At 64.3% G+C, this 115,343-nt stretch carries 98 protein-coding genes and 2 pseudogenes (1 of these 100 cut by a window edge); 37 read left to right on the plus strand and 63 right to left on the minus strand.

Features of this window, described 5'->3' with window-relative positions; genetic code table 11:
- Positions 1-577, plus strand: partial view of an argininosuccinate synthase gene (argG, locus tag U0034_RS21810; RefSeq protein ID WP_085224856.1) — the final stretch only. It extends 761 nt beyond the left edge of the window; 577 of the gene's 1,338 nt are visible here — the last part of the coding sequence; its start codon lies off the left edge, out of view; its stop codon occupies positions 575-577.
- An 85-nt stretch (positions 578-662) separates the two neighbouring features.
- Here the strand turns inward: argG and U0034_RS21815 are convergent, their stop codons facing one another.
- From U0034_RS21815 to U0034_RS21825, 3 genes are all read right to left on the minus strand, one after another.
- Positions 663-1,088, minus strand: a complete 426-nt coding sequence (locus U0034_RS21815) for a hypothetical protein (protein WP_085224854.1) — start codon at positions 1,086-1,088, stop codon at positions 663-665.
- Between the two features lie 198 nt (positions 1,089-1,286).
- Positions 1,287-2,591 carry a DUF445 domain-containing protein gene (locus U0034_RS21820; RefSeq protein ID WP_158243484.1) on the minus strand — a complete coding sequence of 435 codons (1,305 nt, stop codon included), beginning with the start codon at positions 2,589-2,591 and terminating at the stop codon, positions 1,287-1,289.
- A 52-nt stretch (positions 2,592-2,643) separates the two neighbouring features.
- Positions 2,644-3,222 carry a GNAT family N-acetyltransferase gene (locus tag U0034_RS21825; RefSeq protein ID WP_085224849.1) on the minus strand — a complete coding sequence of 193 codons (579 nt, stop codon included), beginning with the start codon at positions 3,220-3,222 and terminating at the stop codon, positions 2,644-2,646.
- A 144-nt stretch (positions 3,223-3,366) separates the two neighbouring features.
- Between U0034_RS21825 and U0034_RS21830 the strand changes: the two genes are divergently transcribed.
- Both U0034_RS21830 and U0034_RS21835 read left to right on the plus strand, forming a co-directional pair.
- On the plus strand, positions 3,367-3,753 hold the full coding sequence (locus U0034_RS21830) for a YybH family protein (protein ID WP_085225454.1): 387 nt from the start codon (positions 3,367-3,369) through the stop codon (positions 3,751-3,753).
- Between the two features lie 78 nt (positions 3,754-3,831).
- A complete protein-coding gene (locus U0034_RS21835; protein ID WP_085224847.1) occupies positions 3,832-4,659 on the plus strand; it encodes an isocitrate lyase/PEP mutase family protein in 828 nt (275 codons plus the stop codon).
- Here the strand turns inward: U0034_RS21835 and U0034_RS21840 are convergent.
- The gene (locus tag U0034_RS21840; RefSeq protein ID WP_085225451.1) at positions 4,654-6,960 is read right to left on the minus strand and encodes a heavy metal translocating P-type ATPase; all 2,307 of its coding nucleotides are present in this window, start codon (positions 6,958-6,960) and stop codon (positions 4,654-4,656) included. The genes U0034_RS21835 and U0034_RS21840 overlap by 6 nt on opposite strands.
- A gap of 163 nt (positions 6,961-7,123) precedes the next feature.
- Entirely contained in the window at positions 7,124-7,309 is a 186-nt protein-coding gene (locus tag U0034_RS21845) for a hypothetical protein (protein ID WP_139831112.1), read from the minus strand.
- Between U0034_RS21845 and U0034_RS21850 the strand changes: the two genes are divergently transcribed.
- Together U0034_RS21850 and U0034_RS21855 are read left to right on the plus strand one after the other, a co-directional pair.
- Positions 7,308-7,970, plus strand: a complete 663-nt coding sequence (locus U0034_RS21850; protein ID WP_085224845.1) for a response regulator — start codon at positions 7,308-7,310, stop codon at positions 7,968-7,970. The two genes, U0034_RS21845 and U0034_RS21850, sit on opposite strands and share 2 nt — an antisense overlap.
- On the plus strand, positions 7,967-9,382 hold the full coding sequence (locus U0034_RS21855) for an ATP-binding protein (protein WP_085224843.1): 1,416 nt from the start codon (positions 7,967-7,969) through the stop codon (positions 9,380-9,382). The genes U0034_RS21850 and U0034_RS21855 overlap by 4 nt, the downstream gene beginning before the upstream one ends.
- Here U0034_RS21855 and U0034_RS21860 read toward each other — a convergent pair.
- The 9 genes and pseudogenes from U0034_RS21860 to U0034_RS21895 all read right to left on the minus strand — a co-directional run bounded on the left by U0034_RS21860 (position 9,337) and on the right by U0034_RS21895 (position 23,725).
- Entirely contained in the window at positions 9,337-9,726 is a 390-nt protein-coding gene (locus U0034_RS21860) for a DUF2917 domain-containing protein (RefSeq protein WP_158243483.1), read from the minus strand. The two genes, U0034_RS21855 and U0034_RS21860, sit on opposite strands and share 46 nt — an antisense overlap.
- A gap of 306 nt (positions 9,727-10,032) precedes the next feature.
- Complete coding sequence (locus tag U0034_RS21865) at positions 10,033-10,974, minus strand: tyrosine-type recombinase/integrase (RefSeq protein WP_158243482.1); 942 nt, start codon at positions 10,972-10,974, stop codon at positions 10,033-10,035.
- Positions 10,971-11,111 carry a site-specific integrase gene (locus U0034_RS29265; protein WP_085224837.1) on the minus strand — a complete coding sequence of 47 codons (141 nt, stop codon included), beginning with the start codon at positions 11,109-11,111 and terminating at the stop codon, positions 10,971-10,973. The genes U0034_RS21865 and U0034_RS29265 overlap by 4 nt, the downstream gene beginning before the upstream one ends.
- 55 nt (positions 11,112-11,166) lie before the next feature.
- Positions 11,167-11,916, minus strand: a pseudogene (locus tag U0034_RS21870) (site-specific integrase); the annotation flags it as partial.
- Positions 11,913-13,349, minus strand: a complete 1,437-nt coding sequence (locus U0034_RS21875) for a TolC family protein (RefSeq protein WP_102622888.1) — start codon at positions 13,347-13,349, stop codon at positions 11,913-11,915. The pseudogene U0034_RS21870 and the gene U0034_RS21875, both read right to left, overlap by 4 nt.
- Before the next feature lie 7 nt (positions 13,350-13,356).
- Complete coding sequence (locus tag U0034_RS21880) at positions 13,357-14,772, minus strand: HlyD family type I secretion periplasmic adaptor subunit (protein ID WP_176072582.1); 1,416 nt, start codon at positions 14,770-14,772, stop codon at positions 13,357-13,359.
- Positions 14,773-14,796: 24 nt separating this feature from the next.
- Positions 14,797-16,923: a type I secretion system permease/ATPase gene (locus U0034_RS21885; RefSeq protein WP_085224831.1), complete on the minus strand. Its 2,127-nt coding sequence runs from the start codon at positions 16,921-16,923 to the stop codon at positions 14,797-14,799.
- Positions 16,924-17,004: 81 nt separating this feature from the next.
- Complete coding sequence (locus U0034_RS21890; RefSeq protein ID WP_199187031.1) at positions 17,005-23,151, minus strand: S8 family serine peptidase; 6,147 nt, start codon at positions 23,149-23,151, stop codon at positions 17,005-17,007.
- A 1-nt stretch (position 23,152) separates the two neighbouring features.
- Positions 23,153-23,725, minus strand: a complete 573-nt coding sequence (locus tag U0034_RS21895; protein WP_139831111.1) for a hypothetical protein — start codon at positions 23,723-23,725, stop codon at positions 23,153-23,155.
- A gap of 203 nt (positions 23,726-23,928) precedes the next feature.
- Between U0034_RS21895 and U0034_RS21900 the strand changes: the two are divergent.
- Positions 23,929-24,243 (plus strand): annotated as a pseudogene (locus tag U0034_RS21900) (Tn3 family transposase); the annotation flags it as partial.
- Positions 24,244-24,447: 204 nt separating this feature from the next.
- On the opposite strand, the gene U0034_RS21905 reads toward U0034_RS21900, so the two are convergent.
- Positions 24,448-25,278 (minus strand): tyrosine-type recombinase/integrase, encoded by an 831-nt coding sequence (locus tag U0034_RS21905; RefSeq protein ID WP_158243480.1) that lies wholly within the window; start codon positions 25,276-25,278, stop codon positions 24,448-24,450.
- Positions 25,279-25,308: 30 nt separating this feature from the next.
- Here U0034_RS21905 and U0034_RS21910 point away from each other — a divergent pair, with 30 nt between their 5' ends.
- Together U0034_RS21910 and U0034_RS21915 are read left to right on the plus strand one after the other, a co-directional pair.
- On the plus strand, positions 25,309-26,538 hold the full coding sequence (locus tag U0034_RS21910) for an MFS transporter (protein ID WP_085224825.1): 1,230 nt from the start codon (positions 25,309-25,311) through the stop codon (positions 26,536-26,538).
- A 188-nt stretch (positions 26,539-26,726) separates the two neighbouring features.
- Positions 26,727-28,163: a flavin monoamine oxidase family protein gene (locus tag U0034_RS21915; protein ID WP_085224822.1), complete on the plus strand. Its 1,437-nt coding sequence runs from the start codon at positions 26,727-26,729 to the stop codon at positions 28,161-28,163.
- Positions 28,164-28,312: 149 nt separating this feature from the next.
- On the opposite strand, the gene U0034_RS21920 is transcribed toward U0034_RS21915, so the two are convergent.
- From U0034_RS21920 to U0034_RS21935, 4 genes are all read right to left on the minus strand, one after another.
- Entirely contained in the window at positions 28,313-29,725 is a 1,413-nt protein-coding gene (locus tag U0034_RS21920; RefSeq protein WP_085224820.1) for a GGDEF domain-containing protein, read from the minus strand.
- 402 nt (positions 29,726-30,127) lie between these two features.
- Positions 30,128-30,742, minus strand: coding sequence for a DUF4136 domain-containing protein (locus tag U0034_RS21925; RefSeq protein ID WP_085224818.1), 615 nt, complete (start codon positions 30,740-30,742; stop codon positions 30,128-30,130).
- Between the two features lie 24 nt (positions 30,743-30,766).
- Positions 30,767-33,139: a CHASE2 domain-containing protein gene (locus U0034_RS21930; RefSeq protein WP_162800992.1), complete on the minus strand. Its 2,373-nt coding sequence runs from the start codon at positions 33,137-33,139 to the stop codon at positions 30,767-30,769.
- A gap of 74 nt (positions 33,140-33,213) precedes the next feature.
- Positions 33,214-34,551 (minus strand): FecR family protein, encoded by a 1,338-nt coding sequence (locus tag U0034_RS21935; RefSeq protein ID WP_233211844.1) that lies wholly within the window; start codon positions 34,549-34,551, stop codon positions 33,214-33,216.
- 373 nt (positions 34,552-34,924) lie between these two features.
- Here U0034_RS21935 and U0034_RS21940 point away from each other — a divergent pair, with 373 nt between their 5' ends.
- From U0034_RS21940 to U0034_RS21950, 3 genes are all read left to right on the plus strand, one after another.
- Positions 34,925-35,623 (plus strand): response regulator transcription factor, encoded by a 699-nt coding sequence (locus tag U0034_RS21940; protein WP_085224812.1) that lies wholly within the window; start codon positions 34,925-34,927, stop codon positions 35,621-35,623.
- A gap of 365 nt (positions 35,624-35,988) precedes the next feature.
- Complete coding sequence (locus U0034_RS21945) at positions 35,989-39,054, plus strand: ATP-binding protein (protein WP_085224810.1); 3,066 nt, start codon at positions 35,989-35,991, stop codon at positions 39,052-39,054.
- 55 nt (positions 39,055-39,109) lie between these two features.
- Entirely contained in the window at positions 39,110-40,168 is a 1,059-nt protein-coding gene (locus tag U0034_RS21950) for a response regulator (RefSeq protein WP_085224808.1), read from the plus strand.
- Positions 40,169-40,220: 52 nt separating this feature from the next.
- Here U0034_RS21950 and U0034_RS21955 read toward each other — a convergent pair whose 3' ends face one another.
- The 9 genes from U0034_RS21955 to ehuR all read right to left on the minus strand — a co-directional run bounded on the left by U0034_RS21955 (position 40,221) and on the right by ehuR (position 50,373).
- Positions 40,221-40,508 carry an H-NS histone family protein gene (locus tag U0034_RS21955; RefSeq protein WP_170151689.1) on the minus strand — a complete coding sequence of 96 codons (288 nt, stop codon included), beginning with the start codon at positions 40,506-40,508 and terminating at the stop codon, positions 40,221-40,223.
- A gap of 347 nt (positions 40,509-40,855) precedes the next feature.
- Positions 40,856-42,253 (minus strand): aspartate aminotransferase family protein, encoded by a 1,398-nt coding sequence (locus U0034_RS21960; RefSeq protein WP_085224806.1) that lies wholly within the window; start codon positions 42,251-42,253, stop codon positions 40,856-40,858.
- 34 nt (positions 42,254-42,287) lie between these two features.
- Positions 42,288-43,796, minus strand: coding sequence for an NAD-dependent succinate-semialdehyde dehydrogenase (locus U0034_RS21965; RefSeq protein ID WP_085225444.1), 1,509 nt, complete (start codon positions 43,794-43,796; stop codon positions 42,288-42,290).
- A 146-nt stretch (positions 43,797-43,942) separates the two neighbouring features.
- Entirely contained in the window at positions 43,943-44,440 is a 498-nt protein-coding gene (locus U0034_RS21970) for an Lrp/AsnC family transcriptional regulator (RefSeq protein WP_085225442.1), read from the minus strand.
- Positions 44,441-44,465: 25 nt separating this feature from the next.
- Complete coding sequence (gene doeB, locus U0034_RS21975; RefSeq protein WP_085224804.1) at positions 44,466-45,500, minus strand: N(2)-acetyl-L-2,4-diaminobutanoate deacetylase DoeB; 1,035 nt, start codon at positions 45,498-45,500, stop codon at positions 44,466-44,468.
- A gap of 6 nt (positions 45,501-45,506) precedes the next feature.
- Entirely contained in the window at positions 45,507-46,757 is a 1,251-nt protein-coding gene (gene doeA / locus U0034_RS21980) for an ectoine hydrolase DoeA (protein ID WP_085225440.1), read from the minus strand.
- Between the two features lie 43 nt (positions 46,758-46,800).
- Positions 46,801-47,802, minus strand: a complete 1,002-nt coding sequence (locus U0034_RS21985; RefSeq protein ID WP_085224802.1) for a cyclodeaminase — start codon at positions 47,800-47,802, stop codon at positions 46,801-46,803.
- Positions 47,799-48,833, minus strand: a complete 1,035-nt coding sequence (eutB, locus tag U0034_RS21990) for a hydroxyectoine utilization dehydratase EutB (protein ID WP_085224801.1) — start codon at positions 48,831-48,833, stop codon at positions 47,799-47,801. Before eutB ends, U0034_RS21985 begins: the two co-directional genes overlap by 4 nt.
- A 139-nt stretch (positions 48,834-48,972) precedes the next feature.
- The gene (ehuR, locus tag U0034_RS21995; RefSeq protein WP_085225438.1) at positions 48,973-50,373 is read right to left on the minus strand and encodes a MocR-like ectoine utilization transcription factor EhuR; all 1,401 of its coding nucleotides are present in this window, start codon (positions 50,371-50,373) and stop codon (positions 48,973-48,975) included.
- 234 nt (positions 50,374-50,607) lie between these two features.
- Between ehuR and ehuB the strand changes: the two genes are divergently transcribed.
- The 4 genes from ehuB (at position 50,608) to ehuA (ending at position 53,812) form a co-directional block, all read left to right on the plus strand.
- A complete protein-coding gene (gene ehuB / locus U0034_RS22000; RefSeq protein ID WP_102622885.1) occupies positions 50,608-51,441 on the plus strand; it encodes an ectoine/hydroxyectoine ABC transporter substrate-binding protein EhuB in 834 nt (277 codons plus the stop codon).
- Positions 51,442-51,576: 135 nt separating this feature from the next.
- Positions 51,577-52,242, plus strand: a complete 666-nt coding sequence (ehuC, locus tag U0034_RS22005; protein ID WP_085224797.1) for an ectoine/hydroxyectoine ABC transporter permease subunit EhuC — start codon at positions 51,577-51,579, stop codon at positions 52,240-52,242.
- A 5-nt stretch (positions 52,243-52,247) separates the two neighbouring features.
- Positions 52,248-52,907, plus strand: coding sequence for an ectoine/hydroxyectoine ABC transporter permease subunit EhuD (gene ehuD, locus U0034_RS22010; RefSeq protein WP_199187039.1), 660 nt, complete (start codon positions 52,248-52,250; stop codon positions 52,905-52,907).
- Positions 52,904-53,812, plus strand: a complete 909-nt coding sequence (gene ehuA, locus U0034_RS22015; protein WP_085224793.1) for an ectoine/hydroxyectoine ABC transporter ATP-binding protein EhuA — start codon at positions 52,904-52,906, stop codon at positions 53,810-53,812. Before ehuD ends, ehuA begins: the two co-directional genes overlap by 4 nt.
- Before the next feature lie 30 nt (positions 53,813-53,842).
- On the opposite strand, the gene U0034_RS22020 is transcribed toward ehuA, so the two are convergent.
- Entirely contained in the window at positions 53,843-55,006 is a 1,164-nt protein-coding gene (locus U0034_RS22020; protein ID WP_085224791.1) for an AAA family ATPase, read from the minus strand.
- 389 nt (positions 55,007-55,395) lie between these two features.
- On the opposite strand from U0034_RS22020, the gene U0034_RS22025 reads away from it, so the two are divergent.
- Positions 55,396-57,486: a hypothetical protein gene (locus U0034_RS22025; protein ID WP_139831110.1), complete on the plus strand. Its 2,091-nt coding sequence runs from the start codon at positions 55,396-55,398 to the stop codon at positions 57,484-57,486.
- 180 nt (positions 57,487-57,666) lie between these two features.
- On the opposite strand, the gene U0034_RS22030 is transcribed toward U0034_RS22025, so the two are convergent.
- From U0034_RS22030 to U0034_RS22045, 4 genes are all read right to left on the minus strand, one after another.
- Entirely contained in the window at positions 57,667-58,758 is a 1,092-nt protein-coding gene (locus tag U0034_RS22030) for an ATP-binding response regulator (protein WP_085224786.1), read from the minus strand.
- Entirely contained in the window at positions 58,755-59,207 is a 453-nt protein-coding gene (locus U0034_RS22035; protein WP_085224784.1) for a response regulator, read from the minus strand. The genes U0034_RS22030 and U0034_RS22035 overlap by 4 nt, the downstream gene beginning before the upstream one ends.
- 17 nt (positions 59,208-59,224) lie before the next feature.
- Positions 59,225-61,375, minus strand: a complete 2,151-nt coding sequence (locus U0034_RS22040) for a sensor histidine kinase (protein ID WP_085224782.1) — start codon at positions 61,373-61,375, stop codon at positions 59,225-59,227.
- Positions 61,376-61,578: 203 nt separating this feature from the next.
- Positions 61,579-62,601 (minus strand): AraC family transcriptional regulator, encoded by a 1,023-nt coding sequence (locus U0034_RS22045; RefSeq protein WP_085224780.1) that lies wholly within the window; start codon positions 62,599-62,601, stop codon positions 61,579-61,581.
- Between the two features lie 273 nt (positions 62,602-62,874).
- Here U0034_RS22045 and U0034_RS22050 point away from each other — a divergent pair, with 273 nt between their 5' ends.
- Positions 62,875-64,008 carry an acyl-CoA dehydrogenase family protein gene (locus tag U0034_RS22050; RefSeq protein WP_085224776.1) on the plus strand — a complete coding sequence of 378 codons (1,134 nt, stop codon included), beginning with the start codon at positions 62,875-62,877 and terminating at the stop codon, positions 64,006-64,008.
- A gap of 46 nt (positions 64,009-64,054) precedes the next feature.
- On the opposite strand, the gene U0034_RS22055 is transcribed toward U0034_RS22050, so the two are convergent.
- Together U0034_RS22055 and shiA are read right to left on the minus strand one after the other, a co-directional pair.
- On the minus strand, positions 64,055-64,828 hold the full coding sequence (locus U0034_RS22055; RefSeq protein ID WP_085224774.1) for an IclR family transcriptional regulator domain-containing protein: 774 nt from the start codon (positions 64,826-64,828) through the stop codon (positions 64,055-64,057).
- A gap of 37 nt (positions 64,829-64,865) precedes the next feature.
- Positions 64,866-66,170, minus strand: coding sequence for a shikimate transporter (gene shiA / locus U0034_RS22060; RefSeq protein WP_085225435.1), 1,305 nt, complete (start codon positions 66,168-66,170; stop codon positions 64,866-64,868).
- Between the two features lie 462 nt (positions 66,171-66,632).
- Here shiA and U0034_RS22065 point away from each other — a divergent pair, with 462 nt between their 5' ends.
- Entirely contained in the window at positions 66,633-67,703 is a 1,071-nt protein-coding gene (locus U0034_RS22065) for a 4-hydroxyphenylpyruvate dioxygenase family protein (protein WP_233211857.1), read from the plus strand.
- A gap of 42 nt (positions 67,704-67,745) precedes the next feature.
- The gene (locus U0034_RS22070) at positions 67,746-68,423 is read left to right on the plus strand and encodes a TetR/AcrR family transcriptional regulator (protein WP_085224767.1); all 678 of its coding nucleotides are present in this window, start codon (positions 67,746-67,748) and stop codon (positions 68,421-68,423) included.
- A 38-nt stretch (positions 68,424-68,461) separates the two neighbouring features.
- On the opposite strand, the gene U0034_RS22075 is transcribed toward U0034_RS22070, so the two are convergent.
- The gene (locus U0034_RS22075; RefSeq protein WP_085224764.1) at positions 68,462-69,814 is read right to left on the minus strand and encodes an MFS transporter; all 1,353 of its coding nucleotides are present in this window, start codon (positions 69,812-69,814) and stop codon (positions 68,462-68,464) included.
- Positions 69,815-69,874: 60 nt separating this feature from the next.
- Positions 69,875-70,759: a shikimate dehydrogenase gene (locus tag U0034_RS22080; protein ID WP_085224762.1), complete on the minus strand. Its 885-nt coding sequence runs from the start codon at positions 70,757-70,759 to the stop codon at positions 69,875-69,877.
- Positions 70,760-71,011: 252 nt separating this feature from the next.
- On the opposite strand from U0034_RS22080, the gene U0034_RS22085 reads away from it, so the two are divergent.
- The 5 genes from U0034_RS22085 (at position 71,012) to mmsB (ending at position 77,923) form a co-directional block, all read left to right on the plus strand.
- Positions 71,012-72,901 (plus strand): bifunctional sugar phosphate isomerase/epimerase/4-hydroxyphenylpyruvate dioxygenase family protein, encoded by a 1,890-nt coding sequence (locus U0034_RS22085; protein WP_085224760.1) that lies wholly within the window; start codon positions 71,012-71,014, stop codon positions 72,899-72,901.
- Positions 72,902-73,077: 176 nt separating this feature from the next.
- On the plus strand, positions 73,078-73,338 hold the full coding sequence (locus tag U0034_RS22090) for a hypothetical protein (protein ID WP_085224758.1): 261 nt from the start codon (positions 73,078-73,080) through the stop codon (positions 73,336-73,338).
- 305 nt (positions 73,339-73,643) lie between these two features.
- Positions 73,644-75,362, plus strand: coding sequence for an AMP-binding protein (locus tag U0034_RS22095; protein WP_085225433.1), 1,719 nt, complete (start codon positions 73,644-73,646; stop codon positions 75,360-75,362).
- Positions 75,363-75,458: 96 nt separating this feature from the next.
- Entirely contained in the window at positions 75,459-77,006 is a 1,548-nt protein-coding gene (locus tag U0034_RS22100) for a CoA-acylating methylmalonate-semialdehyde dehydrogenase (protein ID WP_085224756.1), read from the plus strand.
- Positions 77,007-77,029: 23 nt separating this feature from the next.
- Entirely contained in the window at positions 77,030-77,923 is an 894-nt protein-coding gene (gene mmsB / locus U0034_RS22105; protein ID WP_085224754.1) for a 3-hydroxyisobutyrate dehydrogenase, read from the plus strand.
- 79 nt (positions 77,924-78,002) lie between these two features.
- On the opposite strand, the gene U0034_RS22110 is transcribed toward mmsB, so the two are convergent.
- A complete protein-coding gene (locus U0034_RS22110) occupies positions 78,003-78,719 on the minus strand; it encodes an autoinducer binding domain-containing protein (protein WP_085224752.1) in 717 nt (238 codons plus the stop codon).
- A gap of 96 nt (positions 78,720-78,815) precedes the next feature.
- On the opposite strand from U0034_RS22110, the gene U0034_RS22115 reads away from it, so the two are divergent.
- The 4 genes from U0034_RS22115 (at position 78,816) to U0034_RS22130 (ending at position 82,565) form a co-directional block, all read left to right on the plus strand.
- Complete coding sequence (locus U0034_RS22115) at positions 78,816-79,262, plus strand: DUF4902 domain-containing protein (protein WP_085224750.1); 447 nt, start codon at positions 78,816-78,818, stop codon at positions 79,260-79,262.
- Between the two features lie 233 nt (positions 79,263-79,495).
- Positions 79,496-80,104 (plus strand): acyl-homoserine-lactone synthase, encoded by a 609-nt coding sequence (locus U0034_RS22120; protein WP_085224748.1) that lies wholly within the window; start codon positions 79,496-79,498, stop codon positions 80,102-80,104.
- 198 nt (positions 80,105-80,302) lie between these two features.
- Positions 80,303-81,100, plus strand: coding sequence for a hypothetical protein (locus U0034_RS22125; protein WP_139831109.1), 798 nt, complete (start codon positions 80,303-80,305; stop codon positions 81,098-81,100).
- A 232-nt stretch (positions 81,101-81,332) separates the two neighbouring features.
- Positions 81,333-82,565, plus strand: a complete 1,233-nt coding sequence (locus tag U0034_RS22130; RefSeq protein ID WP_233211842.1) for an MFS transporter — start codon at positions 81,333-81,335, stop codon at positions 82,563-82,565.
- Between the two features lie 20 nt (positions 82,566-82,585).
- On the opposite strand, the gene U0034_RS22135 is transcribed toward U0034_RS22130, so the two are convergent.
- From U0034_RS22135 to U0034_RS29270, 12 genes are all read right to left on the minus strand, one after another.
- Positions 82,586-84,097, minus strand: a complete 1,512-nt coding sequence (locus U0034_RS22135; protein WP_233211841.1) for an alginate export family protein — start codon at positions 84,095-84,097, stop codon at positions 82,586-82,588.
- A complete protein-coding gene (locus tag U0034_RS22140) occupies positions 84,094-84,789 on the minus strand; it encodes a YoaK family protein (protein ID WP_085224741.1) in 696 nt (231 codons plus the stop codon). The genes U0034_RS22135 and U0034_RS22140 overlap by 4 nt, the downstream gene beginning before the upstream one ends.
- Positions 84,786-85,700, minus strand: coding sequence for a VOC family protein (locus tag U0034_RS22145; RefSeq protein WP_085224739.1), 915 nt, complete (start codon positions 85,698-85,700; stop codon positions 84,786-84,788). The genes U0034_RS22140 and U0034_RS22145 overlap by 4 nt, the downstream gene beginning before the upstream one ends.
- A 36-nt stretch (positions 85,701-85,736) precedes the next feature.
- Positions 85,737-86,183 carry a DoxX family protein gene (locus U0034_RS22150; protein WP_085224737.1) on the minus strand — a complete coding sequence of 149 codons (447 nt, stop codon included), beginning with the start codon at positions 86,181-86,183 and terminating at the stop codon, positions 85,737-85,739.
- Position 86,184: 1 nt separating this feature from the next.
- The gene (locus tag U0034_RS22155) at positions 86,185-88,068 is read right to left on the minus strand and encodes an amidohydrolase (protein ID WP_085224735.1); all 1,884 of its coding nucleotides are present in this window, start codon (positions 88,066-88,068) and stop codon (positions 86,185-86,187) included.
- A 20-nt stretch (positions 88,069-88,088) separates the two neighbouring features.
- Positions 88,089-88,256: a DUF1427 family protein gene (locus U0034_RS22160; protein ID WP_085224733.1), complete on the minus strand. Its 168-nt coding sequence runs from the start codon at positions 88,254-88,256 to the stop codon at positions 88,089-88,091.
- Positions 88,257-88,359: 103 nt separating this feature from the next.
- Positions 88,360-89,046: a hydrolase gene (locus tag U0034_RS22165; RefSeq protein ID WP_085224731.1), complete on the minus strand. Its 687-nt coding sequence runs from the start codon at positions 89,044-89,046 to the stop codon at positions 88,360-88,362.
- 60 nt (positions 89,047-89,106) lie between these two features.
- Positions 89,107-89,382 carry a XapX domain-containing protein gene (locus U0034_RS22170; protein ID WP_085224729.1) on the minus strand — a complete coding sequence of 92 codons (276 nt, stop codon included), beginning with the start codon at positions 89,380-89,382 and terminating at the stop codon, positions 89,107-89,109.
- Positions 89,383-89,681: 299 nt separating this feature from the next.
- Positions 89,682-90,143 carry a DUF3331 domain-containing protein gene (locus tag U0034_RS22175; protein ID WP_085224727.1) on the minus strand — a complete coding sequence of 154 codons (462 nt, stop codon included), beginning with the start codon at positions 90,141-90,143 and terminating at the stop codon, positions 89,682-89,684.
- Between the two features lie 42 nt (positions 90,144-90,185).
- The gene (locus U0034_RS22180) at positions 90,186-91,184 is read right to left on the minus strand and encodes an alpha/beta fold hydrolase (RefSeq protein ID WP_085224725.1); all 999 of its coding nucleotides are present in this window, start codon (positions 91,182-91,184) and stop codon (positions 90,186-90,188) included.
- Positions 91,185-91,405: 221 nt separating this feature from the next.
- The gene (locus tag U0034_RS22185; RefSeq protein ID WP_085224723.1) at positions 91,406-92,047 is read right to left on the minus strand and encodes an HD domain-containing protein; all 642 of its coding nucleotides are present in this window, start codon (positions 92,045-92,047) and stop codon (positions 91,406-91,408) included.
- Positions 92,048-92,512: 465 nt separating this feature from the next.
- Positions 92,513-92,887 (minus strand): helix-turn-helix transcriptional regulator, encoded by a 375-nt coding sequence (locus tag U0034_RS29270; protein ID WP_085224720.1) that lies wholly within the window; start codon positions 92,885-92,887, stop codon positions 92,513-92,515.
- Between the two features lie 326 nt (positions 92,888-93,213).
- Between U0034_RS29270 and U0034_RS22190 the strand changes: the two genes are divergently transcribed.
- The 3 genes from U0034_RS22190 (at position 93,214) to U0034_RS22200 (ending at position 96,890) form a co-directional block, all read left to right on the plus strand.
- Positions 93,214-96,078 (plus strand): winged helix-turn-helix domain-containing protein, encoded by a 2,865-nt coding sequence (locus U0034_RS22190; protein ID WP_085224718.1) that lies wholly within the window; start codon positions 93,214-93,216, stop codon positions 96,076-96,078.
- Positions 96,079-96,301: 223 nt separating this feature from the next.
- On the plus strand, positions 96,302-96,580 hold the full coding sequence (locus tag U0034_RS22195) for a type II toxin-antitoxin system RelE/ParE family toxin (protein ID WP_085224715.1): 279 nt from the start codon (positions 96,302-96,304) through the stop codon (positions 96,578-96,580).
- A 7-nt stretch (positions 96,581-96,587) separates the two neighbouring features.
- Positions 96,588-96,890, plus strand: a complete 303-nt coding sequence (locus U0034_RS22200; RefSeq protein WP_085224713.1) for a HigA family addiction module antitoxin — start codon at positions 96,588-96,590, stop codon at positions 96,888-96,890.
- Here U0034_RS22200 and U0034_RS22205 read toward each other — a convergent pair.
- Positions 96,824-97,573: a DUF6880 family protein gene (locus tag U0034_RS22205; RefSeq protein ID WP_233211840.1), complete on the minus strand. Its 750-nt coding sequence runs from the start codon at positions 97,571-97,573 to the stop codon at positions 96,824-96,826. The two genes, U0034_RS22200 and U0034_RS22205, sit on opposite strands and share 67 nt — an antisense overlap.
- A 181-nt stretch (positions 97,574-97,754) precedes the next feature.
- Positions 97,755-98,399, minus strand: a complete 645-nt coding sequence (gene ribA, locus U0034_RS22210; RefSeq protein ID WP_085224711.1) for a GTP cyclohydrolase II — start codon at positions 98,397-98,399, stop codon at positions 97,755-97,757.
- A gap of 199 nt (positions 98,400-98,598) precedes the next feature.
- Between ribA and U0034_RS22215 the strand changes: the two genes are divergently transcribed.
- The gene (locus U0034_RS22215) at positions 98,599-99,063 is read left to right on the plus strand and encodes a CBS domain-containing protein (protein ID WP_085224709.1); all 465 of its coding nucleotides are present in this window, start codon (positions 98,599-98,601) and stop codon (positions 99,061-99,063) included.
- Positions 99,064-99,110: 47 nt separating this feature from the next.
- Here U0034_RS22215 and U0034_RS22220 read toward each other — a convergent pair whose 3' ends face one another.
- Positions 99,111-99,374 carry a hypothetical protein gene (locus tag U0034_RS22220; protein ID WP_139831108.1) on the minus strand — a complete coding sequence of 88 codons (264 nt, stop codon included), beginning with the start codon at positions 99,372-99,374 and terminating at the stop codon, positions 99,111-99,113.
- A 492-nt stretch (positions 99,375-99,866) separates the two neighbouring features.
- On the opposite strand from U0034_RS22220, the gene U0034_RS22225 reads away from it, so the two are divergent.
- A complete protein-coding gene (locus U0034_RS22225) occupies positions 99,867-100,571 on the plus strand; it encodes an autoinducer binding domain-containing protein (RefSeq protein ID WP_085225429.1) in 705 nt (234 codons plus the stop codon).
- On the opposite strand, the gene U0034_RS22230 is transcribed toward U0034_RS22225, so the two are convergent.
- The gene (locus U0034_RS22230) at positions 100,534-100,863 is read right to left on the minus strand and encodes a helix-turn-helix domain-containing protein (protein WP_085224702.1); all 330 of its coding nucleotides are present in this window, start codon (positions 100,861-100,863) and stop codon (positions 100,534-100,536) included. The genes U0034_RS22225 and U0034_RS22230 overlap by 38 nt on opposite strands.
- 140 nt (positions 100,864-101,003) lie before the next feature.
- Here U0034_RS22230 and U0034_RS22235 point away from each other — a divergent pair, with 140 nt between their 5' ends.
- Positions 101,004-101,594, plus strand: a complete 591-nt coding sequence (locus U0034_RS22235) for an acyl-homoserine-lactone synthase (RefSeq protein WP_085224700.1) — start codon at positions 101,004-101,006, stop codon at positions 101,592-101,594.
- Between the two features lie 24 nt (positions 101,595-101,618).
- Here the strand turns inward: U0034_RS22235 and U0034_RS22240 are convergent, their stop codons facing one another.
- Positions 101,619-102,284: a DNA-3-methyladenine glycosylase gene (locus U0034_RS22240; protein ID WP_085224698.1), complete on the minus strand. Its 666-nt coding sequence runs from the start codon at positions 102,282-102,284 to the stop codon at positions 101,619-101,621.
- 116 nt (positions 102,285-102,400) lie between these two features.
- Between U0034_RS22240 and U0034_RS22245 the strand changes: the two genes are divergently transcribed.
- A complete protein-coding gene (locus U0034_RS22245) occupies positions 102,401-103,489 on the plus strand; it encodes a calcium:proton antiporter (RefSeq protein ID WP_085224696.1) in 1,089 nt (362 codons plus the stop codon).
- A gap of 394 nt (positions 103,490-103,883) precedes the next feature.
- Positions 103,884-104,738 carry a helix-turn-helix domain-containing protein gene (locus U0034_RS22250; RefSeq protein ID WP_085224694.1) on the plus strand — a complete coding sequence of 285 codons (855 nt, stop codon included), beginning with the start codon at positions 103,884-103,886 and terminating at the stop codon, positions 104,736-104,738.
- 33 nt (positions 104,739-104,771) lie between these two features.
- On the opposite strand, the gene amaB is transcribed toward U0034_RS22250, so the two are convergent.
- Entirely contained in the window at positions 104,772-106,283 is a 1,512-nt protein-coding gene (gene amaB, locus U0034_RS22255; RefSeq protein WP_085225427.1) for an L-piperidine-6-carboxylate dehydrogenase, read from the minus strand.
- Positions 106,284-106,527: 244 nt separating this feature from the next.
- The gene (locus U0034_RS22260) at positions 106,528-107,394 is read right to left on the minus strand and encodes a LysR family transcriptional regulator (RefSeq protein WP_085225425.1); all 867 of its coding nucleotides are present in this window, start codon (positions 107,392-107,394) and stop codon (positions 106,528-106,530) included.
- Between the two features lie 204 nt (positions 107,395-107,598).
- Here U0034_RS22260 and U0034_RS22265 point away from each other — a divergent pair, with 204 nt between their 5' ends.
- Positions 107,599-108,882, plus strand: coding sequence for an NAD(P)/FAD-dependent oxidoreductase (locus U0034_RS22265; RefSeq protein WP_085225423.1), 1,284 nt, complete (start codon positions 107,599-107,601; stop codon positions 108,880-108,882).
- A 20-nt stretch (positions 108,883-108,902) separates the two neighbouring features.
- Here the strand turns inward: U0034_RS22265 and U0034_RS22270 are convergent, their stop codons facing one another.
- The 6 genes from U0034_RS22270 to U0034_RS22295 all read right to left on the minus strand — a co-directional run bounded on the left by U0034_RS22270 (position 108,903) and on the right by U0034_RS22295 (position 115,232).
- Positions 108,903-110,375: a hypothetical protein gene (locus U0034_RS22270; protein WP_139831107.1), complete on the minus strand. Its 1,473-nt coding sequence runs from the start codon at positions 110,373-110,375 to the stop codon at positions 108,903-108,905.
- A gap of 299 nt (positions 110,376-110,674) precedes the next feature.
- Positions 110,675-111,448, minus strand: coding sequence for an AraC family transcriptional regulator (locus tag U0034_RS22275; RefSeq protein ID WP_085224690.1), 774 nt, complete (start codon positions 111,446-111,448; stop codon positions 110,675-110,677).
- 22 nt (positions 111,449-111,470) lie between these two features.
- Positions 111,471-112,793, minus strand: a complete 1,323-nt coding sequence (locus U0034_RS22280; protein ID WP_085224688.1) for an NAD(P)/FAD-dependent oxidoreductase — start codon at positions 112,791-112,793, stop codon at positions 111,471-111,473.
- Positions 112,790-113,062, minus strand: a complete 273-nt coding sequence (locus U0034_RS22285) for a 2Fe-2S iron-sulfur cluster-binding protein (protein WP_085224686.1) — start codon at positions 113,060-113,062, stop codon at positions 112,790-112,792. The genes U0034_RS22280 and U0034_RS22285 overlap by 4 nt, the downstream gene beginning before the upstream one ends.
- On the minus strand, positions 113,059-114,246 hold the full coding sequence (locus tag U0034_RS22290) for an NAD(P)/FAD-dependent oxidoreductase (RefSeq protein ID WP_085224684.1): 1,188 nt from the start codon (positions 114,244-114,246) through the stop codon (positions 113,059-113,061). The genes U0034_RS22285 and U0034_RS22290 overlap by 4 nt, the downstream gene beginning before the upstream one ends.
- On the minus strand, positions 114,243-115,232 hold the full coding sequence (locus U0034_RS22295; RefSeq protein ID WP_085225421.1) for a 4-hydroxyproline epimerase: 990 nt from the start codon (positions 115,230-115,232) through the stop codon (positions 114,243-114,245). Before U0034_RS22295 ends, U0034_RS22290 begins: the two co-directional genes overlap by 4 nt.
- Positions 115,233-115,343: the final 111 nt, after the last annotated feature.

Consider the following 115,343-nt stretch of genomic DNA (forward strand, 5'->3'; position numbering starts at 1 on the left):
TGCCGACGACGTCGAACTGCTGCTCGAAGCCAACCGGATCGGCGGCCGCCACGGCCTCGGCATGAGCGACCAGATCGAAAACCGCATCATCGAAGCCAAGAGCCGCGGCATCTACGAGGCCCCCGGGCTCGCGCTGCTTTATATCGCCTATGAGCGCCTCGTCACCGGCATCCACAACGAGGACACCATCGAGCAGTACCGCGACAACGGCCGGCGTCTCGGCCGCTTGCTCTATCAAGGGCGTTGGTTCGATCCCCAGGCAATCATGCTGCGCGAAACGGCTCAGCGCTGGGTCGCACGCGCGATCACCGGCGAAGTGACGATCGAGCTGCGCCGCGGCAACGACTACTCGATTCTGGCCACGCGCTCGCCGAATCTCACCTATCAGCCCGAGCGGCTTTCCATGGAAAAGGTGGCGTCGACGTTTACGCCGCGCGACCGCATCGGCCAGCTCACGATGCGCAATCTCGACATTACCGATACGCGCGACAAGCTGCGCATCTATTCGCAAGTGGGCCTGCTCGCGCCGAGCGAATCGTCCGCATTGCCGCAGGTGAAGGACGCCAGCGACAAATAAGGCTGGCTTCGAGGCCGATCGCTGTCAATGACGGGCGGTGATTGCACCGCCCGTTTTTTTTGATCGCACCTCAGGCGGCAATGCGTCACCCGCGCCGCCCGAGCAGCCGCCGAGCCAGCCAGAGGCTGCCCGCGAAGACGCCGACGGACACCGCCCACAGAGCCATCACGGGACGCACGAGCTGCCAGAATTGCGCGATTCGCTCCTGGCCGACCGAGGCGACATACGTTTGCTCGTCGTCGGCCGTATGCATGGAAACGACACGGTACATGTAGAACGATACGCAGCGGTCGTCGTCCGGCGGCGAAACCGCCAGCAGCGCCCCCGCCGGCATGCGACGCACGACTTCGCACCGCGGGTCCGACATCGCCTGCACGATCGAGTCGTCGACCGGATGCTCGTAAAGAATGGCCAGCCATGTTGCGCCAATCGCCATTAGCGCGCTGAAGCCAACGGGCTTCAGCCATCCCGCTCGCCTTCGATGCCCGATGCCGGTGCGCGCGTCGCTCATGGGCCCGTCGCCACGCGCATCGTCCCCGCATATTTGCGGGACGTGCCTGTCCAACGCCATTGCCATTGCATGCCCCTGCCCCCTTTTTTTGGTCTCGCCGTGCTCCAATCGCACGACTCACTGGCAAAGCCTAGGCTGCGCTGCCCGCGACGCATTGATTCACGTCAACGCTTCGTGCGCGGGCACCTGTCGCTACGCTCAGCGGTGGCCGATCATGGTCAGCAGATGAATGCCCAGGCCGACGCATCCGCCAACGAGCGTGCCGTTGAGCCGGATGAATTGAAGATCGCGGCCGATGTTGAGCTCGAGCTTTTGCACCACCTCGTGCTCCTTCCACTCCTTCATCTTGCTCGCGATAAACATCGCAAGCTTCGGCCGCAAACCTTCCAGCAAAGGCGGGACCTGGAGCAGGATCTGGTTGTCTATGACGAGCTGCATGCCGGCGTCGTCCTGCAATGTCGCACCGATCGCCGCCACCACGGAGGCAAGCTTCTTCGCGACGATCGAATGATTGCTGCGCAGATCGTCGTTGAGCCAGGTGCTGATGTCCTTCCAAAGAGTATCGACGTAACCTGTCAGCGCATCGTTCGACGCCAGTTGAACCTGGTAGTGGCGAATCTTCTCGCGCAAATCCGGATCCGATTGCAGCCGCTCGATCCAGTTCGCGATGATCCGGTCGAATTCGACCCGCAACGGGTGATCGGGTTGCCGCTCGACTTCCGATAGCGCTTCGCCGAGCATGTCGACCAATTTTTCTATGGCGAACGTGGCCGTCTTGTCTTTCAGCGATCGGAAATAAAGCGGAAGTTTCTCGGCAAAAAAGCGCGCGATGCCGCGTTTGACGCTTGCGTCGTTGGCATATTCGCTCGCCGCGGCGAGCATCTGATCGAGCACCGCCTGATGCCGTCCGTCCTGCGTCAATCCGTGCAAGATACGCCCGCCGAGCGTGGACAGATCGAGCTCGCCGAATCGCCCCGCCAATGCCTTGTGCAAAAAAGCGCGCACGGTGGCGTCGTCGAGCATGGTCAGGCCGTAACCGAGCAGTTTCACGAACATCGCGCCGATCATCTCGGCATGGCGCTCGTCGGCCATCCATCGGGCGAGCCGCGCCGCCGGCTTCGCCTCCTTGATGACCGCCGTGATTCGCTCAGTCGAGAAGAATTCGCCCTGCACGAACTGGCCGAGGTTGTCGGCAATGCGGTCTTTGTTTTTCGGCACGATTGCCGTGTGCGGCACGAACGACAGCCCGAGCGGGTGCCGAAAAAGCGCTGTCACGGCAAACCAGTCCGCCAGCGCACCCACCATCGCGGCCTCGGCGAACGCGCCGATGTAAGCCCACCAGGGGCTGCTCGCACGAAAAACCACCGACATCGCATACAAAAGCGTGACGGCCGCCAGCAAACCGTTCGCTATCCAGCGCATGTGCGCGAGCCGGATCTGCTTGACCTCGTCTTCGGCGCGCGCAAGGCGCGCATACACCGATTCTGCGTATGGCGTGGGCATGATCGAACCATCCGGAGCGTGAATCGTTGAAACCCGTGCCGCGCGGCGCCCGCTACGAGCAGTTGCTTCCCGTGGCCGCGTCCGGCAAGCGGTTCGCGCCATCGCCGAGCGCGCGCTGCATCAGGACGGTATCCACCCAGCGCCCCAGCTTGAAGCCGACCGCCTCGAGCGTGCCGATCCGTTTGAACCCGAGGCTCTCGTGAAGCGCGACGGAACCCGCGTTGGCACTATTGCCGACCACCGCCAGCATTTGCCGCCAAGGGCCCGCTTCGCATTGCGCAACGAGCGCGGCAAGCAGCGCGCGGCCGATGCCGCGCCCCGCCATGCCGGGCGCGACATAGACGGAATCTTCCACCGTAAAGCGATAGGCCGCGCGCGACCGATAGGCGGTGGCATACGCGTAGCCCACGACGCGAGCGTCGAGTTCCGCCACGAGGTGCGGCAGGCCCGCCAGCAAAACAGCTTCGCGGCGCGCGGCCATCTCGTCGACGGACGGCGGCACTTCCTCGAACGTCGAAAGACTGTTGAGCACGTAATGGGCGTAGATGCCCTGCACCGCGGCTACATCGTCCGGTGCCGAGGCGCGGATCCGCACCCCGCCAATGGAATGCGAGAGTTGAACATCTTTCATTCGATACCTTTCCGTTGCTTCGATCTTGGGGGATGGATCCCGGCTCGAGCCCGCATTGTCTCAGATCGGCGCATGCCTTATGCCGCCGGCGCTCGCTTGCTACAATCGGCGCGAACCCTGCCAATGCATCAGGAGGAGACGGCAATGACGGAAGACGAACACGCGATCCGCGCGCTGGTGGACACCTGGATGTCCGCCAGCAAGGCAGGCGATACGCAGACGCTACTCGGCCTCATGACCGACGACATGGTATTCATGACCCCCGATCGGGAGCCGTTCGGCAAGCAGGCGTTCGCCGCCGCCTCGCAAGCCCAGCAGGGCATGCGCATCGAAGGTACCGCCGAAATCCTCGAGTTGCGGGTAGTCGGCGATTGGGCGTTCATGCGCAACCGTATCGATATCCGGGTTTGGCCGCCCGGTACCGCCGAACCGATCAGGCATGCCGGCTACACGCTGACGCTCGCACACAAGAATGCGGCCGGTCAATGGCAGCTCGCGCGCGACGCGAACCTCGTCGGTCCCAAACCGTGAAAGCGCCGTAGTCCGAACGCAGTGCGGGCACGGCTCGCGACGTGCCCTTCCCGCCAATCAAGAAGAAGGAAATATGCCATGGCTCGCTCCCCCGCCAATAAGCGCGCAGTGTTTCGTGCCCTGCATGCGCAAGGCTGCTTCATGTTGCCGAATCCGTGGGATGCCGGCAGCGCCCGCTACCTGCAGCACCTGGGCTTCAAAGCGATCGCGACGACCAGCTCGGGCATCGCATGGTCGACGGGCCAATCCGACAATTCGCTCTCGCGCGATGCGGCGCTCGCCCATCTGCGCACGATCGTCGATGCCACGGATTTGCCCGTCAATGCCGACTTCGAAGACGGGTTCGCCGCCGATCCGGCCGGCGTGGCCGAAAGCGTCAAGCTCGCCGTTGCGACGGGCCTCGCGGGCCTGTCGATCGAGGATTCGCGCAGGGACGCGGCCTCGCCGCTTTATCCGCTCGTAGAGGCCACCGAGCGGATAGCGGCCGCGCGGCAAGCCATCGACGAGACCGGCGGCGACACATTACTGGTCGGGCGCGCCGAGAATTTCGTCGTGGGCGTGAACGACCTCGACGATGCGATTGCCCGGCTTCGCGCCTACGCGGACGCCGGCGCGGATTGCCTCTACGCGCCGGGCCTCCGCACGCGCGAACAGATCGAAGCCGTTGTGGCCGCGGTCGCGCCCAAGCCCGTGAACGTGCTGATCGGCGCCACGTCCGAATTCACCCTGCACGACCTGGCTGTCATGGGCGTACGCCGCGTGAGCGTGGGCGGCGCGCTCGCCCGCGCGGCATGGGGCGCATTCATGCGTGCCGCTCAAACGCTGGCGGCTGGACGATTCGACGGATTCGCGGATGCGGCCTCCGGCGCCGAGCTCGATACGCTGTTCGGCGCGCGCCCCTCATAGCACGAGCGCGGACTCGTCGCCCAGCGCATGAAAGAGTTCGTCCTCCTGCGCGCAATGCAGGCGGACGATCGCATCGAGCCCGTAAAGCAGCCGCTGCAGTTCGCGCACGATGACAGGGTCCGGCCCGCCGGGCGGCAAATCGGCCGTCATCCGGCCCAGCAGCCGCGTGAGACGGAAAATCTCACGATGCATCGCGCTCATCGCCGCCATGGGGTCGTCTCCGCCGAGCAGCTGTGAAAGTTGCGGATACACCTCGACGTCATCGCGGCGCTCATGCGGCACCAGTTCCGCGTCCAGCGCCTGGCTCAATGAAGTCAGTTGTGCCACCGCCTCCCGGCCCGACAATCGCGGCAAGCTGTCCGCCACCGCCGCAATGCGCGCGATGAGCGGGTCGAGCCGCACGTGTTCGCCATGCATGCGGGCCGCATCCGCGCCCGCCAATGTACCGGCGGCAGACCAATCCGCGCCCGGGCGCAATGCGCGTAATGCGTTGACGATGACCGCCACGTCGATCAGCTCCTGCAGCACCGCGCCGGCAATCGGCGTCAAATAGCCGAACAGCGCCACCAGCATCGCCGCGACCGACAATCCCATGCCTGCCGTCACGCTCTCGATTGCGATGCGGCGCGAGCGCCGCGCCGTGCGCAGCGCCTCCACCAGACGATCGAGGCGGTCGACGAGCAGCACGACATCGGCCGCCTCGGATGACGACGCCGCGCCGCGGGCGCCCATCGCCACGCCGACATCGGAAGCCGCCAGCGCCGGCGCATCGTTGACGCCATCGCCAACCATCACCACCACCTTGTCGCGGCGTGCGGCTTCGATCGCGGCCAGCTTGTCGGCGGGCGTTTGCTCCGCATGGACTTCGGTCACGCCGAGCATCGCCGCGACCGTCTCGGCCACGTCGCGCCGGTCGCCGGTCAGCATGACGAGCCGCTCGATTCCGGCTCGCCGCAGCAGGCGCAACGCGCGCGGCGCCTCGAGACGAATCCGATCGGCCAGCTCGATCGCGCCGGCAACGGCGCCATCGACGGCGACGAAGACGGCCGAGACGCCGTCGGACGCAGTGCGCCGCAATATCGCCTGAGCCCAGGGCATGGCAGCGGCACCGGACGATACGTAGGCGTACGAACCAATCGAGACGACACGCCCGTCCACGACGCCCGCTACGCCTGCGCCGGCGCTTTCGCTCACCAGCGACGGCACGGACAGCGGCAGATTGCGCGCACGCGCCGCCATCGCGACGGCTTCCGACATGACATGATTGGATGCCTGGGCGAGCGACGCGGCCAGTCTCAGCACGTCCTCGCTTCGCCAGCCGCTGTCGCAGTCGATCGATACGAGGCGCGCGCCGCCGCTCGTCAACGTGCCGGTCTTGTCGAAAAAGAGCACCCTTGCCACAGCCAGGCGCTCGAGCGCCGCCCCGCTTTTGACGAGCACCCCGCGGCGGGCGCAGCGAGCCAGACCGGAAACGACCGCCACGGGCACCGCCAGGATCAGCGGGCATGGCGTTGCCACGACGAGCACCGCCAACGCGCGCATCGCGTCGCCCGTGACGATCCATCCGGTGCCCGCCAGCAACAGCGTGGCGCCGACGAACGCAAGCGCGTAGCGGTCAGCCAGCCGCGTCGCGGGGCTGCGCTGCGCCTGCGCGCAACGCACCATTTTGACGATGCCCGCGAACGTACTGTCGCGCGCAGTCGCCGTGGCGATCATCTCGAACGGCGCATCCGCGTTGAGTACGCCGCTGCATATCCGTTCGCCGGCCTGCCTGCGCCGCGGTGCCGATTCGCCTGTAATCGATGCTTCGTTCAACTGCGCGGGGCCGGCAAGCGAGCCGTCGACCGGCACGGCTTCGCCGTGACGAACGAGCAGCCGGTCTCCGACGAGTACCGAGTCGAGCTCGACGTCGTACCATTGTCCGTTCTCGAATCGCGTCGCCCGACGCGGGGCACCGCTCAGGAGCGCCGTCATCTCGCGCTGAGCGCGCGCCTCGGCCAGGCCTTCAAGAACGCGTCCACTGCCGAGCATCACCGCGATGACCGAGGCGGTCAACGCCTCGTCGAGCGATATCGCCGCGCCAATGGCGAGTACGGCTACGACGTCCACGCCGAGATCGCCACGCACGAGCGCCCGGCCAACCGACACCAACAGCGCGAGCAGCACAGGCACGGCGCCAGCGATCCAGATCGGTTTCGCCCATTCGGCGTGTTCGAGGACATGGGCGGCCAGGCCCGCCGCCAGGCTCGTGGCAGCCAGAGCGAGCAGCATGCGGTCGGTCAGGCGGGAGAGGTGAGGCATGAACTGACGAATGAGAAATCGTGCGCGCAAAGGTAACGGAAAAGCGGGCGAATCGCGGCACTCGCTGTGGCGCGCCATGCACGGCATTGCATGCATACGCCGGAGCGCGGCGCGCTCGCGGATTTCAGTCTACGAACGAGCGCGGGCGCTGCGTTGACCTGGGTCAACGCAATGCGCACCCGTGCGACGCCAGCCGAGCCGGCACACCGGCACGCTGCCCGCCCGCGTTACACTCGCCACAAAGCCGCATCGTGGCGGCAGGCGCGCCCCCGCCGATCGCCGAAACGATCAGCACGACCCGCACGACCCACGGGCACCCAGGAACAGGATCCATAGGAATACGATTCATGCGCATCTTGCTCGTCGAAGACGACGATCTCATCGGCAGCGGCGTCGAGGCCGGCTTGAAACAGGCCGGCTTTACCGTCGACTGGGCGCGCGACGGCAGGCAGGGCGCCACCGCCCTCGCCACGACCGATTACGAACTGCTCGTGCTGGATCTCGGCTTGCCGAAGCTCGCCGGCATCGAACTGCTGAAAGGCTTGCGCGCACGAGGCAACGACGTTCCGGTGCTCGTGCTTACCGCCCGCGCGACCGTTGCCGACCGCATCGACGGCCTCGCGGCCGGTGCCGACGACTATCTCGGCAAGCCGTTCGACCTCGGCGAACTCATCGCCCGCTGCCGGGCCCCGCTGCGCCGGGCGCACGGCCGCAGCGTCGAGCAGATCCACTACGGCGACCTCACCGTCGACCCGTCCACACTCGCCGTCACGCGCGACAACGAGCGGCTCGCGCTGACTGCGCGCGAATGCACGGTTCTGGTCGAACTGCTGAGCCACCAGGGCATGCCGCTCTCTCGCGCGCGGCTCGAGGAAGCGCTTTACGGGTGGCACCAGGAGATCGAAAGCAATGCGATCGAAGTGCACATTTCGAATCTGCGCAAAAAGCTCGGCCACGATCTGATCAAGACGATTCGCGGAGTCGGCTACCTCATGGAAAAGGCGCCATGACGTTCTCGATTCGCCGCCGCCTCGTGGTGCTGACGCTGCTGAGCGTCGCGCTCGTCTGGATCGTCACGTTCGCAACGAGCTACCGGCAAGCCACGCACGAGGCCAACGAGTGGCAGGATGCACGGCTCGAACAGGCCGCGCAGATGCTGCTCCTGCTCGATGCCGCCGATCTGAAGACGCTCGCCGCGAACGGCACCCTCGACGCAGACGGCGATCGCGCCGAACACGAAGGCCCCCCACTGTTGTTCGAGGTGCGAACGATGGACGGCACGCTCGTCGCCGTCAGCGCGGGCCTCAAACCGACCGAGGTGGAAGAGGCGCTGGCGTCATCGCCCGAAACGAAACCGCATGCATCGCCGCGAGGCAAATGGCGCGTGATGGCGCTGCGCGACGCATCCAGAAACCGGCGCGTACGCGTATTCGAACATGCCAAGCACCGCGGGGACCTCGTCAAAGGCGTCGCGCACCGAATTGCCCGCCCGCTTGCCTTTGCCTTGCCGCTGCTCGCCGTGCTGCTCTGGTTCAGCATCGGCAGCAGCCTCGCGCCATTGAAGGCGCTTTCGGCCGCCATCGGCGCGCGCGACGCCGACAATCTCGAGCCGCTCGATCTGGAGCGCACGCCCACAGAAGCCCGCACGTTGCTCGACGCGTTGAACGGCCTCTTCGCGCGCGTGCGCAAATCGCTCGACCGCGAGCGCGCCTTTACCGCCGACGCGGCGCACGAATTGAAGTCCCCGCTTGCCGCGATCAAGGTGCAGGCCCAAGTCGCGCTGGCCGCACAGGATCCCGACGTGAAGGCGCTTGCCATGCGGCGTGTGGTGGAAGGCGTCGATCGCAGCACTCACCTTGCCGACGAACTGCTGCTGCTCGCGCGCATCGACGAGGCCGTCCTCGCGCCGCTCGAGCGAGTCGACCTCCACGCCGTCGCGCGCCAGTGCCTCACCGTGCGTGAAACCGATGCGCAACGCAAGCACCTGACGATGACGCTGCATCCCGGCGAGCCCGTGGCAATCTATTCGGATGCCGAATTGATCCGCGTCATGCTCGACAATCTGCTCGATAACGCGATCAAATACGGGCGCCCCGGCGGGCGCGTCGAGGTCGACGTTTCGCGTACCGCCGGCAGCGCAAGCCTTGCCGTGCGCGACGATGGTCCAGGCGTCGCGCCGGCCGACCGGGCACGGCTCGGCGACCGCTTTTTCCGTGTCGTTGGTACCGGCCAGCGAGGCAGCGGGCTCGGCTTGTCGATCGTTGCGCGCATCGCGGCCCGCTTCGGCGCCACCGTTCGCTATACGGAAGGCATCGGCGGGTGCGGCCTCGGCGTCACGATCGATCTTCCTGCCACCGCTGCCGAGCATGAGCCTCGTCAAATGCCGAGCGGAAAGCCACCCGCGCCGGCCACCCAGGCCTGAAACCGCGAGAGCCAACGCCGCAGCGGCGCCGCGCGCTGAACATGATGGCTCGTCAGCGTGACGTCGGCTGGCTCGCCACGATCGGTGCCGAGCCAGATCCGGTCGTGGCGCTCGAGGCGGATCAGATCGCCGGGCTGCAGCCAGTAATCGTCGAGGCAGCCCATTCGCGTGAGCCATACGACGCCGGCCTGCACACGCAAATCGCTATCGACGGACATGCGCCAGGCCACCGTGCGATCGGGCGCAATGCTCGCGTGAACGACGATTTTCAGTAACTGCCCGGTGCCGGGCGAGCGGCTCTGGGATAAATCAAAGGACTCGGACTGCGGACTTCTTTCGGTCATTTTTCTCTCCGTCGATTGAGTCGGCAAACGGAGGAAGCCACCAAAAGAAAAAGGCCCCATCCGTTTCCGGGGGGCCTTCGTCATGCATTCGTTTGAACTTCAACGTGCGTACGCCCCCAACGCTGCGCCATGCCAGGCATGCGTCGGGTGATTAATGATTGCGGCGGCGTGAATGGGCGTGTACATGCGCTTGAGTGTCTATGCGGACGGCAGAAATGTCAACGGGTTTTTCCACGACACGATGCGCGAGCAGATGCTTGACAAAGAACTCCTGAAGCAGTGGCGCGACGAGGGCGTGAGTATGTCTCATTCTTCTCCTCCCGAGGTTGCAAACATGGCGAAACGGTCCGAGGCGCCAGCGCGCAATCCCGGGGTGGCCGAGATGTACCAGTAGCTGTCGCTTGGGCTGACGTGACCCAGGTACACAGAGAGGTTCGGAATCAAGTCCCAAACGGGCACCTGCGCGTTGTACCACTGCGTAAGCCGATTCACCGCGAAGGTGTGGCGCAGCGAGTGCAACGTCGGTCGTCGTCCTCCCGGTCGGCGCAAGCCGAGCTTGTCCGTGACGCCGGAGAACCATCGCTCCAGGTATTTCTGATCGAGTTGCTGTCCACGGTCCGTCACGAAGAAGATGTTCGATTGCCTTGCATGGCAGCGGTGGCCACGGCGATCGGCGTACTGCCTCCGGTGATTTACCGTGGTCGGATGCAGAGGTACGATGCGAGACTTCTTGAACTTCGTTTCCCGCACGTCGAGTTGAGGTATTGCGTCGACCAGATGCACATCCAAGACATCGAGGCGCAATGCTTCGCTGATGCGCAATCCGGAACTCGCCGGCAGGCCCAACACCGTGACATAGGCACTTGCACGCAATCCGCCCCGCGGTCTCACGTTTGCCGCCGCCTCCAGAATCGATCGCAGTTGCTCCGCATTCCAGATGAAGGGTGGAGTTCGAATCGGGAATCGCAGGAGGTGGTTGTCGGGGACGGCGGTGGCGGGATCGGTGAGCTGCACAAAGCGTAGGAATCCGCGCAGCGTACCGAGAATAGCAGACTGTGTCTGCGGCGCGCGGGGAACCCGCGTGATCCACGCGAGCGCGTAATCGGCCCGGACAGGCTCACCAGGATGTTCGATGACGTAGTCCCGCACGAATCGCGTCAGTGCGCCGCGGTGGGTTTGCCGGTAGCGCAACGACTCACGACGATCAAGGTATTGGGCAAGCTGATTCTCCAGGTCCCCGGCCTTCATACGTGCTCTCCCGGCCATGGCATGGCGATACGCGAGAGCGCCGGCAGATCAAGCTTCGCGTAGACGGCGGTACTTTGCAGCGATTGATGCCCGAGCACATCGGCGATGCCTTTGAAGCTGGTCCCTTGCCTGAGCATGTTCGTCGCGGCGGCATGGCGAAGCAGATGCGCCGCGCGCTGAAGAAAGGTTAGCTCCGGTCATGGCCCGCCGAACGATCTTAGAGATCGACGACGAGTCCGCGAATGGTCTCCATGGTGGAGTGGCTTCGAGGAAAATAGCCCAGTAAGGCGAGGATCGCCGCTCCCGTTTGATGTAGGCCAGCAGCGCGCGGCCGACGTCGCGGGCCAGCGGCAATTCGCGGTCCCGACGCGACTTGGTGCCTCGGACGCAAATAACGCCGTTGCCCCAGTCGATGTCGTCGAGCGTGAGCTTGGTCACTTCGGCGATCGACCTCATCGGTCGACAGGCACGCCGGCAGCGTAGCGTGACGCCAGCGCCGGACTCGCGGTATGGCGCCCGCGAGCGCGGGTGCGCCCCCCCCTTGACGGCGAGGAAGCGCAGCATGGCCCGCAGCGCGACGAATAGCGCATTCGACGGCCGTCGTGTCGTCGATGAAAGCTCGTGGCATGCATACGCGCGAAGCGCATCCGCTGACAGGTGCTGCCATTGCAGTGGAGCGTCCGAAATCCATTCGTGCAGGAAGTGCCTCACGAACCGGACATACTTCCGGCGTGTGCCGCCCGCCAGACCGCGGACGGTGTCGAGGAAAGCATCGAACTCATCGAGAAACTGAGCGACTTCAGCGCTTGGCGCCGGAAGCGCTTTGGGGGTAGGCCTGCTTGACCGTGGGCGCAACTGTGACATTCTTCTTGTCCTGCCGGCCACGCGCTGCCCCGACCGGAGTCCGCAGCTGTAGGACTTATTTCCCAACAACGGGATCATGGATGTTCGCCGTCGAGGCTCCACATCCCAAGCCTGCCTAGCGTCGCAGCCAATTGAAGACGCGCCGTTCTCCAGTCGGTCAGCGCTTGAATCCGTTGCCGCTTTGCGCCGGCGAGCGCTGATTGGGAATTGAGGAGCTCGAGAATACTCCCAACGCCGGCTTGGTAGCGCCGCATGGCCACGTCATGCGAGCGTTGCGACAACGCGAGTAACGTCGCGCTATGACCGAGGGCGTCCGTCGCGCCCTTGACCGAGTGATATCCGCGCCAGACGTCAAGGCTGACCTGCTGGCGAACTTCGTCGAGCGAATCAAGCTCCAGCTCGGCTTGCGCATGGGCTTGCTTCACCTGATACGAACGAGAAAACCCTTCGAAGATAGGAATGGTGAGCTGCAGTCCCACGTACCATTCTCGATGCGTTGCCGGCAGCGGCGGGAAGCCTGACTGAAGGCTCGTCGGTTGGTTATTGAAGTTGTACTGGCCAACCAAGCTTACGCGTGGCAACCCCTCTGCGCGAACCTGGGCTGCCTTTGCGTGCGCTGCCCGTACTTTCGAGCTTGCAGCCTTCACGCCTGGCGCGTTCCGCAATGCGACATCAATCAGCGCGTCGACCGATTCCGCAAATGCCGTATCGGGCATCACGCCGTCACTGACATCCGGCAACTTGATTGCCGTCGTAGGGGCGAGACTCATATCGGACGCGAGCGTACCCTGCGCGGCTTGCCACTCAATTTCCGCCCGCGTCCTATTCATAACCGCCTCCGCATAGGCGGTCTGCGCTTGCAATTGGTCGCTGATTGCGGCAACGCCCTTATTCACGCGCGCGGCCGCGGCCTTCGCGCTCGAATGGGCCGTTTGCTCCACCTCTCGCGCAGAGGTCAGTGCCCCTTGCGCCGCCTGAGCCGCGTAAAAATCCCTGGCGACTGTCGCAAACACGGTTTGCAGCGTTGCAAGCTGGTTGGCCTGGGCCGCCGCCAACAATTCGGCCGCGCCGCGTAACCCGGCTGATCGTCCACCGAAGTCATACAGCACCCAGCTCAGTGATACGTTCGCGCTTTGCAGGTTGGTCCGATAGCTGGAGTCAAACCGTGGGTAGCCTTTGACACGATTATTCGTAACGTCATGCGTACCTTGCCAGCTGCCGTTCAATGTCGGTAAAAACGCCGCTCGCGCTTGCCCTACCGCGGCAGCCTGAATTTTCACGTTCGCCCAAGCCAAGCGCGTTTTCGCATGACTGCACATCGCCCGCTCGACGACATCTTGCAAGCGCAGCGGGTTCGGCAGCTCACCGAACTTACATATTCTTCCGTTCAACATGTCCGCAGCCGGCGTTGTCGACACGGAGCGCTCCGCAAGCAGCGGATCGAATGCTCGCGCCGGCATCGAACCCGCTATCGCCAGACACCCACCCAGCATTGCAACGAACGCCATCATGCTCCGCCTAACGTTCACGCAAGCTCTCCTGGGCAGTTTTCATTACCGGGTCGAGGAAATAGCTTGCGACGCTACGCTTGCCGGTCTTGATCTCCGCGGTCACGGCCATACCCGGCGTGAGATTGACCCACGTACCGTTTGCGCGGATTCGGTTCGTCGCAAGCCGGACGCGCACCGGAAACGTCAGGCCGCGCCGGCGATCGTGCGCTGCATCGTTCGATATGGCTTCGACCGTGCCGGCCAGGTAGCCGTAACGCGTGTACGGAAACGCCTCGACTTTGACGGTCACAGGTTGCCCGGACTTGACGAAGCCGATGTCCTTATTCTCGATGCTCGCTTCGACCTCGAGCGTGTCGTCCGGCACCACGTCCATGACGGGCGACGCGGCGGTGGCTACGCCGCCGAGCGTATGAATCCGCAACTGCTGAATGGTGCCGTCGACAGGCGTGGTCAGGCTCAGCAGTTTCTGCCTCGTATCCGCCTTCGTCTCGTCCTTGCGGCTTTGCGCCAGCTGCTGAGTCGCCTTTTCGAGCAGTTCCATCTGCTGACGCCGGAACTGAGACGTCGTCGCGGCGATTTCGGCGCGCTGCTGCGCAATCGCGGCCGTGAGCTCCTGCGAGCGGCTGCGCTGGGCCGCGAGCTCATGCTCCTGGCTAAGCGCCGTTTGCTCCTTGTCCAGGTATTCGGTCTTGGCCACGTACTTGTCGGCGGACAGTGACTCGTAATCGTTCGCCTGCTGCCTTGCGAGCGGCGCGGTCAAGGCAAGCCTGGCGATGTGCTGCCTGGTCGTCGCGAGTTCTGCCTCACGCTTGCGCAGTTCCGCTTGCGCGCTGCTCAGGCGGTCCCGGTACTCGACGTAGAAGCTTTCCGCGACGCGCTGAGCTTGGAGCGATTGCGATTCGCTCGCGCCGTCGACCTTGTCGAGCATCGGCATCTTGGCCTGCTCCTGCGCGGCCAGCAGCGCCCGCGATCGTTCGGCGGTAAGGGCAGCGTCGACGCGGCTTATGCGCGCCTTGTCGGCGTCCGCCGCAGCTTGGGTCGTGTCGAGCTCCATCAGCAATTGTCCCGCCTGCACACGTTGGCCGTCGCGCACCAGAATGCGGCGCACGACGCCCGTTAGCGCGGGTTGAATGGTCTTCACCTGTTCTTTCGGAATCAGCTTGCCGGGCGCTACCGCGACAATGTCGAGTCGGCCGATCAACGCAACCACGACGATCAGAGCGCCAAGAATTACGATGATGCGCATCGTCCACATCGGCAGCGGATGCACCGGCGATTCGACGAGTTCAAGATGTGCGGGCAAGAAGGCCCGTTCGTGCGACTGCCGCGGCGGTGTATCGAGGGTATGGCGAATCCGCCATGATTCGCGGAACACCGCAGCGTAGCGCGCAATCAGCGCGCCGAGCGCTTGAATTTTCAGCATGATCAGTTGCTGCTGTAGAAGATGTCACGCATGCTGCAGCGACACGAGATGAGCGTAATATCCCTGCAGTTCGAGAAGTGAATCATGCGTGCCCCTCTCGACGACCCGGCCTTTGTCCATCGCGACGATATGATTCGCATGGCGCACCGAACTGAGCCGGTGCGCGATGATGATGACCGTCCTGCCGGTGCATATCGCCTGCATGTTGCGCTGGATGACGCGTTCGGTTTCGAAGTCGAGCGCACTCGTCGCCTCGTCGAAGATCAAGATGCGAGGATTGGTCACCAGCGCCCGCGCGATCGCGATCCGCTGCCGCTGGCCGCCGGAAAGGTTCGAGCCGTGCTCGCCGACAACCGTGTCGTAGCCTTCCGGCATTTCAGATATGAACTCGTGTGCGCCGGCGAGCTGCGCGGCACGGATGACGACATCGAGCGATGCGCCGGGATCGGTGAGGGCGATGTTCTCGCGAATCGAGCGATTGAACAGCAGGTTCTCCTGCAGTACGACGCCGATTTGCCGCCGCAGCCACGCAGGGTCTGCAAGGGTCAGGTCGATGCCGTCGATTCGTACGCGCCCCTGCTCCGGTACGTACAACCGTTGCAGCAACTTCGTCAGCGTGCTCTTGCCGGAGCCCGAACGACCGACAATGCCCACGACCTCCCCCGCCTTGATGTCGAGCGACACCCCGTCGAGGACGGTGGGACCGTCGGGGCGATATCGGAAACGCACGTCGTGGAAGCTCACGTTGCCATGCAGCGTCGGCAGTGTCTGGCGGCTCTGTGGCAGCTCGGTACGGGTATTGAGGACATCCCCGAGCCTGCTCATCGAGATCCCGATTTGCTGAAAATCCTGCCACAGCTGCGCGAGCCGCAGCACAGGCGCGGCAACGTGCTGCGCCATCATGTTGAAGGCGACGAGCTGGCCGACCGACAGCTTACCCTCGATCACGAAGCGCGCGCCGAGGAACAGCGTCACAAGCGATACCAGCTTGCCCACGAGCTGAATCAGCTGTTGGCCCACGTTGCCGAGCGATGTGACCCTGAACCCCGCCGACACATAGCCGGCCAGCGTGTTGTCCCAGCGGCGCGTGAACTGGGGCTCGACAGCCATCGCCTTGATGGTTTCGATACCCGACACAGTCTCGACAAGGAACGATTGGTTGTCGGCGGTACGCGCGAATTTCTCGTTGAGTCGCTGGCGCAACATCGGCGTAATCATCATCGAGATGACCGCATACACCGGCAATGAGACAACTACGACAAGCGTGAGCCACACGCTGTACATGCACATGACGGCGAGAAAGATGATCGAGAAACACAGATCGATCAGCGCCGTTAGCGTCTGGCCGGTGAGAAAGTTGCGGATATTCTCGAGCTCACGCACGCGGGCGACCGTATCGCCGACGCGACGGACACCGAAATAGGCGAGCGGCAACGCCAGCATATGCCGGAACAACCGCGCACCCAGCTCTACGTCGATTCGGCTCGCGGTATGCGCGAATACGTAGTTGCGCACCCCGTTCAACAGGACTTCGAAGATTGCGCTGATCAATAGCGCGACGCACACGACATTGAGCGTGTTGAACGCGCGATTGACCATGACCTTGTCCATCACGACCTGGAACATCAGCGGCGAGACGAGGCCGAAGACCTGTAGCACCGCCGACACCGCTAGCACCTCCAGCAGCAGGCGGCGGTATTTGACGACGGCCGGAATGAACCACGAGAAATCGAACTGCGTAAGCTGGCCAGCGAGCGACGCGCGCGACGCGATCAGCAGCACCTGTCCGTCCGAGCGTGCCATGACCGCTTCGGGCGTGGAGACGGTTGGGCTTGTCGCGTTGGCTTCGGCGATCAGCGCCTTGTCGGCGTCGCAAGCCGCAAGCACGAAATGCGCGCCGCCCTTATCTAGCATCAGCGCGGGCTTGGGTAGGCAGACGAGGCGCCCGGCGGTCGTTCGCACGCGACGCGTCTTGAGCCCGAGTGAGCGCGCCGCCAGTTCGAGATCCGCCAAGGCAAGTTGGCCGGCCGGTTGCCCGCTCGCGTGGCGCATTTGTTCGATATCAGTGGGCATGCCGTGAAATTGCGCGATCAGCGCAAGGGCCGCCAGCCCGGGATCGGGTGGCGAAGCTGTTTGGTGACAATCGTTCATGTGGAATCGGGCGTGCCGGGCCGGACCCAGCAACGTTACCGTCTGCAGCCGCGGCCGCAGACGGCGTTTCTTATTTGAATTTCAATGCCAGTTAGCGGCCAGGACGGGTTGCAGCGTCGTTTGTTGCTCCGGAGTCAAGGAGATAGTTCCCGCTTCAGGCGGCGTGAACGCCGCCATCGCTTGGACCAGCTTCTCGACATTGAAGCTCGACATAGAGCCGAGGGACGAGGAAACTTCAACAAGCTTTATCGGCTGGATTGGTTCGATTTTAATTGGTTCGATCGGCCGAATCGGCTCTATTTTGATTGATTCGATCAGTCGGGCGAGATCGACATCGGCCGTTATAGCCCTGGGCAGTATCGGATCGACGGTGATCGCCGCGATCGGCGCAACTTCATTAGCCTGCGCCGGAGGGATCGTACTCACGGCATCAAGGTCGGGCGACTGGGCCGGCACCAGAGCATCAACAGCACCGTACCCAGGCTCGCCCGTCACTGCGGGAGGCGGGGTGACTACCCCGGCCAACCCCGGTTCGGGCTTCGCAAAAATGAAATCCGACTCGGTCAATTGAGCGGGGTCCAGCGCATCCAGATACACGAGTTCAAGCGGCTTATCGGCTGTGCCGAGTGACTTGCTCAGAAGGCTCACACCGTGAATCTGCGTGAGGCCGTTGATCGTCGCGCGATTGCTCTTCTCGATCGCCAAATCGCTAAAGCGCGTGATACCAGTACGACTCAGGTCGATTTTGTCGACCCCATGCTTGAATCCACGCAACGCGTTGCGATAGCTCGATGCCACATCCTGCTTCTCGATCACGAATGTATCGGATGTGGCCGAATCGTGACTGTAGACCACGCCTGCCAGCGACGCGATCAACCTGCCGTCGGCGTCACTCGTATAACTCACGCCTCGCGCGCCGCCATTGAGCACGACCGTCCCGCCTTCGTTCGGCAGGCCAGCGCTATTCGCTGCGCTGTCGACATAGCTCGCCGGTGCAACAAAGCTGTCCTGGAACAGGAAACGTTCCGCGGCCAGAGCCTCAACGGTTTGCCCTTTGACGACGATGCGCTGCGCCTCTCCCAGTTCGATGTGCACCTCCCCGTCCTGCTGCGTCAGCGTGAGGTCGCTGAAGTTCTTGCCGGCAAAGCCGACGAGATCGATCACCTCCCCGCGAGTCGCGTCAAAATTCTCGATCGTATCGATGCCATTTGCACGCCGATGCACGACGAAGAAGTCCTTGCCCGCGCCGCCAACCAGAGCGTTCGTGCCGCGCCCGCCGTCGAGCAGCGCGTCGCTATTGCTTGCAACCAGCCGATCGTTGCCGACCCCTGTCACGATGTTCTGGATCCTGTCGGGCTGATTGATCGTCAAGGGCGCACCTGCGATGTTCGCGGTTCCGGTGCTCAGGTCGACCGACATATCACCCGACACCGCGGCTCCATTGAGCGTGTTCCGCCCCCCAGCCGTACCGTTGATGCTGTCGTCGAGGTGTGCGCGGGCCGCGTTTGCAGCGGCTTGGCTCCGGTACTCATCGGTATAGAAATACGTGTCGTCGGCAGTTGCGTGGTTACCGTATAGGCGTAGCGACCATTGATTCAGCTTGATGGGCAGGCCGTTCGCTGCGTCCGTCACTTCGAGCGTCCAATCACCCCCTGAGCGCTCGCCCCAGTCATGCGTCGACATGAACGTGTACTTGAGAATCCCCGCGCGTGGATCACCCACGTCGGCGTCGCTAGCGCCCCATGTGCCAGCAGGCGCCTTGCCCGCGCGATCTAGCAGAATACTCTCGGTCCCGTCCGGTGAAATCAGCTTGATGACCGCGTCGCCTAGGCGCCCGAAGTCGGCGTCGAAATCGATCTCGGCGTGCTGTACGGCGAGGCCGGGCGGCATCGCGAGCGTCGAACGGAAGGTAGAACCCGCTGTGATTGTCTGGCCGAGCTCGCCGCTCCTACCGGCGTGTAAGCGCTCGTTCTCGCCCGTGCTCTGCTTGCTCCACGACTCCGCCAGCCGCACCGCTGCGCGTGCGTCCACGCCGCCGAAACCATAGTCGTGGCTCGCGTGCATGCCACCGCCGTTCCAGTTGCGCGCGCCGTTCTCACGCCACTGCGTCGCTCCGTCCCGCACGCCTCGGGCGGACAGCACGAGGATTTCCTGAACGTCCCGATAACCGAGATTCGGATTGGCCTGCAACATGAGCGCGACAACCCCTGACACGATGGGCGTGGCGAAACTCGTCCCTTGCATGTCGCTGTACTGACTGCCGAAGGTGGAGCCGCGGTCCGTCTCCAGCATATGGCTCGTCGACACCACATTGCTTCCCGGGGCGGACACGAGCAAGCTCGCCCCCGGGTTCGAGAACGGCGCCGAGCCGAGCTGCAACGTCGACAGGTCGCTCTGGGCGTTGATCGCACCGACTTCGATCGTGAAGCGGTTATTGCTTGTGAGCGAGCCCTGCGCAGTTCCGCCGGTTTCACGCGCGTTCCCGCCTGCAGCGACAATTACCGTCCCCAGCCCTCCGCGTCCCGCATTAGCGGCATACTGAGCGTTCGCAAGCAAGGCGCTCTCGGTGTTGATCAAGCCTTCCTGCAGATTGCTCATCGCAAAATCATGCTTGAATCCCCAGCTATGGTTTGCGATGTCATAGCTGACCATATTGCCAAGACTGGTCAGATCGGCGCCACTGTTCGCCAAATAATGCCCGCCGATGGTCGCGTCATACGCAACGCCCACGCCGCCTTGCCCGTTCTTAGCTGCGACCATCACGCCAGCGACCATCGTCGCGTGGTTGGATACTGCCTGCGGCATCGTACCTTTGCTCTGCTGCGTTGCCAGCCACGTCGGGTCGATGTTGGGCGCGAGGTCCGGATGATTGACGTCGAGAATTTCCGGCTCCGTTGCAAAATCGCCGCCTGTCTCAAACTGGCCGATGCGAACACCCTTGCCGGTATAGTCCTGCCAAACCGGAACGATGTTCGCGTCGCTCAAATACCATTCCTGCGGTGCCAGCGGATCGGTCGGCACCTCCGGTGCAGACAACGTAGCTGTCGCGCGCATCGGCGCGGTTTTGCCGCTGTTCAGATCCACCACCGATGCAGCCGGATTGCCCGCGGCGTCGGTTACCCCGTACTTGAAGCTCATCACGCCCGAGTAAGTCGGATCTGGCGTGAAGAGAACGTCGCCCGCTTGCGTCAGCTCTACCGTTCCGCCGACGGCATTGCCGACGGAAGCAATCGTCAACGGCCCCTCGCTGCCCAAGGGCTGATCGTTTGCGAGCAACTGCGAGGCCGCGATCAGATGCGGCTGCGTGTGGTCGAACGAGTGGCCCACCTGATCGACACGAAGTGCGTCAGACACCGGCATCGGGTTAGCTAACGTCAGATCGACAGCTGAAATATCCGAGAAATTCAGCTTCTGAATGTTCTCCAGTGTGAGCGCGCCATCGCGCCCGGCCTGATGGTCGGCAATCGTGTAGCCCGTTTCGGTTTGGGTGATCGTGTAGTCCCCGTGGTTTCCATGCAGCGTGACGACGTTGGTGCCGCCACCGCCATCGATGAATCCGTTACCGTGACCCGCTTCGATCACATCGTCGGCAGCCCCGCCGAAAATTCGATCGGGGCCACCGCCCGCATGAATAATGCTGCCTTGGGCGGACGCATAAATGGCGTCGCCGCTCGGCCCCGCGTAAATGACTGCCTTGCCCGTGCCGCCGATGATCGTGTTGCGACCCGATCCGCCCACAAGCACGTCGTTGCCACCGCCGCCGATGACCGTTGTATTACCCTGGCCGCCCTTGATGAAAGCACTGCTGTTGCCGCCGCTCACGATTACATCGTCACCGCGTCCGCCTTCGGCGATGGTCAGGCCGGCCTTGGCCATGTTCAGCGCGACACCCTGATCCCCGACGATGATCGCCGTATCGCGGCCGCCGTTGCCGTGGATGTTGTTCGGGTTGTCGCGCGCGCTGACGACGAACACGTCATCGCCCACGCCGCCTTGGTAGGTGTTGCTGCCGCCCCCGCCGACCAGCCAGCTTCCCGACGTCGAAGCGATCAGCGTCGTATCGCCGCGGCCGGCATAGACGTTCTCGACGCCGAGGGTAGCCGCATCGAGCGTTTCGGCGGATGCGCTCGTGCTCGAGTAAGCCGTGCGCGTCACGGTGCCGGTCGTCGACGTGATCCGACTGCCGCCATCCACCGCCGTGAACGTATTGCTGACCGGATCGGCCAGGAAATTCACCGCCATTAATTCGCGGGTTTGGCCGTTCATTACGAACGTGCCGCGGCCTAGCACTTCGTTGCCGTTTTGCGTCTCGCCGGTGGCACCCGATGTAGCACTGACGGTGATTTGCGTGATGCCTAGCTCATCGAGTGTCTTGAGCTCGCCGTCGCTTTGCCCATCATGGTTGCTATCCACCCATACTCTGAGCTTGCCCCAGATTGGGTCGTTGCTGTCGATCGTGCCGTCGCCGTTTGCGTCGATACTCGCGAGCGCGCCGAACCCGTCCTTGAACGGCGTTGCGCCTGGACCGCCGTTCGTTCCCGCCCGCCCTCCGTAATACTCGGAGAGCATCTGGCTCGCGTTGACGATTTGGCCGGTGCCGTCGTCGACTACCAACATGCCGGTCGACCGATCCGCCCAGCCTGTGCGCTTGAGCGTGCCACCGTGATCGACATCGAACATGACGCCGTCTTCGATGCCGGTCATCTTGATACCGTCGCCGGACAGATCGAGCAGGATCGGATCGATGTACGTGTTGAACGTCGTCATGGCCGACAAGCCGTTGAGTACGGTGGCGTTCAATCCCAGAGCGTTGGGATTGCTCGTTGAGAGCGGATCCAGGAAGCGTGTGCTCAGGTATGCGCCGGGCTTGGCGTTCGGATCCAGTTGAAATTCGCCGGGGCGAACGCCGCCGGTGGCGAAGCTGCCCATTTGTGAGGAAACGAAATCGGTCTTGTCGAGCGTGCCGTCAGCGAACGAGATTTTGCTGGTCGCGCTGTTCAGAACGAAGCCGTTGCGCACGTCTTGCGCCGCCTGGCCTTCGCTTGTTGAACCACTTCGCGGCTGCGGGTTGGCGTTGATATCGATGTTGATCAGATTGGTCGGTGCCGGCAGATTGATGATTTGCCCCGCGCCAATCGGCTGCGATTCCGAATTTAAGCCAAGCGCGGGGTTCAAGCCCATCAAGGTGGCGGCTGGTACGCCCGTGATGTCCGAAATCGTATTGAGATTGTTCGCAACCTCGTCGGCGTAGAACTGATTGTGACTAAGCGTCACGTCCGCGGGCATGGCCGATTGGAAACGGATGATCGTTCCAAGGGCATCCACGGTATGGTGGCCAATCCTGCCATCGGCTTCACGCGTCACTTTCGTATAACCGCCGTCCTTGCGGAAGGTCAGTTCGGACAGGCCGCCGGTGGAATCGCCCTGCATTATCTGGCGCGTGCCGTCCGGCCAAGTGACGATACCGACGCCCATGAGATCGGTGGATAGCCTGCTATCCAGTTCTGTCGCAGCGCCGGAGCTTCCATCGTTGTTCACTGCGAATCCGAATGCGTTGCGGATTGTGCCGACAGTGCTGAGCATCGTGTCATGGAAGTTCGGCGAGGTTTTTTCGTCCCAACCGATGGCGTTGGCGTAGACGTCCCAGGCTTTTCGGGCGAGAACCGTTCCCCCCACCGCCAGAATGACTGGCGCAGCGACTGCAGTCACCCCTGCCGCTGTAACTGCGCCACCTAACCCAACCGCGCATCCTGCCAGAATGCCTCCTCCTAGCGCCGCGAGTTCTCTGCCGACCGAAAATTCGGTCGCTTTCGGATCGGAAACGGTTGAAATGAACCCAATGGCACTGATCAACCCACCCAGGTTTTTACCGAACGCCGACATGACCGTCGACGCATTCTGGCCTCGCACTGCAGACTTAAAAAATCCTTCTGCCTTGCCGACCTCACTCCGATATGCTTCCGCGTAGGCTCGCGCCTGTGACGACAACTTGCTCGACTCCAAACTAGATAGCTGCTGATGGACCGAAGTAGTGAGCGTGTCCAGGTTGGCTAGCAAGGACTTGAAATGCGAGGCGCGATCAGCCGCCGCACTCGCAAGCGAACGCGTGTCCCTGGCCGCACCTCTAAGCGCTTCCGCCCCTTTTTCGATAAGTCTGGAGGTGTATTGCGAAAGCGTTTCTTGAAACACATCTTTCACCACATTATCTTCTGTCTTTTCAGATGCCATATCAGTCTCTCAATTTAATCTTCAATATTTTTCCAACAGCAAAAATAGGAATCCACATGGTATGAGAAATGGTCAGCCATGCCCAACCTCCAGCGGAGGTCCACCCTAACACCGCCAACCATAACTTAGATGATCTTATGGGCGTCGACGGAAGCAATTCATCTTTTGCGTCATCCCACAAATAAAGAAAAAATGGTGATAACAAACAAAATGCACAGCACATTACCGCTGCGACCCAATATCTTATTGGTCTTATGTCGTAATTTTTGCCACCTTTAAAAATCTCATTCTTAGCCCTAGGAGACTGAAAAAGAATCAGTGGCGTGACAAAATACATGACGGAGAAGTACAAGCCAGTCACTTGAGGAAATTCCGATACCCTCTGTTGGGCGCTCAAGGGTGGAAACCACCTAGCCACAACATCCACAAATTCAGAGAGCATCGGATATTGGGTCAGCACATCGTCCGGCGAGAACACAACAATCGCCACGCTGACGCCCTGAATGATGAGCATCTCCCAGCTTGTCCAGAAGCGAAGCAACTCGCGGACAGGTTTCTTTTCAGAAGACGTCATGAGTAGTCGATTAAAAATCTATCCAAATTGGTTAGCAACGATGGGCCGTTAAAGACAAAGTTCATTCATGACAGAAAGGCGACAATGATGTCGGTGTTCTCACCGTCCCGACAAACGCGCTTTTAGAAATAGGACTTACTTACGTTTGAACGTTGCCCTGGCCACCCTTGATGGCCATTTCGCGAAGTCGTTGACCTGCTTGCTCTTGTTCGTCGCGGAGTGAATCGCGCGGCGCATCTCCGGGTCGGCTGATGTCCGGTGGGGATGTCACGCCGATAACCTCCGGCACGTGCAGCGCAAGGTCATCAAGTACAACCAGTTCGTCGCGAACATGGACATCCACTACAACGTGCCGTGGATGTCCAGGAAGCTGAAAGAGTTGCAGGCGAAGCGCCATCCGGTCGATGCCGAGGTGCTTGAGGCGCTCTCACCTACCCCAGGAACCACATCAGCCGGCTTGGCACCTTCCGCTCGATCTGACGATCGACTTTGATTTCGCTTTCGAATCAGCAGCGTAAGGCCATTTTGGCCAAAAAAATTGGCGATTATGCTCAGCACCGGATTATGCGCAGCGGCGGCCGTAACGCATTGAGTGACCGACGTCTTGGGCCGCCGCGGTGAACATAATCACAGACTCTCGAGGAACGCCATCACCTTGTCGGTTGCACGAAACCGCGGAGTGGTCTGCCCCGCTGGCTGAAGCCGATTCAGCGCCTTCTCCTTCAGGGCGAGACGTGCTTCCCGCTCAAGGCAGGACAGGCGTCGGTCGCGCGCGAGACGGCTTTTTGCAGGATCGCGTCGACGTCGTTGCGTGTCAGCTTCTCGCCGCGATAGTTCGTGAACAACAGCGCGCCCGGTTCCTTATCTTGCTCGCGCGTCCACTTTCTCAGGGCGTCAGCCGTGCGTGTCCACAAGGGAACGCTCCGTTCCTTCCGTCCCTCGCCATGCAGATGAACGAAGCTACTGCGACTGCCGAACTCGATCTGCCGAGATTCCATCGACGTGATTTCCGAGACTCGTGCAGCCGTGTTGTACATTGTGAGCAGAAGCGCATGGTCACCTCGTCCGGAGGGCGAGGAGAGATCTGGGGTGGCCAGGATCGCTTGTATCTCGGGGCGTGAGAGAGAGCAAATCAGACGACGGTCGGTGCGCTTCGTGGGGATGGCCCGCACGGGCGTGGCCAGGCCCGCGAGATCAGGTCTCGCGACAGCAATCCAACGGAAGAAGGAGCAAATCGCGGCGAGTCGAGCGTTCCGGGAGCGCGCCGAATTGTTTCGCTCGCGCTCAAGGCTTTCGAGGAATGCGAGGATGACGTCCGGCCCGAGATCGGTGACGTTGAGCGCCACAGGCTCGACGTGCAGTTTGGCGGCGGAAAAACTTGAGCAGGAGACGGAACGCGTCGCGGTAGCTGCTGATCGTCTGGGGCTGACGTTTCGATGCGCGAGCAGATTCGGGTTTTTCCACGACGGCTTTGCGACGAGCGCGGAGAACGACCGACAGCCGGCGCGTTCATGCCACAATCGGCTAACCGCGCCTGCATACGCATGCGTCATCCGCCACGCTCCCTTCGCCAACGGCATTCGATGAGTACACCCTCCTCCGCTCCGCACCGGCACGCGATTCCCCGCACCGTCTGGGCACTGGGCTTCGTCAGCCTGTTCATGGATCTGTCCTCCGAACTCATTCATGCGCTGTTGCCGATTTTCCTCGTCGCGACGATGGGCATGAGCGTTACGGCCCTCGGCGCACTCGAAGGCGCCGCCGAAGCAACGACGATGATCGTCAAGGTGTTTTCGGGGCCGCTCAGCGACTGGCTCGGACAACGCAAGCTATTGCTGCTGCTCGGCTATGGGCTCGCCGCGCTCACGAAGCCGTTGTTTCCGCTGGCCGGCGTGCCCGCGGTCGTCGTCGCCGCGCGTCTTCTCGACCGCATCGGCAAGGGCATCCGTGGTGCGCCGCGCGACGCACTCGTCGCCGACGTCTCGCCCGAGCAGATCCGCGGCGCCTGCTTCGGCCTGCGTCAATCGATGGATACCGTCGGTGCCGTGGCAGGGCCGCTGTGCGCGATCGCGCTCATGTTCGTGTTCAGCAACGACATTCGCACGGTCCTCTGGTTTGCGGTCATTCCCGCTTTCATCTGTGTTGCGCTGCTCGTGCTGGGCGTTCGCGAGCCCGACACCCGGCCCGCGCGCGATACGACGCCAGCACCATTTCGCGCGCTGCTTCAGTGGCGGGCATTGGGAGCGTTCGAAAGCCGTTATTGGATCGTCGTCGTCATCGGGGCCGCATTCAGTCTAGTGCGCGTGGGCGAGGCCTTCCTCGTGCTGCGCGCGAAAGACGCCGGGTTCGATCTCGCGTGGGTGCCGGCAGTCATGGTCGTCATGAACATCAGCTACACGCTATCGGCCTATCCGGCCGGCCGCCTCTCGGACAAGTTCGATCGGCGCGTGCCGTTCGCGATCGGTCTCGCCCTGCTGATCGCCGCGGACCTGTTGCTCGGGTTCCAGGCTTCGGCCCTCGCCGTGTTTTGCGGTGTCGTGCTGTGGGGGCTGCACATGGGCTTCACGCAAGGCGTGCTGGCAACGATGGTGGCCGACGCCGCTCCGCCCGCGCTGCGCGGCACCGCGTTCGGCATTTTCAATCTGGTGAGCGGCGTGGCAATGCTGGCCTCAGGCGTCCTCGCTGGATGGCTCTGGGATCGCTTCGGGGCACCGGTCACGTTCCTCGCCAGTGCGGCGGCGGCGATCGTACCGCTTGCGATATGCCGTTTCGCGCCCCCCAGCGCGCGCGCTACGGCTTCAAATCGCCTTTGAGCGGTGTGAGCGGTGTGAGCGGTGTGAGCGGCGTGAGCGACATGGTCGTCTCGTCAGCCCGTCGACGATGCGTGAACGCGAATCCTGGTCGGCCCACCTTCCCCGTGGCACTCCTTCACAACCGTCACCGGATGGCGTTCCCTGTGCTGAAAGCGTAGTCCAACCGACTGGCACGAAGGAAACCACCGATGAAACGCATGAAAGTCGCCATCGTCGGCGGAGGCGCCGCCGGCATTTCCGCCGCGCACGCCCTGCTGCGGGCTCAGGATATCCGGCTGGACATCGAACTACTCGAAGCCCACACACGGTACGGAGGCCGTGCCCTGACGAAGAAAATCGAATCCCTCGACGGATTCTGCTTCGATATGGGAGCGCAATTCATTCAGGACCCGGAGTACAACCCTTGGGCGTACATCGCGAGACTGCTTGGCTTCGGTATCCGGGAGGAACCGATCGACAAAAGCTGGTGCTGGGTTCGCACCGCTCAGGGATGGAAAAAAGTAGATGCCAGGGGATATGAGGACGGCGGCGAGGCACCGATTGCGCAATGGGCCGCCATCGACGAAGTCGAAACCTCGATCAGCGAGAGCTACAACGAAAATCGAAAGGCATTGAACCTTCCTGTGTGTAACGCACCGGGCAATCCGAACACCCAGGAAAGTCTGCTCGGCTATGGTACGTCCGCCTTCAAACCGCTTACCGAATCGGCCGAGCCGTGGCAGTACCTCGCGGCCGATCTGGCGCGCCAGAAAGAGCGAGAGGAGGGTTCGGTCTGGCTCGTCCCGAATGTGGGCGTCGGCCGTCTCGTCGAGGAATGGGGGAAGAAGCTCGAGCAATTCGCGCCGAGCGCGCACACCGGCAACCTGAGCACGTACACCAGCAGGCTCGGAAATATCGTCACCAGGATCAAGGTGAAAAATTCAAAAGTGAAAATCGATTATTACGATCGTACCGCCCCCTTCGGCCCGACACAAAACGCGGTCGTGGATGTCTGCATCGTGACGGTGCCGGCAACGAAATTGCGGGACATCACGTTTATCCCGCAGTTGCATCAAAACGATGCGATAGAGGCATGCCACGTCAAGCTCGGCTCCTACAAAAAACTGGCGTTCAAACTGGTACCGAACAACGGCAAGGATGTCTCGCACTATATCCAAGACAACACGAGATATTTCTTGCCGGACGAGAGCGAGCGAGGCGTATGGCAGTACTATCGCCCGGACTTTTTCCCGCCGGCGGTGTTCCTCGCGGAATGCGCGGGTGACATCGCGGCAGCGCTCGACCAGAAAAATGACGACGCGGTAGTGAATCATTTCCGCTCTCTTTTCGTCAAACTCCATGGCGACGATTTGTCGAACGAGGCACTTGTCTATGGAGGCATGACGAATTGGAGCAAGACAGATCGCATCAATGGCGCGTATTCGTACACGGCGCCGATCGCCAACGGTGCCTCCGACCTCCCCGACGCGTACAACGCGCGCGTGCTGCTGGGCCTGCCCCACGAACCGATTTTCTTCGCCGGCGAGGCGTTATTCACCGAGCAGTACGGCACCATCGAGGGCGCATACAAGACTGGGGAAAAGGCGGCGCAGGACGCCATCGCGTTGCTGCGCAAGCTGGCTTGACGCGCAGTCGGCGATCGAGGCGAAAGCCGTGCGCCATGGCGGGCCGGGATTGCCGATCTTCAAGCGGCTGCGTATCGACTGAGTACCGACCGAGTATCGACTATGTATCGGTTACGAGCGCTTCGCCATAATCCGCGAAACCCGAACGATCACACCGCGATAACACAATTGCGCCCATGGTGTTTCGCTCGCCTCAGGCGCTCCTCGGCCACGCGCATGAGCGCCTCGCCCGTCGCCCCGTCCTGTGCGAATTGCGCAATGCCGATACTGATCGTGACCGAAAACCGATGGCTGCCGCTCTCGAAAATGCTGGCCTGCACATCGGAGCGGATCCGCTCCCCGAGCGTCAGCGCAACGTCGATCGCCGCATGCGGCACCAGCAGCATCAATTCCTCGCTACCCGCGCGGGCCACGCCGTTGTACGGCCGAATGGCATCGATGCAGATGTCGGCGATCCCGCGCAATACGTCGTCCCCCACCGCGCGCCCGAACCGATCGTTGACGCGCGTGAAGTTGTCGAGATCGAGCGCGAGCACCGAGAACGAAAGTCCGCCCCACTTCGCACGTTCGATCTCGCGTTCGATCGCTTCGACGAAGGTGCGCCGATTGACGGTCCCGACGAGCGGATCCACGCTGCTCGTCCCTTCGACTTTCTGATTCGTTTTCCGAAGCTCCTGGAGGACCCCTTCGGTGCGTGCCATCGATTCGCGCAACCGCGCGATCAACGCCTCCTGGCTGTAGATCGCCGAAAACGAGCGCGTCGTACGAAACGCGTGCACGATGCCATAGCTCAGCAACAGAAAACCGGCCGCGAAGATTGCATGAGCGAGCCACCACATGTGGTTCCATGGCTTGCCGAGCAGGAAGGCCAGCGACGAGAACGCGAACGCGCCAACCGACACCGCGAACAGTGTCATCAGCGGCGAATGGATTCGCCGCGCGAACAGGCAGACGACATTGGCCAGCGATACGACGAGCGCGCCGCCCTCGAGCACGAGCCGTGTTGCGAGTGCCCCGGCCCATGGCGTGTTGGCCAGCGCCGCGACGAGCAAATCGATGACGACAAACGTAATGAGCCAGCTCGACCAGAACCAGCGGTCGACGCGCTGCCCCTCGCCATCGGGCGAGCGCCGATACGCAATCAACCCGACCATGAGCAGGACGGCCATCAGCAGCCGCGACGCGGGCCCGTAGAGCAGGAACAGCCACGGATCGTCATGCGCGAGCGGAGTCAGCATGCCATGCGGCGCATAGACGATAACGAATCCGATGAAACCCAACATCAGCCATCGCAGGATGGGCTCGCCCGAACGGCGATAACATTGCCACGTGACATAGCTGACGAAAATGCCCTCGAGCGTGGCGATGCCGATCGCGATTTCGTGAAAGCCATGGTTTTCAAACCGCAATGCCGGGTCCTGAAAAAAGTGCAGGTAGGCAATCAGGTAACCCGGCAGCAACGCGAATGCGACCAGCAGGATGCGCGCATACCAGCGCGTAACGGCCAGCACGATGGGTGTTGGCTCGCCGACCGAAGGCGCGAGCGATGAAGTGTCGGTCATGATGACGGCCCGTCTTTCTCTCTCTCTAGTCTTATTGTGTTCGCTCGGCAGCGCCTTTCTTTCAGCTACGCCGCCGGGCTACGCGCATTCTACGGAAATTCGAGGAATCGCGACTTTGAAACGCGCATTGATTCTGCCCGGTTGGAAAACGTGCCGTGGGCCAATGTCCAGATCGACTCATTCCGCCTCAATTCAATTCGAATCAGGCTGAACCGTTCTGTATGCAATCGTTTGCGTAATGCGTCGTAATATTATCGCGTCTGCAAAATGCCAGACGAGGCAATGTCGCAAATCTCCCGCCGGCGCCGGACATTGCCTCCGGCGGCGTCGAGGAAGCCGGCGGATCTCGTCGCCGGACGGAAGCCGAAAACGCGCGGCGGCCGAGTCCCGCGCCCGGCCCTCTCAGCGTATGCGCGTGGCGGACACCACCCCGGCGCCTTGGCTTGCGCCGCTGGCCGGACGCAGCTTGACGTCCCAGCGTCCCTCGCTCGCATAAGGCAACTGCGCGAGCGCGCTGTCGACGAGATACGGGAACGCCTCGTTCTCGTCAGCGCGATGATCGCTGCGCTCCGCGCGCACCTTGTAGACTTCGTGCCCATTTTCACGGTCGAAAAACCGCAACGTCAGCGAATGGACGTAAGTCTTTTGCCACGGCCACGAAAACACGGCGCGCGACCCATTGCTGCCGCAGTCGCCGCCTGGCTCGCATGTTTCGCCGCTGGCAACTGAAATCGATTGCAGGCGGGTATCGTAAGCCAGCGAAACGCTGTAGCGCGCCTGCCCACCGTCAACCGCATCGAATCCGCCGCGCGCAAGCGCCGTGCTCACGAGCGCGCGGTAACGCGTCGCGTCACGGCGGGCCGAATCGATCGGATCGTTCGTCAGCACGTAGGTCCGTGCGCCTTTGCCGATTTCGGCAGGCGCCCCCTTCGTCACGGTCACTTCGGTTCCGATGCCGGCGCATCCCGCAAGCATCGCCGCGCTCACCATCGTCAGCACTGTTGTCCTTCTCACCATGTTCCCCGCTTCATCGATCCGTCATCATGCGGCAGCCGTCGTTTCCAGCAAGGGCAGCGCAATCGTCACCGTGGTGCCTTCGCCCGGCGCGCTGTCGACGTGCACCTCTCCGCTGTGCCGCGTCACGACCGCCTTGATGAAAGCCATGCCGAGGCCGGCGCCGTTGGTCGTCGGTTGCCCCGGGGAATGAAAGCGTCGGAAAGGCTCGAACAGATGCGCCTGCATTTCCTTCGGTATGCCATAGCCTTCGTCGGACACCGAGCATTGCACATAATGCGTCCCTCGTCTCGCGACGCTGATCACCACGATAGTCGCGTTGGGGCTGTATTTGACCGCATTGTTGATGATGTTCGACATCGCACGCGTCATCAGCGAGCGATCGGCCGATACCCAATACTCTTCGCTGTCCAGCCGGACTTCGATGCGAACATCTTTTGCGCGCGCCTGCGGCCACACTTCGTCGCTCGCATCGATGACGATATCGCCGAAGCTGACGGGCTCGAGCGCATAGGCCTGCGATTCCGCCCGCGCTAGCTGGACGAAATCGTCGGCAAGATTCAATGCGCGCTGAGCATGCCGCTCGATGCGCTCGAGCAGCACGCGCGTGCGCTCGGATTCGTTATTCGAGCGCTCCAACTCGACGAGCGCGAGAATCGATGCATGGCGCGAGCGCATATCGTGCGAGAGCAGCCGGAGGGCATCTTCGCGCCCGCGCTCGGCCGCATGCAGCGCCGTCACCTCGACCAGCGCGGCTACCCAGCTGCCCGACTCCTCTCCGCGCTCGTTGCGGCACCGCGCATAGCGCAGCAGATAATCGTGCCCCGTGTGATCGCGCACTTCGAGACCGCGCTTGACGACACCGACCTGGCGACCCGTCGGATCGAGCACGCGCGGCCAGCCCGTGCGAACCTCGGCCTCGAGCTCCGCCGGCGTATCGATTGCCTTGATCAGCGAGAATCCGCCCAGCACGTGGCTTAGCGGCCGCCCTTTGGGTTCGGGGCTGTCGAGCCTCGCGAAGTGCGCGCGCGCGGCCTTGTTGACGAGCAGGACGATGCCCACGCGATCCGCCACGATCACGGGCTCGGGCACGCTGTTCAGGCTGTCCCAGACGAAGCGCTTCATGTCCTGCAAGCGCTGAGCCGCACGCTCCACCAATACGATCTGGCGCTCGAGCACATCGCCGCCGAATGAGTATTGCGTGATGTCGGGCTCCGGCAGCAAATCCGGTTCGCTATCGAGAATGGCCAGCTCGCGCCGCAGCCGGGACATCGTCATCTCGAGCCGCCGCCAGCTCCAGAGCGGATAAAGCAACACCAGCGCGGCCATCGCGGGCACGGGGGAAATCCAGAGATCGAGCGCGCCGAGCAACAGCGCGCTGCCGGCCAGGACGACCACGCAGAGCAAGACCGTGAGAAGGAGCGAGCGCCACGGGGAGAGTACGAAGAAGCCCGCGAGCAGCACGAGCGCGAACGCGAGCGATGCCGTTGCCACCCACGGCCGCGGCACGGGGTGAATGAGTTGATCGGACAGCAGCGCGCTTAAAACGTCGGCATGCAATGCCACGTCCGACGCGGGGCCATCGTCGCCCGAAACGGGCGTCATCAGGCGACCATGCACGCCGGCCGCCGTCACGCCGACGAACACGATCTTGCCGCTCAGCGTCTGCGCCGAAATTTGCCCGTCCAGCAGCTTCGCGGCTGACACGTGGGCCCGCGAATGCGCGCTCGCACCGAACGGAATGAGTACGCGCCCGCCCTCGCCCTCGCGCACGTTCGTAGGGTCGGGCTTTCCCTGCGACAGGTACCGTCCATCCGCCAAGGCGATGGCGCCTTCGCGAATCGCCCGGAAAAGCGGCACGTCGATGTAGGGCCAACGCCGCGTCCCGTCGCTTTCCGTCAAGGCCACGCCGCGCACGACGCCATCCGCATCGGCTTCGAAATCGATGTGGCCGATGCCTGCGGCCGCGTCGCGAAATGCCTGTTGCGGCAACTCGGCAATGGGCAGAACGTCGTTCGGGACCCGCCGGAGCGTGAGCGGCAGGAACGTCGGCACCTTGCGCAGCGCCTCGGACAGAGGCGCTTCCCCTCGCCACGGATCGGTCAGCAACACGTCGTAGACGATCGCGGCCGCGCCGGCATCGGCCGCTGCCGCCAGCAGGCGCGCCTGCAGTTCGCGCGACCACGGCCACCGCCCGAACTGCCGGATCGTCGCATCGTCGATCTCGACCATGGCGATCTCGGGCGCGAGTGCCCGCGGATGCAATTGGAGCAGCTTGTCATAGATGCGCCGGTCGAGCCCCGCCGTGGCATTGCCGAGGCTGCATGCGAATACCACGGCCATCCCGATGCATGTGATCGCGAACCACTCGAGCAGATAGCGGCGCGTTTCGGGTCTCATCCGTTTATGCCGCGAGGGCGGCCCGCTCGATAACGGCCATCGGCTCGAGGAGTCCTGAGTCATGTGCCGCCCGGTCAATAGGCAAGCGTGAACGAGCGCACGCCGGCCGGGGTTTCATAGAAACGACCGTTCTCGAATTGCTCGGCAACGACGGTCCAGTGGTAGACGCCTGCCGGCAAGCCGCTGACGACGAACTCGTCCCCGGCAATGTCGACGGCATCGACGAGCCGCTCTTCGAGTGCCTCGTCGCGCGCCAGGATGAAACGAAAATGCGTGGCAACGCCCGGGCGGCCGACGAGCCAGCGAAAACGATAATCGCGCGATCCTGCGACACGCGCCGCCGAGGCCGAGACTGCGTTGCGGCGCCGTTCGAACGCATAGACGGCCGGGCGCCCTTCGAGACCATACTCGTCGATGGCGGAAAGGCGGACGAAATACGTACCGTCGTCGAGATCGGAAAACGATGCATGGGGCGTGTCGACGCGCTGATCGCGAATCAGATCGATCGCCCCCGCATCGCGCGCGATCATCACCCGGTAGCGGCTGGCCCCCTCTAGCGGCACGATATCGAACGCGGCTTCGGCACCGTCTTGTGTCTTCGCGGGGTGCTCGAGCGCAGGCGCGGGCAGCAAGGGCACCGGCGCCCCGACCGCTCCGCCGTCGGGCGTGACGCTGCCGTATCCTGCCGCCAGGAATTGCGCGGGCAGCGTCTGGCGCACGCGTTCGAACGCCGCCTGCCGCTCCTTCGGCGAGCCCGACGCTGCCGTCTTGTCCACCGCAACGGCGCCATCGAGCACCTCCACGGCCGCAGCCCGCTGGCCATAGCTGACGCTGAACCGCGTGCCGCGCACGCCCGCGACGATCGTCGGTGCGTGCACTTCGAAACGGTCGTCGCGCTCTTTGGCATGCGTCACTTCGCTCGCGACCTCGCCTTTACGCAGTTGCACGATGCGATGGGTCGCACCCGTCAATACCGTGCGGTTGAGCGTGCTGAAGCTCGCACTGCTGTCGGGCGGAAGACCGACGTGCGTGCCGTCGTCGAACTCCACCGTGATGAAGCCGTCCGCACCCGTGCGGATCAGATCGCCCTCGCTGAGCGCCATGCCCTTGCGCACGGGCACGGGCGGAAGCCGCTCGAACGCACGCGTGACCTGCCCGCTGGTCGCGACCACGCGCAGCGCCAGCGGCTCGCGCTTGAGCAATTCGGGCGGAATGCGCAGCTTCGTGCCCGGCTGGAGCCGGCGCGGCGCCGCAACGCGATTGAGACGGCTCAATGCGTGCCAATCCGCCGGATCGCGCAGATAACGCTCCGCCACGCTGTACAGCGTATCGCCCGGCTGGGCTACATAGGTGGCGAAATTGGATGCGGGCTCGCGCTCGGCGGAAAACACAGGGTTCGATGTGGCTTGCAACGCGATTGCCGCAAAAATGGCAGCGGACGCGCGCAAAACGAAAAGCCCTCTGCTTGTCGATCCGCGCATCGCGCCCTGACCGACAGCGGCGTGCAATGATGACATCGTATCCGAAGAAAAAAAAAGTCATCGAATATTACGCAGGCAATGGTCTTTTTTCAACGATAGCCGGCATAAACGGAAGAGATCGCGCGCGCGATACGAATCGACGCGATCGACGCAGGATTCTAAACAATTGTCAAATCCCCAAACGCCCACATCGTGGCACGAATGCCTGATTTCCGCCCAAGCGCTAGAATGCGCACGTCGTCGCGAACGCGGCGATCATGACAGCGAAAAAATTCGCGCGCCCTGGCGGCTCGGAGATTCGACAGTGAAAATTGCTTATCTGGAAGACGAAGAAAGCCAGATCCAACACGTTAGCGCAGTGCTGGCGAAAAAAGGACACCACTGCCATCCATTCATGGACGGCAGCCATCTTATCCGCCAATTGAAGCGCGAGACCTTCGACATGTTATTGCTCGATTGGCAAACGCCGGGCGTATCGGGCCATCGGGTGCTGCAATGGGCGCGCGAAAACCTCAGCGAGCGCGTACCGATCATCTTCATGACGAGCCGTTCCGCCGAAGCGGACATCGTCTCGGCGCTGAACGCGGGCGCCGACGATTACATGATCAAACCGATCCGCGCCGAGGAACTGCTCGCCCGCATCGACGCGCTCGCGCGGCGCGCCAACCTGCAGCCCAACCCCGCGCCGCAATCGATCGAAGTCGGCCGTTACAGAATCGACCCCGTTACGCGCACGTGCTTCATCGACGGTCAGGCGGTCGAGCTGACGAGCCGCGAGTTCGACCTTGCACTGCTGATGTTTCGTTATTTAGGGCGCATCCTCTCGCGCGAGCACATCGGCGGCACCGTCTGGGGTCAATCGCCCAACGCCATTTCGCGCACGCTCGATACCCATATGTCGAGGGTACGCGCCAAATTGCAACTGCGTCCGGAAAACGGCCTGCGCCTCACACCGGTGTATGGCCACGGCTACCGGCTCGACGTGGTCGACGACATTCAATAACAGGCGGGACTCAGCGGGCTCGGCGGGCCCGCCAGCGCACGCGGATCTTGCGGCGCGCCGTGCACGGGCGATGCCCGAACCGCAGCACTCACACGGGCCGCCGCTCGTCCTGGCATCGATACGGCAAACGATTGCCCGCTCCAGGTTCCAGCAAATTCGCAAAAATCGGATGCGATCCTAATGTCGCAGCAGCCGGGCTGCGGCCAGCGCACGGATAAAACCGGAGAACGGCGACGCCCTGCGGTTTTCCCTTACGGCGTATCAATTTTTTCGCTCCTCCGCCGTTATCGAATGTATCGATCAAATTGGCGCGGCTCGCTTTCCACGAGCCGTGTCCGGCTTTTCCAGAGGTCATTCGAGGGCTGATGATGGACCCGACGCCCGCCCAGCAGTCCGAAGCAGACCCAGCCCCCGCATCCGATGCGCGGGCTGCCGCTTCCCCTGGCCGCCGCATCGGGCTGCGGCTGCAAAGCCTGCTGCTCGTCGCTGCACTGTGGTTTTCGCTCGGCGCGCTCACCATTTGGGACGAACGCGTCGAAATGTCGAATGCCCGCGCTGGGGCGACCGCGCTCGCCGACGCGCTTTCCGCGCATACCGCGCGCGTCATTCGCGAGGCCGAGCAGGTGGCGGCGCTCGTTTCGTGGCAGGTGCAAAACGACGGCGTCTCGATTCCGCTCGCGTACTACGTCGGCAATGGCCTCATCAAGCTCGACGTCTTCGTCCAAGTGGCCGTCATCGATTCACAAGGCTATCTGCGCGCCTCGACGATTCCGGGCTTCACGCCGATCAATCTGTCGGATCGCGAACACTTCAAGATTCACGAGCACAACCCGAGCACGGCGCTCATGATCGGCAAGCCCGTGGTCGGGCGCATAAGCGGCAAGACCTCACTGCAGTTCTCGCAACGCATCAACGCGGTCGACGGACGGTTTCTCGGCGTCGTCGTCGTTTCCGTCGACCCAGCCTACTTCACCGAGCTCTATAACGGGCTGCGCATCGGCAAACAGGGACTCGTCGGCGTCGTCGGCACCCACAACTTCGTTGTGCTGGCACTGCGTTCGGACGGCAACAGTTCGGTCGGCACCACGCTGCCGCCCGACGACGCGCTGCGCCGGGCACTCGCGCGTGCTCCGAGCGGCAACCTGCGCACCGTCTCGTTCGCCAACGGCCGCGACAGCATCGTCAGCTATCGCACGCTGGCGGGCTACCCGGTTGCGGTGGCGGTAGGTTATTCGACCCAGGAATTCCTCGCGCCGTGGCGCACGCGCAGCGTCTTCCTGCTGCTCGCCGCGCTGCTGCTGTCGTGTTTGATCGTCCTCGCCGATCGCCGCACCGGCTCGCTGCTCGCGCGTCTCGCCGCGGCCAACCGCCGCGAGATCGCGAAGTCGGAGCAGCTCCAGCAGGCACGCTCGGACGCCGAGGCCGCGTCGCGCGCGAAGAGCGCCTTCCTCGCGACGATGAGCCACGAAATCCGTACGCCCATGAACGGCGTGATCGGTATGACCGAGGTGCTCGCACGCTCCTCGCTGTCGGCCGACCAAAAGGAGATGGTGTTCACCATCCGCGATTGCGCGTCGGCACTCCTGCAAATCATCGACGACATTCTCGATTTCTCGAAGATCGAGGCCGGCAAGCTCCACCTCGAATCGATACCTGTGTCGGTCGAGGAGGTTGTCGACGGGCTCGCGGCATCGCTTGCCACCGTCGCGCAAGCCCGCGGCGTCGCGCTGCGGACCTACGTCGCCCCCGATCTGCCGCCGCTCGTGCTGGCCGACGACACCCGGCTGCGCGAAATCCTCTATAACCTCGTCGGCAACGCGATCAAATTCTCCAGCGGACGCGAGGCGATACGCGGCAACGTCAGCGTGCGCGTGACGTTCGCCGAGCAGCAAGGCGCCGCCATTCGTTTCGAGATCGCCGACAACGGCATCGGCATGACCGGGCAAACCCTGTCGCAGCTCTTTCGCCCGTTCAGCCAGGCAGAAGCGTCCACGACACGCCGCTTCGGCGGCACCGGCCTCGGCTTGGCCATTTGCCGGCGCCTCGTCTCGATGATGAAAGGCGAAATCACGGTAACGAGCGAGCCCGGCAAGGGCTCCACGTTCGTCGTGACGCTGCCGCTCGCACCCGTGGCCGATGCAGCGCCGCGTTCGTCGCTGGACCTGACCGGCCTCGCCTGCGTCGTGGCGCCCTCGCCCGAGTTCGTCGCCGCCGATATTGCACGCTATCTGGCGGCTGCATCGGCGAACGTGGTCATTGCAACGGACGCCGTCGACGCGGCCGCGCACCTCGCAACGCTCGAGTGCCCGACCGTCCTCATATGTGGCGACGATTACCGTGGCGGGCCGCTGCTGCCCACCGCGGGCCGCGTGACGATCACGCCCACCCGCAGCCTCCTGCAGCATTCGGCCATGGAGCGCATGGTGGCGATCGGCGCCCAGGCACTGCGCCGCCGCGCGCTGCTCGATGCGGTCGCCCTCGCGGCCGGACGCGCCCCGTCGCAAGGCGGCGCGCTCGTCGACGAGAACACGCCACTGGTGGTTCGCACGAGCGCAGGTGCGCATCCTGGCGTGAAAATCCTCGTCGCCGAGGACGACGAGATCAACCGCAAGGTCATCTCGCGGCAGCTCGATTTACTCGGCTACCGCGCGGATATGGCCGTCGACGGGGACGAAGCGCTGCGCATGTGGCGCGAGACCCCCTACACGCTGGTCCTGACCGACTTGCACATGCCGAATCGCGACGGCTACGAGCTCGCGCAGGCGATCCGGGAAGAGGAGTTGCGCGAGCGGCGCAAACGCGTGCCGCTCGTGGCGTTGACCGCGAATGCGATCCACGGAGAGGCCGCCCGGGCCAAAGCGTTCGGCATCGACGATTACCTGACGAAGCCTCTGAAGCTCGTCTTCCTACAGCAAGCGCTGGAGCATTGGATCGCGCCGGCTGGCGCCGCCGAGCCGATGACATCCGCCACACCCGCCGCATCCGCCACAAACGAGCTCCCGCCGGCCACCGCCGCCGTGCCGGCCGCGCCGACAGCGGCACCGCCGGTGCCGGATGATGCCCCGCACCCGGAAGACATCATCGACCTGAGCGCGCTGCGTGCGATCGTCGGCGACGACAACGAAACCGTGCAGGCACTGCTCGGCGAATACGTCGAATGCTCGGCAAGCCTTGCTGCGGAATTGCGTGCTCATCTGGACGCGCGGCGCGCGAATGAAGCGGCAGCGGTGGCGCACAAGCTAAAGTCGTCATCGCGCTCCATCGGCGCGCTCGCGCTCGGCGAACTATGCGCGCGAATCGAGGCCGACAGCAAGCAAGGCATCGATATGTCGTTTACCGAACTGAGCATGCAGTTCGACGCCGCCTACAGTAGTGCCATCGATGCCGCGCACCGTCTGGCGCAATCCTCGCCGGCGGATTCTCCGGGCTGATTACGCCGATCATGGAGCAGCCTGACGCACGCATCGCGCGCGTACAGGTGAGCCCTTGAACCATGCCCCGTCGATTCTGATCGCAGCCGATACCGAGGCCACCGCTCACGGTGTCGCCCGGCGGCTTGCGAGCGAGTTCGGGGGCATACAGATATCGTGCGGCGCGCGGCATATCGTTTCGGACTTCGAAGCGTGCAGGCCCGCCGTGGTCGTACTCGCGTTTCACGAGATCGATCGCGCCGAACGCTGTCTCGCCGCGCTCTACAGCCAAAGCCGCTTCGTGCATGGGATAGCCCATCGGACAATCGCGCTGTGCCGAGCCGACGATCTTGCGCGCGCCTACGCCCGTTGCCGGGATGGCTGCTTCGACGATTATGCGGTTTTCTGGCCGGCCACCAGCGACGAGCCGCGCCTCGCGATGGCCGTCCGTCATGCGCTCCAAGCACTGGCGGACAAGTCGCCCGCGGCCGGCGCCGCGCGATTGATCTCGCAGGCCCGCCGGCTGGCGTGCATCGAGCCCGCGCTTGCGGCCCGCGCGCGACGCTTCGCGCACGAAGTGGACCGCACGCGGGCAGCGGCCGCGAGAGCCGCGCTCGGTGCGGACGACATGGTGCTGAAGCGAGTCAGAAAAATAGGCGAGTCAGTCGATGCGCTTTGCGAAGCCGCGCATACGCTCGCCGGCGCACTCGGCCCGCAACTGCAAGCTGTGCGCAACATCTGCGCGCTCGCCGAGGGCGTAAGGCCGAGCGTGCTCGCCGTCGACGACGACGTCTTTCAGCAAACGCTGATCGCCCGCCTGCTCGACGGCACCCGAGTCGATCTCAGTTGCGCATCGAGTGGCATGCAGGCGCTGCACGCAATGGCACGGCACCGCCCGGACCTCGTGCTGATCGACGTTGCCCTGCCCGACATCGACGGCATCGCGCTCACGCGCGAGATCAAATCGACGCCCGCATTTGCCGAAGTGCCGGTGATCATCGTCACCGCGATGAGCCACCGCTGTGTCGTAATCGAAAGCATAAAGGCGGGCGCCGCGGACTTCATGGTGAAGCCGTATCGGCGCGCAACGCTGCTCGACAAACTGCAGGCCTTGCTGCCCGGGTGCACGGCCTGATCGCAGCGCGGCGGCGGGACCCTTAGCGGCGGGACCCTTAGCGGCGGGACCCTTACGCCCTGATGCGGAACTGCTCGGGATCCTTACCCTTCAGCCAGCGCGGCCGAGGACCGCGGCCACCCCACGTTTGCCCCGTTTCCGGATCGCGGAACTGCGCCTGCTTGGCGCCGGCACTCTTCGCTTTGCGTCGCGAGCCGAACACTTGCTCCGGCGTAAAGTTAAACGCCGCAATGGTCTCCCGGACCGTTTCAAGCGCGGCCTCCGCTTCCGCCAGACGCGCGTTCTCGATTTCGAGATCGAGTTGCTGTTTCTTTGCCAGTAATTCTTTATAGGTCGCCACGAACGAATTCCTCCATTTCTTCAGCGGTGAACGCCACGGATTCTAACGGCCCTGCGGCAACTGTGAAACACCGAACGCAATAAAAATGCACGGCTTTCCTTTCCGGATGGTAAAGGACCTGTCCGTCCGGCGCGCCAGCAATGACTGTGCCCGACAGATCGGGCCGCGTTGGCCGCAAGCGCCTTCGCGATCGCGGCCAACGCCAAAACCACCATTAACACTACGCTGGAAAAAACTGGAGAAAATCCTCGTCACATATGCGGTCTTTATATTTACTCATCGCGCATGCATGCGGGGTATCTCGTCGAAGTCCCCGCGCGCAGCCACGATGCGGCTCGACCGTCGACTTACGCCGCCACGGCCGCCCCGGCCACTTCCGCCGCGACCTCGTCCACCGCTTCGCGTGCAAGGCGCACGATCTCGTCGACGTCCGCGCGCGTGGCAACGAGCGGCGGCGCAAAACCGAGAATGTCGCCATGCGGCATCGCGCGGGCGATCAGGCCGCGCCGCAAAGCGGCGGCCGATACACGCGGTCCCACCTTGAGCCCTGCATCGAACGGACGCCGCTCGCCCTTGTCCGCCATGAACTCGAGCGCGGCCAGCATGCCGGCGCCGCGCACCTCCCCAACGAGCGGATGCGAATCGAAAGCCGCGTGCAGCCGGTCGAGGAGATAGGCACCGGTCTCGGCAGCGTGCTCGGTAATGCACTCGCGCTCGAGAATATCGAGATTGGCAAGTGCCGCTGCCGCGCAGATCGGGTGCCCCGAGTAGGTCCAGCCATGCCCCATCGCACCGAACGCCCGCGACGCCGTCTCGATGACGTCCCACACGCGCTCGCCGACGATCACGCCCGACAGCGGAGCATAAGCGCTCGTCAGTCCCTTCGCGATGGTGATCAGATCCGGCTGAATGCCGTAGTGCTGCGAGCCCATCTTCGAACCGAGCCGGCCGAATCCGCAGACGACTTCGTCGGCAATGAGCAGGATGTCGTGCTTTCTCAGCACCTGCTGGATCGCCGGCCAGTAGCCGGCCGGGGGCGGAACGATGCCGCCCGTGCCCATCACGGGCTCGCCGATGAACGCGGCAATCGTGTCCGCACCCTCGCGCGCGATGAGCTTCTCGAGTTCGTCGACGCAATACGAGACGAACTGCGCCTCGTTCATGCCCGCCGGCGCCTTGCGATACCAGTGCGGACAAACGGTGTGCTTCACCCGCTCGATCGGCAGATCGAAACACTGATGAAAGCTCGGCAAGCCCGTGAGGCTGCCCGTCACGATGCCCGAGCCGTGATAGCCCCGCTCTCGCGAGATGATTTTTTTCTTGTTCGTCCGTCCGAGGACGTTGTTGTAGTACCAGACGAGCTTGATCTGCGTTTCGTTGGCGTCCGATCCCGACATGCCGTAATAGACCTTTTTCATACCCTCCGGCGCCCAATCGACAATGCGCGACGAAAGCTCGATGATCGTATCGGTCGAATGCCCGACGTATGTGTGGTAATAGGCCAGTTTTTTCGCCTGCTCGTAGATGGCGTCCGCCACTTCCGTGCGGCCATAGCCAATATTGACGCAATACAGGCCGGCGAACGCGTCGATATACGAGCGCCCCTCGTGATCTTCGATGCGAATGCCCTTCGCGCCGGTAACGATGCGGCCCGGCAGCAGGCCGCTCGCATGGTCGTGCGCGTGCGTCGACGGATGCATGAAGTGCGCGCGGTCTTGCGCGAAGAGACGGTCGAATTCGGTCATGGTCTTCTCCAGGGAATACGAAAAAGGGGATGCTTCAAATGGCCTGTGCGGCCTCGCGTATCGGCGCCGGTGCTTCGATGCCCGGCAGCCCCAATTGCCCCAGGCAGAAATATTTCGTTTCGACGAACGGCTCGAATCCTTCGGCGCCGCCTTCGCGGCCGAGGCCCGACGCCTTCATGCCGCCGAACGGGATTGGCGCGCCGGTGAACCTGGCACCGTTGACCGAGACCATCGCGAAATCGAGACGGCGGATCAACTGAAACACCGTATGAACGTCGTTCGAGCAGACGTAGGCGGCCAGACCATATTCGGTATCGTTGGCGCGCTCGACTGCCTCGTCGAGCGTGTCGAAGGCAAGCACCGCCGAAATCGGCGCGAAGTTCTCCTCGTCGTACACGCGCATGCCTGGCGCGGCATCGGCAATCACGGTCGGCTCGAAGAACCACCCGCCGAGCGCATGCGGCGCACCGCCCACGGTCACGCGGGCGCCCGCCTGCCGCGCATCGGCCACACGCTCGAGCGTCGCATCGAACGCGGCTTGATGCATGAGCGGACCGACATCGACATCGGGCTCGAATGCGGACCCAACCTTCAGCGCGCGCACAGCGTCGCTGTAGCGGGCGACGAATGCTTCATAGAGCGGGCGCGCGACGAAGATGCGGTTGGCCGCGCAGCAATCCTGGCCCGAGGTCTGGAACTTCGCGGCGACGGCCACACGCACGGCCTCCTCGAGATCGGCGTCGGCCGCGACGATGAACGGGGCGTTGCCACCCAGCTCGAGCGCGATTTTCTTGATGCCCGAATGCGCGGCCGCTCGCGTCACCAGCGCGCCGACGCGCGTGGAGCCGGTGAAGCTGACCGCGCGCACGCGCGGATCGCCGACCAGCGTTTCCATCGCCATCTGCGGCTCGCCCAGCACGACGTTGAAAAGGCCCGGCGCGAAACCCGCCTCTTCGGCCAGTTGGGCGAGCGCAAGCGCCGAGAACGGCGTTTCGTGCGCGGGCTTGACGACCACGGAGCAGCCCGCCCCGATGGCCGCCGCCGCCTTGCGCGTGATCATGGCCACCGGAAAGTTCCAGGGCGTGATCAGCGCGGCCACGCCGACGGGTTCGATAACCGTACCCGGATGGGCATCGTCGATGTGAGTGGCGATGTTGCGTCCTGTCAGCCGTCTTGCCTCATGCGCGAACCACTCGATGAAGCTCGCCGCGTAGGCGATCTCTCCACGCGCTTCGGCAAGCGGCTTGCCCTGCTCTAGCGAGACAATGGCGGCCAGATCCTCGCGGTGCCGAAGCACGAGTTCGTGCCACCGTCCAAGCGCCGCCGCGCGGCGATTCACGGGCGTGAACCGCCACGCTCCGAAGGCGCGCTGCGCCGCGGCTACCGCGGACTCGATCTGCTCCCGGCCAAGCATCGGCACGTAGCCCATGACCTCGCGATCGGCGGGATTGACCACAGCGACCGTCTTCGCATCGTCGCTGTGAACCCACTTGCCGTCGATGTAGCAAAGCGACTTCATCAGTACGGGGTGACCCAATAACATGGCGAGCTCCTTGAATCGTCGATCCATGCAGTCACTTTAGGGGTTGCTTGCCCGCGATATTTTTTGTTCGACGGTGCGGCGATTCTCGTTTTTCTTGTTCGGCGCGCACGGCAACCACGTTTTTTCGGGCGCGTTCCCGCCCACGGTCATTCTGATGCCGCCCGATCGCCCGAAGGGGTGGCCCATGAAGGCATCGCGCCGGGTTCGCGCTTGACCACTTTCGTCACGACGTAGGTGAAGTAGCGTTCGATGCCGAGCTCGTCCGTCAGCAGCGAATCGATGAAGCGCTGGTAGTGGTCGATATCGCGCGATGCGACGTGCATGACGTAATCGACCCCGCCACCCGTCGCATAGCACTGTTCGACCTCGGGCGCAGCCGCCACGCGTTCCTCGAAACGGCGCATGTCCTGTGCGGTGTGGCGCGCGAGCGCGATTTCGACGACGATGCGGCTGCCCTTGAATGCGGCGGCCCAGTCGATATCGGCCCGGTAGCCGCGGATGAGGCCGCTCTCCTCGAGCCGCTTCACCCGCTCCCAGGCCGGGGAAATAGAAAGATTGACCTCTTCGGCGAGACGGGACTTCGTCATGCGCCCGTCGCGCGCGAGGATGCGCAGGATGGCGAGATCGTAGCGGTCGAGCTTGATCGCACTCATGGCGCCGCCACGCTCGTCACGTCGCAGCGCAGCCGGCAGCGATGCCGCGCTCGACCACCTCGGCCACGACAGCGATCGTGTCACCGATCCTGACTAGCCCCGGGAAATGACGGGCTGCCAGCAGGCCGCTTCGACGGGCGCGATACTCGCGCGCTCGCGCGCCCGTTCGCGTGGCGTCATGAATGCGTGCGATCAGCTCGCCGGCCTCGACCGTATCGCCGAGATCCTTGCACATCTCCAGCAGCCCCTCGTGCTCGCTCGTCGTGTAGCAATCGCCATCGGGCATGTCGAGCAGCGTCGTCGTCCGTGCGATTGCGTCGGCACCACGGCCGCGCACGCCAATACCCGCGTTGGCAAGAAAGCCGCGCACGCCGCGCTCGGCGATCCGCACGCTCGATGCGGTGGCCGAGCCGCCGCCGCCGAGTTCGGTGGTGACGAACACCTTGCCCGCCTCTTCGGCCGCCGTATCGAACAGGCCGACGCTGTCGAGTTCGAGCATGCGCATGGAATATGGCGCCCCGAATGCGCGCATCGCGGCTTCGGCGCGCGCCTGCTGAGCCGCGTCGGGCAAGACGTGAATGGCTGCAAAAGGCAGGAGATCGAGCGTGCGCCCGCCCGCATGAATGTCGAGCACGTAGTCGGCGAGCGGCAGCAGGTGCCGCTGAAAATAGTCGGCGATCTTCTCGGTCACGCTGCCGTCGGGCCGGCCCGGGAAGCTGCGGTTGAGGTTGCCGCGATCGATCGGCGACGTGCGGCTGCCCGCGCGAAATGCCGGATAGTTCATGAACGGCACGACGATCACGCGGCCGGTGACCTCGCGCGCCTTCAGCGTGGACGCGAGTTTCGTCAGCGCGATCGGTCCTTCGTATTCGTCGCCATGATTGCCGCCCGTCAACAACGCGGTGGGCCCCTCGCCGCGCTTGACGACCGTGATCGGAATCATCACGGCCCCCCATGCCGATGCATCGTGCGAATACGGCAGCTTCAGAAAGCCATGCTGCTCGCCTTCGGCTTCGAAATCGATCGTCGCTTGAATCGGAGACGCGCGCATGACCGCTCACTCCTTGACGAACAGACGCCGCGGCGTGTTGCAGAATGTCTCGACGCCCGTCTCGGTGATCAGGATGCTTTCCGTGATCTCGAGCCCCCAGTCGTCGAGCCAGAGCCCCGGCATGAAATGGAACGTCATGCCGGGCTCGAGTACGGTCTTGTCGCCAGGCCGAAGGCTCATCGTGCGCTCGCCCCAGTCCGGCGGATAGCTCGCGCCGATCGGATAGCCGCAGCGGCTGTTCTTCTCTATACCGAACCTGGCGAGCACGGCGAAGAAGGCCCGAGCGATGTCCTCGCAGGTGTTGCCGGGCCTCGCGGCGGCCAGCCCCGCCTCGATGCCCTCGACCACGGCGCGCTCCCCTTCGAGAAAGTGCGCGGGCGGCTTGCCGAGATAGACCGTGCGCGATTGCGGACAGTGATAGCGCCGGTAGCATCCCGCGATTTCGAAGAACGTGCCGGCATTGGCGGCGAACGGGGTATCGTCCCAGGTTAGATGGGGCGCGGCGGCATCGGCGCCGGTCGGCAGCAGCGGCACGATGGCCGGATAGTCGCCGCCGTACCCGTCCACCCCGCCGATGCCGGCCGAGTAGATTTCGGCCACGAGATCGTTCTTTCGCATGCCCGGCTCGATGCGCTCGACGATGTGTGCGTGCATCTTTTCGACGATGCGCGCTGCGATGCGCATGTACTCGATTTCCCGTGGCGACTTCACGGCCCGTTGCCAGTTGACGAGCCCCGTCGCATCCACCCACCGGGCGGCCGGCAGGTGACGCGTGAGCGACGCGTGGGCCGCGGCGCTGAAGTAGTAATTATCGAGTTCGACGCCGATGCGCGCCCCGCCCCAGCCGCGCGCCAGCACCACCTCCCTCGACAGATAATCCATCGGATGCCGCTCGCGCGACTGAACGTAGTGATCGGGGTAGCCGACGATTTGCGCGTGGTTCATGAAAACCGTGCGCTTTGCGCCATTGGCGTCCTGTCCGCGCCCGAACCAGACAGGCTCGCCCTCGAGTGCGAGCAGCACGCACTGATGAACGTAGAACGACCAGCCGTCGTAGCCCGTGAGCCACGCCATGTTCGTCGGATCGGAGACGATGAGCAGATCGATGCCGGCATCGGCCATCGCGCGTCGCGTTTTTGCGATGCGCGCGTCGTACTCGGCGCGCTCGAACGGCAGATTCACCTGCCCGCGCACAACATCGTGCGCGCCCCGCTGTTCCTGCTTACGCTGCTCCGGCTCTCTCGTGTGTTCCAGCATGTTTTCCTCTCGGCTCAGGACACTGGTTGCGTTCGTTGCTGCTTCATTCATTGCGAAATGCGAGGCCGGCACCCTGTGCCCGCACACGCTCGAGCGCGAGCGCGGCGATTGCCGTGTCCTGCGCGCCCGTGCCCGTCAAATCGCAGATGGTGACGTCCGACGCGCCGGTGCGCCCAGGCACTTGAGCGGCGATGACTTGCCCCAGCTCGGCGAACGCCGCATCGCGTGGCACGGCACCAGCCGCGATCGCGTGGTGCAGTTCGCCCAGCACCCGCGTTTGCGCGAGCCGATCGCACACGTAGCGTGCAGCCGCCAATGCGGCGGGCGCGATCTCGTTCTTGTGCTCGGCGTCGGAGCCCATCGCGGTGATATGCAGCCCCGGATGGAGCGCACTGGCCTGGACGAGCGGCTCGCAGCTCGGCGTGGTGGTGATCGCGACATCGGCCTGCGCGAGCGCGCCCGGCACGTCCGGCGACACCTCGCAGCGCAGGCCGCACGTATCGGGCAGCTCGGCCAGCTCGGCCGCGAGCGCCTGTGCGGCTTCGCGCCGGCGCGCCCATATCGTCACGGTTGCGATCTCCCGCACGAGCATCAGCGCGCGCAGTTGCAGCCGCGCCTGTTCGCCCGCGCCCAGCAGGGCGACGTGCCGCGCATCGGGCCGAGCGAGCCACCGCGCCGCCACCGCCCCCGCCGCGGCGGTGCGCACCGCCGTCAGATAGCCGTTGTCGAGCAGGACGGCCTCGGTCAAGCCCGTCTTCGCCGAGAGCACGAGCATGAGCCCGTTCAGGCTCGGCAGCCCGATTGACGGGTTGTCGAAAAAGCCCGGGCTGACCTTGATCGCAAACGAATCGAGATGCGGCAAATAGGCTGTTTTCACGTCCACCTCGCCGCGATGCTCGGGCAGGTCGAGGCGCAGGATCGGCGGCATGACGACGGCCTGCGTGGCGAGCGCGGCGAATGCCCCCTCCACGCGATCCACCGCGGCCAGATCGAGCGGCACGAGTTCGCGAAGCGTCGCTTCGCCGACGAGAACGACGGGTTTCATCGGATTGGCTCCGAATGCGCATCGGCCGCTTGCCGCACGATGCGACGATGCAATTCCATGTCGATGTTGGCCCCGGTGACGACGATGACGAGCGGGCCGCACCGTGTATCGCGCGCCGAAGCAGCCGAGGCCGACGCCGACGCCGACGCCGAGACTGCGCCCGTCGATACGGCCGCAATGCCGACAGCGGCCGCCCCCTCCACGACGAGGCGCTCGTGCCGGTATGCATGCACGAGCGCCTCGGCGATCGCCTCCTCCTCGACGAGCAGTGCTTCGTCGATCAGCGCCTGCGTCAATGCAAACGTGAAGCGGTTGGCGAGACCGATGCCGCCGCCGAGCGAATCGGCCAGCGTCTCGAGTTCGTCGACGAGCACGGGTTTGCCCGCGCCAAGGCTCGCATGCATCGCGGCACCGCGGCGCATGGTCACGCCGATGAGCCGGGTATCGGGCGCGCATTGCTTTGCGGCAAATGCGACGCCCGAGAAAAGGCCACCGCCCGAAAGCGGCACGACGATCTGCGAGACGTCCGGCAGCGCCTCCACGATTTCGAGGCCGATCGTCGCCTGCCCCGCGATGACGTGGAGATCGTCGAACGGCGGCACATAAGCGAGCGCCCCGCTCGAGGCCAGCCGTTGCGCCTCACGCTCGGCGTCGTCCTGGCTCTTGCCGACGATCCGCACTTGCGCGCCGAGCGCGCGTACCGCTTCGACCTTGTTGGCCGGAACGAGCGACGAGAGGCATACGATCGCATCGACGCCCGCGGCCCGTGCGGCATACGCCACCGCACAGCCATGGTTGCCCGTGGATGCGGTCACGACGCGTTCGACGCCGCGCTGCGCGAGCGCGGCGATCGCATTCGTAGCACCGCGGATCTTGAAGCTGCCGGTCGGTTGAACCGTTTCGAGCTTCAGGTAAACGGTTGTTCCCGCAACGATCGAGAGGGCTGGCGACTCCACGAGGGGACTGCGGGCGACCCGCCCCTCGAGGCGGCGGCGCGCGAGACAAACGTCGGCAAGCGAGAGCACGGACATGGGCGAGTACACGCGAAGATGCAAAGCAAAGCCGCAACGGTTGCACGATGCCGCGGCGATTCAGTGCTGCCCAGTCTAATGTCCGGCAAAAAGAATCCGATTGTCCTAGTTCATTTCCGGCGCGACACGCGCGATGCGCTCAGTCGACGGCGTGAACCTGCGGGTATTGCTCGAACACCTCGCGCACGGTTTTCAGCGCTTCGGCGAACGCGTCGTCGTCGATCTCCGCGCCGACGCACAGGCGCACGGCGTTCGGCCGCTTCTCCACGCCGCGCACGAGAAACGGGTCGGGCGACGTCACGGCGATATCGCGCTTGCGCAATGCACGCACGAGGTGGTCGGCCTCCCAGTGCTCGGGCACGCGCAGCCAGACCGACAAGGCGTGGGGATGCGCACCCTGCACGTAGTGCCCGAGTATCTGCTTGACGAGCGCCTGCCGGCGCGCGAGACATTCCCGCTGCACCTCGACGAGACGCGCGGCCGTGCCGTCGTCGATCCAGCGCGTGGCGATCTCCGCCATCGGCGAAGTGGCCATCCAGCTCGATACGCGCAGCGTGCTCTCGGTGCGCAGCGCCAGGCGCCTCGGTGTCGCCAAATAACCGATCCGCAGCCCCGCGAGCACGGATTTCGTCAAGCTCGTGCAATAAAAGGAAAGCTCCGGGATCATGCTCGAGATCGGCGGCAACGGCTTGACCGGTAACGGACCGTAGACGTCGTCCTCGATCACGTACACGCCGTAGCGCTCGGCAATCCGTGCAATCGCGCGCCGGCGCGACTCCGGCATCAGCGCCATCGTCGGATTGTTCAGCGTCGGGGTGCACACGAGCGCGGTCACGCGCTCGTTGTCGCAGAGCTCTTCGAAATGCTCGGGATGAATGCCGAACTCGTCGATCTCGAGCCCCTTAAGCGTAAACCCGAGCACGTTCGCCGAGCCGATCACCCCGTGATCGGTCAGGCTCTCGCATACGACCGTATCGCCGGGGCGCACGAGCGAGGCCAATGCGAGAAAAATCCCGTGCGCGGCGCCATTGGTGACGAGCAGCGTATCGGCCGAAGCCGGCATGCCAAGGCGCTCGATCCATGCCACGCCAGCCCGGCGGTGATGCTCGAAACCCGCGATCGGCCGAAATGCGCGGATCCACGGCTGATCCTCGATGCGCGCGAGCGTGGCGCAGACCTGACGCCACCGCGTGTCGTGTTCGGGCGTGTGGATGATGCGCGCAATCGAGAAATCGACGACGGAACGCTCGGCCGTATCGAGCATGTAGTTGGCCATTTTCTCGGTCACGCGCGGAGCGACGAAGCTGCCGCGCCCGACTTCGCAGCGGATCAGACCCTGGCGCTCGAGCTCCTTGTAGGCATTCGTGACGGTCTGCACGCTGATGCGCAGTTCGGCCGCGACATCGCGCTGCGGCGGCAGCCGCGTGCCGGGCCGCAGCAGGGCGCGCTCGATGTCGCCGGCGATGGCCTTCACGAGCCGCTTGTACTTCGATTCCGCGCCGTGCACCGCCTGCACGGCCTCACGCCATTCCTCGATCAAATTCGCCTCCACGGGTGCCCCGACATGGGGCGGCACAATCGCCAATTGGAATTATTGTCCTAGAGCAATGAGGAACAAAAAAATGGCTTTGTATGCTGCACGCACGGCTCGGGCACGGCATCAGGCCTCGACTCCCCTGTCGCGCAGACGGCCGGCGCGTTCGCCGCCGAATGGACTCACCCTCCAACGTACGGGAATGTCATGAAAACCAATCAGTTCAGCCAATTGTCGGGAATGCTCGCCGCCTGTTGCGCCGCGGCAGCCGCGTTCGTTACCTGCATTCCCGCCGCCTCGGCAGAAACCACGCTGCAGCGCATCCAGCGCACGGGTGTCGTGCGCATCGGCTATGCCAACGAATCGCCTTTTGCCTACACCACGCCCGACGGCAAGGTGACCGGCGAGTCGCCCGAAATCGCCAGGAAGATCTTCGCGAAGCTCGGCGTGAAGCAGGTCGATGGCGTGCTGACCGAATGGGGCTCGCTGATCCCGGGCCTGCGCGCGGGCCGCTTCGACGTGATCGCCGCGGGTATGTACATCACGCCCGAGCGCTGCCAGCAGGTGGCGTTCGCCGATCCGCAATACCAGATCCAGGACACGCTGCTGGTGCAAAAGGGCAACCCGAAGAACCTGCACAGCTACAAGGACATCGCGAAACTGTCCGACGCGAAGCTCGCAGTCATGGCCGGCACCGCGGAGGTCGGCTATTCCCAACAGGACGGCGTCAAAATCGAGCAGTTACTGCAGGTGCCCGACACGACGGCGCAGTTGCAGGCCGTACGCGCGCGCCGCGTCGATGCCGCAGTCGGCACCGGCCTGACGATGAAGGCGCTCGCGAAAAAGGACCCCGCACAAGTCGAGATCACGAGCAGTTTCGCCGACGATCCGAAGCACACGGGCTACGGCGCGCTCGCCTTCCGGCAGGAAGATGCCGACCTGCGCGAGGCCGTCAACAAAGCGCTTCACGCCTGGCTCGGCACCCCCGATCACCTGGACACGGTCGCGCCGTTCGGTTTCGACAAGTCGAACCTGACCACGAAAACCGCCGCCCAGATCTGCTCGGGCAAGTAGCGCGGTCGTGCCGGCCGGATCCGACGCAAAAGGCGCCAGCGGCGCAAGCGGAACGGGCGGCACGGGGGCGCGGACGCCAGCGGCCAGCCGTGCGGCCGTTTTCATCCGAACCGAGGGAAATCCGAGGGAATCGTCATGTCAGAACTGCTCCCCTTGCTGCTTCGCGGCACGCTCGTCACCGTCGAGATCGCCGTCGCGAGCACACTGGTCGCCATCGCGATGGCATTCGCCGCGACAGGGGCAAAGCTTGCGCCCTGGGCACCCGTGCGCTGGATCGGGAACGTCTATGTGGAAGTGTTTCGCGGTACCTCGCTGCTCGTACAGCTCTTCTGGTTCTTCTTCGTGCTGCCGCTGCCGCCTTTCAATCTCAACATGACGCCGCTTACGGTTGCCGTTGTCGGCCTTGGGCTGCACTACGGCGCTTATGGCTCGGAGATCCTGCGCGGCGCGCTGCGCTCGGTGCCCGGTGGGCAATACGAGGCTGCCCTTGCGCTCAATCTGGCACCGCTCACACGGATGCGCCGCATCGTCCTTCCGCAGGCAATGATCAACGCATTGCCGCCCGCCACGAACCTGATGATCGAGCTTTTGAAAGGCACCTCGCTCGTTTCGCTGATTACTCTGTCGGATCTGTCGTTCCGCGCGCGACAACTGGATGAGGCAACGTTCAAGACGGCCGAAATTTTCGCGCTGACGCTCGTCATCTATTTCGTCCTGGCGCAGCTGCTCGCCGGCGTCATGCGCCGCTTCGAGCGGCGTGTGAGCCACGGCAATCGCGTCGCGAGCGGAGCCGCCAAATGAACGATATCAACCGCCTCTTCGATCTCGGCTATGCCGAACGCATCTTTCCGGCACTCGTGCACGCGTCCCTCTACACGATCGCCATCACCCTTGTGGGCTTCGCGATCGCGCTCGTGCTCGGGCTCGTGTTCGCCGTGCTGCGGCGCAGTGCCATCAAGCCCGTCTCGTACACGGTCGGATTCATCGTCGAATTCATTCGCAGCACCCCGCTGCTGATCCAGGTCTACGTGCTCTTCTACGTGCTGCCGGTGTACGGCGTGACGATGTCCGCATTGACTGCGGGCACCCTCGGCATCGCGCTGCACTATGCGTGCTACACGTCGGAGGTCTACCGCGCAGGGCTGAACGGCGTGCCGCCCGGGCAGTGGGAGGCCGCCTGCGCGTTGTCGCTCTCGCCGTGGCGCACCTATCGCGGCGTCGTGCTGCCGCAGGCTGTGCGTCCGATCATCCCCGCGCTCGGCAACTATCTCGTTGCGATGTTCAAGGACACCCCCGTGCTCTCGGCCATCACGGTGGTCGAACTGATGCAGCAGGCGAAGAACATCGGCTCCACCACGTTCCGCTATCTCGAGCCGATCACGCTCGCGGGCCTCTTCTTCCTGATCCTCAGCGTGAGCTTCGCCGCACTCGTGCGGCGAGTGGAGCGCGCAGCGAGACTGCCATGAATACGCCCGATGACGTGCAGCTGTCCGGCCCCACTCCCACCACTTCAGTCACGGAGCAACCGATGAAGCGAGACGACGAACGCGCCCTCGGCAAGCGCGACCGCGCGCTGCCGCACGAGCCGGCCGTGCAGCCCGCGCCGATGGTGCGGCTGTCGAAAGTCACGAAGCGCTACGGAGCACTCACGGTGCTCGACGAGCTCGATCTCGACGTCGCGCCCAACGAGAAGGTAGCGATCATCGGGCCAAGCGGCTCGGGCAAATCGACGCTATTGCGCGTGCTGATGACACTCGATCCGCTGACGAGCGGCGTCATCGAGATCGAGGGCGAGCCGCTTACGCACATGCACCGCAACGGCAGGCTCGTGCCGGCTTCGCCGCGGCATCTGCGCGCCGTGCGCAGCAAGATTGGCATGGTGTTTCAAAGCTTCAATCTGTTCCCGCACATGAGCGCGCTCGACAATACGATCGAGGCGCCGATGCACGTGCTCGGCATGAGCCGCAAGGAGGCCATCGAGAGGGCGAAGGACCTGTTGTCGCTCGTCGGCCTGGCCGACAAGTGCGATCATTACCCGTCGCAACTTTCGGGCGGCCAGCAACAGCGCGTTGCGATCGCACGCGCGCTCGCGATGCGCCCGAAGGTCATGCTGTTCGATGAGGTGACTTCGGCGCTCGACCCCGAACTGTGCGGGGAAGTGCTCAACGTAATCCGCAAGCTCGGCGAGGAGCACAATCTGACGATGCTGATGGTCACGCATCAGATGGGTTTCGCGAAGGAATTTGCCGACCGCGTCTGCTTCTTCTCGCAGGGAAAGATCATCGAGCAGGCACCGCCACAAACGTTCTTCTCGGCACCGCAGCACGAAAGAACGCAGCAGTTTCTGCGAGCGGTGCGCGAATCGCTCTGAAGAAACGCGGCGCCGTTGCAGGTCGACGATTCAGCGCGCGGGCCACTTCCAGGGTGGAAGGTCGAGCGCGTCGGCATCGACGATCTGCGTCGCACCGAGCACCTTTTCGAGCACGATCGACCGGCTTTCGGCCTCGCGTTCGAGTGCGGCCACGAGCCGCGCCGCGTGCGAGACCACGAGCACCTGCGAATGGCGCGAGGCCGCCGCGACGAGGCGCGCCAGCGCGGCCAGCAGATCGGGATGCAGGCTCGTTTCGGGCTCGTTCAGTACGAGCAGCGCGGGCGGGCGCGGGCTCAGCAATGCGGCCACGAGCAACAGGTAGCGCAGCGTGCCGTCCGACAGCTCTCCGGCTTTCAGCGGGCGTAGCAAGCCGTCTTGATGCATGACGAGTTCGAAACGGCCCTCATGGCTTGTTACCGTCACGCGCGCGCCGGGGAATGCATCGTCCACGGCCGCGTCGAGCGCGTTGCCATCTCCGATTTCGCGGATGGTCTGCAACGCGGCTGCAAGGTCCGCACCGTCGTCGGCCAGCACCGGCGTGTGGGTGCCGATTTGAGGCTGCCGCGCAGGCGCGTCGGCATCCGTGCGGAAGTGATCGTAGAACCGCCACGAGCGGATCTGCTCGCGCACCGCGATCATTTCCGGCGCGCTTTTCGGATCGGCGAATTCGGTCAGCATGCTGTCGAAGCTCGCGACGGGCTGCGCAACCGTCCACCATTCCCCGTGTTCTACGCGGGTGCGGATCGTCGCACCCTGTCGGTCCACGAGCAGCGCCGAAGGCCGCAACAGCGGCCCGTTCCAAATGCATTCGCGCTTGATGATCGGGTCGAGCAGAAACTGCGAGCTGCTTGGCTGCGGCAGACCCAGATCGATCGCGTAACCGAACGCATCGCTCGCGAAGCCGAGGCGCAGGCTCACGGGGTCCTTGCGCACGGTGGGCTGCGCCGGCTGCTCGCCCGCGCGCACCGCACGCGAGAACCGATCAGGGCCGGCCCACAACGTCGAATGCAGTCCGCCCTCGCGGGCCAGCGAAGGAATGACGCCGCCTTTGGCCGTCAACGCGAGAAGCCGTAATGCGCGATAGAGATTCGATTTTCCGCTGCCGTTGGGCCCTGTGACGATATTGAGCGCACCGAGCGGCACGATCAGCTCGCGCAGCGAGCGATAGTTGGCGATGGCAAGCGCTGTCAACATGATCCTCTCCGTTATGCCGACCGGCGCCGACTGCGCGCGGGCTGCTATCGATTGTAGCGCTGGCTGCCGCACCTGACGGACCCGTGCACGTCGAAAGCACGTTAAGCGGCCCCGGGGGCCGATCCGCGCTCGCGAGCGGGGTGCACGCGTTCGCGCGAAGCCTGCGGCAGTCGCGATAGCAACGATGACTCGGCATGTTTGCCCAACGCGACTCGCAAATGCGCGAACCGCCGGGCGATGAATATTTCGCGCCTGGACACTCGATTTCGCCGCCCTGAAACGGTACATGAACGCGTCCGACTATCCTGCTCGACTTCACTCGAGCGGCGCACCGCAGAACGCACCGCTCCTTTATCACCTTCCTTAACTCAACAGAGGACTCCCACTCCATGGTCAAGTCTGTTTCATCCCCTGCTTCCGCGCACGCCGTCTCCCCCGATCACATCGCCATCGACATAGACGCGCTCGTCGCCACTACCTCCGGCACGAGCAAGCGTCGTCCCGACTCGCCGCTCTCCTCGCGCAGGTCGAGCAGCGCCTCCGGGAATATGCCTGCCACCGATTCGCCCCAGCCGCGCAGCGCGACATTGCTGAAGATGCAGGGCCGGATGATAGAACACGTGAACCGGCAATGGGTGAGCGAAGGCAAGAAGGATCGGAGCGCCGCAGCGCGCACGAACCTCGCGTTTCTTCAGCGCGCCATACCGCACCTCTTGGAAGCCAGGCGAACCACGCAATCGGACCACCTGGAGCAGGTCAAGGCGCTGTTGTCCGTCGACCAGCTCAAACAGCCCAGCGCGGCAAAGGCGACGCTTCGGCGCGGCGCCGACGGCAGCCTGAGCTCCGGTGATCCGTTCATCGACGCGGTGCTCAAATTCGTCGACGCGAAGTACCCCGGCGAGCTCGCCCGGCTCGGCGTACCAAACGGTGCTTCGCTTTCGCTTCCCCTCGAAGCGGCAGTGTTGCTGCAGGCGAAGCAGTTCGAATACGGGTGCAAGGTACGCCAAATCGATGTCGACGACTCCGAGCAACCGATTTCAGTCGATATCGATCTGAAAACGTACACCGCGAGACAAGCCATCAAGAACGGCGCACGAGGATTTTCCGAGGGCGCGCGGCTCGACCTCGACCTGAGCCGGCTCCGCGCCGATTCGACCCGCGAGCACCCGGACGCAGCACCGGCGGCCGCAAAGGCGTCACCCGACGTTCATCCATTCGCATTCCTGCAGGATGTGGCCTATCGTGTCGAAAGCGATCACGGGCCGCTGAAGCAATTGATCGAACGGGCCTTCAACGATCATGAGCCGGCGCACCTCTGGCCCGCCACGCTTGAATTGCGGGGGCGCCTTGGTGCCCATGCCGTCAATACCGTATTCAACCAGAAAACATTCGACTGGCAACTCGGCGCGGCAATGGCGTTGAGCGTCATTGGCAGTTCGGCGATCGCCGGCGCAATCGATCAATGGGCCATCAAGCCCGAAACGAAGATGCTGGACCGCAAGCTGGGGAAGAAGCCCGCGCTCAAAGACTTCCTGGAAGTGGCCTCGCAGTCGGTCGTACCGATGCCGGCTGAAATCTTCGACTCGGGCATCGTCAAGCGCATCATCGAAAAGCTGAGAGGCAACAGCTTGTTGCCCGAATCTCGCGAAGCGTTCATCGACGACATGAAGGACGCCGCAACATCCGGCCTGATCGCCGCGCTGGGGTCGGTGCTAAACAACGCAATGCAGCTTTCGAAGAGCGGCTTAGCAATAGCGGGGGGCACCGCGACCAACGCGCTCGCGACCGCCACATCGGCGGCGATGGCGCCGCTCGAAGTGGCACACGCTCAAAACGAGATGGTAGCCGGCGTTCTCCAACAACGCAGGAACGCCTTCTTCAGCACGCCCGAGGCGGGCCCGGCGTCGTTGAATCGCGCGCAGACTGCAGCCGCGCTGGCGAAAGAGGTCGATCGGGACGTTCAAGGCGCGCTCGACACAATGCCCGGCGTAAGCCAGACGATCACCTCGATGGGCATCGGACAGGTGCTTAGCCTAGCCGCCAACTTCGGTGTCTTCATGCCGCTGGCACGTGCGCATTTGATCTCCGAAATGGTGCTGAAGATCGGCAACATCGCCACGAATACGCCGACCGAAGTGCTAAGCCTCGGCACAGGCATTCTCACGAGCAAGTTCGGGCGCCTCGGCTTCACGAGCGATGCGAACAAGGAGCGCCTCATCGCCGCAATGATCCTCGACAAGGCGCGTCAGCGTATCGACAACATCAATGAGGGCAAACCGGACGAATCCGTGAAGATCACCGAGGACGAATTGCGGAAGATCGAGCATCCGGGCATCGAATTGACGTTCACCACGGGCAAGAAAATCACGGACCTGATGAACGCCACGGTGGACTTGTTCGCTCGGATGGCGGGACGTGAACCGACTCTGGCCGAGCGCGCAGCCCTTGCCAACGCACGCCCGACGATCGAAGAGGTCTGAAGCGGTCCGAGATCGGGTTCAGACATGCCCCGGCGCTGCCTGGGGCATGTCCGCGACTCACGAGCGGGCGCGCGGGCACGAGCGGCGAGCGACGAGCATCGCCGACGAACCATTGCGCCCGCTGGTTTCGTCGATTTCCGAACGGCGCCTCGCCGCCATTCGGAAGTCGTCGTTTCCGCGCTAGCCGTTTTCCTCTTTTTCGACCTCGGCGAGCGGGAGCGTGATCGTCAAGGCAAATCCGCGCGCCGGGCCCGTATCGATCTCGATACTGCCGCCAAGCCGCGCGGCGCGCTCGCGCATGCCGAGCAGCCCGAACGAATTGCGCCCCGGCCGGGCGCCCTCGGGCATCCCATGGCCGTTATCCGCAATGCGCACGATGCAGTGTGGGGCCACGCGCGCGATCGATACGCTAGCCTCGGTCGCACCCGAGTGGCGCGCGATGTTCGTCAGGGCTTCCTGCACCATCCGAAACACCTCGGTGCCGCTCGTCCGATTGAAGGCGACGTCGCCCGGATCGAGCGTCGCATTGACCACCACGCCATGTCGTTTCGAAAACTCATGGATGAACCAGTCGATGGCGGGCACGGGACCCAGATCGTCGAGCATCACGGGGCGCAGATCGGCCGCGATGCGCCGCACCGAACTCACGAGCTGATCGATGATCCCGTAGACGTTGCGCAACCCGGTGCCCGAAGTATCGACGCCCGCGCCCTGGAGCGTGCGGTCCAATTGCGTCGTTTCCATCTTGAGCGCGGTCAGCAGTTGCCCGAGATCGTCGTGAAGCTCGCGCGCGATCCGCGTCTTCTCTTCTTCTCGAATGTGCTCGATGTAGGTGGAAAGCCGCTGCAGTTCCTCGCGTGACGCGCGCAGCGCCGCGGCGGCGCGGTGCCGCTCGATCGCGTAGCGGATCGCGCGCGCGAGCACCGGTGCTTCGATGGCCTTTTTGAGCAGATAGTCCTGCGCGCCCTCCTGAATGGCGGCAAAACCGACCGAGGTGTCGTCCAGGCCAGTCAGCACGAGCACCGGCACATCCGGCGCCACGCAATGAAACGCCTGGAAAGTGGCGATGCCCTGCGCATCGGGCAGACCCAGATCGAGCAGGACTACGTCGAAGCGCGTTGCTTCCGTATGCGCGAGGGCATCGGCAAGCAGCTCGGCATGCGTGAGCCGGTGCTCGAACTCGCCGATGTCGGCCAGCGCTTCACCGATCAGCAGCGCGTCGGTGGGACTGTCTTCGACGAGGAGGATTTCGATCACGGCCGGCTCGCTCACGATTTGACAGGAGGCAGCGTCACCACGCCGAACCAGAAATCGTTGATGCTGCGCACGACCTGGATGAACTTCTCGAAGTCCACGGGCTTGGTAATGTAGCAGTTCGCGTGCAGGCCGTACGATTTAGCCACGTCCTCTTCGGATTTCGAGGTAGTCAGGATGACGACCGGAATGTTCATCAGCTCCGGATCCGACTTCAGATCCCGCAGCACCTCGCGCCCGCTCTTGCGGGGCAGGTTGAGGTCGAGAATGATGAGGCCGGGGCGTTGCGCCGACGCGTACTTGCCCTCGCGCTTCAGGTAAGCCATGGCTTCCACGCCGTCTTCGGCGATATGAAGCGGATTGAGCACCTTGTACTGCTCCATGGCTTCCTTCGTCAACATGACGTCGGTCGGGCTGTCTTCCACGAGCAGGATGTGGACGAGGTTGCCATTGGCATCGCAAAGCATGGATTTCTCCGGAAAAACTAGCGTTGATGCGCGGGCTCGAGCGGCTCGCGCAGCGTAAAAAAGAACGTCGTGCCCTCGCCCAGCGTGGATTCTAGCCAGATGCGCCCGCCGTGATGCTCGACGATACGCTTGCAAAGCGCAAGCCCGAGCCCCGTGCCGGCATACTCGCGGCGCGTGTGCAGCCGCTGGAAGATCAGAAAGATGCGCTCGAAATACTGCGGCTCGATGCCGATGCCGTTGTCCTTGACCGCGAACTGCCAGCCCTCGTCGACGCGCGTAGCTCCGATATGGATCGTCGGCGTGCGCTCCTTGCTGCGGAACTTCAGCGCATTGCCGATAAGATTTTGCATCAGCAGCGTGAGCTGCGTCGGGATGGCGCGCACGCGCGGCAATGAGTCGTGGGTGATCTGTGCCCCCGATTCGCGCACGAGTACGGACAGGTTTCTCAGTGCGCGTTCGAGCGCCTCGGCGCTTTCGGTCGGCTCGGCGGGGTCTTCGAGCCGGCCTACGCGCGAATAGCTGAGGAGGTCGTCGATGAGCGACTGCATGCGCGTCGCGCCGTCGACAGCGTGCGTGATGAATTCGTCGGCGCGCGCATCGAGCTGCCCTTGATAGCGCCGCTGCAGCAACTGCAGCGGCCCGGCGACGGCACGCAGCGGCTCCTGCAGGTCGTGCGAAGCCACATAGGCGAATTGCTCCAGATCGCGGTTCGAGCGCGCGAGTTCCTCCGTCCGCTGCCGCAGCTCGGTTTCCGCGCGCTTGCGCTCGGTGATATCGGCGATCGCGCTCAGCACGAACATGCCTTCCGCCGTGCGCAGCGGATTGAGCCCGATCTCTACCGGAAACTCGCTGCCATCGCGGCGCCGGCCATAAAGGTCACGTCCCGCGCCCATCGGCCGGGCATGCGCGTTTGCGACGAACGCCTGCCTCTGGCCGGCATGCGTGGCCCGAAAACGATCCGGCACGAGCATGTCGATCGATTGGCCGATCAGTTCCTCGCGCGCGTAGCCGAAAAGCTTCTCCGTCTGCGAATTGACGAGCGTCATGCGCCCTCGCTGATCGACCATGATCATGGCGTTCGGCGCCGCTTCCACGGCGAGCCGGAAGCGCTCGTCGGCGCGCTCGCGGTCCGATACGTCGCGCATCACGAGTACGGCACCGATGAGCCTGCCGCTCACGTCGAAACTGGGGGCGGCGCCGGCATCCACGTGCGTCTCGCGGCCTGCCCGGTCCACGAGCAGCGTCTGGTGCTCGCGCAGCGGCGCAGCACCGCCCGTAAGCGCCATCAGCGCCGGATTCGCGAGCTTTTGCTTGTCGCCGCCGTGAATGAACGCCGCCACCTCGTCGATCGGCTTGCCAATGGCCTCCTCGGGCGACCAGCCGGTCAACTTCGCGGCGGCCGCGTTGAAGAAATTGACGCGGCCCTCCAGATCGGTAGCGATCACGCCGTCCCCGATTCCCGAGAGCACGACGTCGAGCAGCTCCTTTTGGTCGAAGAGGCTGTCGACCGCCTTGGCTTCGCTCAGCACGAGCCTGCGCGTCAAATAACCGAGTGCGACGCAAACGACGATCGTCAGAAAACCGGAGGCAAGGCCGATGGCGATCGCGGCATCGCGTGTTTTCCGCGCACGCTGCTGGCGCATCACCAGCTGCTGGCCGGCCGCGCGCTCCATCGTGCCGACGATCTGACGCGCCCGATCCATGAACGTCTTGCCAGCGTCGCTTTGCACGAGCGCATGGGCGGCGTCGAAGCCCGCGCCGCGCCGCGCGGTAATGACGCGCTCGAGTTCCTGCTGATTGTGCTCGACGAGCGTACGCAGTTCGGCAAGCCGCTGCTTCTGCTCAGGCATGCGCAGCAGCGGGGCCAGTGCCGCGAATTGCGGAGCGAACTGCGTCCTGGCCGCCTCGTAGGGCTCCAGGTATTCGTCGCGCCCCGTAATGACATAGCCGCGCGCACCCGTTTCCGCATCGCGCGCGAGCGACAGCAGCCGCTCGAGCCCCGCACCGACCTGATTGGTGCGCGACACCTCGGCCTCGCTGTCGTAAAGGCTGATCGTGCCGAGTGCACCGATTGCCGCCGTGACGAGCATCAGCACACCGACGAGTGCAACACCCCCATCTATCCAGCGCGCCGTACGCTTGCCCAACCGCCTGCCGGCATTCGCCATGTCGCTTCCTCGATCTTCCGCGTGCCGCTGCGCACGCGTCTACCCCGTTCTTTTCAAGCTGCCGCGCGATCAGGCCGCGGCGGCAGTCCCTCACCCCGCTGGGGACGGGCCTGCCGGCCGACTCTAAAGGCCAATCCCCATGAATACGTTTTCGCGCGGGCGAGCGTCCTGTCGCATTTTATCGTGCGCGGGCCCGGTACACATCAGGCACGAGGCATCGCCTCGCGCGGCCGGTAATCCGACGGCCGCGCGCCCGTCCATTTGCGGAAAGCGCGATGAAAGGCGCTCGGCTCGGCGAAGCCCACCGATACGGCAATATCGGCGATCGAGCCCCGGCCGGACTGCAAGGCCGCAATGGCCATGTCGCGGCGTAGCGCGTCCTTGATCGACTGATAGGTCCAGCCTTCGCGTTTCAGGTAACGGCGCATCGTCGCTTCGGCAAGGCGGAGCTCGGCCGCCAGCGTATCGGCCCCCGGCCATTCGAGCACGGGCCGCGTGCGCAGCAGGCGCCGGATGCGCGCGGCCACGGAATCGGGGTTGCGGTATTTGACGATGAAGCTGGCCGGCGCCTCGCGCAGAAACGTTTTGAGCGTCTGGGCGTTCTGAACGACGGGCAGCGCGAGAAAGCCCGCGTCGAGGTCGACGTAGGATACCGCTTCGCCGAAGCGCAGATCTTCGCAGAACATCAGCCGGTACTCGCGCACGGCCTCGGGCTCGGTGCAGGCGAAACGCGCCGCGAGCACGGGGATGCGCCTGCCGACGAGCCAGCATACGAGGCCGTAGACCAATATGAAATGCGTCGCATAGGCGAACATCGCCAGCGGCGGCACGCCCGCGCGCAGCCGATACCGCAGGCGGACGTACTCGCCCGCCGCTTCGGCCTCGACCCGCACGTCGTCGAGTACGAGCCGCATGAACGAGGCGGCACGCGCGAGCGCCTGTGCGCCGTTGCGCGCCGTCAGCGCCGCCTGGCACATCGTGACGAAGCTGCCGCTTCGCATCGGGTGGGAATCCTGGCCGAAGAACTCGTCGTCCAGCGTCCGGCCGATCGCGTTCCAAAGCGCGCCGTACTGCGCCGAGGATACGCGTGCGTGCGGCCGCGCGAGCCATTGCGGGGCAATGCCGGCCTGCTCGAGCAACGGCAGGGGGTCGGCGCCGCATCGTTCGACGCAATCCACCGCCTCCTGAACGAGGCTGATCGCGATGGTTCCTTTTTCCGTGATCATGACATCGATTCCGCGCCTCGCACGCCGTGCCCGATACGCCTCGCTCGTACGATGGCAAATGCGCTCACGCACGCTGAGCGGGCTGAGCATCGAAACCGGCGCGCGCCGTTCTTACACTTCCTTGCGTGCGCACCGGCGCCAACGAGCCGTGACCCGCGGCCAAAGCCGCACAGTGTAAGCCGCGCCGCGCAATCCCGCCAAGCCCGGCCGGGGCGCGGCCCCGCGGCCCATGCCACGCGACGCGTGTCCCGACGATCGAAAAGGTACCTCGCCATGAACGATTTCCATACGGAAGAGCAGCGGATGATCCGCGACAGCGCACGCGAATTCGCCACCGCATGCCTTGCACCGCACGCGGGCGAGTGGGATCGGGCAGGCACCTTGCCGCAGCAGGTCGTTGCACAGATGGGCGAACTCGGGCTCCTCGGCATGATCGTGCCGGCCGAATTCGGCGGGACTTATACCGACTACGTCGCCTATGCGCTCGCCATCGAGGAAATTGCGGCCGGTTGCGCGGCCTGCGCGACGATGATGGCCGTGCACAACTCGGTGGGCTGCGGCCCGATCCTGCAGTTCGGCACCGACGCGCAACGCGAGCGCTGGCTGCCGGCGCTCGCGCTCGGCAAGACGATAGGCGCGTTCTGCCTCACGGAGCCCCATGCGGGCTCCGACGCCGCCGCCGTGAAAACCCGCGCCGTTTACGAAGACGGGCGCTGGATCCTGAACGGAAGCAAGCAATTCGTCACGAATGGCAGCCGCGCGGGCGTGGCGATCGTCTTCGCGCTGACCGATCCCGCCCTTGGCAAGCGCGGCCTGTCCGCATTCATCGTGCCGGCCGATACCCCTGGCTTTCGGATTGGCCGGCCGGAAAGCAAGCTCGGCATCCGCGCCTCCGACACCTGCCCCATCACGCTCGAAGACTGCGCCGTGCCCGATGGAAACCTGCTCGGCTCGCGCGGCGAGGGCTTGAAAATCGCGCTCGCCAACCTCGAAGGCGGGCGCATCGGCATCGCCGCCCAAGCGGTGGGCATCGCGCGCGCGGCATTCGACGCGGCACGCCGCTATGCCGACGAGCGCATGCAGTTCGGCAAAGCGCTCAAGGAACACCAGGCGATCGCCCACATGCTCGCCGACATGGCGACGAAGCTCAACGCCGCACGCCTGCTCGTCCATCATGCCGCGCGGCTGCGCAGCGACGGCAAGCCTTGCCTGTCGGAAGCGTCGCAGGCCAAGCTCTATGCTTCGGAGATGGCCGAGGAAGTCTGCTCGAAGGCGCTCCAGATCCACGGCGGCTATGGCTACCTCGAGGATTACCCCGTGGAGCGCCATTACCGGGATGCCCGGATTACTCAGATCTACGAGGGCACGAGCGAAGTGCAGCGAATGGTCATTGCCAGACAGTTGTGAGGGCCGGGCGCAACGATCGGCCCGGCGCTACCGACGCGAAGGCGCCCTAAAGGACGCCCATCATCTTCAACGCGCTCTCCTGCAGATACGGCAACACCCGCTGCAATGCCGCATCGGTCGTCTCCTTGCCGATCGGCATGTTCGTACTCAGCGCGGCCACGACTTCGCCATGCCGGTCCTTGATCGGCACGGCGATGCCACGCACCCCCACCTGCAACTGCTGTTCGATGACGGCATAGCCGTCCGCGCGCGCCTGCCGGATCGTCTCGAGCAGCCGCGTCTTTTCGGTCAGCGTATAGGGTGTGAACGGCGCAAGCTCGGCGGCGTCGAGCCATGCGCGCACGGCGTCCTGATCGGGTTTGTGAGCGAGCAATACGACGCCGGGCGAGGCCAGCGGCGCGGGCACACGCGCACCGAGCACGAAGCCCGTGGTCATCACGCGCGAGGCTCCATTGCGCGCAATGAAGACGAGCTCCCACTCGTCGAGGACGCTGACGTACACGGACTCCTTGAGCGCGGCGCTCAATTGCTGCAGATACGGCTGCACGAGACGAGGCAGCCGCGCGGAATCGAAGTACGACCAGCCGACGCGCAGCACCCGCGGCGTGAGCCCATAGAGCTTGCCGTCGGTATAGACGTAGCCGAGATGCTCGAGCGTAAGCAGATAGCGGCGCGCGGCCGTGCGCGTGAGCCCCGTGCGCGCGGCCGCCTCGGTGGCCGTCATCCGCGCATGACGGTCGTCGAACGCTTCGAGAATCGCAAGGCCCTTTTCGAGCCCGGCGATCCAGTCGCGCCGCTCGAGTTCCGCGGAGCGCTTCATAGGTTGCGCACTCCGCGCTCGGTGTGCCGGTTCGCGCTCAACGGCGGCCCATCAGCCAGGCCACGACGAACGACAGCAAGCACCCCGCCATCAGGTAGCCGGCCACCGGATGCCACGAGCCGCCCGCGAACGCCACGAGCGCCGCGGCGATGAACGGCGTGAAACCGCCTCCCACCACACTCGCCACCTGATAGCCGACGCCAGCTCCGCTGTACCGGTACGATGCGCCGAAGAACTCCGTGAACATGGGCTGCTGCACGCTCACGACCATGTCGTGCGATACGTTGGCGAGCAGCACGGCGAAGACGACGATCGGCAGCGTTGCCCGTGCTTCGAGCGCGAGAAAGAACGGCACCGCAGCGAGCGCGCCGACGAGCGCGCCCGTCAAATAGACGCGCCGCCGGCCGAAGCGGTCCGCAAGCCATGCAAAACAAGGGATCGTCACGCAGCTCACGGCGCCCACGATGAGGCCGATATGCAGGAACACGTCGCGCGACATGCCGAGATTCGTCGTCGAATAGCTGAGCGCGAACGTCGTGACGATATACATCGTGAACAGTTCGGCGAGCCGCAGCGCGATGATGAGCCCGAATGCGCCCGGGTGGCTGCGCAACGCCTCGATCACGGGCAGACGCACTTTTCGGTGTGCCCGCTCCACCTGCTGCTCGAACTCCTGCGACTCCTCCATGTTCGAGCGGATCCAGAGCGCCACGCCAACAAGCACGATGCTGAACAGGAACGGCAGGCGCCAGCCCCACGCCTTGAACGCGACATTGTCGATGGACTGGCTGATGATCGAGACGATCCCCGTGGCGAGCACGAGGCCCACGCCATACCCGACTTGCACGCCGCTGCTGTAGAACGCCTTCTTTCCTTGCGGCGCGCTTTCCACGGCCATGAGCGCGGCGCCGCCCCATTCCCCGCCCACCGCGAAGCCCTGGACCGCACGCAACGTAACGAGGAGGACGGGCGCCCACCAGCCGATGCTCGCGAAGGTCGGCAACAATCCGATCAGCGCCGTCGAGGTGCCCATCAGCATGACGGTGAGCACGAGCATGCGCTTGCGGCCGAGCCGATCGCCGAAGTGGCCGAACACGATGCCACCGAGCGGGCGAAAGAGAAACCCTACACCGAACGTCGCGAAGGCCGCCAGAACGCCCATTGCCGGCCCGACGCTCGGAAAGAAGGCGGTGTTGAAGACGAGTGCCGCGACGATGCCGTATAGCAGAAAGTCGTACCAATCGACGACCGCGCCGATGAAACTGCCGAGCGCCGCCTTGCGTGCGCGGCTCGAGGCCCGGCCGCGGGCGGATTCGTCGACCGTGTGAGCTGCTGGAATCATGACCATGTCTCCGATTGATCAAATGCGCCGTCGTCGTATTCCGCTCGTTCGCGGGGCTGGAGCCGATCGGGCAGCCGGCCTGTGCGACGGTTGCTCGGAGCATAAGCGCGCGACTTCGCTCACACAATGGATTTCGCATAGCATGCGCGCGATCATCGACAAAGAGCGTGCGATTATCGCACGCTCCTCGGGTTAGCACTAACCGACTGACGGCGAAAAAAATGGCATTTAGATTCCAGCGGCTCGCGTGCTCATGTACTGAATGGTTAAAATTGGGCGATGCGGCGAGCGGCCGTACGCGCACGCTTCGACGTGCGGCGGCCGTGCCCAGCCGCCCGCAGCCCGCAGCCCGCAGCCCGCAGCCCGCAGCCCGCAGCCCGCAGCAAGGAGACTCCGATGAACGCCGACTTTCCCGATTCGTCCGCATTTGCCGCCGCACCTGCCACCGCGGGCGGCGAAACGATGCCGCCCAACCCGCTCGGCATGGCCGGGCTCGAATTCGTGGAGTTCGCCGCGCCCTCACCGGATGCGCTGGCCCGGCGATTCGAGCAAATCGGTTTCCGGGCGACGGCGCGGCACGTGACGAAGGCGGTGACCCTGTACCGCCAGGGCGCAATGAATTTTCTGATCAATGCCGAGCCCGACTCGTTCGCGTCGCGCTATGCCGAGGAATACGGCGCGGGCATCTGCGCGATCGGCGTGCGGGTCGCGAACGCGCAACAGGCGTTCGAACGTGCGACGGAACGCGGCGCCTGGCCGTTCGAGGGCGAACGCGTGGGACAGTCGGAACTCGTCATACCGGCCATTCAAGGCATCGGCGATTCGCACATCTATTTCGTCGACCGCTGGCCCGGCCGAGGCGGTAAGGGCAACGGCCAAACGATCTACGACGTCGATTTCAGGGCGCTGCCGGACTGCGCGTCGGCAGCCGCCGACCACACCGGCGCGGGCCTCTCGAGCGTCGACCACTTCACGCAGATGGTCGGCTCGGGCCGCATCGCGGAGTGGCTCGACTTTTATCGCGAGATGCTCGACTTCCGCGAGATCCGCGAGTTGCATTCCAACTGGCACTTGTCGGGCGATTCGCGCGTCATGCAGTCGCCATGCGGCGGCATCACGATCCCGCTTTACGAGGAAGGCACGCCGCGCACGCAACTGCTGCACGAATATCTGCCCGATCGTCCCGGCGAAGGCGTGCAGCACATCGCATTGAGAACGAACGACATCCTCCGCTGCGTCGATGCGCTCGTCGCAAACGGCCTGGAGTTCCTGGCGCCTCCCGCGCGCTATTACGACGAAATCGACACGCGGTTGCCGGGTCACGGGCTCGATGTCGAGGCGCTGCGCCGGCGCAACGTGCTTGTGGATGGCGAGATCGACGGCAACGGCACACCTCGGCTTTTTCTCCAGACGTTCGTGAAGTCCGGGCCCCACGAAATTTTCTTCGAGATCGTCGAGCGGCGGGGCCACCATGGCTTCGGCGAGGGCAACCTGCTGGCACTCGAGCATGCGCGGCATGGCAGCCGCGCATGAGGGCCATGTTAGAATGCCGCGTTACAGCCGCCCCCGCGCAAAATGAAAAAGGCAGTCCGGACAGCCGTGCCCGAAGGCAGCGAACTCCCTACCGAAGCCCGGCGCAAGTACGATCCCGAAGAAACCAAACGCAACATTCTCGATGTCGCGACGCAGGAATTCTCGTCGATGGGGCTGTCGGGCGCGCGCGTCGATGCAATCGCCGAGCGCACCAATACGACGAAGCGCATGCTCTATTACTACTTCGAAAGCAAGGAAGGGCTTTACGAAGCGGTACTGGAAAAGGTCTACGGCGATATCCGCACGCTCGAGCAGGCGCTCAACATCGAGGAATTCGAGCCCGACGAGGGCATGCGGCGCCTCGTGGAATTCACGTTCGACTATCACGACAAGCACCGCGACTTCGTGCGCCTGATCTCGATCGAGAACATTCACAGCGCGAAGTACATTTCGCAGTTGAAGGCATTCAAGAGCCGCAACGTCAGCATCGTCAACACGATCGAGGACCTGCTCGCGCGCGGCGTGGCGGCGGGCCGGTTCCGCGCCGATATCGACGCGATCGACCTTCACCTGCTCATCAGTTCATTTTGCTTCCATCGCGTCTCGAACCGCTACACGTTCGGGGCCGCGTTCGGTCGCGACCCGTCCCACCCGCGCCTGCGCACACGGCATCGCGACATGATCGTCGACGCCGTCATGCGCTTCGTGCGGCGCCCCTGACTGCGAGGCACCGCACGGGGTAGCCGTGGCGATGACGGTTATGCCTGCGGTTCGAGCGTAATCCGCTTGATGTCGCCGACGACGAACACATAGGCGGCCGCGCCGATCAGCGCAATGATGCCGATGAAGACCAGCGCCCCGACGAACGAGCCCGTCGCCGCCACGATGAAGCCGATGACGAGCGGCGTCACGATGCCGGCGAGGTTGGCAGCGAAGTTGAAAATGCCGCCGGTAAGGCCGAGCAGCCCTTCCGGCGCGATATCCGAGACGAGCGTCCACCCGAGCGCAGCCATGCCCTGCGCGAAAAATGCCAGCGACATGATGGCAATGACGACCGTGTCGCTTTTCACGTAATTCGCGAGAATGATTGTGGAGGCGAGCAAAAGGCCGGCGATGATCGGCAGTTTGCGCGCAACGTTGGCCGACTTGCCCCGGCGCAGCAGCGAATCGGAAAGCCAGCCGCCGAACATCACGCCCACAGACGCCGCAATGAACGGAAGAATGGCAAAGAAGCCAATTTTGAGCCATCCCATATGGCGTTCGGTGGCGAGATAGGTCGGAAACCACGTCAGGAAGAAAACAAGCGTGGAGTTGCCCGCGAACTGCCCGAGGCAGATGCCCGTCAGTTGGCGATGCTTGAGCAACTGCCCGACGGTACGCCACGAGAACCGGCTCGGGCCGCGCGCCTGGGCCGCATCGTCGCGCGTGAGGCCGCCACCCGCCTCGATATATTCGATTTCCGCCGCGTTGGCATGCGGATGCTCGCGCGGCTCGCGGTAGAGAAACCACCAGACGACGCCGAAGAGGACGCCGGCCACGCCCACGACGAAAAAGAGCGTGCGCCAACCATAGGCGCCCATCAGCGCGAACAGCAGCGGGCTGAAGCAGGCGAGCCCGATATATTCGCCGACGGTATAGGTGCCCGTGGCGATCGCGCGCTCGCGCTGCGGAAACCAGGTGGCAACGACACGGCTATTCGTGGGGAAGCACGGCGACTCGGAAATGCCCAGCCCGAGGCGGCAGGCCAGCAACGATCCGATGTTGTGCACCAGCCCCTGTGCGAGCGTGAAGAGCGACCAGAACGTCATCGCGAGGTAGTAGGTGAGCTTGCTGCCGAAGCGGTCGAGGAAGATGCCCCCCGGGATCTGCGACGCGGCATAGGTCCACGAAAACGCGGAGAACATGATGCCCATGACGGCCGCGCCGATGCCGAGTTCCTTCGTGAGTTGCGGAGCGGCGATGCCGAGCACCGTGCGATCGAGGTAGTTGATCATCGTGCCGATCGCGAGCAATGCGAGAATCCGATAGCGCGCCGAGGATCGCCTCATCGTGCCGGATGCCGCTGCCGCCGTGCCGTCGGCCGGCAGCCGTGAAGAAAGGTGCTGTCGCATCGTCGTGTCTCCTGAAATATTTATGGTCAGCGTGTTGCGGTAAGCGTTGCCCTGCCCGCTTCAGCGAAGCAACGATTGAAAATGCACGAACATCCGTTCGGCGTCCGGCGCCGCGCCGGTGAAAATCTCGAACGCCTCCACCGCCTGATAGACCGCCATGCCGCCGCCTGTCAGCGTGCGGCAGCCAAGGGCAGCCGCCGCCCGGATCAGCGCCGTTTCGATCGGGAAGTAGACGACGTCCGCCACCCATAGGCGCGGATGCAGCAACTCGGCCGGCAACGGCAGCCCCGGATGCTTCGCCATGCCCGTGGGCGTTGCGTGCACGAGACCGTCCGACGCCGCAAGCGCGTCGGCAAGGATGGCTGGCGAACCGTCGACGGCGTTCACGCGCGCATCCGGAAAGCGGGCCTGCAATTCGGCGGCGAGCGCACGCGCACGGGCCGGATCGACGTCGACGAGCGCCAAGTCGTGCGTGCCCATCGTCATGACCGCATGCGCCACAGCGGCACCGGCGCCGCCCGCGCCCAGTTGCACGACCCGCCGCGGACGCACGTCCGGCAAGCCCCGCTCGAACGCCCGCTTGAAGCCCGACCAGTCGGTGTTGTGGCCGATGCGCCGTCCGTCCCGTAATTGCACCGTGTTCACGGCGCCCAGCGCCCGCGCATCGTCCGTCAGTTCGTCGAGCAGCGGAATCACCGCCTGCTTGCACGGATACGTGATGTTCAAGCCGTCGTAGCCGAGCGCCTGCGCGGCGTCGAGCAAATCCGGCAACGCCCGCCCATCGCGGCCGATGCGCTCGAGATCGATGCGGCGGTACACATAGTTGATGCCCAGTTGGCGCGCTTCCTCTTCGTGCATCGCCGGCGAAAGTGATCCGCCGATGCCCGATCCGATCAGGCCGACGAGATACGACCGCTTCATGCTACTTGTCACATCCGACTCCATTCGAAACGTATCGGCGCCCCGCTTCGCCCGCGCCAGCGCTTCGGGCCGCGTCGCCGAGGAACAGAGTGTCACCGATGCGCGGCCGATTGTCCTTTGGGGTTTATACGAATTTGTACCATCTAGTTAGTTCCTAAAATGACTACCTCAGCCCGCGCTGAAAAGCCATTTGCCCGCGAAACGATCGATCTCCTCGTGGCCTGATTGGTACATGAACCGCGGAAACGAACTATTGCAACGCTTACGAAACTGCTCATGAAACGCTCGATTGCCACCGTCTCCATCAGCGGGACCCTGACCGAAAAATTGCACGCGATCAGGCAAGCCGGCTTCGACGGCGTCGAAATCTTCGAAAATGACCTGCTCTATTTCGACGGGTCGCCCGCCGACGTCCGGCAGCTGTGCGCCGATCTCGGTCTGGAGATCGTGCTCTTCCAGCCGTTTCGCGATTTCGAGGGGGTCGGCCCCGAACGATTCGCGCGCAATCTCGAACGCGTGCGCCGCAAATTCGATTTGATGCATGCACTCGGCACGACGCACCTGCTCGTTTGCAGCAACGTGTCGGCCGACGCGCTTGGCGACGAATCGCTACTTGTCGATCAGTTGGGCGCGCTCGCGCGGGTGGCGGCAGAAGCCGGCGTCGTGGCCGGCTACGAAGCACTCGCCTGGGGGCGCCACGTGAGGCACTACGCACAGGCGTGGAAACTCGTCGACGCAGTGAACGAACCCAGCCTCGGCCTCGTACTCGACAGCTTTCACACACTGTCGCTCGGCGATTCCGTCGACGAAATCGCCGCCATTCCCGGCGACCGGATCGCCTTCGTGCAGATCGCAGATGCCCCCAAGCTCGCAATGGATGTGCTCGAATGGAGCCGGCACTATCGCTGCTTTCCAGGACAAGGCGAATTCGAGCTCGACCGGTTCGCGGCGCGGCTGATCGAGTCCGGCTACGCGGGGCCGCTTTCGCTCGAAGTCTTCAACGACGGCTTTCGAGCCGCCCCGCCCGCCAGCACGGCCAAGGACGGCTATCGCTCGCTGCTCTATCTCGAGGACCGCACGCGGGCGCTGCTCGCGCGCGAGGCGCCGGGCGCGGCGGCCTGCGCGGATCTGTTCTCGCCAGCGCCCGCCCCGGAACACGTGGGCTTCCAGTTCCTCGAATTTGCCGTCGACGACTCGACCCAGGCCCAACTCGCCGACTGGCTCGGCAAGCTCGGCTTCGCCCGCGCGGGGCGGCACCGCTCGAAGGAAGTGAGCCTCTATCAGCAAGGCTTCGCCGCGATCGTGCTCAACGCCGAGTCGGACTCGTTCGCGAGCGCATTTCGCGAGCGGCATGGACTGTCGCTGTGCGCCTCCGCACTGCGCGTGGACGACGCGGCAGCCGCGTTCGAGCATGCGGCGGGCTTCGGCTACCTGCCGTTTTCCGGGCGCGTCGGCCCCAACGAGCGCGTGCTGCCGAGCGTGCTCGCGCCGGACGGCAGCCTCCAGTACTTCGTGGACGAACACCCCGGCGCCCCCACGCTGTTCGAATCGGACTTCGCGCTCGCGCCCGTGCCCGACGGCCCGCCCGGGCCGCTCGAGCGCGTCGACCACGTCTGCCTGTCGCTGCCGGCCGATTCGCTCGACACCTGGATCCTTTACTTCAAGACCGCGTTCGGCTTCGAAGCCGAGCCGGCGTGGCTGGTGCCGGATCCGTACGGCCTCGTGCGCAGCCGTGCCATGCGCAGCCGCGACGGCTCCGTGCGCATCGTGCTCAATACCTCGCCGGACCGCCACACCGCTGCCGCGCGCGCGCTGGAAACCTACCGTGGCCCGGGCCTCGATCACGTCGCTTTCAGCACGTCGGGCATCTTCGGCGCGATCGCGGGCTTCCGGGCGAACGGCGTGCCGATGCTGCGAATTCCGGACAATTATTACGACGATCTGTCGGTGCGCTTCGGGCTGGCTGACAGCCTCGCCGCGCAGCTACGCGAGCATCACGTGCTTTATGACCGCGACGAAAAAGGCGGCGAGTTCTTTCACGCCTACACCGCGCAGATCGGAGGGCGTTTTTCGATCGAAATCGTCGAGCGCCGCGCCGGCTATGACGGCTACGGCGCGGCGAACGCAGCCGTGCGTCTGGCTGCGCAAGCCCGGCATCGCGTGTGACCGGCGTTCCCGTTCGGGCGGAGCCGGCAGCGAATGTCTGCCGGCTCCGTCGCCATAGGCCACGATTCTTGCGGCTGTAACGTTCCGTTGCAATCGCCGGCGCGGTCTTTAAGAATCGCTTAAGTCAACGCCGACACCATCGCTCCAGCTGATTTTTGCGAATAAGGTGGAATGCGATGGCAAACACACGGTTGACGGCAGCTTCGGCGCCCCTTACGGACAAGCCGCGCACCATGCTGCGCCGCATCCTGAGCCATCATGAGATCGCGACGCTGCTGCTGTTGCTGCACGCCCCCGTCGATCTCGCTGCAAAACCCGAAATCCCGCTGCTGCAGGAAGCCGGGCTCGTGGAACAGGTTGCCTCGGAAACCGGCGATACGCGCTTCAAGCTGACGCCCGATGGCAGCGCAATACTTCGCGGGCTCGGCGCCGCCTGAACGCGCGCGGCGGCCTGCCGGGCCGCCGGACGACCCGACGGATGGCATCCCGAGCGCCGCCGCCCACCCGCTCGCTTCCCTTTCTCCCGCGCCGATGGCAAAAGCGCTCAGCCGACCTGAGCGCGTTGAGCATCGAAAGGCGCTCCCGCACTCCCTACACTTCGTCCGGTAAGCAGGCCTGACCGGATTGCCGGCGCGCACGGCTCGCGCCGCACGCCCGCGCGGCACCTATAACTATGACTATGAAGAAGCGCGCAAAGACGCGCCGAGACGCGCCGATACAAGAGACAGTGAAGGAGACGGCAATGACGGCATCGCAAAGCTTTCTGGCTGCCCGCGACTTTCTGCTGCGCAACCGTACCGACTACGCCAGCGCTTACGAAGGGTTCCGCTGGCCCCGGCTCGACGAATTCAATTGGGCGCTCGACCACTTCGATGCCATGGCGGCGGGCAACGACGCGCCCGCGCTGCGTATCGTCGATGCAGCCTCCGGCGAATGCGTGGAACGCACGTTCGCTCAGATGGCGGCACGATCGTCGCGCATCGCGAATTTCCTGCGCGCTATGGGCGCGGGCCGCGGCGATCGCATCATGCTCATGCTGCCTAACCGCGTCGAGCTCTGGGAAGCGATGCTGGCCGCCATGAAGCTGGGCGCGGTGCTGCTGCCCGCAGCCACGCAGCTCTCGGCGGACGACGTGCGCGAGCGCGTTCGGGCCGCACGGCCGAAGCTTGCGATCGTCGACGCCGCCGAGCGCGCCAAATTCGACGGGATCGAGGGGCCGCTCGTCAAGATTTCGGTCGGGACCGCGGCGACGGGTACGCCACGAGGGGATTGGATCGATTTCGCCGATGCGCAAACGGCCGAAGCGGCGTTCCACGCGAGCGGCATCACGCGCGCCGGCGATCCACTGCTGCTCTACTTCACCTCGGGTACGACTTCGAAGCCGAAGCTCGTCGAGCACACGCACGCTAGCTATCCGGTCGGCAGCCTGTCGACTATGTATTGGATCGGCTTGCAACCCGGCGACGTGCATTGGAACATCAGCTCGGCCGGATGGGCGAAGCATGCCTGGAGCTGCTTTTTCGCGCCATGGAACGCGGGTGCCTGCGTCTTCGCGCTCAACTTCGCCCGCTTCGACGCCGCGCAGGCGCTGCGCACGCTCGTCCAACACGAGGTGACGACGCTGTGCGCCCCGCCGACCGTCTGGCGCATGCTCGTGCAGGAGCCGCTGGCCTCGTACGACGTCAAGCTGCGTGAGATCGTCGGCGCCGGCGAGCCGCTCAATCCCGAGATCATCGAGCGCGTAAAAGCCGCCTGGGGCATCGTCATACGCGACGGCTACGGCCAGACCGAAACCACCTGCACCATCGGCAATTCGCCGGGGCAGGCAGTCGTCCCCGGCGCCATGGGCCGGCCCATGCCGGGCTACGACATCGAGCTCGTCGATGCCGATGGCCAGCCCGCCCGAGAGGGTGAAATCGCGCTTGTGCTCGACGGCCCGCAGGGCGGGCGTCCGGCAGGGCTGATGACCGGCTATGCGAACAACGACGAGGCGACGCGCCATGTCATGCGCGGCGGCCGCTACCACACGTCCGACATTGCGCTGCGCCGCGACGATGGCTATTACGTCTACGTCGGCCGGGCCGACGACGTCTTCAAGTCGTCCGACTACCGGCTGAGCCCGTTTGAACTCGAGAGCGTGCTGATCGAGCACGAAGCGATCGCGGAGGCGGCCGTCGTGCCGAGCCCCGATCCGCTCCGGCTGTCCGTGCCCAAGGCGTATGTCGCGCTGCGGCACGGCTTCGCCTACGGCCCGGAACTCGCGAGAAGCCTCTTTCGCTTCTCGCGCGAGCGCCTTTCCCCTTACAAGCGCATTCGCCGCATCGAGCTGGCCGAACTGCCGAAAACGATCTCCGGCAAGATCCGGCGCGTCGAGTTGCGTCGCCGCGAAATGGAACGCGGCGCACCGCTCGAACGGCTACCGGGCGAGTTCTGGGACGACGACTTCCCGGATTCGAACTAGCGTCAGCGTCAGCATAAAAATTGCCGAACGCCATCGACGTTACCGAAATCAGCGAAATCAGCGAAATCAGCGAAACAACCGAACAGGAGCTCATCGATGAGTGCAACTCCCTCAGCCTCCAGCACGAGCAGCGCGGCCGCTCCGGCCGCGACAACGACGGTCAAGCTGCTGATCGACGGCGAATTCGTCGAATCGGCCGCGAGTGAATGGCGCGACATCGTCAATCCGGCGACGCAGGAAGTGCTTGCGCGCGTGCCGTACGCCACAAGCGGCGAAATCGAGGCGGCGATCGGCGCGGCGCATGCCGCGTTCAACACATGGAAGACCACGCCGCTCGGCGCGCGCACGCGGATCATGCTCAAGTACCAGGCACTGATTCGCGAACACATGCCGCGCATTGCGAAGATACTGACTGCCGAACAAGGCAAAACGCTCGCCGATGCGCAGGGCGATATCTTCCGCGGGCTCGAGGTGGTCGAACACGCCGCGTCGATCGGTACGCTGCAGCTCGGCGAATTCGCGGAGAACGTCGCCTCCGGCGTCGATACCTACACGCTGCGCCAGCCGCTCGGCGTCTGCGCGGGCATCACGCCGTTCAATTTCCCGGCGATGATACCGCTCTGGATGTTTCCGATGGCGATCGTCTGCGGCAACACGTTCGTTTTGAAGCCCTCGGAACAAGACCCTCTCACGACCATGGCACTCGTGGAGCTGGCCATCGAGGCAGGCGTGCCGCGCGGCGTGCTCAACGTCGTCCATGGCGGAAAGGAAGCGGTCGACGCACTTTGCAGCCATCCGCTCGTCAAGGCCGTTTCGTTCGTCGGCTCGACCGCCGTCGGCAACCACGTCTACACGCTCGCGAGCGAACACGGCAAGCGCGTTCAGGCGATGATGGGGGCCAAGAACCATGCGGTCGTGCTGCCCGACGCGCATCGAGAACAGACGCTCGCCGCACTCGTCGGCGCGGCTTTCGGTGCGGCGGGCCAGCGTTGCATGGCAACGTCCGCGGTCGTATTCGTGGGCGAGTCGAACGCCTGGCTGCCCGAGTTGGTGGACAAGGCGCGGTGCTTGAAAGTGGATGCAGGCATCGAGGCCGGCACCGACGTCGGGCCCGTCATCTCGCGCGCGGCGAAGGACCGCATCCTGTCGCTGATCGCCGCTGGCGTGGAGGAAGGCGCAACGCTAGAACTCGACGGACGCGGTGTCGTCGTGCCGCGCTATCCCCATGGCAACTTCATCGGCCCGACCGTCTTCTCGGGCGTGAACACCGGGATGACGATCTATCGCACCGAAATTTTCGGCCCCGTGCTCGTGGCATTGAGCGCTCCCACGCTCGACGAGGCCATCGCACTCGTGAACCGCAATCCGTTCGGCAACGGCGTCGGGCTCTTCACGCAAAGCGGCGCCGCCGCGCGCCGCTTCCAAAGCGAGATCGACGTCGGGCAAGTGGGCATCAACGTGCCGATTCCGGTGCCCGTGCCGTATTTCAGCTTCACGGGTTCGCGAGGCTCCAAGCTCGGCGACCTCGGGCCCTACGGCAAGCAGGCCGTGCAGTTCTATACGCAGACGAAGACGGTCACCGCGCGCTGGTTCGACGATGCACCGGTCGGCAGCGGCGTCAATACGACGATCAGCCTGCGCTGACACCGCACAACCAGGAGAGCCTCATGCAAATCGGATTCGTCGGCCTGGGCAACATGGGTGCGCCGATGGCGCGCAATCTGCTGAACCACGGCCACGCGGTCAAAGTGTTCGATCTGAGCGACGAGGCCATGTGCGCGCTCGTGCAAGCGGGCGCTACGGCCGCCGCTTCGCCCAAGGCCGCCGCATGCGACGTCGAGTACGTGATCACGATGCTGCCGGCGGCATCGCACGTACGGCGCGTGCTCACCGACGTCGATGGTGTACTGGCCGGCCTCTCGCCCGATGCGGCGATCGTCGATTCGAGCACGATCGATCCCGCCAGCGCGCAGGCTTTCGCGCAACTCGCGCAAGCGCAGGGCAACGCGTTCGCCGATGCGCCCGTCTCGGGCGGCACTGGAGGCGCCGCGGCAGGTACGCTGACCTTCATGGTCGGCGCCGACGCGACGCTCTTCGAACGCGTGACGCCGCTGCTGCGGGCAATGGGTAAGAACATCGTCCACTGCGGGCCGACGGGCATGGGCCAGGTGGCGAAGCTCTGCAACAACCTGCTGCTCGGCATCACGATGGCGGGCGTGGCCGAAGCGATGTCGCTTGGCACCGCGCTCGGCATCGACCCGCGCGTACTTGCGGGCATCGTGAACACGTCGACGGGCCGGTGCTGGAGCTCCGAAACTTACAACCCCTACCCGGGAATCGTCGAAACCGCACCCGCCGCGCGCGGCTACACCGGCGGCTTCGGGGTCGACCTGATGCGCAAGGACCTCGGCTTGGCGGCGGACGCCGCGCGCGCGGTCAATCAGCCGGTCTACCTCGGCGCGCTGGCCGAACAGCTTTACCGGGCAATGAGCGCAAGCGGCCGCGGCGGGCTCGACTTCTCGGCCATCATCAAGCTCTATGAACGCGCGGGCGCGGCGTGACGAGCGCGAACCGCAAGGTAAGCGAGTCGAACGATGCGATCACGGAAAAAGCGGCCTGCGGCCTTGCGCCGCAGGCCCATCAAGCGGCAATGAGGCCCATCGCGATCGCCTTGACGACGGCCTGAACCTTGTTGGTCGCGTTGAGCTTGAGCAGCACGTTGTTGACGTGAAAGTTGACGGTACGCTCGGAGATGTTGAGGATCTGGCCGATCTCGTGGGCCGTTTTCCCTTCGCCAGTCCAGCGCAGCACTTCGCATTCGCGCGGGGTCAATTCGACTCGCGCCTCCGGCGCAAGCTTCGGCACGAGAAACTCGCTCATCAGCGTATGCGACAGATTCGCGAGCAGGCTGGCCTGCGCATTGAGCAGCTTGACTTCGGTCAGCGCGAGCGACTCGTTGCCACGCGCCATCGTCAAAAGGCCATAGACGCCATGCGCGGCCCAACTCGGATGCGCAACACCGACGCGCAGGCCGAAGTCGTGAGCATCGGCCCACAGCGGCGCGCCGCCGGCCGTCGCCTCGGGCCAGACGATGAGCCCCGTGCGGCTCATTCCCTCGCGCACCGTCGGGTCGATCTCGATGAAGCTGCGCTGCTGATAATGCTTCATCCAGCCGTCGGGGTAGGTATCGAAAATCGCGACTGCCGGATTCGATACCGGCAACGGCACGCGTATGCCGTAGCAGCAGTAGTCGAACCCAAGCCGTTTCGCAAGTGCGGCAATTCGCTCGAAGAGCTGCCGCTCGTCCTTCGCATCGCGCAGCCGTTCGTAGTCGTCATGCCACCGCAACAGATCCATCTCTTTCGTCCCTCAAATACCGCGGTACGGCCCGCATTCCAGGGCTGTCATAGTTAGCAGGTCCCACGGGCGGCGCGGACTGCTACAGTCGCCCCCATGAGACACATTCCCGTGCCCGCCGACAGCCGGTTTCGAGACGGATATGTCCGCCTTCCCGAAGAGGCGTTGGACGAGATGAACCTCGTTCACGTCGACTCCGGCCTCGACGAAATGCTGCTGCAGGAATTGCTCGCCAACGACGTCGACGCGGTAACCGCCGGCTACACCGAGTGGGAGCAAACGCCTTTGCCTGGGCGTACTCATATTACGCTCGGATGGGACTGGTACCTGGACCGCACGTCCGGTGCACTCGTCGTCGCCTGGGGCGACGTGCGCAGCAATGTCATGTGCATCGGCACCGACGGCCGCGACCTCGGCATGGCCCGCACCGCCTGGCTGCTCGTACGTCGCGTTTCGCTGCTGAACTGGCCTGGCGCCGTCACGCAAGCCGCGCTCGCGCAGATGCCGGAACGGGCGAATGAGATCGGCCCGACCTTGCAGTAGCAAGCAGCGTCGCGCGGATGCGCTCCCCTCGACACGAACTCGTCCTAAAGCCACTTTATAAGCAAAACCGGAACCATTTTCAATCCTGCTACGAATACCTGAGCCCCTGAGTCGGTGCGATCGCCCCGGGGAGGGTCTTCTATTGCCTGGGAAAACCTGTCAACTCTGACAGTTACCGGTCCTCGGGGTGCGCGCTGTAATGCGGCATCAGAACAAGCATACGCGAGGACTCCATGCGGACTTCTGTTCACGGCGACGGGCGCCTGCCCGAAGACCTCGATGCCGCATTGGCGCAGTACCGGCATCAGGTTTTCGTCGAGCAGCTCGGCTGGGATCTGCCGTGTGTCGATGGCCGCTTCGAGCGCGATCAATACGACCGGGCCGATACGGTCTACGTTGTGGCCCGGGACGAATCCGGTGCGATCTGCGGATGCGCACGGCTGTTGCCGACGACCCAGCCCTATTTGCTGCGCGAAGTGTTTCCGTTCCTGCTCGCGGTCGATATGGTCGCCCCCCAATCGCCGGACGTCTGGGAGCTTTCGCGCTTTGCGGCGAGCCCCGCAGGCAAGGCGGACGCGCTCGGCGAAGAGAGCACGGCATGGGCGGTACGGCCGATGCTCGCCTCTGTCGTCGAATGCGCGGCGCGCCTGGGGGCGAAGCAACTGATCGGCGTGACGTTCCTCAGCATGGAGCGCCTGTTTCGGCGCATCGGCGTTCACGCGCACCGGGCCGGGCCCGCGCAGCGCATCGACGGCCGGATGGTCGTGGCCTGCTGGATCGACATCGACGAGCAAACGCTCACCGCGCTCGGCCTCGAGCCGTCGCTCGCCCGGGGCGCTTGATCGGCACGGCCGGATACGCCGCTCATCGCAGCCAGTTGCGCTGTCATGCCCTGCCCGCCAAGCCCGCCCTCGCCCGGCCAACGCCATCGGTTCGCGGTAACCGGGTCTGCCGTCGCGGACGAACCGCGCAGCACGTTCGCTCTGGCCCCGCGGCATCCGCGTCACCTGCACGGCACCGAAATCTGAAGGAGAGACATCGTGCAAGCCGTCCGCGCCTTTGGCGCCCCGTCATCGGAAGAGAACTTCGCCATGCGCGCACGGCTCGCGATCCAGTATCGCGAGGGCGTCCAGCGCCTGCCGCTGATACGACTCGACCGACAGGGCTTCGTCGTGGCGCTGACCGACGATGCAGGCTTGCCCCCTATCGGCCTGCCGCGTTCGGCCCGCATACTCGCGGCGGATGTGCCGCTTTGCGAACTGCGCCTCGTGGCACGCTCGCTCGCCCGTGACGGGGATCGGGCGCTCGCGATGACGCTGCAGCCGTCGCGTGCCGACGACGACACGCTCTTCTGGCAGTCCCTCCACAGCTACGTGGCCGCACAGGCACCATTGCCCGACCTGCCCCGGCAAGCAGTCGCATTGCAGGGCTCGAGCGCGCGACACGCGGCGCATGTCAATGGCGTCGCCGCAACGCCCGACCTGCAGAATGGGCAGAGCAAAGCACTGTTCACATTGCCGTCGCATGCCGACGCGCAGTTTTTCGCCGAGTGGCTCGAATACCATTTCGCCGAGATCGGTGCGCGCGCCCGGTCGATGTCGGCACTGGCCGAACTCACTGCAATGGACCGGCGTCGGGCGGGCTCGGAAGTCGCCGTGGTCTTTCACTATCGCCCCGACATGAGCGATGCGAGACGATGCACCGAGGCGCTTTGCGCCTGGGCGGTTTCGGAGGCCGCAACGCTCTTCGGCCTGGCCGTTCGGTGCGAGATAACCGGCACGCAGCGGCCCACGCGGCAGCAAAGCGATACCGAGATTCGGCTGCCGTTCGCGTCTTGAGCCCGGCTTGAGCCCGCCTCGAGCCCGTCTTTCCTTCGCTTAGGAGGCGGCGAAGCCCGCCACCGGCAAGCAGCGAGATTGCCAAGTACAATGGCGCGTAACGACAGGCGCGCCGCTTCCGCCGCGTCGATAGCGCACCGATAAACGCGCCGATAAACGCGCTCGAACGGCCCTGCACAGCGGCGGCTCATCGTCGATCGCCCGCCGCCTGGCGCCCAACTCCTTCCCACACGTGACAGCGTCGACCTCGTCTCCCACCCACCGCCTCGTACTGGCGGCAAGCCTCGCACTCATCGCATTTTCGTTGCGCACGCCGATTTCGAGCGTCGGGCCCATTCTGATCGAAGCGACGCGGGCAACGCATCTGTCGCCCGCCGCCGCCAGCGCGCTGACCGCGCTTCCGTCGCTATGCTTCGGTTTGTTCGGCCCCCTCGCGCCGATGCTCTCTCGCCGGACGGGCAGCGAACGAGCGTTGCTGGTGCTATTGGCGCTCCTGACCGTGGGCACCCTGTTGCGGATCGTCCCAACATGGCAGGCGTTGTTTCTGGGCCAGTTGATCGCCTGCTTTTCGATCGGCTTGATGAACGTACTGCTGCCCGGCGTGGTGAAACGCGATTTCCCCGATCACGTCGCCCTCATGACCGGACTCTATAGCGCGGCAATGTGCGCGGGGGCCGCGTCGGCCGCGGCTGCGACTGCGCCCACCGCCGATGCGCTCGGGCGGATGCTCGGCAACTCGAACGGCACCGCCTGGGCATGGGCGTTGGCACTGTGGGCACTGCCCGCGGCGCTTGCTTTAGCGATGTGGCGCGGTCAACTGCCGCCGGTCGGAACGCGGGCCGGCGCGAGCATGCGCGTCGTGCGCGGTTTGTGGAAAGCCCCCCTCGCGTGGCAGGTGACGTTGTTCATGGGCACTCAATCGTCGCTGGCCTATATAGTGTTCGGCTGGCTGCCCACAGTTCTGCGCATGCGCGGCATGGGCGCGGTCGATGCAGGCCTCATGCTGTCGCTCAGCGTGATTGCTCAAGCCGCCGCGTCGCTGCTGCTGCCTTTCCTGCTGGCGCGCCTTCCCGATCAGCGCTGGGTGAACGCGCTCTCGTTGATCCTCGTAGGCGTGAGTCTGATGGGTTGTTTTTTTGCCCCCTTATCGATGATGTGGGGATGGGCAGTACTGCTCGGCATAGCCCAGGGAGCGTCATTCACCCTCGCGCTCACCGCCATCGGCCTGCGCTCCACGGATTCGCACGTCGCTGCACAGCTGTCGAGTATGGCGCAAGGGATCGGCTATCTGCTTGCATCGAGCGGCCCGTTCATCGCCGGTGCGTTGCTTCATGCAAGCGGCTCTCTCCACGACCTCGCCGTTCTGTGCGTGGGTATCTGCGCGGTGTCAGCCTGGTTCGGGTATGCCGCGGGCCGGGGCAGACACGTTCATGTTCACGCGAAGGCCGTTCCCGTTCAAACCTGATTGCGTACTCGTTCTGAACGCTACCACCCATATTTGAGTTCGAGACCGGCGTAGTCGGCGTTATGCCCGCCCGCCTGACGAATCGCATCTCCCACCTGAAAGTGGACGGCTTCGAGAGATCCGATCAAGTTGGCCGCGATCGTCCAGTCCGCGCGAAGCTGCACGTACATCCCCGTCCACAGCCCGCCCCTGCCCGCGGTACCGGGCACGGCCTGGTTCGCCTGCTGATAGACCGCATCGCCGGTCGTCTCGCGCCACTGGAAGCCCAACGCGCCGAGCAGCGAGAGATTCGCCGAGGGCTTGAGCGTGACGGAAGGCTTCACGTGGATCAGGTTCGTATAGCCGGTGTAGCCCGCGAGCGTAAAGTAGTAGCCGTTCGGGAACAGTGAATTGAACGTCCCGACCCGGCCGTCGTGCGGATGTCGGTCGCCGGACGCCACATCGACCTGCAGCGCCAGACGGGGCGACCACGGCAAGTCGAGCTTGTAGCCCGCGATCGAACCCACCGCCCACGCGCGGATCGTGGCGTCACCGACCGTCCCGGTCTGCAGCATCGCTTCCACGTCCCAATCGAAGCGCTCATGCGTGCCGGAATAGCGCACATCCCAGACATCGCGATGCTCCGGGCCCATTGCATCGATGAAGTGCGCATTGCTGCGGTTGTAGCGCGACCAGTAGCCGGAGAGATCGCCAGGGCCCACCGACTGCCGTTCGAAGCGCACGCCGCTGAACGTGAGACTGCGGTTCGACACGTCGTCGAATGGCGACGCGCTGCGGTTCTCCACCGGTTGAGTCGCATACGCGATAAAACGCCACTTCCGGTACTCGTAGTCAGCCCAGACCGCATCGAATGCCTGACGCACGTTCGGGCCGTCGCGCACCGAGACGAAGCGCTGAAGATCGAATGCCATTTCCTGGCGGCCAACGCGAAACTTGAATGTCCCGCCGCCAACGGCGCCGCTATAGGTAGCGAATGCCTGCTCGAGATCGAGCGGATTCTTGTCCACCGGTTTGATCGTGTTTTTCGCGTACGCCCGCGCATCCTCGAGCTGCACGAAGAACTGCCAGTGCCCGCCGATATGCACATCGGCATGAACCTCGGTTCGCTGAAGCAGATAGGTGTCCGACTGGGCGGAGCCGATGCCGAACAGCGGCGCATTGTTGCTTTCGACGCGCTCGCGCAGATTCACGCCCAGCGACAGATACGAATCCGGGTCACCGCCGAGCGGCATGTACTTGAGCGCGTCGAGCGGCTTACGAGGAACGCATGGGTTCGCAAGCGCCGACCAGTCCTCCTGCCAGCGGTTGAAGAGCACGATCGGTCGTCCGGCATCGCACACGGCTTTCGACGTGCCACCGACTCCCGATGCGGTCGCTGCATCCGCCGCCAGCTTGACCGCCGGCGCTTGCGAGGCCGTTTCGGCCACGGCCGCGCCAGCCTGCGCCACCGTGATCCCGGCGAGGGCGGCAACGCTCGCCGTCTTTTCCACCCGATGCACGCGCATTGCGGCGGACAGAACGATTCGAATCATGCGCGCCCCACCGTCGCCGCTCGTTCGTGCTCGCCCGCCGTCAATGCGAGCGCCGCGAGCGCACATACCGGCGCAGCCAACGCCCAGAATCCCGCGTAGCGAAAGGCGAACGCGCCAGCCGTCGCGCCAATGGCGAAAGCGACGATGGCCGGCATCATCTTCGCGAACCGCGCGCGCGCCGACGCGCGTACGCTCTCGGCAGTACGCGCCGAGAGCATATCGACGGCATCGAGAATCGCCTGCGTGACGTTGCCCGTCATCACCGTATTGGGCACGCCCGCGCGCTGGATCAAACGCGGATGTGCGTTCTGCACGCCCATCGCCAACGCGCCCAGTACGCCGGCCAGAATCGCCGGCAGCCCGTCGGGCCGGCCAATCGGGGTGGACCACACCCCAGCCGCGCAGAAGGCCGCCATGAGGACGGCCTGTACCGCATAGAGCAGGCGCGCGCCGTGCAGAATATGCCGCCCCGACAGCGATCGCACCAGCAGAGCGCTGAAAACGACTCCGCCAATGAACGCGGGAAACACGATGAGCTTCAGGAAAACGCCTTGTGCATAGCCCGCAATGCCGGCACCGATCAGCACGAAGTTGCCGGTCACGTGCGCGGTGAAGAGCCCGAACAGCGCCACAAAACTCAGCGTATCGACGAACCCTGCGATCGCCGCAAGAACCGTGTCTTCGGATTTCATGTCGCGGCACTCGCGTGTATTTCGGCGATGTATCCGCCCGGAAACTGCACGATTGCGGCGGTACGCCCATCGGATGTGAACGGCGGCACGAGCACCGTCACGCCCGCGGCCTGGGCTTTGCGCAGTGTCTCGGCGAGATCGCGCACTTCGTAGCCCGTCATTTCGCGGCCAAACGGATAGGGCAAGTGCCCGTCCGTCACGATCACCGTCATCCTGCCAAAGCCGGACTCCAGGCGGACACGGCGATAAGTGTCGTTCGGGCGCCCGATTTCGATACCGGGTGCATTGCGTACGTCGGAAACAATCCGGCCTTGCGAGAATCCGCTGAACTTCTGGATCAGCTTGTCCGCGCTATCGGGCGAAACATACACGCGGTTTTCGGGAACCGTCTGCAACGCATCGTAATGCGGTGCCTCGGTATGCCAGTACAGCTGCATGTTGACGCCGCCCGGCCATGAGATGACGACATCGCGGCCGATCGGATCCGGGAAGGTGTCGACGATCACATTCGCACCGTGCATACGCGCGGACCGCACCGCCGCATCCATGTCGCTCACGAGGTAGCCCGTACGCTCGGCGCCAAACGGATAAGGCACAGGCGTCTTGAAACCGAATACGGAAATCGTCCCCGACGGGGTAAATACGAGCTGCGACATCGTCTGGCTCGGCGTCGGCGTCACCTGGAAAACGCCCTCCTTCGATTTGCTGCCGCCGAACGTCGCGACAAAACTGTCCGTAAAGCGATCGAAGTCTTCCGGCGCGACGTAGACGTGCGTGGTGTCGTACTGCGGCCCGACGGCGAGCGACGGCGCGGCGTGCGTCGCAGCCGGTGTTTTCGCAAACGATTCGGGTACGGCGACCAGTTGGCTGGCGATCATCAGCGCCAGTAGCGCCGAGCGAATTTTTCTCATGAACGACTCCTTGTTATTTCATCCAGGTTCGACGATTCACGACCGACGGTAACTGCCGTCGCTCGGTGAATCGCTGAGAGCGGTGGCGAGCACGAGCGCGGCAATCAGGCCAAGATGCTCGAAAAAGCTATTGAGGGCCATGAAACGCGCAGCGCCAGCGTGGTTCCAGAAATCGTTGGCGACGAGCATCGCAACGACTGTCAGCACGCCGAGCCCGCCGGCGCCGACCCACGTGAAGCGACGAAACACGACGCACAGCGAGCCGACAATCTCGACCGCTATTGCGAGCACGGCCCAGAGAGCGGCGGGATGCAGGCCAAAATGCGCTTGCTCCGCAGTGGCGCCACCGAAGTGCAACGCCTTGTCGATACCGCCTATGAGATAGGCGGATACCAACGCCAGGCGCACGAGCGGCATCGTCCACGGCTGGGCGAGCAGCACGCGAACCCATTCGGGGTTGCTACGGCGCGTCATGGTCGCCATGTCAGATTGCCCAACACGAACAACCGAACGCCCCCCAGAAACCCTTTGTGTCCGAAGTCGGCAACGCACTGCTCCACGCCTTCGCATGGGCATGGCCATGCAGGCCGCAGCTGCTCGCACAGCCGCACGCGGCGGCTGCGCGCTGCAGCGGTGCGCCGTCGCGCTGCGTCGCGCCCCAGCCACCATAGCCTCCGAACTGTCGCACCGGCGACCAGTCGGGCATCGCCGGCGGCACCGGCGCGTCGTGGCTCGCAAACGGCCCCGCGCCCCAAACGATCCGGCCACCGACCACCGTCAACAAAGAGGTGGTATCGAGGATGTCCTGCTCGGCACACACAAAGAAATCGCGGTCCGGCACCATCAGATCGGCAAGCTGCCCAACCGCGATACGGCCTTTATTGCCGTCTTCGTTCGAGAACCACGTGACATACTCCGTCCACATGCGCAGTGCCGTTTCGCGATCGAGCAAATTGCGCTGGGGGTACATCCGCAGGCCACCGATCGTCTTGCCGGTCACGAGCCATGCGAGCGACACCCATGGGTTGTACGACGCCACACGCGTCGCATCGGTGCCGGCCGATACCTTGAGTCCCTTTTCGAGCATCCGCGCGACAGGCGGCGTGGCTTCCGCCGCCTTCGTGCCGTAGCGCTCGACGAAATACTCGCCCTGGTAAGCCATCCGATGTTGTACGGCGATACCGCCTCCAAGCGCGGCGATTCGATCCATCGAACGCTCCGAAATGGTTTCCGCGTGATCGAAGAACCAGCGGATGCCATCGAGCGGGATGTCCTTGTTCACCTTCTCGAATACGTCAAGCGCCCGACTGATGGTTTCGTCGTACGTCGCATGCAGTCGCCATGGCCACCGGTTCTGCGCGAGCACGCGCACCACGCTTTCGAGTTCGTCCTCCATTTCCACCGGCAACTCCGGGCGGGCAACTCGAAAATCTTCGAAATCCGCCGCGGAGAACACCAGCATTTCGCCTGCACCGTTATGGCGGAAGTAGTCGTTGCCGTCGTGATACTTGACCGTGCGCGTCCAGTTCACGAAGTCGTCCTTTTCGGCCTTCGGCTTCTGCGTAAAGAGGTTGTAGGCGATGCGAACGGTCATCTCGCCCGCATCGTCCAGCTTGCGGATGACTTCGTAATCGTCGGGGTAGTTCTGAAAGCCGCCGCCCGCATCGATCACGCTCGTGACCCCAAGGCGATTGAGCTCGCGCATGAAGTGGCGAGTCGAGTTGTATTGGTACTCGAGCGGCAGCTTCGGCCCTTTCGCTAGCGTTGCGTAGAGAATCGAGGCATTCGGATTGGCGAGCAGCAGACCCGTGGGGTTGCCAGCCGCATCGCGCATGATCGTGCCGCCCGGGGGCTCTGGCGTGTCCTTCGTATAGCCGACGACGCGCAACGCGGCGGCATTGAGCAACGCCCGATCGTACAAATGCAGAATGAAGACGGGTGTGTCGGGCGCCACCGCGTTCAGCTCGTCGAGCGTGGGCAGGCGCTTTTCCTCGAATTGATGTTCGGTGAAGCCGCCGACCACCCGCACCCATTGCGGTGCGGGCGTAATCGCCACTTGCTGCCTGAGCATTTCCATTGCAACCGCGAGCGAGCGCACGCCGTCCCAGCGCAACTCCATGTTGTAGTTCAGGCCGCCGCGAATCACATGCGTGTGATTGTCGATCAGGCCGGGCAGCATCGGGTGGCCCTTCAGATCGATGACTTTGGTCGACCGGCCCGCCAGCGGCATCACTTCGGCATCGCTGCCGACGGCGATAAAACGGCCATCGGCGATTGCGACTGCCGTCGCTATCGGGTTCGAACGGTCCAACGTGGTAATCCGTCCGTTGCGGAGAATGAGATCGGGTTGGGTGTCGGTTACGCTCACGAGCGTTGCCTCCAGGTCGGTTAGAAGCCGAACAGATGTTTGACGGATGCCATTGCCTGTTCGCCTATCAACATGCCGAGCAAGCCGATGAGGGCAATCAGCGGCGGTGCGGGCGAACGCACTTTGATCGCGCTGTAGATCACACCTATCAGCGCGCCAGCGCATAGTGACAGCAGATACGGTTCCATACGGTCAGCCTCGATTACGGCATCGTTCGGCGATTGTCGGTGCGGCCCGCCGATAAAGGCATAAAGGCGCGCCGCACCGGCTCTGACGGGTAACGCCAGGGAATTACTTTGCAGCCACTGCCGGCAGCACCTGATGCGGCTCAGCCGTACGCTGGGGTGCCTTGTGAACCATCGTGTACGCGTAATCGATACCCATGCCGTACGCGCCCGAATGCTCCTTCGCGATCGCCATGACGGCGTCGTACGTTGCGCGGTGCGCCCAGTCACGCTGCCACTCGAGCAGAACCTGCTGCCACGTCACCGGAACGACGCCTGCCTGGATCATGCGTTGCATCGCATAGTCGTGCGCGTCCTTCGACGTGCCGCCCGATGCGTCGGCCACCATGTAGATTTCGTAGCCGCCTTCAAGCATCGCGCAAAGCGCGAACGTGGTATTGCAGACTTCCGTCCACAAACCCGCAACGACCACCTTCTTCCGGCCGTTCGCCGCCAGCGCATCGCGAACCTTTTGGTCGTCCCACGAGTTCATCGACGTGCGTTCGAGCAGCTTGTGATCGGGAAATACATCGAGCACTTCCGGATAGGTGAAGCCAGAGAAGCTTTCCGATTCGACGGTGGTGATCGTGGTCGGAACGTTGAAAACCTTGGCCGACTTGGCCAGTCCGACGACGTTGTTCTTCAGCACCTGACGGTCGATCGACTGCACGCCGAAGGCCATCTGCGGCTGCTGGTCGATGATGATCAGTTGGCTGTTCTGGGGCGTCAGTACTTCAAGCTTGGGATTGCTCATGGCGCTTATCGTCCTTGTGAATCAGTAAAAATGAGGCACGCTTTCGCGTGTGGGGGCACGTCACGACGGCTGTCGACGCCGTCGGGATACTTCGGAAGCATGGTTGCCAGGCAGCGCGCCGAACATGTGCTGGCTGCATTTCGCTTCACGCCACGCCGCACGCAGCTTGAAGCCCGAGAACAGCCGTCGCGCGACAGGCAGAATCTGTTCACCGGCCAGCATGCCGAGCAAACCCGTCAGTGCAACGACGGGCGGCGCGGGCGATTGCACGCTAATCGCGCCATAGACAGCGCCGGCGAGCATGCCGGCAAGAATCGAAAAAACATACGGTTTCATGAACGGCCTCTTTGACTATCCGACTACCCGCGGCATCGATTGCACCAGCGTCCTAACTTGTGACGAAGACTACGCAAGGCCCGACGGAATGTCCTGAAATCCGCCTGAAACGTCCTGAAGACAAACACTCGATCGATGCGGGCGTCGCGCCTTCACCGACACGCGGCACAGCGGTGGCTTCAGAATGTTTCAGTAGTGCTTCGATCGCCGATCCGGTCAACGCGCAGCGTGCCGACTCGGCGGGTACGGCAGGGAGATCGGTGGGGGGCGCGCGCCAATATGCGCGGCTACTTGTGCGGCTACTTGTGCGGTCGCCGCGGCCACGCCGGCGCCGAGGGCTGCACGATGTCGTCGATCTCGATCGTACGCAATACCGACGCCAGAATCATTTCTCCGGCATTCAATGCCCGCTGCTTGCGAAGGCGCGGTTTGAATATTTCGTCACCGCGACGGACAGTCCGTCCGCTTACCGCGCATATACCCGACCGACGGGCGCGCGCGGCTTGCCAGGTTTGGTATCCGTACGAGCATCGCGTCGCATCGTGCCACGCGATGGTGGCCGCCTCGGCGCCTTGTCGCTCGAGTAGACGGATGGTGATATCGCGTGGATTGCACCGTCCGGCGTTCCCGGTTTGCTGCCGACGTTCATGCGCCGCGAGGGAACCCGCGTGCGGGCCCCCAACGTCGTTCGGACCGACCACGCGCAATAGCAGATTGACGGTATGTCGCCACGGATCCCCGCTCGTTTCGAACATCGACATGTCACGCCCCCTGCTATTGTTCCTGGATGAGGTATCCGCCTGCTACATCTTCAAGAAGGACAGGAGATCCGCATTCACCTGCTCCGCATGCGTACCGCACATACCGTGCGGTGCGCCGGCATAGACCTTGAGCGTCGCCTGCTTGACGATCTTGGCCGCCAGCTTTGCCGAATCGTCGATCGGAACGATCTGATCGTCCTCGCCGTGCAGGAACAACGTCGGTACGTCGATTCGTTTCAAGTCTTCGGTATAGTCGACCTCCGAAAACTGCTTGATGCATTCGTATTGGCCCTTGATCGATCCCAGCATGCCCTGACGCCAGAAATCCTGGATCAGCCCCTCCGATCGTTTTGCGTTCGGGCGGTTGAATCCGAAGAACGGCGTGGCCAGATCGAGATAGAACTGCGAGCGGTTCCCGGCGACGCCTTTGCGAATGTTGTCGAACACGTCCATCGGCAGCCCGCCGGGGTTACTCGCGGTCCTCAACATGATGGGTGGAACGGCGCCGATCAAGACCGCCTTCGCGACCCGCTTCGTGCCATGCCGGCCGATGTAGTGCGCGACTTCGCCACCTCCCGTTGAATGCCCCACCAGCATCGCGTTCCTGATATCGAGCGTATCAAGCACGGCCGTCAGGTCGTCAGCGTAGGTGTCCATATCGTTACCGCCCGACGACTGTCCCGAGCGGCCATGCCCACAACGATCGTGTGCTATCACGCGATAGCCCTGATTCACGAGAAACAGCATTTGAGGGTCCCACGCATCCGCGCAAAGCGGCCAGCCATGCGAGAAGACGACCGGGGTTCCCGAACCCCAGTCCTTATAGAAGATTTCGGTGCCATCCTTGGCTTTGACGAATGTTCCGATCTCCGAGTGGCGGTGTGCGGCCGCCTGACCGTGCCCGGTCGCCGCGCCCGCGTGGCCTGCCGCGCTCGCCGGCAGGCTCGACATCGCCGCCATCGCGCCGGCCATGCTCGCACCGGCCGAAACCAATCTACGGCGCGTTGCGCACGGCGCCGTCGTACTGTCTTGCTTGCTCATTGCGTCTTCTCCGTCAATGCGTCGGGTCGCGCGCGTTGCGGCGCGTCGATGCGTCCGCCAGGTTTGTTACCTCGATTGATACAGCGATGGTCCGCCGGCTGTATCACCAGACCCAAGAATAGCGACGAGCGCGCGTGAAGTCCTGAATGAGGGCTTAAACGTCCTGAACGGAAATTCGGCTTTAAATTTCTTTACTTTTCCCGAACCCTATGTGCGAAATGCTAGGTCGACCATCGCGATCCGAGGACCAATCCGCAGAAGTTGATACGCCGATAGTTTGGATCGCACCGGTCGAGTATGTCGGCGTTAATCGATCCGAAAGCGGTTTCCGGCCGGCGCTCCATTCCACGCGCATATACCTCGAGGATTTCGTGCTTGAACTCACTTTCTCTCGGGAAGGCTCGCACGACTTCATCACGTTGCCGCGGGGTAAATTCATCGTAGCGCGCGCCACGTAGATCCATCTGCACACCCGCGCTGACCAGAAAAACCAGCGGCGACATATATTCCGGGATACCGGGGGTCGTGTGCAGCGCGATGGCGGTCCATACTTCGGTCACCGCAGGCTCGCCGATACCGTTGCTTCGCAGAAAATCCCGCGCTTCATCGGCGCTGTCGATTTCGAAGCGCCGGGGTGACCGGCAGTAGCGCGCGTTCAGTCCGACGTTATGAAACAGTGCCGCGACGTAAAGCAATTCATCGTCGAACAGCAAGGCCTCGCGATAGCCCGTCAACGCGCCAAACAGAAAAGAGCGCAACGCATGTCGAAGAAGCATCGTCGATTCGACGCAACGGATGCGATCCAAGGCTGCACGAGTGAGCGCGCTATCCGGAATCTCGACCCCGGCTATGGTCGTTTTCAAATTGCATCTCCCCGCCGAACGGCGGCTTCACACTCCGGCCACCCCGGTCAAAATCGGCTTCACGCAAAATTTGTAGCCGGCGTTATAGAGAATACGCTTGGCGGCCTTAAAAATCCTGAAGGCTGCTGTAAAGATGGGAAATCGTGGCGATCGCCAAAACGCTCCGCGTGGGTGCGGTCAAGGGCGTCTACGAACGGTGACCGTCGGCCCGCTTTCGCGGCGGTTGCACAATCACCGCGCAGATGTCAGCCGCGCTTTCGCCATCACGACGTTTTGCGAACACGAGGCAACGATGGCGAGGCGAGTCGTTGCGGGCGTTACCATTCCCGACACCCCTCGCGCGCGGCTGCGGCCCAGGCGTCCGGACGACATTCGGAAGCGCAGGCACGGACATGCGCGAACGCTGGAACCCGAATGTCCGGCGCGCCAACCCCAGTGGCCAGTTGCCTGGCTCGAAGCGGCAGGTCAGTGCGTTCGGCGCCACGCCCCGGGCGTTTGTCCGACGATCCGCCTGAAGATCCGCGTGAAATGGGCCTGGTCGCTGAAGCCGTACTTCTGGGCGATTTCAGCCGTGCATAGAGGCAGCTCCCTCAGGTCGGACTGTGCGGCGGCGATGCGTACGTTCAATCTCCATTGATGGGGCGTTTGGCCCACGCTCAGCCTGAAAGTGCGAAAAAAATGCGCTACCGACTGATTAACGGACGCGGCAACGTCCGCCATGGAAAGTTCAGCGGCCAGATCGGACTGAAGCATCCTCAGAGCACACGAAAGCCACGGAATCTGCTGTGCCCCGCTCGGAGCCGCCGCGCGACATCGGGCTTCTTCCGGGTCGATTTTCATGGGGCTCCTCCGTGGGGTCAGCTTTCATAACCGGCAAGAACGGAGTCTGCCCCACGAGGACGTCGATGGGTACCTATATGGAATCAAGACATATTTGAGAAAAAATCAAGAATGCCTCCGCACGGCACACCGCCCGCCGCAACCATCGGCACCAGCTTCGCCGAAGCGTCGTTCCCGTTTCGCGCCGCGTCGAAGAGCATTTTCGTTCAAGACGCAGCGGCCCTGATTCCGTTACATTCGTTGCGTCCAATCACTTGCAGCCTGGGTATGCCTTAACCGTACCCGCATTCGTTGCGCTCGCTACTCAGCGGTCCCCGGAGATGCCCATGGTCAAGATCGGCACATTGCTGGTGAATTTCGAACGACGGGAGATCCAACGGAACGGTCTGATGCTACGTGTCAGCGCTCGTGCGTTCGATATCCTCGAAGTACTGTTTCGCGCCAACGGCTCGATCGTCACCAAAGACAAGATTATCGAAGCGGTTTGGCGAAATCAGATCGTCGAGGAAAACTGCCTGCAGGTTCATGTTGCCGCATTGCGCAAGGTGCTGGATGCCGATCGCGAACTCATCAAGACGGTGAACGGCCGCGGTTATATGCTGGTACCGTTCTCCGGTGTCCCGCGCGAGGCTGCCGTCACGGCGGCGTTGCCCCCCATTACGCCACTCATTGGCCGCGACGAGGATGTATCGCTCATACGGGCGCAGTTGCGGCAGACGCCGGTCGTCACCCTGGTTGGCGCGGGCGGTATCGGCAAGACGGCGCTGGCGTATTGCATTGCTCGCACATTGAGTGAGGAGAGAGAAGGCTCCGTGCACTTCGTCGAACTGGCCTCGTCCACCTCGCGCGAGGCGGTCATCGCCACGCTCGCGGTGGCGCTGCAAGCCGACCCGTCGCAAGCGATGCGGGATCCCCGCTCACTGCTGAGCGGATTGCACACGAGGCGCGCGTTCCTGGTACTCGACAATGCCGAGCACGTGATCGACTCGGTGGCCGGTATCGTCGAAGCGCTCATCTCCGGTCCGAACGCGCCGGGTGTGCTCGTGACGAGCCGCGAGCCGCTTGCGATTCGCGGTGAAGCGGTGATTCGGGTCGAGCCGCTTCCAGTGCCGCCTCGCGACGCGAGCTCCGAGGAGATCCTCGCGTACGGCGCGGTCGAGATGTTTCTGCTGCGCGCCCGCAATCTTGCGCCAGGTTGCGCCAGCGACGCGGCGAGCATTCACCTCGTTGCGGATATCTGCCGGCGTCTCGAAGGTTTGCCGCTCGCCATCGAGCTGGCTGCGGCACGGGTAGCGACACTCGGGGTCAAGGGCGTCGCGGCGCGCCTCGACGACCGCTTGAATCTGTTGAGCGGCGGTCTGCGCTCTGCTTTGCCGCGTCATCAAACCTTGCGCGCGACGTTCGACTGGAGCTATGGCTTGCTCGATGCCGAAGCGCGCGCCGTGTTCCGCTGCCTTGCATTCTTTTCTGGCGCCTTTACGTTCGACGCCGTTTGCTCGGTCGCGCTGGAACCCGGCGTGCCGATCGCGGTGGCGATCGCATCGCTCGGCGAACTGGCCGCCAAATCGCTGCTCGCGGTCGAATTCCACGGGGCGATCGCGCTATATCGCCTCACCGAATCGACGCGTGCCTATGCGATGGAGAAGCTGCGCGATGGGGGCGAGGTCAAGCGCGTCGCGTATCGACATCTGCGCTACCTTCAACGGCAAATCGAGGATCGCTCGGCATTGACGCCCTATCGCACGGAAGGGCAGCCGCTCGGTCATCCGTCGCTGGACGAAGCGCGCAGCGCGTGGGATTGGGCTTTCTCGGCCGAGGGCGATCCGGCACTCGGCGTGGCGCTCGCAGGCTCGCTCGTCGGCACACTGCTCGACACATCGCACGCGCACGAATGTCGCGAACGTGCGGAGCATGCGCTTGCGACGCTCGACAGCTTGCCGATCGGCACCATCGACGCCGTCTGCGAGATGCGCCTGTGTTCCGCATACGCGGCATCGCTGATTCTGACTGGCGGCACCGCATCCGACGCGGCCCGGTTGTGGAACCGAGTGCTCGAGCGCGCGCAATCCAGCGACCACGAGATCTTCGCAGCCCGTGCGCAATGGGGCCTGTGGAACGTGGCGATGACGAGCGGCGATATCCATGCGGCACTACGCTTCGCTACGCGCTTCGACGCGCGCGCGCAGAGCGAGGGCACGCCTTGGCAAAAGCTGTGTGCCAGCGCGACACTCGCGGCGACGCTGCATTGTTTCGGAGAGCATGCTCAGGCGCGCGAACGCCTCGAGCGGACCCTTTGCGCGCTCGAAACACTCGGGCAGCCCGCGCACGAGGAAAGTGGACTGGCGGTGGATCCGCGCATCTTCGGCACGGGCACACTTGCGCGTATCGCATGGCTCCAAGGCGATACGGCACTGGCGTTGCAACTGGTGGAGCGTGCCATCAACTTCCTGCGTGCCGATATCCTCGAACCGTCTCTTTGCCATCTCCTTGCTGTGTTGGCCGTGCCGCTCGAACTGGCATGCGGCGAGATCGAAGCCGCGTCCCACCATATCGGTTTACTGCGCTCGCAAGCCGCGCTGAACCGGTTCGACGGGTGGCAGGATTACGGCCAGTGTCTCGCCGGCCAACTCGAATTGGAGACGGGGAATCCCGAAGGTTTGAAGCATCTCGAGGCCGGTTTGGCTGCGCTTGCGTCACGCGGGTACCGACGGCTGACCGCACCGCTGATTTGTACCTACGCACAAGCCTTGGCCGAGCGCGGGCGCATCGAAGAGGCCATCACAAAGCTTGACGACGCACAGCGCCACTGTGAAGCCCACGGCGATCTCGGTTTCGCCGCGGAACTCGTGCGCGTCCGCGGCGTTGTCGAACTGGCTAACGCACGGCGACATCAGGCGCGTGGCAGCCAGAGCGAGATGCCGTATGTCGAGGCGGGCCGCCGTTACTTGCGCGAGGCCATGGCACTCGCCCGTGAGCAGAGCGCGCGATTGTTCGAATTACGGGCGGCACTCGACTTGGGCGAGTCATTCGCGAAATCCGGCGACGCGAAGGAGGCGCTGGCGGTGCTGAGACCGTTTTCGGCGTTCACGCCGCAAGCTTGCGGCACGCCGCGCTTGCCTGAGGCGCGCAAGCTCGCGGATCTGTTCAGCCTCCTGCAAGCGAACGCCGTGTGCGCACCGGGTGCGAGCTGATGCTTCGTGTGCAAGGCGGCTTGCAGCCTCAGCCAAAACACTCGTTCTCTTCGAAGTAGTGAATTGGCCTTCTCTAGTAAGCCTGCTTCTCGAAAGTTACGCCAAAAGCTACGCCGAATTATTCTTAAACGGGGACAAAAGACAGGAGCCCAAGAGCCCACGCACTTGAGCGCGGAGTAGCTCGCGCCTTGCAAGCTGTGCAGCGTTGCGTTACACTGCACGGATGATCAAGTCGTTCCGACACAAGGGCATCCAGGGATTCTTCGAGACAGGCTCCGAGAAAGGCATCCGGCCAGATCATGCCGACAAGCTGCATCGCCAATTGACTCGCCTGGACTTAGCTACCGGTCCCGAGGACATGAACGTACCGGGCTGGCGGCTGCATCCTCTAGCTCAGAATCTTGCCGGCCACTATTCGGTGAGAGTCAATGGCAACTGGCGCATGACGTTCACCTTTGATGGCACCGATGCAATTCTGGTGGACTACCAGGACTCTCACTGAGGCAATCATGACTCGAATCTTCAATCCGCCGCATCCCGGCGAAACGCTGCGCGAAGACGTATTGCCCGAATTGGGGCTCACGGTCACGGAAGCAGCCGAGCAGCTTGGCGTGACACGCTCGGCTCTGTCGCGCGTGCTGAATGCCCATGCTGCAATCTCGCCCGAAATGGCATTACGCCTGGAGCAATGGCTGGGCATCGAAAATGGTGGGCGGGCCGACTTATGGATTGCCCAACAAGCAGCCTACGACCTTTGGCAAGCTCGCCAGAAAGGTGTGCCGCACGTCGAGCGCGTCCATCTCGCTGCTTGAGGCAGGCATCGATGAGGAAATCGCCGATCGGTCCAGCTTACAGATGGGGAATCGAGTTCGCGCAAGGTGCGCCGCAAGACATGGCCGCGCTCGCTGTTCGGGCCTCCGTTCGGCAAGGGCGGCTCGTCCAGCAATCGCTGAAGCGAGTTCCTGATCTCGGAAACGTAGGCAGACGCACATGACCGAGCCGCAATAGCCCGAATTAGGGCACCATACTCTCCGTAATGGTTGGAACTAATCGCAGCAACAACTTTCTTCGCCACCATCTTGGGCTCGATATCTGCGTCGACGCTCATCTTGACCAGATCGGAGCAGGCCTGATCGAAAACGAGGCTGACTTCCCATCCCTCTTCCGTCGTGCGTTCAAATAGAGTTCCGGCCAGCGTGAAGAGTTGCCACATCAGATCCATCGCAAGCTTCGGCGCAGCCCGGTAAACATTCGAGACAATAGCAACCCGCATGGCGTCGAGTTCCCGTGCAGGTTCCCCGGCCTGCTCTGCGTCGAGGAACGACGTTTGTTCGCCTAATTCGCTGATCCATTGGTGAACGGCGTCGGACATGTTTTCGCCTTTTTGCGCGGACAGTTCGAATTGCAAGCGACGCCGCATGCACGAATTCGTCATCGCCACCTCGGCCAGCAATGTCGCCAGGAGTTCTGGTCCGAGGGCCACCAGGCAGGTCAACTCGAATCTTGACCGGTTCTGACGAAGCCGGATACTACGTTTTTCCGTTCGTTCATTATTTTCAGCGATTCGAAAAAATCTGAACTAGGATACCAACCAAGCACGGAAAATATTTTTGCAAATCAATCAGTTGCGCGAGCATCACCCAAATCAAGACAGGCACTCACAATCCAGCCCTAAATTATTCGTTCTCTTCGAAGTAGTGCCCGAATTTGACCTGCTTCGTACGAATGTAACGTTCGTTCTCGTCGCGCATCGGAATCGCGAGCGCCACGCGCTCGCAAACGGGAATACCGTGCTTCACGAGCGTGTCGAACTTCTTGGGATTGTTGCTCATGAGTCGGACCGAGCTCACCTTCAACATGCGCAGGATGGCAGCCGCCGAATCGTATTCGCGCGCATCGTCGGGCAAGCCCAGTTCGAGATTCGCCTCGACCGTATCGAGCCCCTGCTCTTGAAGCGCGTACGCCCGAATCTTGTTGGACAACCCGATGCCGCGGCCTTCGTGCCCTCGCAGGTAAAGCAGTACCCCACGGCCCTCGGCGGCGATATAGCGAAGGGCAAGGTCGAGCTGCTCGCCGCAGTCGCACCGGTAGGAGCCGAGCACGTCCCCAGTCACACATTCGGAATGCAAGCGCGTCAGCACCGACGCCTGGTTGCCAACGTCGCCCATGACGAGCGCAAGATGTTCCGTGTCGCCCGGTGCGACACGAAACGCGTAGGACGTGAAGGTGCCGTAACGGGTAGGAAGCCTCGCCGTGGCGGCGAGCGTGACGCATTGTTCAGCGCCGCCGCCCTCTGGCGGCGTTTGGGAAAGCGTGGGCATGACTCTCGGTTGGACTTTGCAAACGGACGTTGCGCAAGGCGCAAAACGGGAGTGTACCGCTATTCGCGGCCTCCCATCCCGGCGTGCTTCCCGCTGCCTCATCGCTCCGATGGACCGCCTATACTGCAATGAACCGGCCTGCGGTTGTCTGGCAACTGTACAGACCGGCCCGCCATCGAAACGAGACGGAGACAAGGCCATGCCGAGCGTTGCGCAAATCCTCAAATCGAAAAACGAGCCGAAGCTCGACCGCGATCACCCCGTCGTCACCATCGGCGCCGATGCATCGGTGTTCGAGGCCGTCAAGATGATGGCGCAATATCAGGTGGGTGCGCTGATCGTCACGGAAGGCGCCGGCAGCAAGATTATCGGCATCGTTACCGAGCGCGACTATGCGCGCAAGATCGTCCTCATGGACCGTTCATCGAAAACCACGCCGGTTCGCGACATCATGACGCGGGACGTGCGCTACGTTCGACCGGGCAACACGGCCGAGGAATGCATGGCTTTGATGACCGCCCACCGCATGCGGCACCTGCCCGTGATCGACAACGAGCAGCTCGTCGGTATGGTCTCGATCGGCGATCTGGTGAAAACGATCATCTCCGAACAGCAGTTCACCATCCAGCAGCTCGAGCACTACATCACCGGCGCGCACATCTGAGCCGGCCGCTCGGGGCGCCCGCGCCTGGGCTGCCCGCTCGAGCGCCATCAGATGCCGAAATAGAGCGACCCGGGCCCGCGCGGCTCGCGGTGTCCCGACTCGCCGATGCTGCCGAGCTGCGCGCCGTAGTCCGCCGCGTCGCTGTCGCCCGCCGGCATGCGCCCGGCGTACCCCGGCTCCGCGCGCTGCAACGCCTGCTGACCCGGTGCAGCCGCGCCCGCCTCCGCCGCGGGCGCGCCCTGGGCAAACGCGGCATATCCCGCGAACGACAAGCACGCCGTTACGATCACACGGCAAAACAACCTCATCATTGCCCATCTCCTTTTAACTGACGCGCGGAGGGCACTCGCTGCCTTCCCACCACCCTCGACCGCGAGTCTACGCGCAGGCGATTCCCCGGAAAAAGCATCGATTTCGAGATTCACTATTGCCGGCACCGCAAGTATCGAGGGGCCGTCACGCCGGGCGTCGAATGTGGTTCTTCAGTCCGAAAAAACCGGAAAACCACGCTGGAATCGGTTTTTCAAATTCGGTCAATCGATTTATCGCCCGGCCAAAATCGGGCAATCGGATTTTCCGGCATTTGCGCCACCGAGTCATCTGTATCCCAAGGTCGAACTTCTACTCGAACTCGTCCTTTTTGCGACAAACCGCCACCGCACGGCGACCCGTGCGCCGTCCCTTCTGATATGATCCTTCAAAAAATCCCTTCCGAATCAGTAAGGAGAAAATAACCTCGGCGATATCGGACAGGTAATATTTTCGACTTCGAGGGAGTTATGCCGCGTCAATTTATCGAACCGATGTCACCACTATGGCGAGCCACGGATGAAAAAACCTGGTTCCGCGCGCTTTCTGCCCTCGGCAGCAGATTAGGCTTCGATCAGACGCTCTTCGCGGTCGTGCCTCGGCCCGGTATGCCGTACAGCGACGTCTATCTGCGCAGCGACTACCCATCCGGCTGGCGGCAAGCCTACGATGAACATGCGTTCGTGCATATCGATCCGACTGTGGCGCATTGCACGACGCAGGTTTCGCCATTCGTCTGGTCGTCGGCATCGTTCATCGACCGGCGTCAAAAAGAAATGTATGAAGAGGCCCGGCATCATGGGCTCTCGGCCGGCATTGCGCTGCCAATTCACGGCCCCAAGCAGGAAGTGGGCATGCTTTGCTTCGTCTCGGGCGAGCGATCGCGCCGCGAGCTGAAAAGTCAGGCGCAGCGTCACCTGTCCACGTTGACGCTGCTGCGCGACGTGGCGTTCGACACCGCGCGGCACTTCATCGCCGACCATGCACAGTCGCTCATTCCCAGGTTGACACCCCGCGAATACGAGTGCCTCAAATGGACCGCCCAGGGGAAGTCCACTTGGGAAATTGCCAGGATCTTCGGGTGCTCGGAAGCGACCGTCAATTTCCATATGACGAACATTCGTGCAAAGTTCGGCGTAAGCTCGCGCAGCGCGGCCGCGGTCAAAGCGACCCGAATGGGCTTGATAGATCCCGATTGAGGCGTGTCAGGCGATGAACGTGCAGGCGTTTGTCAATCGCGCTCGCAATATCCTCATCGGAAATACGCGCCCCGAAATAAAGCCGCAGCAAAATCATCACGGGCTTCGGGATATTCGCACCGAGTTCGAAACGGCTGCCTCGCGATTGCGTGACGCCAAAGCGCGCCCAGAACACTTTTTGGCTCTCTCTCACCCGCCGCCTGTATGCCTGAATAAACGCGTTATCGATTTCCACCTGAATCGGCCGTGCGAACGGATCGATATCGATCGGGTATGCGTCGGTCGCGGACATGTCATTTGCCTCCTTGTGTACTCGGGTACGCGCATCATCCCAAGTATTGGCCTCGATTTGTACCTATCTTGCTTGACAGTTTCGCGCCGCACGCAAAGCGCATATCGTCGATGCGCATTAGGTAATCCTATGGAGGACTGATGAACGCGACGATCACGATCGGTGCACAAAAGCACTTCGATCTCGATGTACTGGCGGATATGTACCGGCTACGCGCAAAGGTGTTCGGAGAGCGGATGGGGTGGGAAGTCGCCATTCTCTCCGGCATGGAAATCGATGGCTACGACGCGCTGTCGCCCCATTATCTGCTTGTCCACGACGAGAAAAACACGCTATGCGGCTGCTGGCGCCTGCTGCCCACGGTCGGCCCGTACATGTTGCGCGACACCTTCGGGCAATTGCTGCACGGCCAGAGCGCCCCCTCGTCGCCCGACGTCTGGGAGCTCAGCCGTTTTGCGATCGTTTCGCCCACCAAGGGGGGCTTCGGCTTCGCCGCGCTCGTGCTCGATACGATGCGCGAGGTCGTCCGATTCGCCGACCGGATGGGCATCGCACGCTACGTCACCGTGACCACCACCGCCGTCGAACGCATGTTGCGCATGGCCGGCATCGAGACGCACCGGTTCGGCCCGCCCATTCGCATCGGCGTGGAAAATGCTGTAGGACTCACGATCGAACTCGGCGCTCAGACCCATCAGGCGCTCTTCGAGCAGGTGGAGGAAGCGCACTGACGAACGCGCGGCGCGCCGCGGCTTTCAACGCGCCGCCGTAAGCAATCGCTTAGGACCACTGACGAAGGGGCTTCCGGGCTCGTAGAACCGCAAAAGCGCGTGCATCTCGCGGCTGAGCCCGATTCGCTTCGTCGCCGCGACGGCACGCGAGGCGGCGCGCGCGGACTCATCCGCCGCGCGCCCGATCCAGAGCGCACCGCCTGCGCAAAGGTCGGCGCCGTCGTGCTCGGGGCCGATGTCGAACGCCGCGCACAGGCGGCCCGGGCCACGCGCCAGATCGATTGCGGCCACCTCGCCGCGTCGTTCGCGCATCAGCGCAATGCCTCCCACCGGCTCGACGGCACGAAAGAGCACGGCCGCGCCGAGGCCTTCAGCTTCGGCCGACATGTTGATCATGTACGACGCACCGTAGACCAGGCGAACGTAGGCATGCCCCGGCGGGCGAAAGAGCGCGGCGTTGTACCGGCGCAGCCCGCGATAGGCATGGCTCGTGGAATCCCCGAGCGGATAGGCTTCAGTCTCGACGAGCCGGCCGCTCACACGCCCCTGCGGCAAGTCGTGCACCAGGTACTTGCCGACCATGAAGCGGGCCAGTTGCACCGTGTCGACGGGCAATTCCTCGCGCGCGAGCGCGATGATCGCGACCGGCGCGGCGCGGCTATCGCCGACTTCCAAAGCGGATGTTTTCATCGGCGGACGAGCAAGCGAGGTCGGTTATCTTATTCGATGTTGTATAAACAGACGATTGCGCCGCGCCCTGCGGCGTTCCTTCGCCCCCACAACAGAGAACAGAGGACCCCCTGACGATGCCCCGACCGCACCATCCGCTACCCGTCTGGACACTGCTTACGCCGCTTGCCGCCTGGATCGTGCTGGCCGCTTCGGCCTACGTGGGCGACCGCGGCCTCTTTCTCGCAATCGTATCCGCCACGCTTGCCGGCACAGTATTCGCGGCGGTGCATCACGCGGAGGTGGTGGCCCATCGCGTCGGCGAGCCGCTCGGCACGCTCGTGCTCGCCGTGGCCGTCACGATCATCGAGGTGGCGTTGATCGTCTCGGTCATGCTCTCGGCTGGCCCCGAAAAATCGGGGCTCGCCCGCGACACCGTATTTGCCGCGGTCATGATCGTGTGCAACGGTATCGTGGGCCTCTGCCTGCTGATGGGTGGATTGCGCCACGGCGAGCAGGACTTCCGCGTAAGCGGCGCCAACGCCGCGCTCTCGGTGCTCGCCGCGCTCTCGGTCCTCACCCTCGTGATGCCGAACTACCTGACGGCCGCGCCCGGCCCCGTGCTCTCGATTCCTCAACTCGCCTTCGCCGGCGTCTCGTCGCTCGTGCTGTACAGCGTGTTCGTTTTCATTCAGACCGTCCGCCACCGCGACTACTTCCTCGTCGCCCACGTGCACGATGGCGGGGCCGCGCATGCGGCGCCCCCTTCGGGGCGCGTGGCGCTTGCAAGCAGCCTCGCACTCGTTGCCTCGCTCGTGGCGGTCGTGCTCCTGGCCAAGCGCCTCTCGCCCGCCGTGGAGCGAGCCGTTGCCGCGGCAGGCGCGCCAGAAGCGGTCGTCGGCATCGTGATTGCCGGACTCGTACTGCTGCCCGAAGGGATGGCCGCCGCCCGCGCGGCGCACGCCAATCGCCTTCAAACGAGTCTCAATCTCGCGCTTGGGTCGGCGCTCGCCAGTATCGGCCTGACCATTCCAAGTGTGGCGGCGGTATTCGTCTGGAACGGCCGCCCGCTTGCACTCGGCCTGGGCGGCATGGAAACGGTGCTGCTCGCGCTGACGCTGCTCGTCAGCACGCTCACGCTCGCCACTGGGCGTACGACGATCCTGCAAGGCGCCGTCCATCTTTCGGTGTTCGCCGCCTACCTGTTTCTGTCCGTCGTCCGCTGAACTTCGCCGGCCGATTGGCGGCCATCGCCGGCATCGGGCGCGATCGCAACTCGTGACGCGGCAAACATCCAAGTTGCGCAAAGGTGACAAAGGTGCAACAGAAATGTATCGAAATGCGGCGGGGCCTGGCCGGTCACAGCGCGCGCCCGGTCGGCATCGCACGCCGCGACGGCTCAGGCCGGGCGGTACCCGCACTGAAGGGCGGCAGGGTCGGCCACCCCGGCTGCGCCGTTAGTTTCAGACGTAACCAGTAGAAACACATTTGACGAAAAAGGGGCCGCGTTGCCCGTTAAAATACGGCCCGCTTTCCCTTACATGTTCCGCCGCCACCGGCCGCCGGCCTCGTGGCGCCACTTGTTCTGTTACCGCCACCGGACGAAGCGTCCCGAGCAGCATGACCAACGACGCAACCTCAATGGACTCACTGGCCGTCGCCGAGCGCGTACGCGCCTTGATGAGCCGTCACGGCATTGCCAAGCGGCAGCAGACGACCGAGCTTTGCCGCATCCTCGAGCTCAGCTTCTCGCAAGGGCACCGCAAGCTGCGCGGCAGCAGCCCGTGGACGCTCGCGCAAATCCGCAAGGTTGCGCAGGCATTCAACGAACCGGCGGCCCAGCTCGTCGGGATGGGTGCAGGTGCCATCACGCCGGCCGACGCGCAGGCCCACGACGCGCTGCTGTGCGTCGGCACGGCGCAGTGGCCCTGCATCGCATGGATAGCCGGGCCCGCCAACGCCCACCGCTGCAGCGAATTCGTCGCCTATGCACGCGCCGGGCAGTGGCGCGTCGTGCGCTGCGAAGGCACGCCGGAGCCCGATGCATGCGACGTCGTCAGAATCGAAATCCATCCTCAACGGACCCAGGTGTGCCGGCCGAGCGTGGCGATCGTCGACAGCGATCATGCGGCAGCCGAAGCGCTGCGCGACTACCTCGCGCAAAACGGGTTTGCGCCGGTGCTGCTCGACGGCCTGCCCGCGTTCGAACGCGCCCTTGGCACGCAAACGTTTGACGCCGTCGTCACCGACTGGCTGTTCGGCGAACAAACGGCGGCCTCGGCCATCGAAACGCTGCGGCGCTCGCCGAAGCCCGACGTCCCCGTCATCCTGTTGACGGGCGAATTGCTGACCGGCAAAGCAAGCGAATCGGACATCAGCGAACTGATTCGCCGCTTCGACGTGACCTGTTACGAAAAGCCCGCGAGGCTCGCGATTCTCGTGGCCGACCTGTCGAAACGCCTCGGGCATGCGTGAACAAAGGCCACCCCGCTCGCGGCCCACGCCCGCTCAAAGGTCGAACCGAACGCCTTGCGCAAGCGGCAGCGCACCGCTGTAGTTGATCGTATTCGTCGCCCGGCGCATGTAGCTCTTCCACGCGTCCGAGCCCGATTCGCGCCCACCGCCCGTCTCTTTTTCTCCGCCGAACGCGCCGCCGATCTCGGCGCCGCTCGTGCCGATATTGACGTTCACGATGCCGCAATCGCTGCCCGCGGACGACATGAAACGCTCGGCCTCGCGCACGTCGTTCGTGAGTATCGCCGACGAAAGCCCCTGCGGCACCGCGTTATGCAACGCGATGGCGTGTTCCAGGTCGTCGTACTCGAGCACATAGAGAACGGGAGCGAAGGTCTCGCGCTCGACGACGGCCGTCTGCGCCGGCATGCGCACGAGTGCCGGCCTGACGTAGTAGGCGCCATCCGCGCCCACCGGCACGCGTTCGCCGCCCGCCACGCGCCCACCCTGCGCCCGGGCATCGGCCAGCGCCTGCTGCATCGCATCGAAGGCCGCGCGGTCGACGAGCGGCCCCACGAGCGTGCCTGCGTCGAACGGATCGCCAACCTCCACCGAGGCGAACGCCGATTCGAGCCGCGGCAGCAGCGTGCCGGCCAGGCTGCGGTGCACGATGAGCCGGCGCAACGTCGTGCACCGCTGTCCGGCCGTGCCCACGGCGGCGAACGTCACGGCACGCACCGCCAGATCGAGATCGGCGCTCGGTGCGACGATCATGCCATTGTTGCCGCCCAGCTCGAGGATGCTGCGCGCGAGACGCTTGCCGAGCACCTGCGCCACCTCCTTGCCCATCCGAACGCTGCCGGTCGCGCTGACGAGCGGAACCTTCGCCGAGCCGGCGAGCGCCTCGCCGACGTCGCGGCCCCCGATGGCAAGCTGGAGCAGGCCGCCCGGCGCGACGCCCGGGTGCGTCTCCTCGAACTTGAACAATGCGCGTTGAAAGAGTGCATGACAGGCGATGGCCGTAAGCGGCGTCTTCTCCGAAGGCTTCCAGACGATGGCATTGCCGCAGACGAGCGCGAGCGCCGCATTCCAAGCCCATACCGCCACCGGGAAGTTGAACGCCGAGATCACGCCGCATACGCCCAGCGGGTGCCACGTCTCCATCATGCGGTGGCCGGGCCGCTCCGAGGCAATCGTCAAGCCATATAACTGGCGCGACAGACCCACGGCGAAATCGCAGATGTCGATCATCTCCTGGACCTCGCCCAGCCCTTCCGAGCGGATCTTGCCCGTTTCCAGCGTCACGAGCCGGGCCAGCACGTCCTTTTCCTCGCGCAGCACGTTGCCGAGCACACGAACGAGTTCGCCGCGCCGGGGCGCCGGCACGTTGCGCCACTTCAGAAAGTCCGCATGTGCCGCATCGATCTTGCGTTCGACGTCGGCCGGCTTGTCGACGGCGAGCATCGCGACCGTCGCGCCGTCGCATGGCGACCGGGCGGTGAGCGCATTGCCCGCCCAGATGGAGAGATCGACGTCGAGCGCGGCAAGTAGGTCGTTGGCTTGCATGAGATCCTCTTTGATCGAAGCGGATTCGAGCCCGGCTGGGTAATGCGGCCGGAACGGGTTCGTGCGGCCCCGAGGCGGCGACGAAAACATATGCGGGGCGCTGCCTCACGATTGAAGCGCTTTCAGGCGCCATCCGCAAGGGCGCGCCGGTGCGCCCCCGAGCTGTTCGCGTCGATTGCAGGCTGACGCTTGCGGTGGCCAGCCGACGAGGGACGGTACTCGCTCGGTTGAATAGGCCTGGGGCCTAACCCCCCGTTTGCTCCACGAGCCAGCTCTTGAACGTCTGCATTGCCGGCGTCATGCGTTTCGACCTCAGCCACGTGAGCCAGTAGCTGCCCGCGTCCACGTCGAGATCGAACACGCGCGTAAGACGCCCCGATCGCAGTTCGCGCTCGAACATGCTCGAGGGCGCGAGCGCAACACCCGCGCCTTGCATCGCCGCTTCCACCATGAGCCGCGACGAGTCGAATACGGGACCGCGAATCGTCCATGGCTCGAGCCCGGCGGCGGCAAGCCAGTGCGACCATTCGTCGGCCCGGTACGATCGCAGCAGTGTCTCGTTCGCGAGATCGGACGGCGTACGCAAGCGCGCGGCCACTTCGGGTGCGCCCAGCACCGCGAGCGGCGCGGCACAGAGCCGCACGGCGTGAATTCCGGGCCAGGCGCCGGCACCGAAGCGGATCGCGCAATCGATCCCCTCCGCGGCAACGTCGACGAGATTGTTGTGCGTGAGCAGGCGCAGTTCGACGAACGGGTGCGCCGCACGGAATTGCTTGAGTCTCGGCATCAGCCAGCCGACGGCGAACGTGCCCACTGCACCGACCGTCAGCACCTCGTGGAAATGACCGCCATCGAATTGCCGAAGTACCGCATCGATTCGGTCGAAGGCATCGCTCAGCACCGGCAGCAGGGCCAGCCCCTCGTCGGTCATGGCGAGCCCGCGCGGCAGGCGCCGGAACAGCACGGCCCCGAGCCGCTCTTCGAGCGCCCGCACTTGCTGGCTCACCGCCGCCTGCGTGACGTTGAGCTCGCGCGCCGCACGCGTGAAGCTCAAATGTCGCGCTGCGGATTCGAATGCGCGCAGCGCATTCAACGGCAGATAACGTCCCATTGCAAATCGATCCCCGGCGATGTGTTTCGTGCGCAAAAATATCACCGATCGCCGCAGGGCAGCGCCGAACATGCCAAATCGCCGCGCACGTGGAAAAGACGCAGAGTCGCATGCGTCTGGGCACACATACGCACCGGATGGCGGGCATCATGCCGATGATGCCGTGCGCTCGTTCAACGAATCAGGAGGAAACCGGTCATGTCGATGCATGCCCGCAGCTACTACGAGGCCACCGTCGAGCGCCCCGCTTTCGCGCCGCTGCGCGGCCGGCACGACGCCGAAGTATGTATCGTGGGCGGCGGGCTCGCGGGCCTTTGCACCGCACTCGGACTCGTCGAGCGCGGCTGGCGCGACATCGTCGTGCTCGACGCGGAGCGTGTCGGCTTCGGCGCGTCCGGGCGCAATGGCGGCTTCGTGTTCGGAGGTTTCAGCCTCGACAATGCCGCGCTCGCACGGTTGCTCGGCGAGCGCGATGCGCGCGCGCTTTACCGGTTGACGACCGATGCCGTCGCGCTGATCCGCTCGCGGATCGCACGCTACGAAATAGCCTGCGATGCCGTATTCGCGGGCGCCCTCCTCGCCGACTGGTTCGGCGAACCTCGCATGCTCGAGGCGCAGCGACGCCTGATGCAACGCACGTTCGGCGTCGAATGGATGCCGGTCGCGCAGGCAGAACTGCAAGGCCGGCTCAAGACGCAGCGCTATCGCGGCGGCCTGCTCGAGCCGAACGGCTTTCACTTCCACCCGCTGAAGTACGTGCTCGGCATCGCCCGCGTGCTCGCGCAGGCGGGCGTGCGGATCCACGAACACAGCCCCGCGACCTCGATCGAATGGCAAGGTGCGGCGGTGTGCGTGAGCACGGCCCAAGGCTCCGTCACCGCGCCGCACGTCGTCATGGCCGGGGGTGGCTACCTTCACCGCGCCTATCGGCACGTCGAACGTGCCGTTCTGCCGATCGCCACCTATGTGATGACGACCGAGCCGCTCGGCGCGCGGCTGAAAGAAGCCATCGACTGCGAATGGGCCGTCTACGACACGCGCTTCGCATTCGACTATTACCGCGCGCTCCACGATACGCGTGTGCTCTGGGGAGGCAGAATTTCGATCTTCGAGCGCCCGGCCGCCACGGTAAAGCACCTGCTCGCCCGGGACATGCGGCGCGTCTACCCCCAACTCGCCGACGTGAAGATCGACTTCGCATGGGGCGGGCTCATGAGCTATGCGCGGCATAAAATGCCGCAGATCGGCCGCACACCCGATGGCGTCTGGCATGCGACGGGTTTCGGCGGGCACGGCATGGCGCCGACCACGGCTGCGGGCGAGCTGCTCGCGGCCGCGATCGCCGGGGCACAGCCGATACCGCCCGTGCTTGCGCGCTTCGGCCTGGCGCCCGTGCACGGGCTGCTCGGCCTCGCGGCGGCGGAGCTTACCTATCTCACTCGAATCGGCCTCGATGCGGCGCGCGAGCGCCTCCGCGCCATGCGCTGAGGCGGGTACCGCCGCTGCTGCTACTGTTGCGCGACCGGACCGTAGGGCCCATCCGGCCCGGGCCCCGCCGGTCTGAACGCCCCGCCGGACTCGATCATCGCGCGCTGCAGCAGCCCCTTCGCATCGGCACTGCTCGAATCGGCCGCCAACGCATCGCCCGCGTGGTGCCATGCGCAGTTCCACCGCTGCTGCACGGCGCACGAGCGCGCCTGGCTCAGCGCGTCGTCGCGCGCGCGTTCACGCAACGTCAGGTCCTGCTGCAGCGAGTACGCCTGGCTGTTGCCCGGCTGAATCGAGCGCACCGTCGCCAATGCCTGCTTCGCAAGCGCGAGATTACCCTTGGCGAGCCCGGTTTGCGCAAGTGCAAGCGAGCGCGATACCGATGCAGCCCGTCGCTCGGCCCCGCCGCGCGTAGAAGCCGTCTGCGCGGGGGGTGGCGAGGACATCGCCGCCGGCACACGCTCGAGCGAGCCTTTCCTCGGCACCTTGACTTCGGCCACAGCCCGGTTCGCGCGACCGTCGTCACGGGCCATGGCTGGCGGTGCGACGCCGTCATCGGGCTCGCGGCCTGCTGCCGGTGCCGGTGCCGGCGCCGCATTCACGAGGTGCGACGGGCTCGACCGCGGCAGCGGTTCGGTCCCCGCCCCGCGCTGTGCCAACCGAGCGGGTTCGGCCGGTTGCGTGGGTTGAACCGGTTGTGCCGGTTGTGCCGGTCGTGCAAGCTGATCCGCGCCCGGCATTGGCGCCGTGCGGGCGGGCGGCGCCGCTGTCCCAGGCGGTTGCACGGAGGCCAGCGCGCCATCGACGCGCGATGTCTGATCCCGGCGTGCCGCGCGAATGTCGGCGTCGTTTGCGCTGTTCGAACCCGGATTCGCATCAGCCCGGCCCGATGCACCGTCGAATCCCTGCGAAGGCGTCGCCATCGACGTGGCGGGGGCGGACAACTCAGCCGAAGGCAGTCCTCGCTTGTTTCCCGACGCCTCGTTTGGCCGGACGATGCCATCGACGCTCTGGGTCGCGGCCTCTTGCACGCCCTGTGCCGCGCCATCACCGTCATTGCCACGCTGCAGCAGCGCCACGGCGCCGAAGCCGAGAACGAATGCAGCCAGCACGACAGCAGTTCCGATCTTGAGCCCCCACCGCCTGCCGGCGCGTTCGTCCATCGGGTATCGTCCGCCGAAGTCGAAGCCGGCATCGGTCGACGTTGCAAAGAGCGGTGTGGGACGCGCGGGCCAAACCGGCTCGCCGCGCGGGGCAGGCCGTCCCACGGACGGCTGCTCCGGTCGCAGCCGCGGCTCCGGTCGCTGCGGCTGCGCCGATCGCGGTGGCTGTTGCGCGCGCGGCTGTCCCACGCGTGGAAGCTCGCCGTTGCCGAAGGCAAACCGCGCGTGCGCGCCGCAAAACGGGCAGAACGAAACGGGTTCCGGCACGCTTGCGCCGCAGCGCTTGCACTCGGCCGGGAACTGAATGGCGCCATGGTTGTCGTTGCGCATGCTTACCTCCTCGGCATGCGGGCCTGCATCGGCCCGGCATGCTCGGCGCGCAGCGATCCGCACGCCGGCGAACGGCGGGTCACGCTCCAAATAACAGATGCAATTGCCATGAATGAAAGAAATACGAGCAACACGATCATGGCCACTATCGGGCACTCGCCCCGGCAGCGTCAAGGCGCAGAGCCAATTCGCATCAGCGTGCGCGCGCCAGAAGCGAGCACTACCGCGTTAATCGCTTCGGACTCCTATTGTTTCTTGCCCCGCATGCACGGTAACAGCCGAAACGCCCGCTCAAGCTTTCATCGTGCGCCAGTGCCGCTCGTGAGCAACATCCGGTACTCGCTCGGCGTCACGCCCACGGTCGCCTTGAACTGGCGAGTGAACGCGCTGTGATCGGTGTACCCGCAAAGCGCGGCCACGTCGGTCACCTTGTCGCTCGAAACCAGCAGCGCGGTGGCCGCGTCGAGCCGTGTTTTCAGCAGCACCTGGCGCGGGGTCAGATGAAACACCTTGTGAAAGTAGCGTTCAAGCTGAGCAACCGACATGCCCGCCATGCTCGCGAGATGCGTGAGGTTCAGCGGCTCGACGTAGTGGTCCTGGATGTATTGGACGACGTTCGCGAGACGCGTGTAGGCCGGATGCGTCTTTTCGTTGGCATTCAGATCGCGGGAAATGCCGGCGAGGCCGACGATCGCACCCTCGGCGTTGCGCAGCGGCACCTTCGAACTCAAGCACCAGCCCGGTTGCCGGCCCGGATAAAGATGCAGCTCGAGCTGATCCATCATCGGCGCCGCGCCACCGAGGATCGCACGGTCTTGCGCCATGTAAGTGCTCGCGAAACGGCTCGGAAACACCTGCTCGGTCGTCTTGCCGATGAGCGCCTGCTTTTCCTTGCAACCGCATCTCGTCGCCAGCGTTCGATTGACGAGCGCATATCGCGACTCGCCGTCCTTGACGAAGAAAACGACATCGGGCAGCGCATCGAAAACGGGCTCGAGCTGATAAAAGGACGGCAGCATTTCGGCAAGCGTCATCGCCGCCGGCATTGCCGGCAAGGAAAGCATCGGCGTCATCGTCCGTGTTTCGCGCGCCGCTTCAATGGTCGCGCTCGAAAGTCGAGGATGCGCCGATTATAGGGCGCGAAAAATCGCCTGCCGCGAGTGTCGCGATCCGCGCGGGTGCGATCGGCGGCCGCGCCGCGGTCACATCCCAGCCAAAGTAGACATTCGCCGCGGCACCGCATATCCGTCCCTGGCAGGCCCCCATGCCGCAACGCGTGTGCAGCTTCGCATCGCGCCAGCTCGCATGCGCGGCGACCGCGGCAAACGTCGCATCTTCGCAGCGGCACAACAGCGTCTCACCGGGCGGGTGCGCCCGCGCGCGCGGGCCGAGCGCGAAGGCCTGGGCGAGACCGACGGCGAATCGGCGCCAACGGTCGCGCTCGCGCCCAAGCGTCGCGGGTATCGCCTCCCCGCTCGCCGCGATGCCCGCTATACGCCCTTCGACGCACGCAAGCTCGACGCCACCGATGCCGGTGCATTCGCCCGCGGCGAAGATGTTGCCGACCGAGGTACGGCCGTGCCCGTCGATGGCGATGGCGCCATCGGTCAATGCGCATCCAAGCGCCTGAGCGAGCGTCGTATTCGGCACGAGCCCGTAGCCGATCGCGAGTCGATCGCACGCGATCGTCTCGCGACGAGCGCCCCGCTCCACAACCACCGCTTCCAATCGCTCGCGGCCGCACGCCTCGGCTATGACGCTTCCTGTCAGGTAGCGCGTGCCGGCGAACCCGCGCGAGAGACGGGCGGCTTGCCAGAGCTTGGCGGGCGTGCGCGCCAGCGCGGCACCGAAGCGCGCGACGGCGGCGAAGGGCGCTTGTTCTATCACCGCGACGACGTTCGCACCGGCCGCACGCGCCGTAGCAAGCGCCGCGAGCAGCAGCGGCCCGCTGCCCGCAATCGCGATGCGTTGCCCACGCACAGGCACACCACCCTTGATCAAGGCCTGGAGCCCGCCCGCACCGGTCACGCCCGGTAGCGTCCAGCCCGAGAACGGAAGCAGCCGCTCGCGGGCGCCCGTTGCAACGATCAGGCGCGAGTACAGAACCGTACTTGCCTCGTCGCGACCCGTTCCGCGGCCCATTTCCAGCAAGAGTCCGTTGGGCGGCGCAGCGGCAACGATGCGCGCCCCCGCGAACATCGTGACGTTGGCGCGCTGCCGCAATTCATCCAGGGCGCGCGCAAGCGGCTCACTCGCAGTATGCGCAGGCCCCTGACGCCAAACCTGCCCGCCCGGGCGCGGGTTGTCGTCGATGACGGCAACGCGCATGGCGCGTGACGCGGCAACGCCCGCCGCCGCCAATCCAGCGGGCCCCGCACCCACGATGACGAGGTCGAATTCGACACAGCGCTTCATCATCGGTCGTGCTCCGTCTCGATCGCCATGCCATGGCAACAAACCGTCTGGCAGGCGAGCACGTGACGACACCCGTCGACCGATACACGGCACTCCTGGCAAACGCCCATGCCGCAAAGCGCCGCGCGCGGACCGCCTGTTACCGAGCGCCGTGTGCCATCCGTCCCGTATGCAATCGCCAATGCGGCAGCCACGCTCGCCCCGGGCGGCACGCACACGGCAATATCGTCTACCGTCACCACGAGTTGTGTTTCGAATTCGATTGCGCTCATTGCCGCTCGTGCTCCATCACATCGGCTCCGCCCCGTAACGCGCGAAACCGGCCCGGCAAATACGGCGTCGCATCGAGTTCCGCATGCGAGCCGATCATTTGCGAGGCGAGCAGGCGGGCCGTGGCAAGCGCGGTCGTCACGCCGAGCCCCTCGTGCCCCGTTGCCACCCAAATGCCCGCCCCTTTATCCGCCGCTTCATGCGATCTCGTGCCGTCTTCGTCGCTCTCCATGCGGCCGATCAGCGGCAAACCGTCTGGCGTCGCGGCGCGCAGGCCCGTCCAGGCACGGATGCCATTCAGTCCCGCGAGCGCAGGCAGGTAGTGTGTGCAGCGCTCGAGCATCTGGGCGAGCACCGGCAGTTCGACGGCGGGGTCGGACGTCTCGAACTGGCGCGACGAGCCCAGCAGTATCTGGCCGGTCGGCCGCGGTTGGGCATTGAATGCCACCGAGGTGCCCGCATGCTGGTGCGCGCTTTTGATGTAGCCGAGTTCGAGCAGTTGGTGAGAAATGAAGCCGGGATAACGATCGGTGATGAGCAGGTGGCCTTTTTTCGGGGCGAGTGGCAGCGATGGCACAAGCCGCCTCGCCTCGAGCCCGCTCGCGACCACGACGAAGTCCGCGCCGACGCGTGTGCCGTCGGCAAGCGTCACGCTCGATGAATCCGCGCGGACCACCGCTGTCGACGTCTGCAACCGAATACGCGGCGCGCCCGACGATCGAGTCAGCAACCACTCGGCCGCTGTCGGCGCATAGACGATGCTGTCGTGCTCGACGAGCAATCCCCCCGCCATCGCCCGCGACAATTGAGGCTCGCAGGCGAAGAGCGCAGGCGCGTCGAGCAACTGCGCGGCAACTTCGTTCGCGGCGAAGGTGGCATGCAGCGCGCATGCCGCAGCCCACTCCTCCTCGTCCGCCGCGACCCACAGCGTGCCGCAACGGCGAAACGCATCGATCGCGCGCAACTGCGGCGCCAATTCGAGCCATAGCGCACGGGAGTATCGCGCCAGCGCGAACTCGGCAGGCGAGTCGTTCATCACGACGATATGCCCCATGCCCGCAGCCGTGGTTCCGCCGCCAATGCCGCCCGCGTCGAACACCCGAACGGCCATGCCGTGGGCCGCGAGCTCCGCCGCGCAAGCGGCGCCGACGATCCCGGCGCCCACCACGATGGCGCTCGCGCTCATGCGCCGCGCGAAAGCACGATGCCCGCCGCGAAAGGATCATCGTCCTCGAAGCAGAGCTGCCCTTGCGCCATGATGTGGGCGCGACCTCTGATGGTCGGCACGATGGTTGGCCCCGCGTCTGGCGCGCAATCGACCGAATCGATCGTATCCTCGCACGGTACGTAGCTCGCCTCGAAGGCACTGCCGATGATGCTTTCCTGACGCCATACGTCGCCCGCGGCGAGCTTGCCGTCCGCGGCGAGGCATGCCAGCTTGGCGCTCGTACCGGTGCCGCACGGCGAGCGGTCATAGGCGTCGCCCGGACAAAGCACGAAGCTGCGGCTGTCCGCACGCCCGCTCGGGCTCTGCGCGAAAAGTTCTATGTGATCGATGAGTGCGCCCTGCGCCCCGGTGATCCCCTGGGCGACCAGCGCTTCACGCACGTCATGTGTGAACGCGGTGAGCTCGCCGATATGCGCAGGCGTCAGCGCACGCCCATGCTCCGACACCAGGAAGAACCAGTTGCCTCCCCAAGCCACATCGCCCACAAGCGGCCCATGGCCCGGCACATCGACGACGACCGCGCGACGGTAGCGATACGCCGGCACGTTGCGCACCGATACGCTGCCGTCGCGGTGCAGCACCGCCTCGACGATGCCAACCGGCGTCTCGATGCGGTGCTCGCCCGGCGCGATCCTGCCGAGATGCGCGAGTGATGCGATCAACCCGATCGTGCCATGGCCGCACATGCCGAGATAGCCGACGTTGTTGAAAAAGATGACGCCTGCGGCGCAATCGTTCGCGTGCGGTTCGCATAGCAGCGCGCCCACCACGACATCCGAGCCCCGCGGCTCGGTGACGACACCGGCGCGCCAGTCGTCATGACGCGCACGCAGTATCTCGAGCCGTTCGGGCAACGGCCCGCGGCCCAGGTCGGGGCCGCCTTCCATGACGAGCCGCGTCGGCTCGCCGCCTGTGTGGGAATCGATGATCTGTATCGTCTTCATGTCGCCATGGTAGAAACGCGACGCACCCGCCGTCTTGGCGCCGATATGCGCGACCGATGCCGATTTCAGCATAGCCACGGCGGCGCGCCGGCTGTGCCGAAATCGGCATCG

The organism is Trinickia caryophylli, from assembly GCF_034424545.1.
Lineage (GTDB): Bacteria > Pseudomonadota > Gammaproteobacteria > Burkholderiales > Burkholderiaceae > Trinickia > Trinickia caryophylli.

Bases quoted from the DNA above. Each gene is read 5' to 3' on its own strand.
- U0034_RS21815 (WP_085224854.1), bottom strand. From the start codon at position 1,088: ATGAGCGACGCGCGCACCGGCATCGGGCATCGAAGGCGAGCGGGATGG.
- U0034_RS21820 (WP_158243484.1), bottom strand. From the start codon at position 2,591: ATGCCCACGCCATACGCAGAATCGGTGTATGCGCGCCTTGCGCGCGCC.
- U0034_RS21825 (WP_085224849.1), bottom strand. From the start codon at position 3,222: ATGAAAGATGTTCAACTCTCGCATTCCATTGGCGGGGTGCGGATCCGC.
- U0034_RS21830 (WP_085225454.1), top strand. From the start codon at position 3,367: ATGACGGAAGACGAACACGCGATCCGCGCGCTGGTGGACACCTGGATG.
- U0034_RS21835 (WP_085224847.1), top strand. From the start codon at position 3,832: ATGGCTCGCTCCCCCGCCAATAAGCGCGCAGTGTTTCGTGCCCTGCAT.
- U0034_RS21840 (WP_085225451.1), bottom strand. From the start codon at position 6,960: ATGCCTCACCTCTCCCGCCTGACCGACCGCATGCTGCTCGCTCTGGCT.
- U0034_RS21850 (WP_085224845.1), top strand. From the start codon at position 7,308: ATGCGCATCTTGCTCGTCGAAGACGACGATCTCATCGGCAGCGGCGTC.
- U0034_RS21845 (WP_139831112.1), bottom strand. From the start codon at position 7,309: ATGAATCGTATTCCTATGGATCCTGTTCCTGGGTGCCCGTGGGTCGTG.
- U0034_RS21855 (WP_085224843.1), top strand. From the start codon at position 7,967: ATGACGTTCTCGATTCGCCGCCGCCTCGTGGTGCTGACGCTGCTGAGC.
- U0034_RS21860 (WP_158243483.1), bottom strand. From the start codon at position 9,726: ATGACCGAAAGAAGTCCGCAGTCCGAGTCCTTTGATTTATCCCAGAGC.
- U0034_RS21865 (WP_158243482.1), bottom strand. From the start codon at position 10,974: ATGAAGGCCGGGGACCTGGAGAATCAGCTTGCCCAATACCTTGATCGT.
- U0034_RS29265 (WP_085224837.1), bottom strand. From the start codon at position 11,111: ATGCTCAGGCAAGGGACCAGCTTCAAAGGCATCGCCGATGTGCTCGGG.
- U0034_RS21875 (WP_102622888.1), bottom strand. From the start codon at position 13,349: ATGATGGCGTTCGTTGCAATGCTGGGTGGGTGTCTGGCGATAGCGGGT.
- U0034_RS21880 (WP_176072582.1), bottom strand. From the start codon at position 14,772: ATGCTGAAAATTCAAGCGCTCGGCGCGCTGATTGCGCGCTACGCTGCG.
- U0034_RS21885 (WP_085224831.1), bottom strand. From the start codon at position 16,923: ATGAACGATTGTCACCAAACAGCTTCGCCACCCGATCCCGGGCTGGCG.
- U0034_RS21890 (WP_199187031.1), bottom strand. From the start codon at position 23,151: ATGGCATCTGAAAAGACAGAAGATAATGTGGTGAAAGATGTGTTTCAA.
- U0034_RS21895 (WP_139831111.1), bottom strand. From the start codon at position 23,725: ATGACGTCTTCTGAAAAGAAACCTGTCCGCGAGTTGCTTCGCTTCTGG.
- U0034_RS21905 (WP_158243480.1), bottom strand. From the start codon at position 25,278: ATGACGCATGCGTATGCAGGCGCGGTTAGCCGATTGTGGCATGAACGC.
- U0034_RS21910 (WP_085224825.1), top strand. From the start codon at position 25,309: ATGAGTACACCCTCCTCCGCTCCGCACCGGCACGCGATTCCCCGCACC.
- U0034_RS21915 (WP_085224822.1), top strand. From the start codon at position 26,727: ATGAAACGCATGAAAGTCGCCATCGTCGGCGGAGGCGCCGCCGGCATT.
- U0034_RS21920 (WP_085224820.1), bottom strand. From the start codon at position 29,725: ATGACCGACACTTCATCGCTCGCGCCTTCGGTCGGCGAGCCAACACCC.
- U0034_RS21925 (WP_085224818.1), bottom strand. From the start codon at position 30,742: ATGGTGAGAAGGACAACAGTGCTGACGATGGTGAGCGCGGCGATGCTT.
- U0034_RS21930 (WP_162800992.1), bottom strand. From the start codon at position 33,139: ATGAGACCCGAAACGCGCCGCTATCTGCTCGAGTGGTTCGCGATCACA.
- U0034_RS21945 (WP_085224810.1), top strand. From the start codon at position 35,989: ATGATGGACCCGACGCCCGCCCAGCAGTCCGAAGCAGACCCAGCCCCC.
- U0034_RS21960 (WP_085224806.1), bottom strand. From the start codon at position 42,253: ATGACCGAATTCGACCGTCTCTTCGCGCAAGACCGCGCGCACTTCATG.
- U0034_RS21965 (WP_085225444.1), bottom strand. From the start codon at position 43,796: ATGTTATTGGGTCACCCCGTACTGATGAAGTCGCTTTGCTACATCGAC.
- doeB (WP_085224804.1), bottom strand. From the start codon at position 45,500: ATGCGCGCGTCTCCGATTCAAGCGACGATCGATTTCGAAGCCGAAGGC.
- doeA (WP_085225440.1), bottom strand. From the start codon at position 46,757: ATGCTGGAACACACGAGAGAGCCGGAGCAGCGTAAGCAGGAACAGCGG.
- U0034_RS21985 (WP_085224802.1), bottom strand. From the start codon at position 47,802: ATGAAACCCGTCGTTCTCGTCGGCGAAGCGACGCTTCGCGAACTCGTG.
- eutB (WP_085224801.1), bottom strand. From the start codon at position 48,833: ATGTCCGTGCTCTCGCTTGCCGACGTTTGTCTCGCGCGCCGCCGCCTC.
- ehuB (WP_102622885.1), top strand. From the start codon at position 50,608: ATGCTCGCCGCCTGTTGCGCCGCGGCAGCCGCGTTCGTTACCTGCATT.
- ehuC (WP_085224797.1), top strand. From the start codon at position 51,577: ATGTCAGAACTGCTCCCCTTGCTGCTTCGCGGCACGCTCGTCACCGTC.
- ehuA (WP_085224793.1), top strand. From the start codon at position 52,904: ATGAATACGCCCGATGACGTGCAGCTGTCCGGCCCCACTCCCACCACT.
- U0034_RS22020 (WP_085224791.1), bottom strand. From the start codon at position 55,006: ATGTTGACAGCGCTTGCCATCGCCAACTATCGCTCGCTGCGCGAGCTG.
- U0034_RS22025 (WP_139831110.1), top strand. From the start codon at position 55,396: ATGGTCAAGTCTGTTTCATCCCCTGCTTCCGCGCACGCCGTCTCCCCC.
- U0034_RS22035 (WP_085224784.1), bottom strand. From the start codon at position 59,207: ATGCTTTGCGATGCCAATGGCAACCTCGTCCACATCCTGCTCGTGGAA.
- U0034_RS22040 (WP_085224782.1), bottom strand. From the start codon at position 61,375: ATGGCGAATGCCGGCAGGCGGTTGGGCAAGCGTACGGCGCGCTGGATA.
- U0034_RS22045 (WP_085224780.1), bottom strand. From the start codon at position 62,601: ATGATCACGGAAAAAGGAACCATCGCGATCAGCCTCGTTCAGGAGGCG.
- U0034_RS22050 (WP_085224776.1), top strand. From the start codon at position 62,875: ATGAACGATTTCCATACGGAAGAGCAGCGGATGATCCGCGACAGCGCA.
- U0034_RS22055 (WP_085224774.1), bottom strand. From the start codon at position 64,828: ATGAAGCGCTCCGCGGAACTCGAGCGGCGCGACTGGATCGCCGGGCTC.
- shiA (WP_085225435.1), bottom strand. From the start codon at position 66,170: ATGATTCCAGCAGCTCACACGGTCGACGAATCCGCCCGCGGCCGGGCC.
- U0034_RS22065 (WP_233211857.1), top strand. From the start codon at position 66,633: ATGCCGCCCAACCCGCTCGGCATGGCCGGGCTCGAATTCGTGGAGTTC.
- U0034_RS22070 (WP_085224767.1), top strand. From the start codon at position 67,746: ATGAAAAAGGCAGTCCGGACAGCCGTGCCCGAAGGCAGCGAACTCCCT.
- U0034_RS22075 (WP_085224764.1), bottom strand. From the start codon at position 69,814: ATGCGACAGCACCTTTCTTCACGGCTGCCGGCCGACGGCACGGCGGCA.
- U0034_RS22080 (WP_085224762.1), bottom strand. From the start codon at position 70,759: ATGGAGTCGGATGTGACAAGTAGCATGAAGCGGTCGTATCTCGTCGGC.
- U0034_RS22085 (WP_085224760.1), top strand. From the start codon at position 71,012: ATGAAACGCTCGATTGCCACCGTCTCCATCAGCGGGACCCTGACCGAA.
- U0034_RS22090 (WP_085224758.1), top strand. From the start codon at position 73,078: ATGGCAAACACACGGTTGACGGCAGCTTCGGCGCCCCTTACGGACAAG.
- U0034_RS22095 (WP_085225433.1), top strand. From the start codon at position 73,644: ATGACGGCATCGCAAAGCTTTCTGGCTGCCCGCGACTTTCTGCTGCGC.
- U0034_RS22100 (WP_085224756.1), top strand. From the start codon at position 75,459: ATGAGTGCAACTCCCTCAGCCTCCAGCACGAGCAGCGCGGCCGCTCCG.
- mmsB (WP_085224754.1), top strand. From the start codon at position 77,030: ATGCAAATCGGATTCGTCGGCCTGGGCAACATGGGTGCGCCGATGGCG.
- U0034_RS22110 (WP_085224752.1), bottom strand. From the start codon at position 78,719: ATGGATCTGTTGCGGTGGCATGACGACTACGAACGGCTGCGCGATGCG.
- U0034_RS22115 (WP_085224750.1), top strand. From the start codon at position 78,816: ATGAGACACATTCCCGTGCCCGCCGACAGCCGGTTTCGAGACGGATAT.
- U0034_RS22120 (WP_085224748.1), top strand. From the start codon at position 79,496: ATGCGGACTTCTGTTCACGGCGACGGGCGCCTGCCCGAAGACCTCGAT.
- U0034_RS22135 (WP_233211841.1), bottom strand. From the start codon at position 84,097: ATGATTCGAATCGTTCTGTCCGCCGCAATGCGCGTGCATCGGGTGGAA.
- U0034_RS22140 (WP_085224741.1), bottom strand. From the start codon at position 84,789: ATGAAATCCGAAGACACGGTTCTTGCGGCGATCGCAGGGTTCGTCGAT.
- U0034_RS22145 (WP_085224739.1), bottom strand. From the start codon at position 85,700: ATGAGAAAAATTCGCTCGGCGCTACTGGCGCTGATGATCGCCAGCCAA.
- U0034_RS22150 (WP_085224737.1), bottom strand. From the start codon at position 86,183: ATGGCGACCATGACGCGCCGTAGCAACCCCGAATGGGTTCGCGTGCTG.
- U0034_RS22160 (WP_085224733.1), bottom strand. From the start codon at position 88,256: ATGGAACCGTATCTGCTGTCACTATGCGCTGGCGCGCTGATAGGTGTG.
- U0034_RS22165 (WP_085224731.1), bottom strand. From the start codon at position 89,046: ATGAGCAATCCCAAGCTTGAAGTACTGACGCCCCAGAACAGCCAACTG.
- U0034_RS22170 (WP_085224729.1), bottom strand. From the start codon at position 89,382: ATGAAACCGTATGTTTTTTCGATTCTTGCCGGCATGCTCGCCGGCGCT.
- U0034_RS22175 (WP_085224727.1), bottom strand. From the start codon at position 90,143: ATGTCGATGTTCGAAACGAGCGGGGATCCGTGGCGACATACCGTCAAT.
- U0034_RS22180 (WP_085224725.1), bottom strand. From the start codon at position 91,184: ATGAGCAAGCAAGACAGTACGACGGCGCCGTGCGCAACGCGCCGTAGA.
- U0034_RS29270 (WP_085224720.1), bottom strand. From the start codon at position 92,887: ATGAAAATCGACCCGGAAGAAGCCCGATGTCGCGCGGCGGCTCCGAGC.
- U0034_RS22190 (WP_085224718.1), top strand. From the start codon at position 93,214: ATGGTCAAGATCGGCACATTGCTGGTGAATTTCGAACGACGGGAGATC.
- U0034_RS22195 (WP_085224715.1), top strand. From the start codon at position 96,302: ATGATCAAGTCGTTCCGACACAAGGGCATCCAGGGATTCTTCGAGACA.
- U0034_RS22200 (WP_085224713.1), top strand. From the start codon at position 96,588: ATGACTCGAATCTTCAATCCGCCGCATCCCGGCGAAACGCTGCGCGAA.
- ribA (WP_085224711.1), bottom strand. From the start codon at position 98,399: ATGCCCACGCTTTCCCAAACGCCGCCAGAGGGCGGCGGCGCTGAACAA.
- U0034_RS22215 (WP_085224709.1), top strand. From the start codon at position 98,599: ATGCCGAGCGTTGCGCAAATCCTCAAATCGAAAAACGAGCCGAAGCTC.
- U0034_RS22220 (WP_139831108.1), bottom strand. From the start codon at position 99,374: ATGATGAGGTTGTTTTGCCGTGTGATCGTAACGGCGTGCTTGTCGTTC.
- U0034_RS22225 (WP_085225429.1), top strand. From the start codon at position 99,867: ATGTCACCACTATGGCGAGCCACGGATGAAAAAACCTGGTTCCGCGCG.
- U0034_RS22230 (WP_085224702.1), bottom strand. From the start codon at position 100,863: ATGTCCGCGACCGACGCATACCCGATCGATATCGATCCGTTCGCACGG.
- U0034_RS22235 (WP_085224700.1), top strand. From the start codon at position 101,004: ATGAACGCGACGATCACGATCGGTGCACAAAAGCACTTCGATCTCGAT.
- U0034_RS22240 (WP_085224698.1), bottom strand. From the start codon at position 102,284: ATGAAAACATCCGCTTTGGAAGTCGGCGATAGCCGCGCCGCGCCGGTC.
- U0034_RS22245 (WP_085224696.1), top strand. From the start codon at position 102,401: ATGCCCCGACCGCACCATCCGCTACCCGTCTGGACACTGCTTACGCCG.
- U0034_RS22250 (WP_085224694.1), top strand. From the start codon at position 103,884: ATGACCAACGACGCAACCTCAATGGACTCACTGGCCGTCGCCGAGCGC.
- amaB (WP_085225427.1), bottom strand. From the start codon at position 106,283: ATGCAAGCCAACGACCTACTTGCCGCGCTCGACGTCGATCTCTCCATC.
- U0034_RS22260 (WP_085225425.1), bottom strand. From the start codon at position 107,394: ATGGGACGTTATCTGCCGTTGAATGCGCTGCGCGCATTCGAATCCGCA.
- U0034_RS22265 (WP_085225423.1), top strand. From the start codon at position 107,599: ATGCATGCCCGCAGCTACTACGAGGCCACCGTCGAGCGCCCCGCTTTC.
- U0034_RS22270 (WP_139831107.1), bottom strand. From the start codon at position 110,375: ATGCGCAACGACAACCATGGCGCCATTCAGTTCCCGGCCGAGTGCAAG.
- U0034_RS22275 (WP_085224690.1), bottom strand. From the start codon at position 111,448: ATGACGCCGATGCTTTCCTTGCCGGCAATGCCGGCGGCGATGACGCTT.
- U0034_RS22280 (WP_085224688.1), bottom strand. From the start codon at position 112,793: ATGATGAAGCGCTGTGTCGAATTCGACCTCGTCATCGTGGGTGCGGGG.
- U0034_RS22285 (WP_085224686.1), bottom strand. From the start codon at position 113,062: ATGAGCGCAATCGAATTCGAAACACAACTCGTGGTGACGGTAGACGAT.
- U0034_RS22290 (WP_085224684.1), bottom strand. From the start codon at position 114,246: ATGAGCGCGAGCGCCATCGTGGTGGGCGCCGGGATCGTCGGCGCCGCT.
- U0034_RS22295 (WP_085225421.1), bottom strand. From the start codon at position 115,232: ATGAAGACGATACAGATCATCGATTCCCACACAGGCGGCGAGCCGACG.